The 115,343-nt window shown below is 72.2% G+C and carries 78 protein-coding genes and 3 riboswitches (2 of these 81 cut by a window edge); of the genes, 50 read left to right on the top strand and 28 right to left on the bottom strand.

Annotated elements, in window-relative coordinates:
- The 4 genes in view from O7622_RS22790 to O7622_RS22775 are tightly spaced (at most 2 nt apart) and all read left to right on the top strand, a layout consistent with a single transcriptional unit that may run on beyond the window.
- Positions 1-2,602 carry the final stretch of a non-ribosomal peptide synthetase gene (locus O7622_RS22790; protein ID WP_282310235.1) on the top strand. 3,830 nt of this gene lie to the left of the window's left edge, so the window shows 2,602 of its 6,432 coding nt (coding positions 3,831-6,432); its start codon lies beyond the left edge, outside the window; the stop codon is at positions 2,600-2,602.
- A gap of 2 nt (positions 2,603-2,604) precedes the next feature.
- Entirely contained in the window at positions 2,605-8,070 is a 5,466-nt protein-coding gene (locus O7622_RS22785; protein WP_282310234.1) for a type I polyketide synthase, read from the top strand.
- Positions 8,067-13,739 (top strand): non-ribosomal peptide synthetase, encoded by a 5,673-nt coding sequence (locus tag O7622_RS22780; RefSeq protein ID WP_282310233.1) that lies wholly within the window; start codon positions 8,067-8,069, stop codon positions 13,737-13,739. Before O7622_RS22785 ends, O7622_RS22780 begins: the two co-directional genes overlap by 4 nt.
- Positions 13,736-14,485, top strand: coding sequence for an alpha/beta fold hydrolase (locus O7622_RS22775; RefSeq protein WP_282310232.1), 750 nt, complete (start codon positions 13,736-13,738; stop codon positions 14,483-14,485). The genes O7622_RS22780 and O7622_RS22775 overlap by 4 nt, the downstream gene beginning before the upstream one ends.
- Positions 14,486-14,536: 51 nt before the next feature.
- Here O7622_RS22775 and O7622_RS22770 read toward each other — a convergent pair whose 3' ends face one another.
- Positions 14,537-15,124, bottom strand: a complete 588-nt coding sequence (locus tag O7622_RS22770; RefSeq protein ID WP_282310231.1) for a TetR/AcrR family transcriptional regulator — start codon at positions 15,122-15,124, stop codon at positions 14,537-14,539.
- Between the two features lie 90 nt (positions 15,125-15,214).
- Between O7622_RS22770 and O7622_RS22765 the strand changes: the two genes are divergently transcribed.
- Positions 15,215-16,141 carry an ABC transporter ATP-binding protein gene (locus O7622_RS22765; protein ID WP_047890617.1) on the top strand — a complete coding sequence of 309 codons (927 nt, stop codon included), beginning with the start codon at positions 15,215-15,217 and terminating at the stop codon, positions 16,139-16,141.
- Positions 16,138-17,697, top strand: a complete 1,560-nt coding sequence (locus tag O7622_RS22760) for a hypothetical protein (protein WP_282310230.1) — start codon at positions 16,138-16,140, stop codon at positions 17,695-17,697. The genes O7622_RS22765 and O7622_RS22760 overlap by 4 nt, the downstream gene beginning before the upstream one ends.
- A 38-nt stretch (positions 17,698-17,735) precedes the next feature.
- Here O7622_RS22760 and O7622_RS22755 read toward each other — a convergent pair whose 3' ends face one another.
- The 3 genes from O7622_RS22755 to O7622_RS22745 all read right to left on the bottom strand — a co-directional run bounded on the left by O7622_RS22755 (position 17,736) and on the right by O7622_RS22745 (position 22,253).
- Positions 17,736-18,977, bottom strand: coding sequence for a DUF1501 domain-containing protein (locus O7622_RS22755; protein WP_282310229.1), 1,242 nt, complete (start codon positions 18,975-18,977; stop codon positions 17,736-17,738).
- 13 nt (positions 18,978-18,990) lie between these two features.
- Complete coding sequence (locus tag O7622_RS22750; RefSeq protein ID WP_282310228.1) at positions 18,991-20,292, bottom strand: DUF1800 domain-containing protein; 1,302 nt, start codon at positions 20,290-20,292, stop codon at positions 18,991-18,993.
- A 398-nt stretch (positions 20,293-20,690) separates the two neighbouring features.
- Positions 20,691-22,253: a S8 family serine peptidase gene (locus O7622_RS22745; RefSeq protein ID WP_282310227.1), complete on the bottom strand. Its 1,563-nt coding sequence runs from the start codon at positions 22,251-22,253 to the stop codon at positions 20,691-20,693.
- Between the two features lie 304 nt (positions 22,254-22,557).
- On the opposite strand from O7622_RS22745, the gene O7622_RS22740 reads away from it, so the two are divergent.
- On the top strand, positions 22,558-23,532 hold the full coding sequence (locus O7622_RS22740; protein ID WP_282310226.1) for an ATP-binding protein: 975 nt from the start codon (positions 22,558-22,560) through the stop codon (positions 23,530-23,532).
- A 145-nt stretch (positions 23,533-23,677) separates the two neighbouring features.
- Here O7622_RS22740 and O7622_RS22735 read toward each other — a convergent pair whose 3' ends face one another.
- The 3 genes from O7622_RS22735 to O7622_RS22725 are packed head-to-tail and all read right to left on the bottom strand — an operon-like array spanning position 23,678 to position 25,463.
- A complete protein-coding gene (locus O7622_RS22735) occupies positions 23,678-23,905 on the bottom strand; it encodes a hypothetical protein (RefSeq protein ID WP_282310225.1) in 228 nt (75 codons plus the stop codon).
- Positions 23,902-24,162, bottom strand: coding sequence for a type B 50S ribosomal protein L31 (locus O7622_RS22730; RefSeq protein ID WP_282310224.1), 261 nt, complete (start codon positions 24,160-24,162; stop codon positions 23,902-23,904). The genes O7622_RS22735 and O7622_RS22730 overlap by 4 nt, the downstream gene beginning before the upstream one ends.
- The gene (locus tag O7622_RS22725; protein WP_282310223.1) at positions 24,159-25,463 is read right to left on the bottom strand and encodes a GTP-binding protein; all 1,305 of its coding nucleotides are present in this window, start codon (positions 25,461-25,463) and stop codon (positions 24,159-24,161) included. The genes O7622_RS22730 and O7622_RS22725 overlap by 4 nt, the downstream gene beginning before the upstream one ends.
- Positions 25,464-25,509: 46 nt before the next feature.
- Between O7622_RS22725 and O7622_RS22720 the strand changes: the two genes are divergently transcribed.
- From O7622_RS22720 to O7622_RS22660, 13 genes are all read left to right on the top strand, one after another.
- The gene (locus tag O7622_RS22720; protein ID WP_282310222.1) at positions 25,510-25,995 is read left to right on the top strand and encodes a winged helix-turn-helix domain-containing protein; all 486 of its coding nucleotides are present in this window, start codon (positions 25,510-25,512) and stop codon (positions 25,993-25,995) included.
- A gap of 75 nt (positions 25,996-26,070) precedes the next feature.
- On the top strand, positions 26,071-26,307 hold the full coding sequence (gene rpmB, locus O7622_RS22715) for a 50S ribosomal protein L28 (protein WP_282310221.1): 237 nt from the start codon (positions 26,071-26,073) through the stop codon (positions 26,305-26,307).
- Positions 26,307-26,474, top strand: coding sequence for a 50S ribosomal protein L33 (gene rpmG, locus O7622_RS22710; protein WP_018783846.1), 168 nt, complete (start codon positions 26,307-26,309; stop codon positions 26,472-26,474). The genes rpmB and rpmG overlap by 1 nt, the downstream gene beginning before the upstream one ends.
- Complete coding sequence (gene rpsN, locus O7622_RS22705; protein ID WP_282310220.1) at positions 26,474-26,779, top strand: 30S ribosomal protein S14; 306 nt, start codon at positions 26,474-26,476, stop codon at positions 26,777-26,779. The genes rpmG and rpsN overlap by 1 nt, the downstream gene beginning before the upstream one ends.
- A 110-nt stretch (positions 26,780-26,889) precedes the next feature.
- A complete protein-coding gene (locus tag O7622_RS22700; RefSeq protein WP_282310219.1) occupies positions 26,890-28,362 on the top strand; it encodes a choice-of-anchor M domain-containing protein in 1,473 nt (490 codons plus the stop codon).
- A 93-nt stretch (positions 28,363-28,455) separates the two neighbouring features.
- Complete coding sequence (locus O7622_RS22695) at positions 28,456-29,625, top strand: DUF916 domain-containing protein (protein ID WP_282310218.1); 1,170 nt, start codon at positions 28,456-28,458, stop codon at positions 29,623-29,625.
- A gap of 41 nt (positions 29,626-29,666) precedes the next feature.
- Entirely contained in the window at positions 29,667-31,220 is a 1,554-nt protein-coding gene (locus tag O7622_RS22690; protein ID WP_282310217.1) for a TIGR03773 family transporter-associated surface protein, read from the top strand.
- Between the two features lie 50 nt (positions 31,221-31,270).
- On the top strand, positions 31,271-32,812 hold the full coding sequence (locus O7622_RS22685; protein ID WP_282310216.1) for an anchored repeat ABC transporter, substrate-binding protein: 1,542 nt from the start codon (positions 31,271-31,273) through the stop codon (positions 32,810-32,812).
- Positions 32,813-32,823: 11 nt separating this feature from the next.
- Complete coding sequence (locus O7622_RS22680) at positions 32,824-33,804, top strand: choice-of-anchor M domain-containing protein (protein WP_282310215.1); 981 nt, start codon at positions 32,824-32,826, stop codon at positions 33,802-33,804.
- Entirely contained in the window at positions 33,801-34,544 is a 744-nt protein-coding gene (locus O7622_RS22675) for an anchored repeat-type ABC transporter ATP-binding subunit (RefSeq protein WP_282310214.1), read from the top strand. The genes O7622_RS22680 and O7622_RS22675 overlap by 4 nt, the downstream gene beginning before the upstream one ends.
- A complete protein-coding gene (locus tag O7622_RS22670) occupies positions 34,544-35,449 on the top strand; it encodes an anchored repeat-type ABC transporter permease subunit (RefSeq protein ID WP_282310213.1) in 906 nt (301 codons plus the stop codon). The genes O7622_RS22675 and O7622_RS22670 overlap by 1 nt, the downstream gene beginning before the upstream one ends.
- Before the next feature lie 38 nt (positions 35,450-35,487).
- The gene (locus O7622_RS22665) at positions 35,488-36,144 is read left to right on the top strand and encodes a choice-of-anchor M domain-containing protein (RefSeq protein ID WP_282310212.1); all 657 of its coding nucleotides are present in this window, start codon (positions 35,488-35,490) and stop codon (positions 36,142-36,144) included.
- Positions 36,141-36,794, top strand: coding sequence for a choice-of-anchor M domain-containing protein (locus tag O7622_RS22660; protein WP_282310211.1), 654 nt, complete (start codon positions 36,141-36,143; stop codon positions 36,792-36,794). The genes O7622_RS22665 and O7622_RS22660 overlap by 4 nt, the downstream gene beginning before the upstream one ends.
- A 286-nt stretch (positions 36,795-37,080) precedes the next feature.
- On the opposite strand, the gene O7622_RS22655 is transcribed toward O7622_RS22660, so the two are convergent.
- From O7622_RS22655 to O7622_RS22640, 4 genes are all read right to left on the bottom strand, one after another.
- Entirely contained in the window at positions 37,081-37,443 is a 363-nt protein-coding gene (locus O7622_RS22655) for a metalloregulator ArsR/SmtB family transcription factor (RefSeq protein ID WP_282310210.1), read from the bottom strand.
- Positions 37,444-37,502: 59 nt separating this feature from the next.
- A complete protein-coding gene (locus O7622_RS22650) occupies positions 37,503-38,225 on the bottom strand; it encodes a TIGR03943 family protein (protein WP_282310209.1) in 723 nt (240 codons plus the stop codon).
- On the bottom strand, positions 38,222-39,148 hold the full coding sequence (locus O7622_RS22645; RefSeq protein WP_282314198.1) for a permease: 927 nt from the start codon (positions 39,146-39,148) through the stop codon (positions 38,222-38,224). Before O7622_RS22645 ends, O7622_RS22650 begins: the two co-directional genes overlap by 4 nt.
- A 228-nt stretch (positions 39,149-39,376) precedes the next feature.
- Complete coding sequence (locus tag O7622_RS22640; RefSeq protein WP_282314197.1) at positions 39,377-42,529, bottom strand: S8 family serine peptidase; 3,153 nt, start codon at positions 42,527-42,529, stop codon at positions 39,377-39,379.
- 501 nt (positions 42,530-43,030) lie between these two features.
- On the opposite strand from O7622_RS22640, the gene O7622_RS22635 reads away from it, so the two are divergent.
- The gene (locus tag O7622_RS22635; protein ID WP_282314196.1) at positions 43,031-43,414 is read left to right on the top strand and encodes a transcriptional repressor; all 384 of its coding nucleotides are present in this window, start codon (positions 43,031-43,033) and stop codon (positions 43,412-43,414) included.
- A 73-nt stretch (positions 43,415-43,487) separates the two neighbouring features.
- On the opposite strand, the gene O7622_RS22630 is transcribed toward O7622_RS22635, so the two are convergent.
- From O7622_RS22630 to O7622_RS22610, 5 genes are all read right to left on the bottom strand, one after another.
- The gene (locus O7622_RS22630) at positions 43,488-44,525 is read right to left on the bottom strand and encodes an LLM class flavin-dependent oxidoreductase (RefSeq protein ID WP_282310208.1); all 1,038 of its coding nucleotides are present in this window, start codon (positions 44,523-44,525) and stop codon (positions 43,488-43,490) included.
- A complete protein-coding gene (locus O7622_RS22625; protein WP_282310207.1) occupies positions 44,515-44,907 on the bottom strand; it encodes an SCO5389 family protein in 393 nt (130 codons plus the stop codon). The genes O7622_RS22630 and O7622_RS22625 overlap by 11 nt, the downstream gene beginning before the upstream one ends.
- 414 nt (positions 44,908-45,321) lie before the next feature.
- Positions 45,322-45,999, bottom strand: a complete 678-nt coding sequence (locus tag O7622_RS22620) for a response regulator transcription factor (RefSeq protein WP_282310206.1) — start codon at positions 45,997-45,999, stop codon at positions 45,322-45,324.
- Positions 45,996-47,948: a sensor histidine kinase gene (locus O7622_RS22615; RefSeq protein ID WP_282310205.1), complete on the bottom strand. Its 1,953-nt coding sequence runs from the start codon at positions 47,946-47,948 to the stop codon at positions 45,996-45,998. Before O7622_RS22615 ends, O7622_RS22620 begins: the two co-directional genes overlap by 4 nt.
- A 99-nt stretch (positions 47,949-48,047) precedes the next feature.
- Entirely contained in the window at positions 48,048-51,194 is a 3,147-nt protein-coding gene (locus tag O7622_RS22610) for a hypothetical protein (protein ID WP_282310204.1), read from the bottom strand.
- Positions 51,195-51,398: 204 nt separating this feature from the next.
- Between O7622_RS22610 and O7622_RS22605 the strand changes: the two genes are divergently transcribed.
- Complete coding sequence (locus tag O7622_RS22605) at positions 51,399-51,560, top strand: hypothetical protein (RefSeq protein ID WP_282310203.1); 162 nt, start codon at positions 51,399-51,401, stop codon at positions 51,558-51,560.
- Positions 51,557-52,570, top strand: a complete 1,014-nt coding sequence (locus O7622_RS22600; protein WP_282310202.1) for a cupin-like domain-containing protein — start codon at positions 51,557-51,559, stop codon at positions 52,568-52,570. Before O7622_RS22605 ends, O7622_RS22600 begins: the two co-directional genes overlap by 4 nt.
- 60 nt (positions 52,571-52,630) lie before the next feature.
- On the opposite strand, the gene O7622_RS22595 is transcribed toward O7622_RS22600, so the two are convergent.
- Positions 52,631-53,131 (bottom strand): hypothetical protein, encoded by a 501-nt coding sequence (locus tag O7622_RS22595; RefSeq protein WP_282310201.1) that lies wholly within the window; start codon positions 53,129-53,131, stop codon positions 52,631-52,633.
- Positions 53,132-53,430: 299 nt separating this feature from the next.
- Between O7622_RS22595 and O7622_RS22590 the strand changes: the two genes are divergently transcribed.
- Genes O7622_RS22590 through O7622_RS22580 form a run of 3 tightly spaced genes read left to right on the top strand, consistent with a single transcriptional unit; the run spans position 53,431 to position 70,493 of the window.
- Positions 53,431-62,769, top strand: coding sequence for a neuraminidase-like domain-containing protein (locus O7622_RS22590; RefSeq protein ID WP_282310200.1), 9,339 nt, complete (start codon positions 53,431-53,433; stop codon positions 62,767-62,769).
- Positions 62,766-63,080 carry a nucleotidyltransferase domain-containing protein gene (locus O7622_RS22585; RefSeq protein ID WP_282310199.1) on the top strand — a complete coding sequence of 105 codons (315 nt, stop codon included), beginning with the start codon at positions 62,766-62,768 and terminating at the stop codon, positions 63,078-63,080. The genes O7622_RS22590 and O7622_RS22585 overlap by 4 nt, the downstream gene beginning before the upstream one ends.
- A 9-nt stretch (positions 63,081-63,089) precedes the next feature.
- On the top strand, positions 63,090-70,493 hold the full coding sequence (locus O7622_RS22580) for a SpvB/TcaC N-terminal domain-containing protein (RefSeq protein WP_282310197.1): 7,404 nt from the start codon (positions 63,090-63,092) through the stop codon (positions 70,491-70,493).
- A gap of 19 nt (positions 70,494-70,512) precedes the next feature.
- On the opposite strand, the gene O7622_RS22575 is transcribed toward O7622_RS22580, so the two are convergent.
- Positions 70,513-73,119, bottom strand: coding sequence for a LuxR family transcriptional regulator (locus O7622_RS22575; protein ID WP_282310196.1), 2,607 nt, complete (start codon positions 73,117-73,119; stop codon positions 70,513-70,515).
- Between the two features lie 386 nt (positions 73,120-73,505).
- Here O7622_RS22575 and O7622_RS22570 point away from each other — a divergent pair, with 386 nt between their 5' ends.
- The 4 genes from O7622_RS22570 (at position 73,506) to metE (ending at position 79,262) form a co-directional block, all read left to right on the top strand.
- The gene (locus O7622_RS22570; RefSeq protein ID WP_282310195.1) at positions 73,506-74,369 is read left to right on the top strand and encodes a hypothetical protein; all 864 of its coding nucleotides are present in this window, start codon (positions 73,506-73,508) and stop codon (positions 74,367-74,369) included.
- A 178-nt stretch (positions 74,370-74,547) separates the two neighbouring features.
- Positions 74,548-75,621 (top strand): sigma-70 family RNA polymerase sigma factor, encoded by a 1,074-nt coding sequence (locus tag O7622_RS22565; RefSeq protein WP_282310194.1) that lies wholly within the window; start codon positions 74,548-74,550, stop codon positions 75,619-75,621.
- A gap of 38 nt (positions 75,622-75,659) precedes the next feature.
- Complete coding sequence (locus tag O7622_RS22560; protein ID WP_282310193.1) at positions 75,660-76,511, top strand: nuclear transport factor 2 family protein; 852 nt, start codon at positions 75,660-75,662, stop codon at positions 76,509-76,511.
- A gap of 167 nt (positions 76,512-76,678) precedes the next feature.
- A riboswitch (cobalamin riboswitch) is annotated at positions 76,679-76,898 on the top strand.
- Between the two features lie 114 nt (positions 76,899-77,012).
- Positions 77,013-79,262 carry a 5-methyltetrahydropteroyltriglutamate--homocysteine S-methyltransferase gene (metE, locus tag O7622_RS22555; protein WP_282310192.1) on the top strand — a complete coding sequence of 750 codons (2,250 nt, stop codon included), beginning with the start codon at positions 77,013-77,015 and terminating at the stop codon, positions 79,260-79,262.
- A 51-nt stretch (positions 79,263-79,313) separates the two neighbouring features.
- On the opposite strand, the gene O7622_RS22550 is transcribed toward metE, so the two are convergent.
- Positions 79,314-80,708, bottom strand: a complete 1,395-nt coding sequence (locus tag O7622_RS22550; protein ID WP_282310191.1) for a short-chain fatty acyl-CoA regulator family protein — start codon at positions 80,706-80,708, stop codon at positions 79,314-79,316.
- A gap of 221 nt (positions 80,709-80,929) precedes the next feature.
- Here O7622_RS22550 and aceA point away from each other — a divergent pair, with 221 nt between their 5' ends.
- From aceA to O7622_RS22535, 3 genes are read left to right on the top strand one after another with little or no spacing between them, the layout of a single operon-like run.
- Positions 80,930-82,201 carry an isocitrate lyase gene (gene aceA, locus O7622_RS22545; RefSeq protein WP_282310190.1) on the top strand — a complete coding sequence of 424 codons (1,272 nt, stop codon included), beginning with the start codon at positions 80,930-80,932 and terminating at the stop codon, positions 82,199-82,201.
- Positions 82,198-83,808, top strand: coding sequence for a malate synthase A (aceB, locus tag O7622_RS22540; protein ID WP_282310189.1), 1,611 nt, complete (start codon positions 82,198-82,200; stop codon positions 83,806-83,808). The genes aceA and aceB overlap by 4 nt, the downstream gene beginning before the upstream one ends.
- Positions 83,809-83,846: 38 nt before the next feature.
- On the top strand, positions 83,847-84,323 hold the full coding sequence (locus O7622_RS22535; protein ID WP_282310188.1) for a hypothetical protein: 477 nt from the start codon (positions 83,847-83,849) through the stop codon (positions 84,321-84,323).
- On the opposite strand, the gene meaB is transcribed toward O7622_RS22535, so the two are convergent.
- The 4 genes from meaB to O7622_RS22515 form a co-directional block, all read right to left on the bottom strand.
- Positions 84,250-85,308: a methylmalonyl Co-A mutase-associated GTPase MeaB gene (gene meaB / locus O7622_RS22530; protein ID WP_282310187.1), complete on the bottom strand. Its 1,059-nt coding sequence runs from the start codon at positions 85,306-85,308 to the stop codon at positions 84,250-84,252. The two genes, O7622_RS22535 and meaB, sit on opposite strands and share 74 nt — an antisense overlap.
- Before the next feature lie 5 nt (positions 85,309-85,313).
- The gene (gene scpA / locus O7622_RS22525; RefSeq protein ID WP_282310186.1) at positions 85,314-87,533 is read right to left on the bottom strand and encodes a methylmalonyl-CoA mutase; all 2,220 of its coding nucleotides are present in this window, start codon (positions 87,531-87,533) and stop codon (positions 85,314-85,316) included.
- A complete protein-coding gene (locus tag O7622_RS22520; protein WP_282310185.1) occupies positions 87,533-89,389 on the bottom strand; it encodes a methylmalonyl-CoA mutase family protein in 1,857 nt (618 codons plus the stop codon). Before O7622_RS22520 ends, scpA begins: the two co-directional genes overlap by 1 nt.
- A 588-nt stretch (positions 89,390-89,977) precedes the next feature.
- Positions 89,978-90,931, bottom strand: a complete 954-nt coding sequence (locus tag O7622_RS22515) for an AraC family transcriptional regulator (RefSeq protein WP_282310184.1) — start codon at positions 90,929-90,931, stop codon at positions 89,978-89,980.
- Between the two features lie 85 nt (positions 90,932-91,016).
- Here O7622_RS22515 and O7622_RS22510 point away from each other — a divergent pair, with 85 nt between their 5' ends.
- Positions 91,017-91,994 carry an SDR family NAD(P)-dependent oxidoreductase gene (locus O7622_RS22510; RefSeq protein WP_282310183.1) on the top strand — a complete coding sequence of 326 codons (978 nt, stop codon included), beginning with the start codon at positions 91,017-91,019 and terminating at the stop codon, positions 91,992-91,994.
- A 68-nt stretch (positions 91,995-92,062) separates the two neighbouring features.
- Here O7622_RS22510 and O7622_RS22505 read toward each other — a convergent pair whose 3' ends face one another.
- The gene (locus O7622_RS22505; RefSeq protein ID WP_282310182.1) at positions 92,063-92,659 is read right to left on the bottom strand and encodes a dihydrofolate reductase family protein; all 597 of its coding nucleotides are present in this window, start codon (positions 92,657-92,659) and stop codon (positions 92,063-92,065) included.
- A 467-nt stretch (positions 92,660-93,126) separates the two neighbouring features.
- On the bottom strand, positions 93,127-94,017 hold the full coding sequence (locus O7622_RS22500) for an alpha/beta hydrolase (protein ID WP_282310181.1): 891 nt from the start codon (positions 94,015-94,017) through the stop codon (positions 93,127-93,129).
- A gap of 152 nt (positions 94,018-94,169) precedes the next feature.
- On the opposite strand from O7622_RS22500, the gene O7622_RS22495 reads away from it, so the two are divergent.
- Entirely contained in the window at positions 94,170-95,024 is an 855-nt protein-coding gene (locus tag O7622_RS22495) for a helix-turn-helix domain-containing protein (protein ID WP_282310180.1), read from the top strand.
- An 87-nt stretch (positions 95,025-95,111) separates the two neighbouring features.
- On the opposite strand, the gene O7622_RS22490 is transcribed toward O7622_RS22495, so the two are convergent.
- Positions 95,112-95,255, bottom strand: coding sequence for a hypothetical protein (locus O7622_RS22490; protein ID WP_282310179.1), 144 nt, complete (start codon positions 95,253-95,255; stop codon positions 95,112-95,114).
- Positions 95,256-95,615: 360 nt separating this feature from the next.
- Between O7622_RS22490 and O7622_RS22485 the strand changes: the two genes are divergently transcribed.
- The 3 genes from O7622_RS22485 to O7622_RS22475 all read left to right on the top strand — a co-directional run bounded on the left by O7622_RS22485 (position 95,616) and on the right by O7622_RS22475 (position 98,963).
- On the top strand, positions 95,616-96,941 hold the full coding sequence (locus O7622_RS22485) for a polysaccharide pyruvyl transferase family protein (protein WP_282310178.1): 1,326 nt from the start codon (positions 95,616-95,618) through the stop codon (positions 96,939-96,941).
- 293 nt (positions 96,942-97,234) lie between these two features.
- Positions 97,235-98,287: a lytic polysaccharide monooxygenase gene (locus O7622_RS22480; protein WP_282310177.1), complete on the top strand. Its 1,053-nt coding sequence runs from the start codon at positions 97,235-97,237 to the stop codon at positions 98,285-98,287.
- A 91-nt stretch (positions 98,288-98,378) separates the two neighbouring features.
- Positions 98,379-98,963: a hypothetical protein gene (locus O7622_RS22475; protein ID WP_282310176.1), complete on the top strand. Its 585-nt coding sequence runs from the start codon at positions 98,379-98,381 to the stop codon at positions 98,961-98,963.
- A gap of 322 nt (positions 98,964-99,285) precedes the next feature.
- On the opposite strand, the gene O7622_RS22470 is transcribed toward O7622_RS22475, so the two are convergent.
- Positions 99,286-99,885 carry a TetR family transcriptional regulator gene (locus O7622_RS22470; RefSeq protein WP_282310175.1) on the bottom strand — a complete coding sequence of 200 codons (600 nt, stop codon included), beginning with the start codon at positions 99,883-99,885 and terminating at the stop codon, positions 99,286-99,288.
- Between the two features lie 129 nt (positions 99,886-100,014).
- Between O7622_RS22470 and O7622_RS22465 the strand changes: the two genes are divergently transcribed.
- Both O7622_RS22465 and O7622_RS22460 read left to right on the top strand, forming a co-directional pair.
- Positions 100,015-101,271, top strand: coding sequence for an alkane 1-monooxygenase (locus O7622_RS22465; protein WP_282310174.1), 1,257 nt, complete (start codon positions 100,015-100,017; stop codon positions 101,269-101,271).
- A gap of 285 nt (positions 101,272-101,556) precedes the next feature.
- Positions 101,557-103,260, top strand: coding sequence for a tetratricopeptide repeat protein (locus tag O7622_RS22460; protein WP_282310173.1), 1,704 nt, complete (start codon positions 101,557-101,559; stop codon positions 103,258-103,260).
- 67 nt (positions 103,261-103,327) lie between these two features.
- Here the strand turns inward: O7622_RS22460 and O7622_RS22455 are convergent, their stop codons facing one another.
- Entirely contained in the window at positions 103,328-103,768 is a 441-nt protein-coding gene (locus tag O7622_RS22455) for a hypothetical protein (RefSeq protein WP_282310172.1), read from the bottom strand.
- Positions 103,769-103,997: 229 nt separating this feature from the next.
- Between O7622_RS22455 and O7622_RS22450 the strand changes: the two genes are divergently transcribed.
- The 10 genes from O7622_RS22450 to manD form a co-directional block, all read left to right on the top strand.
- Positions 103,998-105,590 carry a beta-1,3-glucanase family protein gene (locus tag O7622_RS22450; protein WP_282310171.1) on the top strand — a complete coding sequence of 531 codons (1,593 nt, stop codon included), beginning with the start codon at positions 103,998-104,000 and terminating at the stop codon, positions 105,588-105,590.
- 264 nt (positions 105,591-105,854) lie between these two features.
- A riboswitch (cobalamin riboswitch) is annotated at positions 105,855-105,991 on the top strand.
- Between the two features lie 98 nt (positions 105,992-106,089).
- Positions 106,090-107,133, top strand: a complete 1,044-nt coding sequence (locus tag O7622_RS22445; RefSeq protein WP_282310170.1) for a prenyltransferase/squalene oxidase repeat-containing protein — start codon at positions 106,090-106,092, stop codon at positions 107,131-107,133.
- 35 nt (positions 107,134-107,168) lie between these two features.
- Complete coding sequence (locus O7622_RS22440; RefSeq protein ID WP_282310169.1) at positions 107,169-107,654, top strand: hypothetical protein; 486 nt, start codon at positions 107,169-107,171, stop codon at positions 107,652-107,654.
- 131 nt (positions 107,655-107,785) lie between these two features.
- Positions 107,786-107,859: riboswitch (cobalamin riboswitch) on the top strand.
- 159 nt (positions 107,860-108,018) lie between these two features.
- The gene (locus O7622_RS22435) at positions 108,019-109,473 is read left to right on the top strand and encodes a prenyltransferase/squalene oxidase repeat-containing protein (RefSeq protein ID WP_282310168.1); all 1,455 of its coding nucleotides are present in this window, start codon (positions 108,019-108,021) and stop codon (positions 109,471-109,473) included.
- Positions 109,470-110,405 (top strand): hypothetical protein, encoded by a 936-nt coding sequence (locus tag O7622_RS22430; protein WP_282310166.1) that lies wholly within the window; start codon positions 109,470-109,472, stop codon positions 110,403-110,405. The genes O7622_RS22435 and O7622_RS22430 overlap by 4 nt, the downstream gene beginning before the upstream one ends.
- On the top strand, positions 110,398-111,636 hold the full coding sequence (locus tag O7622_RS22425; RefSeq protein WP_282310165.1) for a CbiQ family ECF transporter T component: 1,239 nt from the start codon (positions 110,398-110,400) through the stop codon (positions 111,634-111,636). The genes O7622_RS22430 and O7622_RS22425 overlap by 8 nt, the downstream gene beginning before the upstream one ends.
- The gene (locus O7622_RS22420; protein WP_282310164.1) at positions 111,633-113,264 is read left to right on the top strand and encodes an ABC transporter ATP-binding protein; all 1,632 of its coding nucleotides are present in this window, start codon (positions 111,633-111,635) and stop codon (positions 113,262-113,264) included. The genes O7622_RS22425 and O7622_RS22420 overlap by 4 nt, the downstream gene beginning before the upstream one ends.
- Positions 113,261-114,193: an ECF transporter S component gene (locus O7622_RS22415; protein WP_282310163.1), complete on the top strand. Its 933-nt coding sequence runs from the start codon at positions 113,261-113,263 to the stop codon at positions 114,191-114,193. Before O7622_RS22420 ends, O7622_RS22415 begins: the two co-directional genes overlap by 4 nt.
- A gap of 255 nt (positions 114,194-114,448) precedes the next feature.
- Positions 114,449-114,619 carry a hypothetical protein gene (locus tag O7622_RS22410; protein WP_282310162.1) on the top strand — a complete coding sequence of 57 codons (171 nt, stop codon included), beginning with the start codon at positions 114,449-114,451 and terminating at the stop codon, positions 114,617-114,619.
- 83 nt (positions 114,620-114,702) lie between these two features.
- A protein-coding gene (gene manD, locus O7622_RS22405; protein WP_282310161.1) for a D-mannonate dehydratase ManD crosses the window boundary here: on the top strand, positions 114,703-115,343 show its 5' portion. Its footprint extends 568 nt past the window's final position; the window shows 641 of its 1,209 coding nt (coding positions 1-641); its start codon is at positions 114,703-114,705; its stop codon lies off the right edge, out of view.

Raw genomic sequence — 115,343 nt, 5'->3', positions numbered from 1 at the left:
ACCGGCGAAGACCTATCGGGGCGGCGCGCTGCACCTGACCGTACCCGCCGAGGTGGTACGTGACCTGCGCGCTCTCGGCCGCGCCGAGGGGGCCACCCTCTTCATGGCGCTGGCCGGCGCCTTCCAGGTCCTTCTCGGCCGGCTCGGCGGCACCGAGGACGTGGTCGTCGGCACGCCGGTGGCCAACCGGCGGCTGCCCGAGCTGGAACCGCTGATCGGCCTCTTCGTCAACACCCTCGTGCTGCGTACCGACCTCTCCGGCGACCCCACCTTCCGGGAGCTGCTGCGCCGGGTCCGGCAGGTCTGCCTGAACGCCTACGAGCATCAGGACGTCGCGTTCGAGCGGCTCGTGGAGGCGCTGCGGCCGGAGCGCAGCCTGGCCCGTACGCCGCTGTTCCAGGTCGGGTTCGCCCTGCAGAACGTCCCCTTCCCGGGGTGGAGCGGCGGCGGCCTGCGGGCCGAGTCGCTGCCGGTGCACGCCGGCGCGGCGAAGTTCGACCTGGAACTCCTGCTCACCGAGGACGGCGACACCGTCCACGGCCGTCTCGAGTACAGCCTCGATCTCTTCGACGAGGCGACCGCCGGACGCATCGTCCACTACCTCCAGGTGGTGCTGGCCGCGATCGCCGCCGATCCGGACCGGTCGATCGGCCGGCTGCCGCTGCTCGACGAGGCCGAGCGGCGGGAGGTCCTGGCGCTGGGCGACGGCGGTCACCGCGAGTGGCCCGGTGCCGGCCTGATCCACGAGCAGTTCGAGGCTCAGGCCAGGGCGACTCCGGACGCCGAGGCGGTGCGCTTCCGGGACGAGCGGCTCAGCTACGCCGAACTGGACCGCCGCGCCAACCAGCTCGCGCACCGCCTGCGCCGGCTCGGTGTGGGCCGGGACGTGCTGGTGGGCGTGTGCCTGGAGCGCTCCGTCGAGATGGTGGTGTCGCTGCTCGCGACGCTCAAGGCGGGCGGCGCCTACCTGCCGCTGGACCCCGCTCTCCCGCAGTCCCGAACGACGTTCATGCTCGACGACGCCCGGGCGCCGGTGCTGCTCACCCACAGCCGCCTGGCGCCTTCGCTGCCCGCGCTCGACGCGCACGTGCTCTGCCTGGACGACGTGGCCGCCGGCCTCGCCGGTGAACCGACGTCGTCGCCCGGCGTGCGGGTGGACGGCGAGGACCTGGCCTACGTGATCTACACCTCCGGCTCCACCGGGCGGCCCAAGGGGGTCATGAACGTCCACGCCGGCATCCGTAACCGGCTGTTGTGGATGCAGGACGAGTACCGGCTCGACGCCACCGACCGGGTGCTGCAGAAGACGCCGTTCTCCTTCGACGTGTCGGTCTGGGAGTTCTTCTGGCCGCTGATGACCGGCGCCTGTCTGGTGGTCGCCGTGCCGGACGGGCACCGCGACGCGCGCTACCTGGTGGAGACCATCCGCCGGGAGCGCATCACCACTGTGCACTTCGTCCCGTCGATGCTCCGGGTCTTCCTGGCCGAGGACGGCGCGGCGGACTGCCCCAGCCTGCGCAGGGTGCTCTGCAGCGGCGAGGCCCTGCCGCGTGAGCTGCAGGAGCGGTTCTTCGCGGTCGCGGCGGCCGAGCTGCACAACCTGTACGGCCCGACCGAGGCGGCCGTCGACGTCACCGCCTGGGCGTGCCGCCGCGACGGCGACCCGAGGCCCGTGCCGATCGGCCACGCCATCGCCAACACCCGGATCCACGTCCTCGACCACCTGTTGCAGCCGGTACCGGCCGGGGTCGCCGGTGAACTCTGCATCGCCGGCCGGAACCTGGCCCGGGGCTACCTCAACCGGCCGGACCTGACCGCCGAGCGGTTCGTCGAGCACTCGTTCGACCCGGCGCTCGGCCCACGGCTCTACCGCACGGGCGACCTGGCGCGGTTCCGCGACGACGGCGCGGTCGAGTACCTGGGCCGGCTCGACCATCAGGTGAAGCTCCGCGGTCACCGGATCGAGCTGGGTGAGATCGAGCAGACGCTCACCGCCCATCCGGCCGTCCGCGAGGCCATCGTCACCGCTCGGCCGTACGGGGTTGACCAGCGGCTGGTGGCCTACCTGTCCGGCGACGAACCGCCCACCGCGGGCACGCTCATCGCCCACCTGCGGCAGCGGCTGCCCGACTACATGGTGCCGGCCGTCTTCGTCCCGCTGCCGTCGTTCCCGTTGCTGCCGAACGGCAAGGTGGACCGCGCGGCACTTCCCGAACCGGAGCTGTCGCGGCCCGACCTGGCCAGTGCGTACGAGGCGCCGCGCGACGAGCTGGAGCGGACCGTCGCGGCGGCCTGGACCCGGCTGCTCGGCATCGAGCAGGTGGGTGTGCACGACAACTTCTTCGAGCTGGGCGGCCACTCACTGCTGATGGCGGAACTGCGCGGCGTCCTGCAGGACGCCCTCGGCCGACCGCTCACGCTCGTCGAGCTGTTCCAGTACCCGACCGTGCGCGCACTGGCCGAGCACCTGGCCGCCGGCTCTGCCGCCGATCCGCTGGCCGCCACCCGCGAGCGGGTGACCGGCCGGCGTGAGGCGCTGGCGGAACGCCGCCGGCTCGCCGCGCGCCGGGCGGAGATCCGTACCGAATCCCCAGGGGAGTGACAGTGAGCGACTCGACCGACGACCTGTCCCAGGTGGCCGTCATCGGCATGGCGGGACGCTTCCCGCAGGCCCCCGACGTGAACGCCTTCTGGGCGAACCTGGTGGCCGAACGGGAGGGCATCTCCTCCTTCTCGGCGGACGAACTACGCGCGGCCGGGGCCGACCCCGCGCTGGTGAGCCGGCCCGGTTACGTCCGCGCCAAGGGCGTACTCGACGGCGCGGACACGTTCGACGCCGGCTTCTTCGGATACAGCCCCCGCGAGGCGGAGCTGATGGATCCCCAGCACCGGGTCCTGCTGGAGTGCGCCTGGGAGGCGCTGGAGTCGGCCGGCTACGACCCGCAGGCGTTCCCCGGCCGGATCGGAGTCTTCGCCGGCGCCAGCCTGAACACTTACCTCCTCTACAACCTGATCGCCAACCGCAGCCTCGTCGAGGCGCTCGGCCCGTACCAGACCCAGCTCGCCAACGACAAGGACTTCCTGGCCACCCGTGCCGCGTACAAGCTCGGGCTGCGCGGGCCCGCCATCACCGTGCAGACCGCCTGTTCCACCTCGCTGGTGGCGGTCCACCTGGCCTGCCAGAGCCTGCTGTCCGGTGAGTCCGACATCGTGCTGGCCGGCGGGGTGTCGGTGAACGTCCCGCTGCGCAGCGGATACCAGTACGAGCCGGGCGGCATCCTGTCCGCGGACGGGCACTGCCGGCCGTTCGACGCCGCGGCCGGTGGCACCGTCATCGGCAACGGTGTCGCCCTGGTGGTGCTGCGCCGGCTCGCGGACGCGCGCGAGCACGGCGACATCGTCGACGCGGTGATCCGCGGCTCCGCGGTGAACAACGACGGCGCGCTCAAGGTGGGCTACACCGCGCCCGCCGCGGAGGGCCAGGCCGAGGTGATCGCCGAGGCGCTCGGCGTCGCCGGCGTCGCCCCCGAGACGGTCGGCTACGTGGAGACCCACGGCACCGGCACGGCGCTCGGCGACCCGATCGAGATCGCCGGCCTCACCCGCGCCTTCCGGCAGGGCACCGCGGCGAGCGGCTTCTGCGCGATCGGCTCGGTGAAGGGCAACATCGGCCACCTGGACGCGGCCGCCGGCACGGCCGCCCTGATCAAGGCGACACTCGCCCTCAAGCACGAGGCCATCCCGGCCAGCCTGCACTACGACCGGCCCAATCCGGAACTGGCGCTGGAGGCGAGCCCGTTCTACGTGAACGCCGTGCACCGGCCGTGGCCCCGCACCGACGAGCCGCGGCGGGCCGGGGTGAGTTCGTTCGGCATCGGCGGGACCAACGCCCACGTGGTGCTGGAGGAGGGGCCCGTGGACGTACCGGCGGAGCCCGGCCGTCCCTGGCAGCTGCTGCCGCTGTCGGCGCGCACCGGGGCCGCCCTCGCGCAGGCCGCCGGGCGGCTCGCCGACCACATCGAGGCGCATCCGGACGAAGAACTCGCCGACGTGGCCTTCACCCTGGCCACCCGCCGCCGGGCCTTCGAGCTGCGGCGGCCGGTGGTGGCCGTCGACCGGGCCGACGCGGTGCGACGGCTGCGCCAGGCCGCCGAGGACAGCGCGCCGGGCACCACCGGCCGGCCGGTGAAGGTGGCCTTCCTCTTTCCGGGACAGGGCACCCAGTACGCCGGCATGGCCCGCGACCTGTACGACGAGGACCCGGTCTTCCGGGCCGAGCTGGACCGCTGCCTCGACCTGTTCCCCCCGGCGGTACGCGCGGCGCTGTTCCCGGCCGGCGAGTCGCTGGCCGGCCTGACGGAGACCGAGCTCACCCAGCCCGCCCTGTTCGCCGTCGAGTACGCCCTGGCCCGCACCCTCATCGCGGCGGGCGTCGAACCGCACGCGCTGGCCGGCCACAGCATCGGCGAGTACGTCGCCGCCTGCCTCGCCGGTGTGTTCCGCCTGGAGGACGCCGCCGTCCTGGTCACCGCGCGTGGCCGGCTCATGCAGGCCACGCCGCACGGCGCGATGCTGGCCGTCTTCCTGCCCGAGGACGAGACCGTGGAGCTGCTGTCCGACCGGCTCAGCCTCGCCGCCGTCAACGGCGCCGCGCTGTGCGTCGCCTCCGGCCCGGCCGACGCGGTGGACGACCTGGAACAGCAGCTCAAGGCCCGGGGCGTCGGCTGCCGACGGCTGCACACCTCGCACGCCTTCCACTCGGCGCTCGTCGAGGGCGCGGTGCGACCGTTCGTCGAGGAGGTCCGCGGGATCGCCCTGCATCCGCCGACGATCCCGATCTGCTCCAACCGCACCGGCACGTGGCTGGAGGACGGCCAGGCCACCGACCCGGAGTACTGGGGCGCGCACCTGCGCTCCACCGTGCGGTTCGCCGACAACCTGGGCACCCTGCTCGCCGATCCCGACCTGATCCTGCTCGAAGTCGGCCCCGGTGACTCGCTGACCACCTTCGCGCGGCGGCATCACCTGTGGACCGCGGACCGCGTCGCGGCCGGCACCTTGCGCCGGCCCGGTGAGAAGCGGGCCGACCGGCAGGCCCTGCTGGAGGGGCTGGGCGCGATCTGGGCCGCAGGCGCCACACTCGACTGGACCGGTCTGTGCGAGGCCGACCGCCGACGGCGGGTACGCCTTCCCTCGTACCCGTTCCAGCGCCGCCGCTACTGGGTGGAGCCCGAGCGCCCGGAGACGTCCGGCCCGGCCTCGCCGCCTGCCTCGTCGTCGACCTACCGCCCGAGCTGGCGACGGCTGCAACCGGTCCGCCCCCGCGCCGAAGCGGGCCCCTGGCTCGTGCTCGGTGCGGATCTGCCCGAGGGCCGGGCCCTCGCCGAGTCGCTGCCCTCCGTCGTACGTGTCCACGCGGGAGCCGGGTTCGCGCAGGACGGCCCGGACGCGTTCACCGTCGACCCGGCCGACCGGGACGACTACCGGCGGCTCCTCGACGCGCTCGGCGATCGCCCGCCGGCCCGGGTCGTGCACCTGTGGAGCCTGGCCGTGGAACCCGGCACCGACCTGGACCGTGCCGAGGCCGTCGGGTTCCACAGCCTCCTGGCGTTAGCGCAAGCGCTCGCCGACCGGGCGGAGCATCCGGCGCTCACCGTCGAGGTGCTGACCCGGGGCGTGTTCAGCGTGACCGGCGACGAGTGCCTGCAACCGGAGAACGCCACGGTGATCGGCCCGTGCACCGTCGTCCCGCAGGAGGTTCCCGGTGTCACCTGCCGGCTCCTCGACGTCACCGGGACGGGCGTCGAGTCGCTGGCCGACGCCGTGCGGTCGGCGCCGGACGAGCCGGTGCTGGCCAGGCGGGGCAGTCACTGGTGGGCCCGGAGCTTCGACGCCGTCGACCTCGACCCCGGCCCGGCCACCGGCCGGCTGCGCGACCACGGCGTCTATCTCATCACCGGTGGTCTGGGCGGTATCGGCCTGGCGCTCGCCGAACACCTGGCCCGTTCCGTGCGGGCCCCGGCGATCGGTCTCCTCGGGCGCACCCCCGTCCCACCCGAGGAGACCTGGCCGCTGTGGTTGGCCGAGCACGACGCCGACGACGCCACCAGCATCCGGATCCGGCGCATCAAGGAGCTTCGCCGGCTGGGTGCCCGTGTGGTGGCGCTGCACGCCGACGTGACGGACCTCGCGCAGACCTCCCGCGTGGTCGACGAGCTGCGGGCCCGCTTCGGCGCGCTGTCCGGCGTCGTCCACGCGGCCGGGCTGCCGGCGAGCGGTCTGCTCGCCGGGAAGTCGCGGGCCGACGCCGACGCCGTCCTCGCCGCCAAGACACGCGGCACCCTGGTCCTGGACTCGGTGTGCGGCCGGGATCCGCTCGACTTCTTCCTGCTGTGTTCCTCGCGTACCGCGATCCTCGGCGGGCCGGGCCAGCTCGACTACTGCGCCGCCAACGCCTTCCTGGACACGTTCGCCGCCGGTCGGGACGGGGTGACGGCCGTCGCGTGGGACACCTGGCGCGACACCGGGATGGCGGCCGACCCGGCCGGCGGGGTCGACGTCGGCCATCCGCTGCTGCAACGCCGCCTGCGAAGCACCCCGACCGTCGAGACCTTCCGCACCACCATCACCACGGCCGACAGCTGGATCGTCGACGAGCACCGGATGCAGGGGCACGGGCTGGTCCCGGGCACCACCTACCTGGAGATGGTCCGGGCCGCGGTGGCACGGCACGCCGACGGCCGGGAGATCGAGTTCCGCGAGGTGCTCTTCACCTCTCCGGTGATCGTCCCCGACGACCAGGAGCGCGAGATGCTCACCACCGTCGAGCGCGGCGACGACGGTGTGCTGAGGTTCCGCGTGTACAGCCGGGGGGCCGCGGGACGGCAGGAGCACTGCGCCGGCACGGTCGTGCTGCACGACCCGGTGCGACGGTCACCAAGGACGGCCGGCGACCTGCTCGCCGCCTGCGACGTCCAGGAGGTGATCGAGGGGGAGGCCGCGCTCCGGCACCGGTTGCGCCTCGACTTCGCCGCCGACGGCGGGCTCATCCGGTTCGCCGTGCACGGCCGGTGGCGCAGCCTCAGCCGCGTCCACGTGGGCACCACGGGCATGGTCGCCGACCTCGAACTGCCCGAGCGGTACGCCGGGGATCTGGACACCTACCTGCTGCACCCGGCCCTGCTCGACGTGGTCGGCGGCGCGTCGCGGGTGTACGCCGCCGAGGGCTACTACCTGCCGTTCTGGTACGGCAGCCTGCGGTTCGTCCGGGGCCTGACCAGCCGGATGGTGTGCCACATCCGGGTCAAGGAGAGCGACCACTCGTCCGGCGAGACGCTCACCTGCGACGCCGACGTCCACGACGAGCGGGGCCGGCTGCTCGTGCAGATGCGCGACTTCATCATGAAGCGCATCCACGAACCAGCGGCGATGCGTGACGAGGTGGAGCGCGCCGCGTCCGTCCCGCCGGTGCCCGCGCCGACCGGCCTGGCGGCCCTGACGGACCCGGCCGGCGGGTTGACGGTGGCCGAGGGCACCGACCTGTTCGACCGGATCCTGGCGGCCGACCCGTTCTGCGCCCAGTTGGTCGTCTCGACCCGCGACCTGGCCGCGGCGCAACGGGCCGCCGCGGCGATCGACCCAACCCGGCTGGCCGCCGAGCTGGCCGAGGCGGTCGCGCCGTCCGTCCTGCACCCCCGCCCCGACCTCGACGTGCCCTACGAGGAGCCCGCCCCGGGCGCCGAGACGGACATCGTCGCCATCTGGCGGGACGTGCTCGGCATCGACCGGATCGGCCGCAACGACGACTTCTTCGCGCTGGGCGGCCACTCCCTGGCCGCGGTCCAGATCGGCACGAAGCTGCGCGCCCGGTTCGGGGTGGAGCTGACCCTGCGCGACTTCTTCGACCAGCCCACCGTGGCGAACACGGCCCGGCTCATGGCCGGCGCCGCGGACGTGCCGGCACCGGCGCCGATCGAGCCCATCGCCGACGGCGTGGACGAGCTCTCCGACGACGAGGTGGACGCCATGCTGCGCGAGCTGCTGGCGGCCGAAGGGGGAAGCGAGGCATGACCATGCCCGATCTGGACGGCCTGTCCGTGGCCGAGAAGCGGCGCCTGCTGGCCGAGCGGCTGCGCGCGCGACGCGAGTTCCCGCTCTCCTTCCCCCAGCAGCGGCTCTGGTTCCTGGAGCAGCTCGTGCCGGACGGCGCCGCGTACAACGTGCCGATCGCGGTGCGGCTCGACGGGCCGCTGGACCTGGAGGTGTGGCGGCGCTGCTGCGACGAGATCGTGCGCCGGCACGCCGCCTTGCGTACCACGCTGGCCGAGGTGGAGGGGCAGCCGGTGCAACGGGTCGCCGCCACCGGGCGGGCCGACCTCGCCGTGGTCGACTGCGCCGGTGACGACGTTCAGCGGCTGGTCCAGGAGGAGGTACGCCGGCCGTTCGACCTCGGCACCGGCCCGTTGCTGCGGGTGCGGTTCTTCCGGGTGGCACCGCGGGAGCACGTCCTGGTGCTCACCGTGCACCACATCGTCGCCGACCTCTGGTCGGTCGCGGTGGTCGTACGTGAGCTGGTCACCCTCTATCCGGCGCTGCGGGACGGCCGCCCGTCCCCACTGCCGGACCTGCCCATCGAGTACGTCGACTTCGCCGCCTGGCAGCGCCGTCAGCTCGAAGGCCCCGGTCTCGCCAAGGACCTCACGTACTGGACGGCGGCTCTGGACGGTGCGCCGCCGGTGCTCGACCTTCCCACCGACCGGCCGCGGCCGCCGGTGCAGACCTCGCGGGGCGGCTCCACGGCGTTCCGGCTGCCCGGTCCGCTGACCGAACGCCTGCGCGCGGTGAGCCGCCAGGAGGGCGCGACGCCGTTCATGACTGTGCTCGCCGCGTTCGCCGTGCTGCTGTGGCGCTACAGCGGTCAGGACGACATCGTGGTCGGTGCGCCGATCGCCAACCGGACCCGGCCGGAGGTCGACGGACTGGTCGGCTTCTTCGTCAACACGCTGGCGCTGCGCACGGACCTCACCGGCAACCCCACCTTCCGCGAGCTGCTGTCCCGGGTCCGGGCCGCGTGCCTCGGCGCGTACGCGCATCAGGACCTGCCGTTCGAGCGGCTCGTCGAGGAACTGCACCCGCAGCGGGACCTGTCCCGGTCACCGCTGTTCCAGGTGTCCTTCGTGTTCCAGAACATCGAGGTGCCGGAGCTGGACCTCGGCGGGCTCCGGGTCACCCCGTACACCGTCCCCAGCACGACCGCGCGCTTCGACCTGGAGTTGCAGGTCTTCGACCGGCCGGACGGGCTGGGTGGCTGGTTCGAGTACAACGCCGACCTGTTCGACGGCACCACCGTCGAGCACATGTCGAAGGCACTGCACCGGCTGGTCGAGCACGTCACCGAGGCGCCGGACCGCCCGATCGCCCAGCTCGACCTGCTGACCGAGGAGGAACACCACCGGCTGGCGCGCGAACCCAACGACACCCGCCGCGAGTGGGCCGACCTGTCCTGGGCGCACCTCGAGGTCGCCACCCGCGCGCAGGCCGACCCCGAGGCCGAGGCGCTGCGCTGCGGCGACCGGTCCCTGACCTACGCCGACCTCGACCGCCGGGCCAACCAGCTCGCGCATCACCTGCACCGGCTCGGCGCCGGGCAGGGCGACCTGGTAGGGATCTGCACCGAGCGCAGCCCGGAGATGCTGGTGGCGATGCTCGGCACGCTCAAGGCCGGGTGTGCCTACGTCCCGCTCGACCCGGCGTACCCGGCCGAGCGCCTCGCGTTCATGATGGCCGACTCGGGGCTCAAGACCCTGCTCACCGAGGGCGACCTCGCCGACCGGCTGCCGGAGCCGCCGGCCGTGATCGTCCGCCTCGACCGGGACGCGGACGTGCTCGCGGCCGAGGACACGGCGCCACCGGAGGCCGAGGTCGCCGGGGACGACCTGGCCTACGTGATCTACACCTCCGGTTCGACGGGGCGACCCAAGGGCGTGCAGATTCCGCACCGGGCACTGGCCAACTTCCTGCGTTCGATGCGCGAGCTGCCGGGGATCACCCCGGCGGACACCCTGCTCGCCGTCACCACGCTCAGTTTCGACATCTCGATGCTGGAGCTGCTCCTGCCGCTCACCACCGGCGCGCGGGTGCATCTGGTCAGCCGGGAGGTGGCCGCCGACGGCACCCGGCTCGCGGCGGCGCTGGCCGCCTCGGGGGCCACCCTGATGCAGGCCACGCCCTCGACGTGGCGGCTGCTGCTGGACGCCGGATGGGCGCCACCGGCCGGGTTCCGGATGCTCTGCGGCGGTGAGGCGCTCCCCGAGGACCTGGCCCGGCGGCTGACGGGCTCCGGTGCGGAGCTGTGGAACATGTACGGGCCCACCGAGACCACGATCTGGTCGGCGGTGTCGCGGGTGACGGGCGAGATCCGGCTGGGCGAGCCGATCGCCAACACCGAACTGCACGTCCTCGACGCGCACGGCCGGCTGGTGCCGCCCGGCGTACCCGGCGAACTGCACATCGGCGGCGCCGGCCTGGCCCGCGGCTATCTCGGCCGGCTCGAACTCACCGCCGAGCGGTTCGTCGCGCACCCCTTTCCGATCGGACTGGGTGACCGGCTCTACCGCACCGGAGACCTGGTGCGGCGCCGCGCCGACGGCGGCCTGGAGTTCCTCGGCCGGATGGACCACCAGGTGAAACTGCGGGGGTTCCGGATCGAGCTGGGTGAGATCGAGACGCTGCTGGCGCAGCAGCCGGCGGTCCGGCAGGCGGTCGTCCTGGTACGCGAGGACACCCCGGGGGACCAGCGCCTGGTGGCGTACGTCGTGACCGACGAGCTGCCGGCCCAGCCGGACGAACTGGACCAGTGGCGCAGCATCTGGGACTCCGCGTACGAAGAAGCGGCGCCGGAGGTCGACCCGACGTTCGACATCAGCGGCTGGAACAGCAGCTACACCGGTGAGCCCATCCCGGCGGCGGAGATGCGTGACTGGGTGGACCGGACCGCCGAGCTGGTGCTGGAGCGCGCCCCACGGGGGGTGCTCGACGTGGGCTGCGGCACCGGCCTGATCCTGCACGCCGTGGCGCCGCACTGCCAGCGCTACTGGGGCACCGACTTCTCCACCGTCGCCCTGGACCGGCTGCGCCACTCGGCCCGGTACCCCGGCGACGTCCAGCTGCACGAGTGCGCCGCCGACCAGCTCGACCGGCTGCCGGACCAGCTCTTCGACGTCGTCCTGCTGAACTCGGTCGTGCAGTACTTCCCGGACGGGGAGTACCTGGCACGGGTGATCGAAGGGGCACTGCGCCGGCTCGCCCCGGGCGGTGCCGTGGTGATCGGCGACGTCCGCAGCCTCCCGTTGCTGGAGGCCTTCCACACGTCGGTGGAGCGCTACCGGGCCGAGGCCGGCGACACCGAGGAGACGCTCGCCGCGCGGGTACGCCGCCGGGTGGCGGAGGAGGAGGAGCTGGTCATCGACCCGCGCTACTTCCGGGCCCTGCGGAACCGGCTCCCCGGCATCGCCGACGTCCGCGTGCGGCCCAAGCGCGGCCGGTTCGACAACGAGCTCACCCGCTTCCGGTACGACGTCGTCCTCACCGCCGGCCGGCCGGCTCCTCCGGCGCCCCACCCCTGGCAGGAGTGGACGTCGACGGAGGCGTTGCGCGCGCAGCTCGGCGACGACGTCCTCGCCGTGCGTGACGTGCCGAACGCCCGGGTGCTGCCGAGTGGTGGCGTCGACCCGGAGGACCTGGTCCGGTTCGCCGAGGCGGCCGGCTACCGGGCCGAACTGGACTGGTCGGACCACGGCCCGGACGGCGCCTACCACCTGGTGCTGCGCCGGCCCGGCGCGGCGGACCACCCGGTCGCCGCGGCGGAGCCACTGCCCGCGGACCGGCCGCTGTCGGCATATGTCAACGGCACCTCCGCCCGCCGTGCCCGGAAGCTGCAACCGCGACTGCGCGCCGCGCTCGCCGAACGGCTCCCGGAGTACATGATCCCGTCGGCGTACGTGTTCCTGGACGAGTTGCCGCGTACGCCCAACGACAAGGTCGACCGCAGGGCGTTGCCCGCCCCCGACCTGCTGCGCCCGAATCCGCGCAGGCCGTACGAGCCGCCCCGCGACGACCTGCAGCGCGCGCTCGCCGAGATATGGGCGGAGCTGCTCCGGGTGGACGGACTCAGCGTCCACGACGACTTCTTCGAACTGGGCGGCCACTCGCTGCTGGCCACCCAGGCCATCTCGCGGATGCGGGCCCGCCTCGCCGTCGACGTGTCGCTGCGCGACCTGTTCGAGCATCCGACCGTCGCGACGCTGGCCGGGTGGTTGACCGCCCGTGGTCCCGTACCGGCGGCCGTGCCCACTGCCGTCGAACCGGTGCCCCGGGGCGGGGACCTGCCGCTGTCGTTCGCCCAGGAGCAGCTCTGCGTTGACTTCCCGATCCCGCCGCAGGACGCCTATCACACGGTGGTGACCGCCGCCCGCCTGCGCGGCGTGCTGGACGAGGAGGCCCTGGGCCGGGCGCTCGATCACCTGGTGCGGCGGCACGAGACGCTGCGCACCCGCCTGGTCACCCGGTCCGCTGGGTTGGTGCAGGTGATCGATGAGGAAGGGGTGTGGCCCCTGACCCGGTCACGGCTCGACGCGGCCGACGCCGCGGACCCGCTGCCGGCGATCCGCCGCGTGCTGGACGACGAGGCGGCTCGGCCGTTTCCGCTGGCCGACGGCCCTCTGGTCCGGGCCCGGCTGATCACTGTGGACGACCGGGACCGGGTGCTCGTGCTCGCCATCCATCACGCCGTCACCGACAACTGGTCGTACGGGGTGCTGCTGGGTGAGCTGGCGGTGGCGTACGACGCGTTCGCCGACGGGCGCGACCCCGGAATGCCGCCGCTGCCCGTCCAGTTCGTCGACTTCGCCGCCTGGCAGCGCCGGGAGTACGAGTCCGGGGCGTGGGACCGGCATACCCGGTACTGGCGGGACCGGCTGGCCGACCTGCCACCGGCACCGTCGTTCGTCGTGGAGGATCTGCGGGACGACGAGGCGGCGCCCGGGTCGCGCGACGACTTCGTGCTCGGCGCGGAGCTCACCGCGGGCCTTCGGGCGCTGGCCAACCGGGAGAACGCCACGCTGTTCATGGTGCTGCTGGCCGCGTACGACGCGCTGCTCGCGGCGTACACCGACAGCCGTGACCTGGCGGTCGGCTTCCCGACGGCCGGGCGGGACCGGCCGGAGGCGGAGAATCTGATCGGCTACCTCGTCAACTCCCTGGTGGTGCGCACCGACCTCGGCGGCGATCCGAGCTTCCGGGAGCTGACCGCGCGGGTGCGGGAACGGACGCTGGAGGCGCACGCCCACCACGCCGTCCCGATGCAGCCGCTGCGGCGCGGCATGCCGGCTGCCCGGGACCGGGTGCGCCTGGGGTTCAACCTGCTCAACGCGCCGCTGCCGCCGACCGTGCTGCGCGGTGTACGCCTCGAGCCGGTGTCTCCCGACGACGGCTGGGTCTTCGTACACGTGCCTCCCGGCCTGCGACCGGCGGAGGTCGATCTCGGTCTGATCGTCATGGAGGACGCCGGTGTGCTCCGAGGGCTGTGGCTGCACGCCCCGGACCGCGTCGACGCGCGCCTGGTGGGCCGCCTGCGCCGCCAGTGGGGTCGGCTCCTGGAGATGGTGGAGGCCGACCCCGGCCTGCGGATCGAGGAGTTGGGGCGGCTCCTCCGCGCGGACGGCGCGGGGCAGCCGGCATGAGTGAGCAGTGGTTCTGGGCCCGCCGCCCGCGCCCGGCCGCGTCGAGCCGGGTGGTGTGCCTTCCGTACGCCGGCGGAGCGGCGGCGGCCTACCGGGCGTGGGAGCACCTGGCGCCGGGTCACGTCGAGGTGTGCCCGGTCGAGCTTCCCGGCCGCGGCGTGCGGATGGGGGAGGAGCCGTACCGCCGGCTCACCCCGCTGGTCCGGGCGCTGGCCGACGCGCTCGAACCGCTGCTCGACCGGCCCTACACGCTGTTCGGGCACAGCATGGGCGGCCTGCTCGCCTTCGAACTCGCCCGGCTGCTGCGCCGCCGCGGCCGTCCCGAGCCCGCGCACCTGTTCGTGTCCGCCGCACCGGCTCCGGGCCGGCCCTGGGAGCCCACTGTGCACGACGCCACGGACGCCGAGCTGAAGGCGCGTCTGCGCTCGTTCAACGGCACGCCGCCGGAGGTGCTCGACGACGAAGAGCTCATGGCGCTGGCGTTGCCGGTCATCCGCGCCGACTTCGCCGTGCTGGAGACCTACGAGTTGGTGGCGGAGCCGCCGCTCGACATCCCGCTCACCGTGTTCGGCGGCATCCACGACCGCGCCGTCAAGCCGGCTGACCTGGCCGGATGGCGTGATCACGCGACGACCGTGCGTTTCCGGATGCTGCCCGGTGGCCACTTCTTCGTCGACGAGCTGGCGCCGGAGCTGATCCGCCTGATCACCGCCGGGGTCAGCCCGGTCTGTGATCCGGTCCGGTAGCGGACCGCCGGGCCCGCGCCGGCACGTGACCACCGGCCGCCGCCGGGAGTGTCACGTGTGGGCGTCGCCGGCGCCCGGCCCGGACGCCCGGTGCTCGGTGGGGATGGCCTCCAGCGCTTCACGCACGTACTCGCCGACGGGCCGGGTGCGGCCGTCGTCGTGCCACTGTTCGAGGGCGCTGAAGTAGACACCGAAGGTGTAGGTGCGCGCCAGGACCCGCGCGGCGGTCGGCCCGTGCCCGCGGTCGGCCAGGGCCGCGGCGAGGCGGTCCACCATGGCGTCCATGGTGGCGTAGACGGCTGCTCGGATGGTCGGCTCCTCGAGCACGTAACGCATGCCGCGCCACGGTCCTCCGCCGCCGGCACTGGCCGCGAGGCGGGTCATCGTGCCGGGTAGATCGTCGAGGTCGAGAACCTCGTCGAAGCCGTCCGCCCCGACGGCGGCGAACGGGTCGACTGTGAACAGCCCCTCCTTGGAGCCGAAGTAGCGGTAGAAGGTGGACGGTGACACCGCCGCTTCCCGCGCGATGTCGTCGATGGTGACGTTGTGGAACCCGCGAGAGTCGAAGAGCTCCATGGCCGTGTCCTGGATCGCCCGGATCGCGGCCATGCGATTGCGTTGACGCAGGCTGAGCGGCATGTCATCGAGTGTAGCGATGTGAAATTCTTACTCAGTGAGCTACCAACTATCAAGGTGATAGTAGCTGTCAGAATTTGCTAGGATGTGGGCATGGATGCGATCGCGGTGCGAGGTGTACGCAAGGTGTTCGGCGGCACCGTCGCGCTGGACGACCTGGACCTGACGGTCACCGCGGGGGAGGTGCACGGCTTCCTCGGGCCGAACGGCGCGGGAAAGAGCACCACCATCCGGGCCCTGCTCGGCCAGCTCCGGGTGGACGCCGGCGAGGCGAAGATCTTTGGTCTGGACTGCTGGAGCCAGTCGGTGGCGGCCCACCGGCGCCTGGCGTACGTGCCGGGCGATGTGGCGCTGTGGCCGGGTCTGACCGGCGGCGCCAGCATCGACGTCCTCGGCCGGCTGCACGGCGGGGCGGACCCGCGCCGCCGGCGGGAGCTCATCGACCGGTTCGAGCTCGACCCGACCAAGCGGACGCGCACCTACTCGAAGGGCAACCGGCAGAAGGTCGCGCTGATCGCGGCGCTCGCCACGAACGCCGACCTCTTCCTGTTCGACGAGCCGACCTCGGGTCTGGATCCGCTGATGGAGGAGGTCTTCCAACAGTGCGTCCGGGAGCTGAAGGACAACGGTCGCACCGTCCTGCTGAGCAGCCACATCCTCTCCGAGGTGGAGGTCCTGTGTGACCGCGTCAGCATCATCAGACGCGGTGCGGTGATCCGCTCCGGCACACTCACCGACCTGCGCAGCCACACCCTCACCCGGGTCACCGCGGTGACGAGGCGCCCGCTGCCCGACCTGGACCGGCACGACGACCTCGTCGACCTCGTCGTGACCACCCGGCCGGACGGCACCCACGTCAGCTTCCGCGCCGGCTCGGCGGCGCTGGCCGCGGCGGTCGGCTACGTCGCCGCCGCCGAACCGGCCTCGCTGACGGTGCAGCCACCGAGCCTCGACGAGCTGTTCCTCACCAACTACCGCAGTGACGTCCCGAACGCCGTGGCCGGGAGTGCGGTGCGATGACCGGATACTGGCGCTGTCTGTCGCTGAGCCTGCGCACCGGCTACACCCAGGTGCTCGGCTGGCCGCTGCTGGTGGCTGCCCTCGTGCTCGCGAGCGCGGGCACCATCAACGGCACCTACTCCGACCAGGCCAGCCGCGACCGGTACGCCGGGGCGTACGAGCTGCTGAGCGGCAGCGCGGCGCTGCAGGGCCGCGGGTACGACCTGCACACCCTGGGCGGCATCCTGGTCAACGAGATGGGTTACCTGACCCTGATCATGATCCCCCTGATCGGCGTGCACCTCGCGATCCGGTTCACCCGCAGCGTCGAGGACACCGGACGCCTCGACATCCTGACGTCCTACCCGGTCCACCGGCTGGCGCCGGCCGCGGCCGGGGTGACCGCCGCGGCGGTCACGGCGGCCCTCACCGCGGTGATCACCGCGGTCGGGCTGACGGCACTGGACTACCCCCTCGGCGGGTCATGGCTCTACGCCGGCGGACTCGCGATGTTCATGCTCGTCTTCACCGGCGTCGGGACCCTGATCGCCCAGTGCTGCCGGACCGCCCGCACCGCCTACCTGCTCGCGGCGGGAGCCTGGCTGATCAGCTACCTGGCCCGCGCGGCGGTGGACGCGCAGCAGTGGGCCGCGACCGGCTGGAATCCGCAGTCGTGGCTGGCCGAGATCAAGCCCTTCGCCGCGAACCCCCCGTGGTGGCCCTGGATCGCCTCCGGCCTGCTGGCCGTCGGCTTGTTCGCCGCCACCGCCGCGGTCGCCCTCCGGCGTGACCAGGGAGCCGGCATCATCGCTCCACGACCGGGCCCGGCCACGGCGCCGGCCTGGGTCCGCTCCCCCTTCACCCTCCTCGCACGGCTCACCGGCGGTCTCGGTGCCGGCTGGGTCGGGGCGAGCATGTTGTTCGCCTTCGCCTTCGGATACCTGGCTCCCCAGATCAATCACCTCGACGCCGCCACTAATGCCGAGCAGGGTGCCACGGTGAACGCCACTCTCACGATCTTCGTCCAGCTCAACGCGCTGCTCGCCGCCGCCGCGGGGATCCAGATCGTGCAGTGGCTGGCTGCCGAGGAGACAGCCGGCCGGGTGGGCTACAGTCTGTCCACCCCGGTGAGCCGGTGGCGGTGGTGGACGTCCACCACGCTGCTGGCGACGACGTGGTCGATGCTGGTCCTGCTCTGCGGTGGCCTCGCCACCGGTCTCGGCCTCGAGGCGGGCTTCGGCGAAGGCCACTACTTCGGCAAGGGACTGACCGCCACTCTCTCCTACGCCGCAGCGGTCGTGCTGCTGACCGGCGTGGCCGTGGTCGTGCACTCGCTGAGCCCCAGAGCGGTCCCGGTCGCGTGGCTCCCGGTCGGCTGGGGTCTCGTTGTCTGCCTTCGCGCCGACCTGCTCGAACTCCCGTCGTGGTCGCGTCAGCTCTCCCCGGTGCACTGGATCGGCGCGGTACCCCGCGACGCCTTGCACCGGCCGGCGGCCCTGACCATGGCCGTTGCCGCAGTCGTTCTCGTCGCGGTGTCGACGGTGCGCTACCGCTGGCGGGACCTCGAAGCGGGGTGACCCGCCCCGAAGGTGAGGGTCCGACTGCTCGTGAGGGCTCAGAGCACTCCGGTGAGCCGGCCCTTCCAACCGGCGAGGACCGCTCCCGGGTCGGTGTCGAGGACGTCGGTGAGCAGCGTCGCGTAGACATCGCGGAAATCGGTGTGGAACTTCAGGTCACCGTCGTCGAGGTCGGTGAGGCTGGGGGGCTCACCGTGAAGGCCGCCGCGCACCGGCGCGCCGAGCAACAGCATGTTCGACGCGGTGCCGTGGTCGGTGCCGTCCGAGCCGTTGGCTGCGACCCGACGGCCGAACTCCGAGTAGACCGCCGTGACCACCTTGCGGCCGGCCTCGGAGCCCGCCATCCGGGTGTGGAAACGGCTCAGTGCCGCGTCCAGCATGCCGAGCAGCACCTGCTGGAGTTGCTTCTCGTCGGCGTGCGTGTCGAACCCGCCGAGGGAGACGGAGAAGACCCGGGTCGACACCCCGGCCTCGACGCACTGCGCGACGAGGTCGAGCTGCGCGTCCAGCGACGCTCGCGCGCCACCCGTGGCGGTGGCCGAGGCGGCCTCGCCGTCGTCGTCCTGCCCTTCGCCGTCCGGTGCCTCGCGGACCGTGCGGATCATCTCGTCGACGGAGCGCAGGTCCGCGAAGCATGCCGCTGCGCGGGCCCGGGCCGGGGATTCCCCCGGTGCGGCGGTGCCGAGCGCGGCCAGCGTCGACGCGGGCAGTCCGGCGGTCGTCCGCTGCTCGCTCACCGGCACCGAGGCACCCGCGCCGCGCTCGCCGGCGAGCAGCGGGGGCAGCGCCGACTCGAACGAGACGGCCAACCGGGGATCGGCGCCGACGTGGTCGAGCCAGCGGCCGAGCCAGCCGGTGTTGCCGGGCCGGTCCGGCTGCGCGGTGTGCCAGATGTCCATCGACCGGAAGTGGCTGCGGTCCGGCTTCGGGTAGCCCACCCCGCGCACCACCGCGAGCCGGCCGTCGCCGTACGCCCGGTGCAGGCCGGTCAACGCCGGGTTGAGACCGAACCGATCGTCCAGCTTCAACACCTCCTCCGCCGGGTGGGCCAGCTCGGGTCGCGCGTCGCGATAAGCCGGGTCGGCGTACGGGATGACGGTGTTCAGGCCGTCGTTGCCGCCGTAGAGCGTGACCAGGACCAAGGTGCGGGCCTGTGGATCCCGGTCGCCGGCGGTGGCGAGCAGGTCGTTGAGGCTGAGGGCGGCGGCACCGCCGGCCAGGGCGGTCGCGCCGACCACCCCGCTGGCCAGCAGGAACCGTCGTCGGGTCAGGACGTCCACAGGATCGCTCCTCTCAACTGACCGCGTACTCGGGACTGAGCAGGCCGGCCGTCAGCAGCTTCTGCGGCTGCCCCGCGAGCGGGGTGAGGGCAGACCGGGTGCGGTCACTCCATGCGTCGACGACGAGCAGCCGGGCCAACGCGTCGGCCCGACCGGCGGCCGGCGCGGCGTCCAGCCGGGCCAGCACGGCCGGCGCGGCCGCCCGCGCCAGCAGGTCCGCCACCCGCATCTTGGCCTGCAACGACGAGGTGGTGAGCCAGGCGGCGCCGGCCGGCCAGCCGCCGACGCTCGACGGACGCAGTGGCACCTGGTCCAGCGCGTTCAGCCCGGCCAGAATCCGCCGTCGGCCCTGCTCGGGCAGCGCGGACGGCCGCACGCCGAGCTGCCGGGCCGCGCCGACCACCCACTCGACGGGCTGCTTGACCAGCGTGTCGCGGGTCCGCGCGAAAGCCGGGGTGGTGAAGATCCGCCGAAGCGTGCCGACCGTGTCCGGGCCGGCGAGGTCGGCCGGCGCGGGAGCGTGCGTCCCGGCGTATCGGAACCAGAGCCGTTCCGCGACGAACCGCGCAGCCTCCGGACGTCCGGCGAGTAGCGCGGCGTACGAGCCGGTGTCGAAGGCGGCCTGCCGGCCGAGGATGGTCTTGGGGCCGGAATCGTGCCGGCGAAGCTCGAAGCGAGCGACGCCGGTGGATCGGTCCACCGTCCAGCCGGTCAGCGCCCGGGCGCCCTCCTTGACGTCGGCCTCGGTGTAGCCGCTGCCGATGCCGAGGGTGAACAGCTCCATCGACTCCCGCGCCAGATTCTCGTTCGGCGCCCGGCGGCTGTTCTTCTGGCCGTCGAGCCACAGGATCAACGCCGGGTCGCGCAGCATCGCGTCGACCAGCGGTCCGAGCGGACCCCGGCCGTAGCGGCGCAGGGTGTCCAGTTGGCGCAGCATCAGCGGGGCGGAACGGACCTTCCGCACGCTGGTCGCCCAGTGCCCGTGCCAGAAGAAGACCAGTTTCTCCTCGGCCTGATGCTCGGCGGCGATCATCCGCTCCAACCACCAGTCGGTGAGCGCGGTGACCTGCTCCCGGCGCCTGCGGTTGGCCTGCTGCCGCTGTTCCGGGCTGGCACCCTTGCGCAGTTGCCCGGCCGGGTCGGCTCCCAGCGTGGGTGTGGGCGTCGCCGTCGCGCCCCGGTCCGTGCTCTTGGGAGCGAGCAACCTGTCGAGCGTCGCGGTGAACCCCGCCTGCTCGGCGGCGTCCACCTCATCGGCGGTCGGCCCGAAGGTTGCCCGGCGCAGCAGGTGCGCCACCGCTTCCCGTTCCGTCATGCCGGCGACGCTAGCCGGGAAACGTACGGGGAAGGTAAGCGTCCGATGCGGGCTGCGTCCGGGTGAGCAGGCGCCGCGGGCCCGGGGGAGCAGGTGGGCGGCGGCGGCGCGGTAGGTGTGGGACGGTGTCGCCGGCGGCGCGGCGCCGGCCGATCGCCCGGAGGCTGGCGTCGCCGTCTCCGGCAACTGCCGGGGAAACCTTGCCGCCACGGCGATCCGCGGCCCGAGGACCTCGGTGGGTTCGCCTGTCCGCGAGGGCTGGCGAGGCGGGGGTTCATCACGGGCGCCGCGTTGGCGGCCGTGCGGCAACGCGGACAACGACAGGTGCGGCCGGCTCGCGTGGCAGCGAGCCGGCCGCACCGTCACGATGTGCCGCTCCGTGAGGCGTGAGCGGATGGTCAGACGGTGAGGGTCCAGGTGTTGAGGTAGCCGGTGTCGGCGGAGTAGACGTCGCGCACCTGCAGTCGCCAGGTGCCGTCCGCCGCCTCCGAGGAGAGGTTGACGGTGTACGTGGCGTTGACGTTGTCGGTGCTGTCGGAGCCGCTGCTGTTCTTCAGCCGGTAGCTGGTGCCGTCCGGTGCGAGCAGGTCGATCACCAGGTCGCCCCGGTAGGTGTGGACGATGCTGACCGCGACGGTGGCGGTCGCGGAGGCGTTGCGGCCGCAGCCGGAGATGACGATGGGGCTGGTCACGGCCGGGCCGGCGTCGGGGATGGCCACGTCGGTGCCGTTGGTGCCGGTGCAGCCGGTCGGCGGGGGCGGGGGCGGCGGGGTGCTGCCGTTGACGACGTAGAGCAGCTTGTTGGGCGATCCGTTGCCGGGGTTGGTCACCACGTTGCTGGTGGCGTTGGTGACCAGGTAGTCGCGGACCTGTTGCGGGGTCCAGGAGGGGTTGGCGCCGACTACGAGCGCCGCCGCGCCCACCACGTGCGGGGTGGCCATCGAGGTGCCGCTGATCGTGTTGGTGGCCGTGTCGCTGCTGTTCCAGGCCGAGGTGATCGACGAGCCGGGCGCGAAGATGTCCAGGCAGGTTCCGATGTTGGAGAAGGACGATCGGGCGTCGCTGCTCGTGGTCGAGCCGACCGTGATCCCCTCGGCGGTGCGTGCCGGTGAGGTGTTGCAGGCGTTCGCGCCGTAGTCGTTGCCGGCGGCCAGGCCGTAGGTGACGCCGGAGGCGATGGAGTTGCGCACGGCGGTGTCCAGGGTGGTGTCGACGCCGCCGCCGAGGCTCATATTGGCCACCGCGGGCTTGACGGCGTTGGCGGTGACCCAGTCGACGCCGGAGACGACGCCGGCGGTGGTGCCGCTGCCGGAGCAGTTGAGCACCTTGACCGCGACCAGTTGCACACCCTTGGCCACGCCGTACGCCGAGCCGCCGACGGTGCCGGCGACGTGCGTGCCGTGGCCGTTGCAGTCGGTGTTGTTGCTGTCGACGGTGTTGGTTCCCCACGTGGCCCGGCCGCCGAAGGTGCTGTGCGTGGTGCGGATGCCGGTGTCGATGATGTAGGCGTGCACGTTGCTGGCCGTGTTCGGGTAGGTGTAGGAGTTGTCCAGCGGCAGGTTGCGCTGGTCGATCCGGTCCAGGCCCCAGGACGGCGGGTTGGTCTGGGTGGCGCTGATCGACACGGTGTGGTTCTGCTGTACGTACGCCACGGCCGGGTCGGCGGCGATCCGCGCGGCGGCGCGCGCGTCGACCCGTACCTCGAAGCCGCGCAGCGCAGCGCCCCAGGTCCGGGCGACCGCGCCGCCGTGCCGGCCGGTCAGCCGCCGCGCGGTGTCACCGATCTGGCTCCGGGTGACCGAGGCCTCCTTGAACACGACGAGATAGCTGTCGGCCACGGCGGTGGTGCCGCCGGCCTCCCTGATGACGCCGACCCGGTCGGCTGCCATGGCGGGGGCGGCCGCCATCAGCATCGTCAGGGCCGCCGCCCCGACGAGTGCGGACTTGCACGATGGACGCATCGCAATCCTCCTCCGGTCGGAGCCGGATCGTCGCGCTGCGGTAGCAGTGCGATCGATCTGCGCCGATTGGTGATGAGCATAGGAGTCGTTTTCCCTCCGGGTACATAGCAGATGATGGATATTTCGAGCGTATGACGGGCGCTGGGCGCGCCGTCGCGTGCCGCCAGCCCCGGCACCGGCCTCCGGCGGTCCCTCGTCACCGCTCGGATGACACTGCGTCCGCGTCCACCACCACGGACGGTCCGGCGGCTACAGTAGCGCCTATGAAAACGGTTATCGCTTTGGTGTGTCCGGAGGGCCGGCTGTGAAGATCGCGTTCGTCGGCAAGGGCGGCAGCGGCAAGACGACACTTGCCGCCATGTTCGCCCGCCACCTCACCGGCCGGGGCCCGGTGTTGGCCATCGACGCCGACATCAACCAGCATCTGGCGGTTGCCCTCGGCGCGTCTGCCTCCGTCGCCGCGCAGTTCCCGCCGCTCGGGAAGCACCTGCCCGAGATCAAGGAGTACCTGCGGGGGACGAACCCGCGGATCGGCTCCGCCGCCGAGATGGTGAAGACGACCCCGCCCGGTGCCGGATCCCGGCTGCTGCGGGTGGCGGAGGACAACCCCGTCTACGCCGCGTGCGTCCGGGAGGTCGGCGGCGTGCGCGTCGCGGCGACCGGGGCCTTCACCCCGGAGGACCTCGGTGTCTCCTGCTACCACTCCAAGGTCGGTGCGGTGGAGCTGCTGCTCAACCACCTGCTCGACGGGCCGGGCGAGTACGTGGTGGTGGACATGACCGCCGGGGCCGACTCGTTCGCCTCCGGGCTGTTCACTCGCTTCGACCGCACCTTCCTGGTCTGCGAGCCGACCCTGCGCAGCGTCGGCGTCTACCGGCAGTACGCCGGCTACGCCCGCGATTACGGCGTCGCCCTGTCCGTGGTCGGCAACAAGGTCGAGGACACCTCGGACGTGGACTTCCTCCGCGAGCACGTCGGCGCCGATCTCCTCACCTGGGTGAGCCGGTCGGCATACGTGCGGCGCGGCGAGCGCGGCGCGGCGGAGCCGTTGTCACAGCTGGAGCCGGCCAACCGGGCGGTCCTGGCCCAGCTCGCCGACGCGGTGGACGACACCGTGCAGGACTGGGATGCCTTCACCCGCCATGCCCACGAGTTCCACCGCCGCAACGCCGCCGCGTGGGCCAACGACCGCACCGGTGTCGACCTCACCGCCCAGATCGACCCCGACTTCCAGCTCGGGCCGGTCCGGTCGAGCGTCCCCGACGCGGTGTCCGCGTAGAGCGCGCGGGGCGAGTGCCGGCGGGCGCCGGACCCGCCACTGCTGCTGACTCGAACGCTCGCGGCACCGCACGCCGCGGTGCGAGAAGGGCGGATCCCGGGCGACGACGCCGGGGGAGTCCCGCCACCGGCCCCGGTGAACCTGTTCACCGGGGCCGGTGGCAGCGCCTGCGCGCGGAACTGCGCGAGGGGAGCGGCGGTGGGCCCACGGCGAGGGTCATGCCGGCGCCGCCGCAGCCGACGTCGCCCGCGAGCCGGTCGCCGGGGGCGACCAGCTCGCGGGCGACGGCCTGGTACCAGGCCCGATCGGCCGTGGCGCCGTCGACGAGGCGGGTCGTGTGCGCCGCCCAGTCGATACGCGCCTCGGTCGTCATGACTGCCGGGGGCCCCGGCGGGCGTACTTCTGGCGGAACTTCTCGACCCGGCCGGCGGTGTCGAGCAGGCGTTGCCTCCCGGTCCAGAAAGGGTGGCTGGCGGACGAGATCTGAACGTCGATCACCGGATAGGTGTTGCCGTCGGTCCACTCGATCGTCTGGTCGCTGGTGGCGGTGGAACGGGTGAGGAAGGCGAAGTCGGCGCCCTTGTCTCGGAAGACGACGGGGCGGTACTCGGGGTGGATGCCGGGTTTCACGCGGGCTGCGCTCCTTCGGTGTCGGTGTCGGTGTCGGTCAGCTCCTCCGCCCCGAGGGGGAAGCAGCCGGCGAACGGGTCGGGGTAGGTGCGCCAGGTCTGTTCGCCGTCGGCGAGTTCGGCGTCGGTGAGCAGGCATCCGGCGAGGGTTCGGTGCAGGTCGACGGGGTCGATGTCGAGGCCGATGAAGACCAGGTGTTGGTGCCGGTCGCCGTAGTAGGGATCCCAGTCGAGGGCGGCGGCGAGGCGGCGCTGGTCCTCGACGTGCTTCCAGTGCTGCTCGGGCAGGCTCACCAGCCAGTGCCCGAGGGAACCCATGGACAGGCCGCCGCCGGCGAACTCCCAGGCGACCACGGTGTCGGGTTGGCTGGCCAGCCAGACGTACCCGCGCGAGCGGATCGTCTGGGCGTTGACGTCTTCGAGGACGTCGTGCAGGCGTTGCGGGTGGAAGGGCCGGCGGGCACGGAAGACGGCGGAGACGACTCCGCAGTCGGATTCCGGCTCGTGCGCGCCGAGGGTGTAGCCCTGCAGGCCGCGGTTCAGGATCCCCGGGGTCTCGGGCCGGTGCCGGTGGGTGTGGCGGAGGTGCCGGGTCAGCGTGCCGGCGTCGACGAGGTCACCGTCGACGCGGACCTGCACCGCCCACGGCGCCATCCGTTCCAGCAGTACCGACAGGCGACTGGTGTCGTACGCGCCCTCGCGGGACTCGCCCCACAGGACGAGGGTGTCGGCGAACTCGATCTGCCGGACCACGACGTCGGCCAGCGCCCGGTCGTCGTTGTTCGCCGCCGCGATGCCGAGGGTCTTCAGGTCGTCGGTGCTGGCCAGGCAGTCGAGCAGGTGCTCGGCGTCGATCACTGTGACGTAGGAGTCGACCCGGATCAGGTCGGTGATCGGGGCGCCGTCGACGAGGCAGTGCGCGCAGACGGCGGCGACCGCCTCCGGTTCGACCACCTCGGGAAGCATCAGCAGCAGGTCACGGTGCGGGTGGGCGCGGGCCAGCCGGGCGAGGGTGGGCAGCACGTCCTCGCGCAGGGTGCAGGAGACGCATCCGTGGGCCAGGGTGATCCGCTCGTCCTCGAGCACGCCGGCAGCGTCGCGCACGATGCGGTGCACGGTGCCGGCGGCCAGGTCGGTGAGATCGTGCCGGACCAGCAGCAACGCCGGGTCCGCCGCCAGCAGAGTGCGGGCGACGGCGTACGTCGCGGACGGCCAGAAGCCGCTGAGCACGGTCAACGACGGGCCGGTGTCGGCCGTCGTAGCGCCGGGGTCGGCGGGTGCGAGCGGTGACGTCGACATCACAATCCTCTCGACACGAGTTGAAAACGGTTGTCATTATAGGCACGTGATGGACGACCGGTGGGTGGGGGTGTCGATGGAGGACGACGGTGGCGTGGTGGTCACCATCCGGCTGGAGGGCTCGGGGAAACCTCCCGATGCCGACGCGACCCGCCTGCTGCGGCTGGTGAGGCGCATCGCCGCCCGCCGGGTCGACGGCGGGACGAAGCCCGCGCCCACGCGGGACGGGCACCTCCTGCGAGTCGTCCCGTACGCGCGCACGGTCTACTGCGACGGCCGCGAGGTTCTCCTCACCCGGCGCGAGTTCGACCTGCTCCGGCACCTCGCCGACCATCCCCGACGGGTGTTCACCCGGAACCAGCTGCTCGATCGGGTCTGGGGGCACCCCTTCACCGGCGCCCGGAGCGTCGACGTCCATGTGCGGCGCCTGCGGGTGAAGCTCGGCGCCGACCTGCCGGTGATCACCACGGTGCGTGGCGTCGGCTACCGGCTCGGTTCCGCGATGTCGGTCGAGGTGGTGGACGACCCCGCCTGAATACTGTCCGATCAGCTGATGTAGAAACGAAAACCGTTGTCGTTACCGTTCATTGGAACCAGGAGGAGTTGAGTCGTGTCCCGACGCTGTGACGTCACCGGCGCGAAGCCGAGCTTCGGCAACGCCGTCTCCCATTCGCACCGGCGCACCCGTCGCCGGTGGAACCCGAACCTGCAGAGCCACCGCTACTGGCTGCCGTCGGAGGGCCGCTGGGTGCGGTTGACCCTGACCGCCAAGGCGCTGAAGACGGTGGACCGCAAGGGCATCGAGAAGGTCGTCGCCGAGATGCGCGCCCGGGGAGTGAAGCTCTGATGGCCAAGCAGACCGACGTCCGTCCGATCGTGCGGCTGCGCAGCACCGCCGGCACCGGCTACACGTACGTCACCCGCAAGAACCGCCGCAACGACCCGGACCGCCTGGTGCTGCGCAAGTACGACCCGGTCGTGCGCCGGCACGTCGAGTTCCGCGAGGCCCGCTGATGGCGAAGAAGAGCCTGAGCAACCGGCAGGCCCGCCGGGAGGACCTGGTCGCCCGGCACGCCGGCCGCCGGGCGGAGCTGAAGCGGCTGATCGCCCACCCGGACACCGACCCGGTCGTACGCGCCGACGCGGTCCGCCGGCTCAGCCGGCTCCCGCGCGACTCCAGCCCGGTCCGGCTGCGCTCGCGGGATCAGATCGACGGCCGTCCGCGAGGCGTGCTGACCCGCTTCGGGCTGTCCCGGGTCCGGTTCCGGGAGTTGGCCCTGCGTGGTGAGCTGCCGGGCGTCCGCAAGGCGTCCTGGTGACGGTTGCCGTCACCGGCCGGGGTGTGGGCCACCGCCGCGCGCCGGCCACCGCCCGCACCGGGCGTCGTGTACCACCGCGCGCAGACCCGCGCGGCGTGGAAAGGGGAGGTATGAATGCGACATTGAGGGCTCGCGGTTTCGCGGCCCTGCTCGCCGGGGCGGTGGTGGTCACCGGCACGGCGCTGGTGCCCGCAGCCGCTTCGGCGGCCGAGAAGGTGGTGCTGTCCAAGGGCCACACCGACGCGGTCGATGTGCACTACGAAGGTGGCGCGCTGTCGTTGAGGGTGCACGACGACACGGTCAGTCCGTCGGTGACGCGGAACCCGGCGGACGTCACGTTCCAGGCGTTGCCGGAGTCGGCCATGACCGTGCCGGCCGATTCGAGGTTCGCGTTTCTCGGTCCGGCCGGATCGCAGGTGTGGTTGCTGCCGATGACGCAGGATCCGGATCTGCTCTGGCCGGGCTGGAACACCACGACGCTCGACTCCGGCGTGTTCGAGGGCGACAAGGTGCGCCTGAGCCTGGTCGACGTGGAGGGCCCCGGCAACGTCACGCTGTTCACCCAGGACTCGTTCGGCGGACCGATCATCAAGTTCCGCTCCGACGACGGGCTGCCGGACGCGATCGACGTGCCGGTGCACACCCACGCGCACTCGAACTGGGCGTTCAGCGCACTGGGCAACTACACGCTGACGTTCCAGGCCGACGCGACGCTGACCAACGGCACCACGGTCAGCACCGGGCCGGTCGACTACTCCTTCGTCGTCGGCGAACTGTCCGGCGGCGGACCGGAGGTCAGCCTGTCGGTCAGCGGGATGGCCGACGAGTACCAGCCCAACGACACGGTCACGCTCACCACCGTGCAGACGCCACAGACCGAGCTGGACCACTACCACTGGTTCAGCAAGTGCCCGGACGCGGCCGACTGGAGCATCATCCCGGGCGAGGCGGGCGCGGGTTACTCGTTCACCGCGACCCGGGAGCTCAACGCCTGCGAGTACGTGGCCAAGCTCTACGACGACGACCACAAGGTCGTGGCGACCAGTGAGCCGGTGACCCTGTGGGTGGCGTTCCCGCCGCAGGAGCCGGGCGCCTCGCAGACGATCACCGCGTCGATCGCCGAGACACAGGGCTCGCTGGTGATCAGCGTCAACCCCGGTGACCGGGCCGTGGTGCTGCCGCCCGCGCAGCTCAACGCCGCCGGTGACCGGTGGGAGAGCAACGGTGAGCTGCGGCCGGTCACGGTGACCGACACCCGCGCCGGTCAGCCGGGTTGGAGCGCCTCCGGGCAGGTCCCGGCGGACTTCGCCGGCCCGGGCGGGGCGACGTTCAGCGCCGGCTACCTCGGCTGGACCCCGCGTGTCCTGGCCCAGGCCGACGGGCAGGGCGTGGTGCCCGGCCCGGTGGTGGCGCCGTACGTCGTCGGGGTCGGCGGCGGTCTCGGCAACAGCGCGGTGCTGGGCTCGGCGCCGGACGGCGCCGGCCGGGGTACCGCACAGCTCGGCGCGGACCTGCGGCTGAGTCTGCCCACCGAGACGGCGGCAGGGACCTACACCGCGACCCTGACCCTCACCGCCATCTGATCGCACCGGACGACCGCGGGGTGGGCGTGTCACCGCCGTGACCGCCCGCCCCGCGGCTCCCCTCGTACCTCAGGAACGGACACCGTCTCCGCAATGCGCCTGCTAGCAACCGTCGCCGCCGGGATCGCCCTGCTCGGCGTGGTCCCCACGTCTGCCGCCTCCGCGCTGACCGTCTCCGCCCCCTCCACCCCGCCGGGGCAGCCGGCGTCCTCGGCCGCGCCGTCCCGCACCGCGCCCCCGTCGACCGCCGCGACGTGGGGGGTGGCGCCGTCGACCGCGCGCGGGCCGAACGGCCGGGCGGCGTTCGGCTACAAGCTCGACCCGGGAGCCACCCTGACCGACTACGTCGGCGTCACCAACCACTCCGGCCGCCCGCTCACACTCGACCTCTACGCCAGCGACGCGGTCACCACGACCCGGGGCGGGTTCGACCTGCTGGCCGCCGGCCAGAAGTCCGCCGACGTGGGCTCCTGGGTCCGCCTCCCGCGCCGCACGGTGACCATCCCGCCGACGTCCCGCCTGGACGTGCCGTTCACGCTCACCGTGCCGCGCAACGCCACACCGGGAGACCATGCCGGCGGGATCGTCGCCTCGCTGACCAGCGGCGGCACCGACGCGCAGGGCAACCGCGTCGCCGTCGACCACCGGGTGGGCGCGCGCATCTACCTGCGGGTGACCGGCGAGCTGCAACCGACGCTGGCCGTCCAGGATCTCCGCGTCCGGCACACCGGCTCGGTCAACCCACTGACCGGTGGCACGGTTACCGCCACGGTCACGGTCCGCAACACCGGCAACGTACGGCTCGCCGGACAGCCCGTGCTCGGCGTGGCCGGGCCGATCGGCCTGGCCACGCGGTCCGTGACCGGTGCGGCCCTGCCGGAGATCCTGCCCGGCGGCGAGCTGACCACCACCGTACGCATGCCGGGTGTCCCGCCGCTGTTCCGGCTCACCGCGGACGCGACCGTCACACCGGTCGCCGTGGGCGACCAGGTCCTCGACCCACCACCGCGGGCCAGCACGGCCCGGGCCGCGGTCTGGGCCGTGCCCTGGCCGCAGCTGGCTCTGCTCGCCCTGCTCGCCCTCGCCGGGTGGGCGCTGATCGCGACCCGGCGCCGCCGGGCGGCCCGGCACGCCCGGGCGGTGGCCGCCGCCCGGGAGGAGGGCCGCGCGGAGGCCGGCCGGGCACCGGACGCCGATCGTTCCGGTCCGGGCCACGACAACAGACAACCTGCCATCGACCGCACGGGGAAGGACGACACGTGAATCGGCTACGCCTGGGGGAGCGACGAATGAGGATGAGAAGCATGCGTGCCGGTGCCGCGAGCCTGGCCGCCGTCGTGCTGGCGCTGGCTCCCGCGGCGACGCCGGCCTCCGCCGAACCCGCCGCCGTCACCTCCGCCGGCGCCGACCTGGTCTCCGTGGCGCTCGACGGTGACACGATGTCGCTGCGCTTCCGCGGTGACGCGCGAGCGGCCGGGCGCGACCCGGCAGAGGTGGTGCTCGGGCCGGACGGCGGACTGTCCGGCCGCGTACCGGCCGGACCCGCCCTCGCTTTCCTCGGCCGGGCCGGCCACGCGGTGTGGGCGCTCTCCGCCGGTGACACCGGGTTCCCGGCCCTGGACACCACCGGGGTACGTCCCGGTGCCGTCGCCGACGACCGGGTGACCCTCGCGCTGGGTTCGGTCGAGGGGCCGGGGACGTTCACCGCCTACACCCTGTCCGGCCTGGGTGCCGCGACCCCGTTGTTCGGCAACGGCCCGGGCGTGCCGGGCTCGATGCGGCTGCCCGCCGGCACGCGTACCGGTGGCGTGGTCTGGGCCTTCGACGCCGCCGGTGACTACCGGCTCACGCTGACCGCCTCGGCCGTGCTGCGCTCGGGCGAGACGGCGCGGGCCGAGGCGACGTACCGGGTGAAGGTGCCGACGATCGCCCCGGCCGGCGGCGTGTCGGCGCCTGCGCCGCTGGAACCGGCCGTGCGGCCGAACGCGCGGGCGCTCGTCGCGCCGACGACCGCCGCCGCGCCGAAGGCGGCCGCAGCGCCGAAGCCTGCCGCCGGCGCGCCGAAGGCGGCGGCCGCCCCTGCCACGGGTCGGCAGGTGATCAGTGACGGGCACGTCGACATGGGTCCGCAACTCAACGGCGACACCTGGACCATCCGGATCAAGGACGATCGCAGCAGCCCGCCGGTGTGGCGGGAGACCGCCGACGTGGTGCTGCACGCCAAGGACAAGGCGAAGATCAGGGTGCCCGCCGGCGCTGACTTCCTCGGCAAGCAGGGCGACACGGTGTGGTTGCTGCCGCAGACCCAGCAGGCGGGTCTCGTGTGGCCCGGCTGGAACACCCAGCACGAGTCTGTCGTGTCGGGCGTCAGGGGCAACGTCACCTGGACGCTGAAGGGGGTCGACGGGCCCGGGCGGTTCGCCCTGTTCCTGACCGGCTCGTTCGGCGGCGAGGACGTGCTGTTCGACTCCGCCAAGCCGTTGCCGCAGAAGCTGGACATCCCGCTCAACACCCACACGCACGGCAACTGGGCGTTCGCCAAGCCCGGCCTGTACCGCCTGGCGGTGCAGATGAGCGGCACCACCACGGCGGGCAAGGCGGTCAGCGACACGAAGACGCTCACGATCGCCGTCGGCGACAGCACCGACCCGAACACCGGGTTCGGGGCCGGCGCCGGAACCGGCTCCGGAAGTGGTGGGAACGGCGACGGCAGCGCCGACCAGGGCGGCGCCCGTCCGCTTCCGCGCACCGGCGCGGGCTGGGTGCTGCCGGCGGTAGCGGCCGGCGTCGTGCTGGTGGCGGTCGGCGCTCTGCTGATGGTGCTGGCCCGTCGGCGCTCCGCGCTCCGGACCCGGTGACGGCGGTGCCGAGCACGGCAGTCCACCGCGGCGGTACGCGGTGGCTTGCCGTGCTGACGCTGCTGGCCGCGCTGCTCGCCGGGGGCTGCCGGTCCGAGGTGACGTTGAGTGCGCGCGACCAGCGGATCCAGGTGTTGACGACCACCGGGATCCTGCGGGACCTGGCGCGCAACGTCGGCGGCGACCGGGTGACTGTCACCTCGCTGGTGCCGGACGGCGCCGATCCGCACAGCTACGAGCCGTCGCTGCGGGACATCCGCGACGTCGTCTACGCCGACGTGGCGTTCAGCAACTACCTGCTGCTGGAGGAGCAGGCTGTCATCAAGGCGCTGGACGCGAACCTGCGCGACGGTGTGCCGAACGTCTCGCTGGCCGAGGGAGCGGTGAAGTACGCCGCGGAGATCATCCCGCTGGTGGAGGACGTGTCGCTCGACACCATCTGGCTGGGCATGCGGGTGCGCGGCACCGGTGCGGCCCTCGGGGCGAACCGGTCCTCGGACGTGCTGCTCAGCGCGACCGCCGTGGACGGGCCGGGTCGGATGTTCGCGTACCTGACGGAGTCGTTCGGCAACCCGTCGTTCTCCGTCGACTCGGCCGATGGGTTCGATCCCGCCAACGGCTACCGGGACGACACCGCGACGCTGCCGCCGGACGCGCACACGCACATGAGCTGGGCGTTCACCGAGCCGGGCGTCTACCGGCTGACCATGCGGGCGCAACTGGCGGTCGACCCGCAGACGGCGCCCGTCCCGATGGGCGAGCAGGTGTTCACCTTCGCCGTCGGGGTGGACCCGCACTCGGTGCCGGGGAGGTCGGAGGTGCTGAGCGGCGGCCACGCCGACGTCACAGTCGACCTCGACCAGCGGCGGCTCTACCTGTTCGCCGACCCGGAGGGCAGCGGCGAGGCACACCAGCGGGTGTACGACCCGGCGCGCACGGTGATCGAGGTGCCGAACAAGGCGCTGCTGGAGGTCCCCGGGGACCGGCGGTTCCGGTTCCTCGGCCGGCCCGGCACCCAGGTCTACCAGCTGCCGCAGGCCGTTCTCGGAAAGCATGTGCACGGCGAGATCGACCCGCACCTGTGGCAGGACGTCCGCAACGCGATGGCCTACGTGGAACTGATCCGGGACACGCTGATCGGCGTCGATCCTCCGGGGGCGGCCACCTACCGGGCGAACGCTTCGGCCTACCTCCGGCGACTGGAGGCGCTCGACACGTACGTGCGGGACACCATCGCGCAGATCCCGCCGTCGCGGCGTCACCTCGTGACCACGCACGACGCATTCGCCTATCTGGGGCAGGCGTACGGGGTGCGGATCTCCGGGTTCGTCACACCCAACCCGGCCACCGAGCCGAGCCTCGCCGACCGACGCAAGCTCACCGAGACGATCCGCAACCTGCGCATACCCGCTGTCTTTCTGGAGCCGAACCTGGCGGCCCGGTCCGCCACGCTGACCGAGGTGGCCCGCGAGGAGGGCCTGCGGGTGTGCCCGATCTACGGCGACGCGTTCGACAGCGACGTCACCACCTACGCGGAGATGATGCGGTTCAACGCCGAATCGCTGCGCGACTGCCTGACCAACGACACGTGATGGAGGAACCAGTGACGCCAGGACGGGCGCGCCGCCGCACCCGCGCGACCACAGTCATCCTGCGAGGGGCGCTCGCGGCGTTGCTCGTGCCGGTGGCGGTACCGACCCCGGCACGGGCGGCCGAGCCGGCACCGGACCTCAGCCAGTCGATCGCGGCCGACCAGCCCCTGGCCGCCGGGCGGACGACGCTGACCACCGGGCACGTCGACATCGGCCCCCGCTACGTCGACAACCGGTGGACGCTGCTGATCCACGACGGCACGCAGGCGCGACCGGTGTGGCGTGACCCCGACGAGACCCTGTTGCGGGTGTCCGACGCCGCGCTGCAGACCGTGCCGGACGACCCGGCGTACGCCTTCCTCGGCATCGAGGCCGGCAAGCGGGTGTACGTGGTGCCGCAGGTCCAGGACCGGAACGTCATCTGGCTGGGGTGGAACACCCAGGATCCCCGGGTGTTGCGGACCATCGACCGGGGGGTGACGCTGACCCTGCTCGGTGTGCGTGGTCCGGGAACCCTCACGACGTACCTCCAGTCGGGCAACTTCGCGGCACCGCAGCCGCTCTGGCGATCCGCCGAGTCGAAGGCCCAACCCTTCTGGGTGGAGGTCAACACCCACACCCACGCCAACTGGGTCTTCTCCGCCCCGGGTGTCTACCTGCTGGCGGTGCAGGTGTCGGCTGACCTCGTCGACGGGAGGAAGGTGTCGGCGACCGGCACACTGCGTTTCGCGGTGGGCGATGCCGCCAGCGCCGCCGAGGCCTTCGCCGCGGCGGCCGGCATCCCCGCACCGGCCGGCCAGAAACCGTCCGCCGAGGGCCCGGCCGCGGCCGGCGACCGCGCCGACGGCTCGCCGACGCTGCTGATCGCGGCGTTGGCCGGGACAGCGGTCGCGCTCGCTCTCGGCCTGGTCATCCTGATGCTGCGCGGACGTGGTGCCCGACTGCGGGCCGAGCGGGAACGCGCCGCCGCCTCGTCGGAGGGCCGGCGGTGAGAGCACTGGAGATCGAAGGGCTGGACGTGGATCTCGGCGGCCGGCCGGTCCTGCGGGGCGTGACGCTGCACCTGGATCGCGGCGAACTGGTGGGGCTGCTCGGGCCCAACGGCGCCGGCAAGACCACCTTGTTGCGTGCCGTCCTGGCGCTGATCCGCAAACGCGGCGGCCGGGTGCTGGTGGAGGGTGAACCGACCCGTCCCGGCCGGTCGGGCATCGGATACGTGCCCCAGCGCCACGAGTTCAACTGGGACTTCCCGATCTCGGTGGAACAGGCCGTGATGAGTGGTCGCACCGGACGGATCGGTCCGCTCCGCCGTCCGGGCGTGGCCGACTGGCGTGCGGTCGGCGACGCGCTCGACCGGGTGCAGCTCACCGACCTGCGCCGCCGGCCCGCCGGTGAACTGTCCGGTGGGCAACGCCAACGCGTGCTGGTCGCGCGGGCGCTCGCGCTCGCGCCGAGCATGCTGCTGCTCGACGAGCCGTTCACCGGACTCGACATGCCCACCCAGGAGCTGTTGGGCGAGCTGTTCACCAGCCTGGCCCGGGAGGATCACGCGGTGCTGATGACCACCCACGATCTGGTCGCCGCGGTGGATTCCTGCACCCGGCTGGTCCTGCTCAACGGGCGGGTCGTCGCCGACGGTCGACCTGCGGACCTCCAAGACGCCGCGCTGTGGACGGAGACCTTCGGCGTGAGCGCGACCTCTCCACTGCTGAAGCTCGTGCGGGTGGCCTGATGCCGATCACCGACTTCCTCACCGATCTGCTCAACCCCGACCTCGCGTTCCTGCCCAAGGCACTGGCGATCGCGGTCATGTCCAGCATCGTCTGCGGCGTCGTCGGCTGCTATGTGGTGCTGCGCGGGATGGCCTTCATCGGCGACGCCGTGGCCCACGCGGTCTTTCCCGGCATCGCGGTCGCCTTCGTGCTGCAGGGCAGCCTGGTGCTCGGTGGCGCCGTCGCCGGCGTCGCCACCGCTCTGCTGATCGCGATCTTCTCGCAGAACCGGCGCGTCAAGGAGGACTCGTTGATCGGCGTCTTCCTGGTCGCCGCGTTCGCTCTCGGCATCGTGATCATCTCGCAGGCGCCCGGCTACGCCGGATCGTTGCAGCAGTTCCTGTTCGGCTCGATCACCGGCATCCCGGACCGGGACCTGTACGTCGTCGGGGGGACCGGTCTGGTCATCCTCGGCCTGGTGCTGGCGCTGCACAAGGAGTTCGTCGCGGTCTGCCTGGACCGGGAGATGTCGCGTTCCATGGGGCTTCCGGTCTTCTGGCTCGACATCGCGCTCTACGTCCTGGTGACGCTGGCCGTGGTGATCTCCCTGCAGACCATCGGCAACATTCTCGTCCTGGCGCTGCTGATCACTCCTGCCGCGGCCGCCCGCCTGCTCACCGACCGGCTTGCCGTGATGATGCTGCTCGCTCCGCTGATCGGCGGCGCCTCGGCGCTGGTCGGGCTGTACCTGTCCTGGAGCTACGACACTCCGGTCGGCGGCACCATCGTCCTGGTCGCCACCGCCGTCTTCCTCGCCGCATGGCTGTTCGCGCCCCGACATGGGCTGGTGACGAGGGGCCGTCGATCAGGCGGACGCGGCACCTTCCCCCGACAAACCAAAACGACTATCATTTCCAATAACTGACGGTCCGCCGAGGACCGTCATGAGAGAGGAGTCTTTACGTGCGTAGCACCGTGCGTCATCTGCTGGCGTCGGGTGTCCTGGGCGTAGCGCTCGTCGCGACGGCACTGCCCGCGCAGGCCGCCACCGCGTCGGTCGTGACGTTCAACGCCGGCCACCTCGACCTCGTCGACGTGGCCTATGAGGACGGCTCGCTGGAGATCGGCGTCCACGACGAGGACAACGACGTCGAGTACGGCGCCGACGAGGTCAAGCTGGTCGTCAAGCGCCAGGCCAAGGTCACCGTCCCCGCCGACCCCGCCTTCGCGTTCCTCGGTACGCCGGGCGTGTCCAAGGTCTGGATCCTGCCGGAGATCCAGAACGAGAACCTGATCTGGCCGGGCATCGCCGCCGAGGAGATCGAGGCCGGCGTCTTCACCGGCGACTCGCTGACGCTCTCCGTCCGGTCGGTCAGCGGTCCGGGTCAGCTCGCCATCTACACCGAGAACGCCGTGGGCCAGCCGAACATCCTGGCCGACAGCGGAGACGGGCTTCCGGACGCCCTCGCTCTGACCGCCGGCGACCACACGCACGCCAACTGGGCGTTCGACGCCGCCGGCACCTACCGGGTGACCGTCCGCGCGACCGGCACGCTGGCCGCCACCGGCCAGAAGGTCACCTCCGCCCCGGCCACCCTGCGTTTCGTCGTGAAGGCGTGAGCGCGATGCGTACCCGCAACCGTGCCCTCGCCGGTCTCGTCCTGACCGCCGCACTGCTCGCCGGCACCACCACGCCCGTCGCCGCGGCACCGCTCGTGCTCGCCAGCGGCCACGTCGACGTCATCGACGTCGACTACGCCGCCGGTGCGCTCACCGTCAACGTCCTCGACGGCACCGGCGCCGCCGACGTCGAGCGCAAGCCCGCCGACGTGCTCCTCCGGGTTCCGAACACCGCCAAGGTCAGCGTTCCCGGCGGCTCCGCCTGGTCCTTCCTCGGCACCGGCGGCCAGGCCTGGGTGCTGCCGCAGTCCAACACCGCCGGGCTGCTCTGGGCCGGCTGGAACACCGCCGAGGTGCCCGCCGGTGTCTTCCAGAACAACCGCGTCACCTTCAAGCTCACCAGCGTGTCCGGGCCGGCGGGCTTCAGCATCTACACCGTCTCCGGTGGCACCCCGAGCGTGCTGTTCGACAGCGGCAACGGGTTGCCGGACAGCCTGAACGTCAACCGCAACACCCACACGCACGCCAACTGGGGCTTCGACGCCGCCGGCACCTACGCCGTCACGTTCGAGGTCACCGGCAAGCTCGCCGCCACCGGCGCCACCGTCACCTCGGGCCCGACGACCTTCACGTTCGAGGTGCTGCCCTGATCGATGCAACTGACATCCGTTATCATTATTCTGGTTCGTTGAGGTAGGGGGTACCTTCGGTTAGCGGACCCGGCCGGCGCGGAGTTGCCCACCTGGCTCCGCGTCGGCTGTCGCCCGGACTTCCGGCAGCGCGATGGCGGCCCACTGGTCAGTGCCGTGCGCAACGCCGGTCGTCGGCCCCTCCGATCGTGGCGTGGTGTTGCTCGCTCCGCAGCCGAGACGTCTCAGTGTGCACGTGACGTCGTGACGAGGATGCCGGCGGCGCCCGGACACTTGATCGGGGCCGTCACGGGCAGAACCTGAGGATCTCCAGGACGAGGGTGACGGCCGGTATGCCGGTGAGCGCGTAGTACATGCGGCCGCTGCCGCGGTATCGGCGTACGAGGTGGGCGTTGCGGAGCAGCCGCAACTGGTGTGACACGTAGGGCATGGGAACCTCCAGCGCACCGCTCAGCTCTGTGACGCAGGCATCGCCGTCCATGAGGTGCCGCAGGATGCGAAGCCGTGTCGGGTGGGCGATCGTGCGCAGGAGGTCACTGATCTCCTCGACGCTGGCCGGGCCGGGGGTCATGACACCGCCGGAAGGCGCGGGGCGCTGCGCATACTCGACCGCTCCTTGCGCTTGTCGGGTGAGCGCAACGGTAGTCATGTGCAATAGCATCGTCTAGCTGTCAGATGTTGATATCAGCACTCGTGCAACCGTCGCGGCTACTCGTACGGCTCGGCGGGCGCGGGGATCTTCTCCCAGGTCTCCACCTGGAAGTAGGGGAGGTCGGCGTCGTTGACGGGATCCTTGGCGGTGTGCGGGATCCACCGGCCGGTGGAGCGTACCCAGGTGTTCGCCGGCCCTTCGGGCACGTCGCCGCGCAGGCCGACCTTGACCGGGATGCCGTCGGCGGCGCAGCAGGACAGCATGATGCGGGCGAGCATCGGTTCGCCGTCCGGGCCGGGGGCGAGGAAGCCGGTCAGCTGGATGCGCCGGCCCTGCAGCGTACGCCCGTGGTCGTAGACGGCGCGGTAGCCGTACTCGAGCAGAGACAGTTCGGCCGGGTCTCCGGGCCGTAGTGGAGGATAGGCGACATCCCGGTCGTCGGTCAGGGCGGAACCGGCGCGGGCCACGGTGTCGGCGCCCAGCGCCGGCGGGACGACGAAGATGAGGGCGAGCGCCGGGAGCAGCAGCAACCAGCCGACGGCGGGACCGGAACGGCCGTGACCGTGCCCGTCGTCGTCCGGCTGGTCCTCGGGCCGGTTGAGGTGGCGCAGCTCCTGCACGAGCGCGACCAGCGCGGTGATGACCAGCAGCAGACCGGCGGCGATGAGGAACGGGCGCAGTCCCTGTTTGACGTAGCGCAGGTAGAGGTCGGTGAGGCTGGCGCGCAGGATCGCGCCGCCGAGGAAGACCAGCACCACCGCCTGCGTTCCGCGACTCACCAGATCACCGTCCCGATTCCGGCCGCGACGAGCACGGCTAGGGCGAAGGTGGCCGGTGCGAACCGGGCGGCGAACCGCCGGCCGAAGATGCCGGCCTGCATGGATATCAGCTTGAGGTCGACCATCGGACCGACCACGAGGAAGGCCAGCCGGGCGGTCAGGGAGAACTGGGACAGCGAGGCGGCGACGAACGCGTCGGCCTCGGAGCAGATGGACAGCAGCACCGCCAGAGCGGCGAGGGCGAGGACCGACAGCACCGGCCGGGCCGCGAGGTCGTGCAGGAACCGCTGCGGTACGACCACGTTGATCGTCGCCGCCGCCATGGCACCCACCACCAGGAACCCGCCGGCGTGAACGACGTCGTGCCGGCAGGCGGTCCAGAACGCGGCCATCCGGGGCAGTCCGTCGAGGTGGGCGCGGTGCGGCAGGCGGATCCAGTCGGTGCGGCCCAGCCGCAGCCACAACCAGCCCATCAGCAGGGCGACCAGGAGGCTGGCGCCGCCGCGGGCGGCGACCATCTCCGGGTTGCGCGGGAATGCGACGGCGGTGGCGGTGAGCACGATCGGGTTGATCGCCGGCGCGGCGAGCAGGAACGCCAGCGCCGCGGCGGGGGTGACGCCGCGGCGGATCAGCGACCCGGCGATCGGCACCGACCCGCATTCGCAGCCGGGCAGCACCACTCCGGCCATGCCGGCCACCGGCACCGCGAGCGCGGGGTGCCGGGGCAGAGCCCGCGCCCAGAACGAGCGGGGCACGAACACCGCGATGACGGCGGAGAGCACCACGCCGAAGACGAGGAACGGCACCGCCTGCACCATCACCGACACGAAGACGGTCAGCCAGGTCTGCAGCCGCGGATCGGTGACCAGTGTCCCGATCTGCCGGTGCAGCACGCCGACGAGGATGAGCAGGAAGCACAGCACCTCGGTCGAGCCGACCCACCGTTCGCGGTCGGGCGCCGCCGGTTCGGCGGCCGGAACCGCCGGCGCCTGCGGTTCGGGCCGCGCGGGCGCGGCGGGGTCGGTCGTGCTCAGGCGGATCACCTTCCAATCTCAACGGCGGTATCTTACAGTGATCGCTTGCTCACAATGCGCTTGCGGCGTGCGATGCCCGTCCTCGTCGGCGACGGGGACGGGCATCGCACGTGTCGCTCAGTTCACGGTGCCGATGGACACCGCGCCGCGGCCGACGACCGCGCCCTCGTCGGTGACCAGGTTCAGCTCACCGAACAGCTGCCGGCCCTCGGCCGCTGCCGTGTCGACGGTCACGGCGCCGGTGATGGTGGCGCTGACCCCGTTGGGCAGGGACACCGTGGTGCCGGGTGCGGTGACCTGGCCCAGGGCGGGGGAGTAGAACACGTCCCGGTAGTCGAACTGCGTAGTGCCGGCCGGCACCGCGTACCCGTCGACCTGCACCGTGTACGTGCCCGGCTCGGGGTTCGGGATCGAGACCGACTCCTCGGAGTCGCCGTCGGCGGACTGGCCGACCTCGACACCGTCACGCAGCACGGTCAGGTCCAGGTCGGCGGCCAGGTCGCCGGTGTTGCCGATGGCGACGTCCAACCGGGTGGCACCCTCGGGCACCTCGACGGTGTAGGTCTTGCGCTCACCGTCGGCGATGCTGTCCCGGGAGGAGGCCGAGCTGCCCAACGGACCACCCCGACCGGTGATCACCACCGGGCCGAACATGTTCGCGACCGTCCAGGTGACCGGCGTGGACTCACCGGCGGTCACGCTCGGCAGCGTCACCACGGCCGGCTCCACCTTCACACCCTGCACCCGCGCCGTGAGCTGGAACGGGTTGTTCAGCGACGGCGAGGTACGCCGGGCCTCCACCTCGATCTCCCAGATCCCCGGCATCGGGTTGGCGTAGTCCCGCTCCTGCGGCTTGCACACCGCCGCGTCGGAGTGGTTGGTGTAGCAGGCGGTGCTGGCGGTGCTCTCCACCGGCACACCCCAGGGGTTGACGGCGATGAATCGGGTCTGGGAACCCGTGGCGATGCCGGACAGATTCACCTGCAGCGCTGCCGCCCCCTCGGGAACCGAGACGAAGAAGCTGGTCGTCGAGTTGCGGTCCACGCTGCCCGAGCCGGAGAAGGCGTACTTCGGCTTGGTGGGCTGAGCGGCGGCGACGACTGTGTTGAGGACCTCGAAGTCGACCACCTTGGTCTTCGGGTCGTCGATGCGCAGGATGGCACCGTGGGCGCCGGCCTTCGGGGTGGCCGTCACCGGGATGGAGACGGTCCGGTTCAGCGGTAGGTCCACCGCCGTCGGGGCGCGGAACGTCCCGTCGTTGCCCCGCCATTGCAGCTGGTGGCGGATCACGCCGGCCGGACCGCTGGTGCGGGTGACCTTGACCTGGTAGGTGCGCGCCTGGCCGACCCGCTGGCCGCCCTGCCCGGGGGCGCAGCGGTTGTAGACGCCGGCACCCCGCCCGGGGGTGGCGAGGAAGTCGGAGATCGGCGTGCACACCGGCGCGCTCGCGGTGTAGCTGCGCGGGGTGACGGGCTTGGCCAGCAGCTTCCAGGCACCCGGCACGTCGAGCAGGCCGTTGCCCTGCGCGTACGCCGGCTCGCCCTTGATCCACGAGGCCGAGCTGACCACGGCCCGGCGCAACGCGGCCGGGGTGACCCCGGTGCCGGTCGCCCTGGCGGCGGACAGCAGCAGCGCCGCGCCGCCGGTGGCCTGCGGGGCGGCCATCGAGGTGCCGTTGAACATGGCGTAGCCCGGGGGCAGCGGGTAGCCGGCCTCGGGGATCGGCGAGCCGGTCTGCCACAGCGGGGTGGTGGAGATCGCCGAGCCGGGCGCGCTGATGGTGGGCTTGAAGCCGCCGTCCTCACGCGGCCCGCGCGAGGAGAACGGGTGCAGCTGGTAGGGCCGGCGGGTGACCGAGCCGTAGTTCGCCAGCCACGTCTCCCGGCTGATGCTGGAGGCGACGCTGACCACGTTGTCGGCGACGGACGGGTCACCCACGGTGTTGACACCCGGCCCGGAGTTGCCGGCGGAGATGAACATCTGCACGCCGTAGTCGGTGATCAGCCGGTCGTACAGCACGGCGCGGGCGTTGTTGGCGTCGTTGAGCGCGGGCAGGCCACCGATGGACATGTTCACCACGTCCACCCTGCGGTTGACCACGAGGTCCACCATGCCGGTGGTCAGCGCCGCCGCTGTGCAACCGCCGCCCCAGGTGCAGGCCCGGGAGGAAACCAGCTTCGCGCCCGGCGCGGCACCGTCGAAACGGCTGTTGCCGAGCATGTCGTTGGCCGCGGTGATGCCCGCGACGTGCGACCCGTGCGCGTCCTCGATGATGCCGATGTTGACGAAGTCCGCGGTCTGACCGGGCAGGCCCGCAGGCCCGAGGTCGACGTCCTCCCGGTACTCGACCACGAACGGCATCTGCTCACGCACTGCAGTGGCGGGATCGTCGGTGCCGAAGTGCCCGACGTCGAAGCGCTCCCTGTAGGGGCGCATCACCGGGTTGTCGGTGAAGTCGCCGTCCTGGTCGGAGTCCACCCGGATGTCGTGGCTGGCCGGGTCGTAAAGGATGCCGAAGCTGTCGGAGGTGTCGCCGTCGCGGTTGACGTCGCCGCCGGGTTCGCTGCCCTCGGTGATTCTCTCGGTGAAGACGTTGAACAGCCAGGTGCCCGCCGGTGCGGTCCACTGGCGTCCGGCGGCGGTGAACGACGGGCCGGTGACCTGCGTGCGCATGGCCCGCCAGGTCAGGTCGCCCTCCAGCAGCGGGTCGGTGGCGGTCACCCAGTCGACGATCTTCCGCTCGCCCGTGGAGGTCGTCTGCAGAGCGGGATTGTCCAGGTCGACGCCGGAGTCCATGATGCCGATGGTGATGCCGCGGCCGTCCCACGTCGGGTGTGCCTTCTTGAACGCCACCGCGCCGGTCTCCCCGGTCGGCATGTACGGGTTGTCCGCCGGCGTCGACGCTCCCGGGCCCGGGAGCGCGGCCTGCGCGGCAGTCCGCCGGCCGGGGAGGGACTCCGCCCGCGGATCCGGCAGCGTGATCGACTCGTTCAGGTCCAGCGCCGAGACACCGGGTAGTTCGGCGGCCTTGACGACCTTGTCCGTCGGGACCTGTGCCAACACGTAACCGACCTGGTCGACCCGGTGGGTGACCGTGCCGCCGAGCTTGCGGATCTCGGCGGTCACCTGGCCGGCCTTGCCCTTGTCGGTGGCGACGATGACGGTCACCGCCGGCTTGCGCTGTGCCCGGGCGTCGGCGAGCAGCCCGGCGTCGTGGCTGCCGAGCGCGTCGGCCGGTGCTTCCTTCGGTGTCTCCGGTGCAGGTGCCAGCGGTGCCGGTGGCTCGGCCGCTGCCGGATTCGCGCCGGTCAGCGCGACCACGCCGGTGGTGATGGCGGAGGCGAGCAGGGCGGCGAAGCCCCGCCTGCCCCATCGGGATGGATGTCTCACGGGCGGATTCCTCCCAGAGCGAGCGCTCGGTGACGGGCGCGACTGAAGGGGATCCTCCGCTCATAGAAAGCCATTGTCACTAAGCGCACGAGACGTTGTGACCCGCCCGTGACCAACCCGCTTCTCGGCGTCACACAGGCGCTTGAGTCCGGGCATGGCGCGTACACGGGATGCCTGCCCAGGCCACGTTGTACGCCCGGCTCGCATCTGCGCAGCCCTGTTAGGGTCAGTGAGACAATTGGATATATGCGCAATGCATAATGGGTACGGATGCCAGATGGCCCACGGAGGGGCGCGAGGACAACGCGCCGCCGACCAGTCGCGGCGGGTCGGCCACGGACGGAACGGAGACGGTGAACGGTGAGCGAGGCGACGGCCGGCATGACCCGCAACACGCGCCAACGCGCCGAGGTGCTGGCGCTACTACGTGAGGTCGATGGCTTCCACAGCGCGCAGCAACTGCACCAGATGCTCCTGGATCGCCAGGCGCGCGTGGGCCTGACCACCGTCTACCGGACACTGCAGATGCTGGTCGACACCGGCGAACTCGACTCCACCAAGCTGCCGGGCGGAGAGCAACTGTACCGGCGGTGCAGCCAGAGCCGCCATCACCATCACCTGGTCTGCCGCCAGTGCGGCCGCACGGTCGAGGTGGCCGGACCAGCCGTGGAACGATGGGCCGACCAGGTCGCCAGCCAGCACGGCTTCACCGACGTCGGTCACACCATGGAGATCTTCGGCACCTGCGGCCCCTGCGCCGCCTGAATGCCGTCCGGTGGTGGATCTGCCGACCACCGCCGGGAATGCCCCGCGCGGGAGGGGTGAGGTCCTCCCGTTCCTACCGGCCGTACAGCACCTCCGTGCTGAGCCGGCCGATGGTGCGCAGCGTGGTCGCCCGGTCGCCGGTCGCCTCGACGAGGAACAGCAGATGGCGTACGCCCGGAAGCGCGGCGGCCGCCACCACGGCCGCCCGGCACCGCTGCGGCGAACCGACCGGGTGCAAGGCGACGAGCCGACGAACATACGCCTCGATGTCGGGCGGGCCGGATTCACCGCCGTCGAGACGAACGTATTCCCGGGTGCCGGCCAGCAACCCGGGCAGCCCGTCGCGTACGGTGCGGGCCGCCGCCGTGTCGGTGTCCTCGACGTGGGCCAGATGAACACTGCCGTGCGGCACCTGTGAACAGTCCTGCCCGTGCTCGGCTGCGACCTGCGCGTACCGAGCGAGCAGCGCCCGCTTCTCGTCGAGGTTCGCGTGCAGGCCCAGCAGCAGCGGCAGGCCGTGGCGGGCGGCAAGGTCGACGGTCGCCGGAGAGGTCGCCGCTACCCAGGTCGGTACCGGTCGTCGGGGCCGGGGCACCACCTGTACCGGCCGGAACGGGAAGCGTGAGTTGCCGGCCACCGTCGCCGTGCCGGACAGCCACCCCAGCAGGATCTCCAGTGCGTCGGCCATGCCGTGCGAATAGCGATCCTCGCCGGTGCCGAAGACCTCGATGTCGACCCACGGACCCCCACGCGCGATTCCCAGCCGGAAACGCCCGTTCGACAACTCGTCGAGCAACACGGCCTCCTCGGCCAGGCTCACCGGGTGTCGAACCGACAGCACGCATGCGGCGGTGCCGACGGCGATCCGGCGGGTCGCCCCGAGCAGGTGTGCGGCGAAGGTCGTCGCCGAGGGGCACACCCCGTAGGAGATGAAGTGGTGCTCGGCGATCCAGACCCCGGCGTAGCCGGCGTCCTCCGCCGCCAGGCCGTAGCAATGCGCGTCCGACAGCGCCGTGGCGTGGCTGCCGCCGGCCCGGTGCCCGGCGAGCAGAAACAGGTGCGCCTGGACCTGCTCGCCGGACCACCCGGCAACCCGGTGATCAGCAGTCACGCAGCTCTGGTGACTGGTTGAGCAGTTGCCCGCGCGTCGAGACGAACCTGCGGTAGGCGTCGGAATCGACGGCGCTCAACCGGAACGCGGCCACCCGGTGACAGTTCTGGAAAGCCAGTTTCACCCCGAAGTGGCGCTCCAGACCCGAGCGGATCGCGTCGCTGGCCAGCGCCCGCAGCAACTGGCCGCGCTCCGCCTCGGTGGGCGGTGGCAGGATGTTGTCGGCGAAGTCATCGGTGGAGGACTCCAGTTCCGCGACCACCCGGGTGACGGTCTCCCAGGCGAACGGGAGGGAGTCGCGGACGCAGGCGACGAAGGCATCGTCGTCCACTGGGCCCGCCTGGGCGGCTTCGAGCAGGGCTGGCGGGACGGTGAGAGACATGATCCTCCTAGTAACCTGAAATGACCATCGTTGCCACTAGAGTTACAGGGGGAGCACACCACGTAGCCGTGCGCCTCGTCAACAGTCTCGCCGGTTCGGCTCGGCGCAGGCCGCTCCAAACGGCCGCGACAGTGCCGGATGCTGTTTCACCTGCGTCGAGGAGGGACGGGAGCCATTCACTCACCCGTTCGGGCATCGGGTCGATGCCGTCCGGGGCGGTGTCCTCGTCGGACGCACGTCGGCCGGCCATGCCGCAGGAGCGGCGCGAGGTCAGGTGATTCCGGAGCCGCTAGTGCAAATCGTAGTCAGAAGCGTTAGTGTTGTTCCGGCCTGCCGGTCCGCGTTGGCTGCTTCCCACGAGGGCTGTCCCGTCGGCGCGGGTCAGGATCCGCGCCGCGGCTGCCGCCTCGGCGGTCAGCGCCCGCGGAAGCCGGGCGCCTCGGCCGCGCTGGGCGCGCCCAGTCCGTTGTCGCGGGCCAGGGCGATGGCCTCGGCGCGGCTGCCGAGGTGCAGCTTGACCAGGATGGCCGAGACGTTGTTCCGGACGGTCTTGGCGCTCAGTCCGAGCCGGTGCGCGATCAACGGGTTCGACAGGCCCCGGGCGAGCAGGCCGAGGATCTCGCGTTCCCGGTCGGTGAGCTGGGGGAACGGCCCGTCGGACCGGGCGCCGAGCAGAGCGCCCGCCCGGTCGGCGAGCGGGGCGCCGAGGACCAGGTCGCCGCCGGCCACGCCCCGGATGCCACGCTCCACGTCCGCGGCCGAGGCCCCCTTGAGCACGTAGCCGCGCGCCCCGGCGCGCAGCGCGGCGACCAGCGACGCGTCGTCGTTGAGCATGGTCACCACGAGGACCCGGACCGCGGGATGGTCGCGGCGCAGCAGCCGGGTCGCCTCGATACCGGAGCCCGAGCCGAGGTGGAGATCCATCAGCACCACGTCGGGACGTACCCGGGCGACGAGAGCCAGGGCGTCGGTGGCGTCCGCGGCCTCGCCGACGCACTCGATGCCGCCCAGGGTGCTGAGCAGCGCGCTCATGCCGAGCCGGAAGACCGGGTGGTCGTCGACCACGACGACACGGATCGGGGTGTCGCTCACGGCCGCTCCAGGGGGATCGTCAGGCAGACGGTGGTGCCGCGGTCACCGGCCGGTCCCACGGTCAGGGCCGCTCCCACCGCCTGCGCCCGTTCCCGCATGGCGTGCAGGCCGACGCCGTGGCTGGTGGGGGCGGCCGGCACACCCCGGCCCTGGTCGGTGACGGTGACGCGCAGCAGGCCGGGTCGCCGGTCCAGCGACACGGTGCACCTGTCCACCCCGGCGTGCCGGTGCACGTTGCGGATCGCTTCGGCGGTGACACCGTAGGCGGCGGTGGCGATGGGCTCCGGCAGCGGGTCGACGGTGGCCGGTCCGTGCACCACGATCCGCAGGCCGGCCCGGGCGTACTGGTCGCGGAGCAGGTCCAGGGCAGGTCCCAGGCCGCCGTCGGCGAGCACCGGCGGCAGCAGGCCGTGTGCCAGCTCGCGGACCTGCGTCGCGCGTGCGGTCAGCTCGTCGGTCAGCCGGTCCAGCAGGTCCTCGGCCCGGTCCGGGTCGCGGCGCAGCAGGTTGCGGGTTGCGGCCAGCCCCAGCCCGATACCGCTGAGCGCCGGACCGAGGCCGTCGTGCAGGTCCCGGCGCAGGGAGCGGCGCTCCTCGTCGCGTACCTCCGCCAGTCGTTGCCGCGACCGGGCCAGGTCGCGGTTGGTGCCGGCGAGGTCCACGAGCGCGGCGACCACCGGGGCGAGGACGGCGAGCGACTCCCGGGCCCGGGCGCCGAGCAACTCGCCGGGCCGGGGCCAGGCGTGCAGGTAGCCGACCGGCCGGTCACCGCTGGTCAGTGGCACGGTGACGGGGATTCCGTGTGGGTGCGGCGGGGGCTGCGGCCCGTCCTCGGTGATGCGCACCTCGGCCAGCCGGAGCGCGGCGGCGACCGTCGCGCCGATGTCGGTGGTGCGCCCGACGCTGTGCACCACGCGGTGCAGCAACGGTTCGGGCGCCTCGCCGTGCACGAGCCGGTCCACCCGTCGCTGCACCGCCTCGCGCATCGGCTGGAAGGCCGCCGCGAGGATGCCGGTCACGACGAGCTGCGGCAGCGGCAGGGCCCGCGGCAGCAACCTGTCGAGCAGGGCCACCGCGGCGCAGTAGGCGGCGATCACCACGGCGGTCATGAGATACCAGACGAGGGTCCGGCGGACGGCCAGCCGCAGTCCCCACAGTTGCTGGCGCAGCACCACCACCGCCACGGCGGCGGGGAAGAACGCCTGGGAGGCGAGCATCAGCAGTGCGGGCACGACCGCCGGAACCGCCGGTGGCAGAAGCGTGGCGAGGAACGCGAGGGTGAGCAGCGCGCTGCCGGCCGTCGCCCAGCCGAGGCCGTGGCGCTGCGGCGCGGGCCCTCGCCGCCACCGCCACGCCAGGCCGGCGCTGGCCAGCAGGCCGAGCCCGACCAGCGGGTACGGCAGGACGGGAAGCAGCGGCCTCAGCAGCGCGGCCCGGACCTCGCGCAGCTCGGGTGCCAGCGGCAGCACCCCCAGCGGCGGCGGCGCGGTGACGGCGGCGGCCAGCATCACCGCCACGTAGCCGGCGCCGGTGGCGGCGGCGAGCCGGTCGAACCAGCCGAGTGGCCGGTCCGGCAGCAGCCAGGGCATGACGAGGACCAACGTGTAGAGGCCCGGTATCCAGGCCCACTGGTGCAGGGCGGCCAGCAGCGGCGGTCCGCCGGCGGCGAGCTGCCACTGGGCGGCGAACGCGGAGAGTGCGCTGCCCAGCGCCGCCGTGCAGGCGATCGCGCCGGGCAGCCGGCCGCCGGTGCGCTGCCGGCTCACGATCAGCCAGGCCACGGCCCCGTAGACGACACCGTCGAGCAGGTCGACGAGGGAGTAGAGCTGGGTGGCGGTGAGCGGGGGAGTCGCCACGGCCCAGGCGGCGACCGCGCCGAGACTGAGCAGGGCGGTGACGGCGAGGACGGTCCACGCGGCCCACCGCCGGGACCTGGATACGTTCGGCATGTCGGGTCCACTGTCTCAGTCCGGTGTCGTCAGCGGACCACCGGAACGGTGTGCGCCGGGTGGCGGGCCGGTCGGAGGGGACCGGCCCGCCACCCGCTCTCAGCTCTGGGTGACAGCCGTGCCGCTGACCCGTAGCTGGTCGATCACCGCGGCGACGTCGGGCAGCCGCTCCCGGTAGACGTTCCCGGCGAGGCGTTGCGAGTACGTCTCGTAGAGCGCGGCCAGCTCACCGGCCCGTCCGATGGACACCGCGTGGATGCAGTTGCCGAGGTACTCGTTGGGCGAGCCGGGGCTGTCCGCGCCCGAGCACGACGGGCCGAAGACGGCCGCCTGCCCGACCCGCGGGTCGATCTCGGCCGTGGATTCGGGGCACGGGTCGCCGGGGGACTGCTGCGCGCAGGGTGCGTAGTCGGCCTCGGCGATGGTGTACGCCCGGCTGACGTGGGTGTCCGGCAGGTCCCGCCCGACCGGCGCGCCGGGGTGGCGGTATTCGCTCGGCAACAGGTTGCCGCCGAGCAGGTAGCCGCTGAGCGAGGCGTCGGCGTCCAGCGCGACCGGGAAACCGAGCTTGGTGTACGCCTGGAGCAGCCGGAACGCCTCGGTGATCTTCTTGCCCCGGGCCCGCAGCGGGGAGGTCGGGTCGGCGAACGCCGCGTTGACCACCTGGTAGTAGCGCTTCTGCTTGCCCCACAGCATCCGGTCGGCCAGGCGGCGGGCGATGGTCAGCCGCTCGGCGTTGTCGGCCGAGCGCGCACCCGTCTCGAAGGCCGGCAGGTGCACCGACTCGTCGTCGTACCGCATCACGTAGACCTCGTCGTGGCAGTATCCGGTGGGCGGGTCGGACCGGGTGCTCCACGAGCAGATGATCCCGGCGCCGCGCGTGTTGCGCCACGTCCGCACGTCCATCCAGAACGCGCCCTGGTCGACGCTCATCTGCGCCCGGACGGTCAACTGGAGGTCGGCCTTGGTGATCTCGGAACGGGGGCCGGTGGTGGTCGTCGGGTTGACGAACTCCGCGTCGTAGCAGATCCGGAAGTGCGGCTCGAACTGCTCCCTCGTGCCGTGGGCGAGCAGTTGGAACGCGCTCGGCAGGTCGCCGAGCTGTACATTGGCGGGGATGCGTACCCGCGGCAGCGGACTGAACGGTTCGCAGCCGGACATCTTGGCGTCGGCGTTGTAGCCCTTCGGCTTGTCGGCGGACCAGTACGAGCGGGTGTTGGTCAGCCGGGTCGGCGGCATCTGGTCCGGCCCGTACCACGGGTTGTATCCGCCGCCGGTGACCGTGTCCCGGAGCCGGCGCAGCTCGGTGGACTGGGCGTTGACCGCGCTCGTGTAGTTGTCGACGAGGCCGGTGAACAGCGCGTTGCGGTGCCCGTCCGGGGTGGGGCTGCTGAACCTGCCGGCCGCGTCCACGATGACCTGGCCGGAGCGGCCGACACGCGCGGCGAACGAGTCGTCGCCTGTCATGTCGCCGGCCAGCGCCGGGTTCTCCAACGCCAGCGCGGTGTACGCCCGCGCGGACATCGTCCACACCCCGGCGTGCGGGACCTTGGTGGTGGCCGGGTACGCCGGATCCCAGGTGCGGGCCAGGTAGGACAGGTAGTCGATCGCGCCGTACGGGCTCTTCTCGTCGAGCACCCGCACCGGGTCCACGCCGGGCTGCGACCACTCGGCCGGGGTGAGGACGAAGGGCGCGCCGGCGGCGGTGGAGGTGGCCGTGGTGAACAGCCGCCCCTCCGTCTCGTCGTACTGGGCCACCGAGAGGGGACGCTTGGTGCGCGCGGTGTAGCCGACGTAGGTGTTGATGACGAACTCGGTGTCGTTGAGGGCGCTCTTCTTCAGCGCCTCCTGCATCGAGAGGCTGAGCTGGTCGACCCGGGTCTCCAGGCCGTTGATCTGGCGCTTGATCGCGTCGATGTCGCGGACCACGCCCGCCAGGTCGGTGCTCATCCGGTGCAGGACCGACATGATGTCGTCGTACACCGCAGTGAGCATCGCCTCGACCCGGTCGAACCGGTCGTGCATCTCGGTGCGCAGCTCGTCGACCTGCTCGCGCAGCTTGCCGATCTCCTGCATCACCAGCTCGTGCTCGCTCGGGCCGGAGCCCAGGAACAGCGGGGCGAGGGTCATCACGGCGCCGAGTACGTTGCCGGTGAGCACCACCGTGCTCAGCGAGCCGATGGCGTCGCTGAGGTTCAGCCCGGCCACTGTGGGCAGGTACTGGTTGATCGCGGTGGCGATGCCGACCGCGGCCTTGCCGATCGCCAGCACCTCTTTGCCGGCCTTCTCGTCGGCGAACCCGGCGAGGGTGGCCAGGATGGTGACCGCGGAGCCGGCGGCGTCGATCGCCACCTGCCGGCCGGCGCTCTCGGCCAGCGCGGCCGTGTAGTCCTGCGGCGTCGGCTTCGGCCCGGGACCGACCGGATACTTCAGGTCGGCGGCGGCCAGCCGGTCGATGATCTCCGAGTTCTGCTCGGAGACCTTCTCCAGCGCCCCGCGCAGTTCCGTGCGCAGCGCCGCCAGGTACGCCTGCTCGTTGCCCAGGTGCTCCAGGATGGCCTCGGTGTTGACGAAGGAGGCGAGCAGCGGGTCGGCGAGCAACTGTTCGGTGGTCGCGGTGGAGCGCACGTTGAGCTGCGCGCCGATCTCCCCGTCCCAGGCCGCGGCGAGGTCGGCGTCCTGCGCCGCCGCCCGGGTGAGCTGGCCCCACGCCCGTTCCTGCTGCGCGTAGAGCGCGTCCATCCACCGGTAGTTCTGGTAGGCGCTGGTCACCGCGTCCTCGACCTCGGCCGAGGCCGTGATGGTGCCGCCGACGGTGGCGTCCAGCAACCCCTTGACCATCGGCGCGCCGATGGAGACTCCCGGAACCCCGGACAGCGCGTCGATCACCTTGATCATGGTCGTGTAGGTGGTGCGGGCCGTGGTGTCGGAGATTCCCGCCGCGTTGACCGCCTGCCGCGTGCTCACCAGGTGCCGCATCACGTCGTCGCGGGACGCCCCGGGGTTCCGTCCCCGCCAGTCCAGCAGCTCCGCGGTGAGCACCAGGTTCTTCAGCCCCGCCACGCCACCGTTGTGCGCCCGCAGATACGCGGCGAACACGCCGTCGTGGAACCGCGTCGCCTCGTAGTCCACCGCGTCCGCCGCCACGGCCGGCGTCGGCGACATGACGACCACCGCCGCCACGACCGCGGCGACCAGCGCTCTCCACCGCCGCCGTCGGCGGGGAGCCCACACCATCACACCCACTGGGATTCCTCCGGATCACTCCGCGCCCGCCAGGCCGGCCGACGCGCAGCGCAGCCTGCGCCGGGGTACGTCCCGCCGGCCAGGGGTGGATGTCCCGGGGCGGCGGGACCGGTGCGTCGTCCGTCCGGCGGAGCCCGCCGTCCCGTGCCGGACGGGACCGGCGTCCCTGGCGGGCCGGGACGCCGCGCCGGTTGACTGCCTGGCATGACCGACAACTCGCCGGACCACATCCCGGCCCACGTGAAGAACTCCTACGTCAACTGCTCCGAGTACACCCGGTCGCCCCGGCTCACCCCGCCGCCGGCCGGTACGGACGCCGCCGTGGCGTCGCTCCGACCGCTGACGCCGGCCGGGGCGACCCGGTGACCGTGGCCGCCGCGCCGGGCCTGCTTCCCGCCTGGCGGGAGTGGCTCGCCGAGAACCTGGCGATGGGGATCGCCATCGAGCAGGCCCGCGCGGCGGCCGTCGCCGCGGGCGCGGACGCCGACGCCGTCGACGCCGAACTGGCGTCGCTGGCCTCCCACCCGTACTTCGTCGTCTGCCGGCGGCTCGCGCTGCGCTACGACTGGATGGAGTCGGTGCTCGACACCTACCGGGTGCTCCGCGACGACGACGGCGGACGCGACCTGGAACGGCGCGCCGACCTCACCGCGACGGAGTTCTTCGGCCGCTACTACTACGGCAACCGCCCCGTCGTCCTGGACGGCCTGATGACCGACTGGCCGGCACGGCACTGGACGCTGGAGCGGATGGCCCGCCGGTGCCCGGACGCCGTGGTCGAGGTGATGACCGGCCGGGAGGCCAACCCCGACCACGCCTGGCAGTACGACAGGCACCGCACCACCATGCCGTTCCGCGACTACCTGGCGCTGCTCGGCTCCGGCACGCGCACCAACGACTACTACATGGTCCCCCGCAACGAGAACTGGAACGGCGCGCTCCGGGCACTCGCCCAGGACGTGCGCCCACCCGGTCATCTCGTCGACCCCGCAGGCGGCGGGCACCTGCTTCTCGGCCCCGCCGGCACGGTGACCCCGCTGCACGTCGACAACAGCACCGTGCTGCTGTGCCAGGTGCTCGGCCGCAAGCACGTACGGCTGGTCCCGTCGTACCAGCGGCATCTGGTCTATCCGCGGGGCGGGACCTTCAGCGCGGTGGACGCGGCCCGGCCGGACCTCGACAGGCATCCCCGCTACGCCGAGGCCACGGTGCTGGAGACCATCCTCGAACCGGGCCAGATGCTGCTCGTACCGGTCGGCTGGTGGCACTGGGTGCACGCGCTCGACCTCAGTGCCACTGTCACCTTCCACCACTTCCGGGTACCCGGGCAGAACCACCGGATGGCCACCCCGCCGTCGGCCCGCGCCGACGGGTGACCGCGCGGGAGCGGGCCGATCGTGAAGAACCGGCTCAAGAGCGTCCAGCACCGCACCGGCCTACACGACGGCTTCCCCGCTCACACCGGACCGACTCTCGGATTCGTTGGTGGCCAGGCCAGCTTTCTGAAGTGCTTCACGTCCCATCCACCCGTCGGTGATGGGGAATGCGGTGCTTTTCCGTACGGCATTCCACAGGGGGTTCGCCCAGCGATGCTCAATCAGCAAGGCAACGACGTGGGTGCCTGCTGTAACGTGCGTCCGCAGATCGGGAATCTCGTCTCCATGCATGAGGTAGCCGGTGCCGCTCAGGGCAGTTTCACCCAGAGTCGCGGCTGCTCCCGCCGCAGTCAGCAGTCGTTTGATAATTGCGCCCATTTCGGGCGTCGGCCCCTCGCTCTCTCCCTCGGAGAGAATTCGCTTGCGGTCCATGTCGATTTGGTAGACGTCGAGCAGGCGGATGCCGGGGTTGTCTCTGAGCGAGTCGATCTGCTGCTTGACGGAACGGGGAAGGTTGGCTTGCGTATAGCCAATCAGGATGAGTTGAACCGGCCCAATCACGTGAGGTCCCTTCGCTGCTGGCGTTTCCGGCTGCAGCGAAGCGCCTTCCCTGGCTCAGACGACCCAAACCGAGGGGCCGTGTCAAGTGACCCTGATCTTGACTTGGGCTTCCTCCTGAAGGAGGCGACCTCTCCGCACCGTTCGTGGCCGCGTTCCGGACTGTCGCGGCGCCGACACTCGCCCCAGCGCTTTTTCGTAGGTACCGGCCGAGCAAAGTTGGGCAGCCGTTGCCGACGACCGGCGCATCGGTCCCCTCGTAGAACTGGTAAGGCCAAGTGCCTGCCCGAAGGGGAACCATCATGCGGCTCGCGGGGCGTAACCTGCACGCCGGACTGACCGGTGACGACGTGACAACGCTGCACCGGGCGTTGCTGGCCCTCGGCCTCGCGATCCCGGCCGACGAGTTCGACCACGGTGTGTTCGGGGTCGCGACCGCCGACGCGGTGGCCCGGTTTCAGCGCGATCACGGCTTGGCCGACACCGCCATCGTGGATGAGACGACCGCCGCGGCTCTGGGTGCCTCGGTGCCAGGGCGATCGCCGGCGACCCGCCCCGCTGGGCGGATCCCGGACGGGCTCGGTGACGGCGACGTCACCCTCGTCCACCGGGCGCTCGACGCGCTCGGCATCGACGTCGACCCCTCGGAGCGGGAGAAGGGGAGGCTGGGCGCCACCACCCGCGAGGCCGTGGCCCGCCTGCAGACCCTGCTCGGCATGGCGTCCACGGGGGACCTCGACGCGGCCACGATCAGCCTGGCGCGGCACACCGTGGAGCGGCTCGGCGGCGATGCGGGGCCGGGCGTCGCGGCGCCGGGTGCGAACGACTCGCTCGTCGACGGTGCCGTCTTCGACGCGAACGGCTTCCCGATGGCGGAGGTCACCGTCGTCGTGCTGCGCCGGCGGCTGCGCGACGAGACCGAACTCGGCCGCGCCACCACCGACGCCGACGGACAGTACGCGGTCGGGTACCAGACGCCGCCCGACGTGGTGAGCAAGGGCACCGGCGGGATCGACCTGCAGGTCGACGTTCTCGGCGCGGACGGCCGACGGCTGTTCCGCTCCGCGGTACGGCACCGGGCCGGCACCCGCGTGCGCGTCGACCTGCCGCTCGGCGGGGAGCGGCGCACGGAGCCGTCGGAGCTGGACCGGCTCGGTGGTGCCGTGACAAAGCTGCTCGGGTCGCTGCGGGCCGACGAGATCGTCGAGAACGACCAGCATCAGGACCTCACGTACCTGGCCGAGTCGGCCGGGTTCGATCGGGAGCAGGTCGCCACCTACTCGGTGGCCGTCCGCCTGGCCGGGCAGACCGGCCTGCCGCCCGAGCTGTTCTACGCGCTGCTGCGGATGGACGTGCCGGCCAACGCGTCCATCGCGGTGCTCGCCGACATGAGCGACGGCACCGACCTCGACCGCAACGCCACCCGGCTGCTGACGGCGCTGGCCCGTACCGCCGCCGCCACCCGTGCCCAGGCGGTCCGCGCCGCGCTCGACGCCGGCATCGTCACTCCCGGGTACGCCCAACGTGTGACCCAGGACCTCGACGCGCTGGACAAGCTCGCCGCGACGGCCCGGCTCGCCTCGCCGAGCGGCGTCAACAAGACTCCACTGGGCACGGTGCTGACCGCCGCGGGGATCGCCACCACGAAGCAGGAACGGTTCTCCGCGCTGTCGCACGAGTCCGCCGTACCCGGTGAACAGTTCTGGAAGGACCTGGCGGCGAACCCGGACTTCACCCCGGCCGAGGTCGACACGCTGCGCTTCGCGACGGTGGTCAGCGACGCGACCCGCGGGTACATGCCGCTCGTCACCCGGTTGCTCGCGCGGCGCCGCGACGGCCAGCTCGCCGGTACCCGGGACCTCGCCAAGCTCTCCGCCGCCGCATGGAAGGCGATGCTGCTCGACACCGCTGGTGGACCGCCGATCGGGGTGCCGCCCAACATGCGGGTGGCGGACCCGGCACAGGGGGCCGACGTGTACGCGCAGGTGCTGGAACGCAACTTCGAGCGGATGCACCCGACGACCGCGTTCGGAGCGCGCCTCGCCGACGACAGCGCGAGCCCGCTGACGGCGAAGGCGGCCGTGGTGACGTTCATCGACGAGCAGCCGGCGTTCAGCCTGCGCCGGTCCGACGTGGACCGCTACCTCAAGGACCACCCGGCCGCGGTGCGCTCCGCCGAGCGGGCAGCGGTCCGCGAGGCCCTGCTCACCAGCCAGCGCCTGGTCAAGGTCGCCGGCCGGTACGCGATCGCCAAGCCGCTGCTGGCCGACCGGATCCACTCCGCGCAGCAGGTGTACGCGATGGGTCGCAGCGCCTTCACGCAGCGGTACGCCGGGCACCCGGACATCGGCCCGACCGAGGCGGCACGGGTGTTCCGCACGGCGGAGCAGACCTACGGCGTCGCGCTCACGTACGCGATGAACCTCAACGCGCAGCTCGTCGGAGTCGGACCGGCGGCTGCCCAGACACCCGTACCGGCGATCGCGGACGACTTCCCCAATCTGCAGTCGCTGTTCGGCTCGCTCGACATGTGCGCGTGCCAGGAGTGCCGATCGGTGCTCAGCCCGGCCGCGTACCTCGTGGACCTGCTGCACTTCCTCGACAAGCGGAAGTTCGGTGCGTCCTCGCTCAAGAACGTCCTGCTCAACCGCCGGCCGGACCTGGCCCAGATCGAGCTGAGCTGCGCCAACACGAACACCGTGCTGCCGTACCTGGACCTGGTGAACGAGCTGCTGGAGGACGCGGTCGCCCCGCCGGCGAACCCGTCGGCGGCCGCCCGGGCCAGGCAGACCACCCTGAGCACCGACGAGCTCAACGCGAACCCGCAGTACGTCAACGACGCGGCGTACGCGAAGCTGGCCGCGGCGGTGTTCCCGTGGGGGCTGCCGTTCGACCTGCCGCTCACCGAGGCCCGCACGTACCTGCGGCTGCTCGACACCGACCGGGTGGAACTGATGCGCGCCCTGACCCCGCCGGCGGCACCCGGCAGCGCGCCGACGGCCGCAGCCGCCGCCGAGGGGCTGGGGCTGTCACCGACGCAGGCCGACATCGTCACCGCCGGCCCCCTGGTGGCCGGCCGCAAGCCGTGGGAGTTCTGGGGCCTGGCGGAGAACGGCAACGCGGTGCGGGATCCGGTCGACGCGAGCATCGTCGTGTCCGGCTCGTGGCTGGAGGTGCTGTCCCGCATCCGCATCCTGCTCGACCGGGCCGGCCTGTCCTACGTGGAGTTCACCCGGCTGCTGAACACCCGCTTCGTCAACCCGACCGGCACGGTCACGCTCGTGTGCGACCCGCCGGACACCTGCGACCTGGCCAAGACCCGGGTCGTGGGGCTGACCGCCGACGTGCTGAACCGGATGCACCGCTTCGTACGGCTGACCCGGGCGCTGGGCTGGAGCCTGTACGACACCGACGGTGCCGTGGCCGCGCTCGGCGGGACACTGACCTCGGCGTCGCTGCGCCAGCTGTACGCCGTCCGCGCGGCGGCCCGCCGGTTCACGCTCGACCCGCTGGTCGCGGTCAGCCTGCTGGGCCGCATCGACACGCGGGACGTCCCGCCGCTGCCGGGCGACGATCCGCAGCGCAGCCTGTACGGCATCCTGTTCGCCAACCGGACGGTGCTGAACCCGGTCGACCCGGTGTTCACGCTCGACGCGGCCGGCACGGAGATCGCGGCGATCGCCTCCGGCCCGAAGCTCACCGAGCACCGGCCGGCCCTGGTGGCGGCGTTCCAGGTCGCCGACGAGGACCTGGTCATCGCCATCGACGCGTTCACCGACGGCGCGCTGAACCTGGCGAACCTGGCGACGCTGCACCGGTGCGCCGTCCTCGCCCGCGGCCTCGGGCTCACCATGCGCGAGTTCGTGGCGATGCGCGCCCTGGCCGAGCGGACGCTGCCGGCACCGCCGTTCGCCGAACCGCTGAACCCGTTCGACGCGGCCCGCCCCGAGCTGCTGGCCGAGTTCTGTGCCGAGGTGGACCGGGTGCGGCGCTCCGGCTTCGGCGTCGCCGAGTTGAGCTACCTGCTGCGCCATGTCGGGGAGGGCTTCGCGCCCGACGAGGTCGCCGTCGGCACACTGCTCCGCTCGATCCGCGACCGGCTGGCGACACTCGCCGCCGAGCACGTACCGGCCGAGGATCCGCGCGGCTCCATCGTCCGGCAGCGCCTGGCGAGCCTGCTCCAGGCCGCCGACGTCGACGCGGTGACGGCGGTCCTGAGCGGCGCGACGGCGCTGAGCGAGGACGCGCAGCGGTCGGTGATCGCCACGGCACTCGGTGCGCTCGTGGACGTCCCGGCCGTACAGAAGGTGCTGGTCGGCAGCGCGGCGCTGCGTCCCGGCCAGAGCCGGTACGAGTACCTGCTGGTACGGCTGGTCGAGCACGCCCGGCGCACCCTCGGCTCCAGCGTCGTGGTGCAGGAGCTGGCCGACGCGCTCGCGCTGCCGACCGCCATCGTCGCGACGCTCGTGTCGGACTGGTTCCGCGGGCTGGACGACCGGGCGTCGAGCCTGCTGGCCGACCTGTTGCTGCTGCCCACGATCACGCGCGACGCAGCGCTCGCGGACAGCCCGATCAGGCCGAGCGAGCCGGGGTTCGGCGGCTACTTCGTCGCGTACGAGCGGCTGGCGAAGGTGGCACGCCTGGTCGCCGCCTCCGGTCTGTCGGCCGACGAGACGGCGTGGCTGCGCCCGCACGGGGTGGCCGCCCACTGGCTGGACCCGACGACACTGCCGGTCCAACCGGCGAAGGATCCCGAGGGCCGCTACGCAGGGTGGCGGCGGTTGACCGATGCCACGTCCGTCCGCGCGGTGCTGGGCGGCAAGCCGATCGTCGCGCTGCTGGAGTCCGCACGCACCGGTGCGACCAAGCAGGCGTACCTGCAAGCACTCGCCGACCGGACCGGGTGGCTGCCGCAGAGTCTGCGGGTGCTCGCCGGTGATCCGGCGAGCGCGGCCGACCGCGGGCTGCTCGACCTGGGCTATCCGCAGGACTTCGGTACCGAGGTGGCGCTGACCCGGCTCGCCGCCGCGTTCGCGCAGCTGGACCGGCTGGGCCTCGGCGCGGCCGAGGTGGCCGGCTGGCTCGGTGCGACGGTGACCGCCGCGCAGGCCCGCGCGATCCGGCAGAGCGTCAAGGCGAGGTACTCGGCGCAGCAGTGGCCGAGGGTGGCGAAACCGCCCCGGGACGCGCTGCGCGAACGTCAGCGCGACGCGCTGCTGGGCTACCTGCTCGCCCACCCGCCGGCCGCGGTGACCCGGTGGCACGACCCCGACGACGTCTACGCCCGCTATCTGATCGATGTGCAGATGAGCGCCTGCCAGGGCACGTCGCGTATCGTCCAGGCCGCCAGCGCCGTGCAGCTGTTCGTCCAGCGGTGCTTGCTGAACCTGGAACCGGGCATCGTCATCGACACGGCAGTCGACCCGGACTGGGCGCAGTGGCGCTGGATGAACCGGTACCGCGTGTGGGAGGCCAACCGTCAAGTCTTCCTCTACCCGGAGAACTGGATCCAGCCGGAGCTGCGTACGGAGAAGTCGCCGCTGTTCAAGCAGCTCGAGGCGGACCTGCAACGCGGCGAGGTGACGACCGGCCGCGCCGAGGACGCCTTCCGCGGCTACCTGGAGCAGCTCAACACGGTGTCCCGGCTGGACGTCGTCGGCATGTACCGTGAGTCCAGCTCGCCGACCCGGCTGCACATCATCGCCCGCAAAGCCGGCTCGCCGCCGTCGTACTACCACCGGATCTGGGTGGACTCGTCCCGGTGGACGGCCTGGACGAAGATCGACCTGGACATCACCGGCACGCACGTGCTGCCCGTGGTGGTCCGCGGCCGCCTACACCTGTTCTGGGGCGTCATCAGCCGCCGGTCCAACCATGAACAGCCGCTGCCGGCGATGCAGATGTCGACGAGCCAGCCGCCGCCGCCCGGGACGCACATCGAGGTGAAGCTCGCCTACAGCGAGTTCAAGGACGGCACGTGGCTGCCCGCCGAGACCACCCACCAGGCGGTGGTGTTCGACGGCATGGTGCAGTCGAAGGGCGTCAACCTGCGCTCGGCGCAGTACGGTGCCGGCCAGCTGTACATCAATGTGTTCAACAACGGCTTCCACCGCGGACAGTTCGTCTTCCAGGGCATCGGCAACCCGGTCGAGGTGTTCAGCACGTACGACCTGGACGCGCTGCGTGACGTCAGCCTGGAGACGGTCGGGACCGGTGTGCTGCCCACCGCGCGGCGACTGGACCGCATCCTGGTGCCGACGAACACCGCCCGCGAGGGCATGGCGATGGTGCCGGTCGCCCAGACGATGTACTCGGTCACCCGCCCACGGACCTCGCCGATGAACGTGTCGGCGTACCTCGACGGTGAGCTGCAGTCGCTGCAGGTCCTCGCGAACGCCGACCGGTACCGGCTGATCGTGCCGCACCAGCAGCACCAGTTCGACTCGTCGCTGCCGTTCTTCTACGCCGACCAGCGCCGGCAGTACTTCGTCATTCCGACGTTCTACTACCCGATCGGGAACGGTTACTACACCGCTACGCCACCGCCGTCGGGATACACGCCGTACTCGTTCGTGCGGTACCGGTTCGTGCCGTTCCACCACGAGTACGTGCCGCTGTTCCTGCGGCGGCTCCACGCCGGTGGCGTCGACGCGCTGTTCGACCGGCGCCTGCAGACCGAGCCGGCGAAGCTCAACGACCAGAGCGCGTTCGACTTCCTGAGCTACTACGTGTCCAACATGGCGCAGCCGCCGTTCCCGGCGGACGGGGTCGACTTCGAGCCTGACGCCGGTTACGCCGTCTACAACTGGGAGCTGTTCTTCCACACCCCGTTCCAGATCGCCGAGTCGCTGCGTCGCAACCAGCGCTTCGCCGAGGCGAAACGCTGGTACGAGTACGTCTTCAACCCCACCAGCACCACCAGCGAGCCGGCGCCGCAACGGTTCTGGGTGACCAAGCCGTTCTACCGGATGCAGGACGAGCACTACTGGCACCAGGCGATCCAGCAGCTGATGCAGGCGGTGCACGACCGCGACCCGCAGGCCGAGCTGCAGGTGGCGGCGTGGCGCAACAGCCCGTTCGACCCGCACGCGGTGGCCGCGCTGCGACCGGTCTCCTACCAGCGGGCGATCGTGATGCGGTACGTCGACAACCTGATCGAGTGGGGTGACCAGCTCTTCCGGCAGGACACCAGGGAGTCGGTCAACGAGGCGACCCAGCTCTACGTCCTGGCCGCCGATCTGCTGGGACCGAGGCCCGAGCTGGTGCCCCGCGACCAGGGCGCACCGTCCACGTACGCGGACCTCGCGGGCTCGCTCGACGACTTCAGCAACGCGGTCACCGCCGCCGAGAACGCGATCGCACCCGTCGGTGCCACCAGCACGACCGTCTCGGCCGGTGCCCCGCCGCTGCCGGTGCTGCGCGGTCTCTACTTCACCGTCCCACCGAACCCGCAGCTGCTGCGCTACTGGGACGTCGTCGCCGACCGGTTGTTCAAGGTCCGGCACTGCCTGAACCTGGACGGTGTGAGCCGCCCCCTCGCGCTGTTCGCCCCGGCGATCGACCCGGCACTACTGGTGCAGGCCGTCAGCGCGGGTCTGGATCTGTCCAGCGTGGCCGATGACACCGGCGCCGCGCTCCCGCCGTACCGGTTCCGGACGATCCTGCGCGAGGCGATCGAGCTGACCGAGTACGTCCGGGGGCTGGGCAACCAGCTCTCGGTCGCCCTGCAGCAGCGTGACGCCGACGGCCTGGAGCGGTTGCGGGCGGGCGCGGAACGGATCCTGCAGACCCGCCTGCGCGGCCTGTACGACCAGCAGGTCACCGAGACCGACGAGGCACTCACTGTCATCGACCGGCAGAGGGACGTGGTGGCCGTACGGCAGACGTACTACGGCACCCGCCGTGACGAGCTGACCAGCAGCCGGGAGGCCGCCGCGCTGGCTACCCAGGAGGACAGCATCGTCGCGCAGGCGATCGGGGCCGGTCTCGACGCCGGCGCCGCGGTGGCCCACCTGGTGCCGGACGTGCAGTTCGGCGCGTCCGGGGTCGGCGGCACGCCACACGCGACCGTTCGGTTCGGCGGGTCCAACGTGGCCGGGGCGCTCGGCTCGTTGTCCGCCGTCGCCAAGGTGGCCACCGCGGTACTGCAGACCAGGGCGCAGATGAGCACCGCGACGGCCGGGTACGAGCGACGCCGGGACGAGTGGCGGTTCCAGCACGACCAGTCGATCCGTGAGCTGGAGCACCTGGCGGCACAGCAGGTGGCCGCGACGGTCCGCCAGGGCATCGCGAGGACCAACCGCACGAACCACGACCTGGTCGTCGAGAACGCCGAGGCGGTGGAGGAGCACCTGCGCTCCAGGTTCACCAACGCGGAGCTGTTCGAGTGGATGATCGGCCAGACCAGCGCCACCTACTTCCAGGCCTACCAGTTGGCGTACACCGTCGCCCGGCGGGCCGAGCAGTGCCTGCGCCACGAGCTGGGCACCCCGAACACCTCCTACATCCAGTTCGGGTACTGGGACAGCCTCCGCAAGGGCCTGCTCGCCGGTGACCGGCTGCTGCACCACCTGCGCCGGATGGAGTCGGCGTTCTACACCGACCACGTCCGGGAACTGGAACTGGTCAAGCACGTCTCGCTGCTGAACCTCGACCCGTACGCCCTCGTGCAGCTTCGGGCCACCGGCGAGTGCGTGGTCAGCGTGCCGGAGTTGCTGTTCGACCTGGACAACCCGGGGCACTACCAGCGCCGGCTCAAGCAGGTCGGGGTCAGCGTGCCGTGCGTGGCCGGGCCGTACGCCGGTGTGCCGCTCACCCTGACCCTGCTGGACAACCATGTGCGCACCACGACCGGCGTGTCACCGCAGTACGTGCGCAACGCGGGCGACGACCCGCGGTTCGCCGACGACCTGGGCGGCGTCGACGCGATCGTGACCAGCAGTGGGCAGAACGACAGCGGGATGTTCGAGGCGCGGCTGGACGACGAGCGGTACCTGCCGTTCGAGCGGGCCGGGGCGATCAGCACGTGGCGGCTGCGCCTCAACCCGGTCTACCCGCAGTTCGACATCCGCACCATCACCGATGTCGTGCTCCACGTGCGGTACACGGCCCGTGACGGCGGTGCGGTCCTGGCCGAGCAGGCGCGCACCGCGGTCCGGGCACACCTGAACACGGTGGCGCTGGCCGAGAGCCGGACCGGCCTGTACCGCCTGATCAGCGCCCGGCAGCAGCACAGTGCGGCCTGGCAGCGGTTCCTGCACCCGGGCGAGGGCGAGGACCAGGTGCTCACGATCCCGACGCCCGCGGACGACTTCGCGTTCTTCACCCGCGGGCTGGACCTGACGGCGACCGAGGTCGACGTCCTGTCGAAGCTGGACGGTACCGAGTACGAGCTGGTGCTCGGCCGGCCCGGCGGGCCGGACGTCGTCACCGCGATCCGGCCGGACAGCACGTTGAACGGCCTGCACCACGTCGGTACGACGTTGACCCCGCCGGCACACCTCGGCCGGGCCCCGGCCGAGGTGCCCGATCCGCGGTGGACGCTCAGGCTACGCCGCGCCGGGGTACCGGACTTCCGGTCGCTCACACCGGCGGAGATCGAAGATCTGGTGCTGCTGATCAAGTACCGGGTGGCGCAGTGATCCGCGACGCCGACATCGCGCGGGTCGTGGAACGTGTCGTGGCGCTCTACGACCCGGACCGGATCATCCTGTTCGGCTCGCAGGCCAAGGGCACTGCGACCGAGCGCAGTGACCTCGACCTGGTGGTGGTGCGCAGGTCGGACCACCCGCGCTGGCTGCGCGGGCGGGACGTGGTCGCGGCGCTGAACCGGATGGCGTTCAAGACCGACCTGCTCTTCGTGACGCCGGAGGAGATGGAGCAGGAGCAGACCGACCCGTACTCGCTGTTCTCCACCATGTGGCCCACTGCCCGCACGATCTACGAACGGTGAGGTGTACCGATGACCGCCGACGCACGCCCTGGCACGCCGGCCGGCGTCACGACGGACGGGGAAGCGCCGTCGTTCGCGGACGCGCCCGTCATCACGCTGCCCAAGGGGGGTGGCGGGATCCGCGGGATCGGGGAGAAGTTCACCGCGAACGCGGCGACCGGCACCGGCTCGCTCACCGTCCCGGTCGCCGTCAGCCCCGGCCGCGGTGGCTTCGGGCCCACCCTCGCACTCAGCTACGACACCGGACGCGGCAACGGCCCGTTCGGGCTGGGCTGGACCCTCGGCCTGCCGACGGTCACCCGCAAGACCGACAAGACGCTGCCCCGTTACGCCGACGCGCTGGAGTCCGACGTCTTCGTGCTCGGCGACGCCGAGGACCTGGTTCCGGAGATGGCCCTGAACGGCGGGGTGTGGCGGCGGGTCGGCCTGACGGTGCCCGGCCACCGGATCGACCGGTACCGTCCCCGGGTGGAGCGGGTGTTCACCCGCATCGAGCGCTGGACGTCCACGGCGGACGGCGTGGTGCACTGGCGGACCGTGAGCCGGGACGGTGTCACCACCGTGTACGGCCAGGACGCCGGCTCCCGGATCGCCGACCCGGCGGACCCGCGGCGGGTGTTCAGCTGGCTCGTCTGCGAGAGCTACGACGATCGGGGCAACGCGGTCGTCTACGAGTACAAGGCGGAGGACGCCACCGGCGTGCCGCTGCACCACCGCACACCCGCCGGGGTGTCCGCCAACCGGTACCTGAAGCGGATCCGCTACGGCAACCGGGGCTCACGCCTGGTCGACACCGACCCGGCCACCATGGACTGGTCCTTCGAGGTCGTGCTGGACTACGGCGAGCACGACCCCGGCGCCCCGACGCCGGCCGAGACCCGGCCGTGGCCCGGCCGGCCGGATCCGTTCTCCACGTACCGGGCCGGGTTCGAGGTGCGCACCTCCCGGCGCTGCCGGCGCATCCTCATGTTCCACCACTTCCCGGACGAGCCCGGCGTCGGCACGGACTGCCTGGTCTCCTCGACGGACGTGTCCTACACGGACTCGCCGGTCGCGAGCCTGCTGGCCGTCGTGGACCGGCACGGCTACCGGCGTACCGGCGACGGCTACCTACGCCGGTCGCTGCCGCCGCTGGAGCTGGACTACCAGCCGGCGCAGCTGCACGACACGGTCCACGAACTCGATGCCACCACCCTCGCCGACCTGCCCGCCGGGCTCGGCCAGGCGGCCGGGCGGTGGGTGGACCTCGACGGCGACGGCGTCCCCGGTCTGCTCGTGGACCAGGCGGACGCGTGGCACTTCCATCCGAACCTCGGCGGCGGGCGGATCGCCGCCGCGCGCACCCTGCCGGCCGCACCCGCCTCCGCCGGTCCCGGGCAGATTCGCCTGCTCGACCTGGCCGGTGACGGCCGGCTCGACGTGGTCGACTTCATGCCCGGGCGGGCCGGTTTCTTCGAACGGGACGACAACCTGGGCTGGAGCCCGTTCACCCCGTTCCGTGCGCTGCCGACCGTCGACTTCGCCGACCCGCGGCTGCGCCTGGTCGACCTCGACGGCGACGGTCGCGCGGAGGTGCTGCTCACCGACACCGACGTCGTCACCTGGTACCCGTCGCTCGGCGAGGACGGCTTCGACGCACCCCGGACGACGCCGGTCGCCGCGGACGAGGCGCGCGGACTGTCCGGGGTGTTCGGTGACGGCACCGGGTCGCTGCACCTCGCGGACATGTCCGGCGACGGGCTGGCCGACCTGGTCCGGGTCCGGGTCGGTGAGGTCTGCTACTGGCCGAACCTCGGCCACGGCCGGTTCGGCGCGAAGGTGACGATGGCCGGTTCGCTGCGGCTGGACGCCGCCGACACGTTCGACCCGTCGCGGGTCCGGCTGGCCGACATCGACGGCAGCGGGCTCGCCGACCTCATCTACCTGGCCGCCGACGGTGTGCGGGTGTGGCTCAACGAGTCCGGCAACGGCTACGCGCCCATGCGGAGCCTCACCGCCTTTCCGGTCACGGCACCCGGCACCGATGTGGACGTGATCGACCTGCTGGGAACCGGTACCGCGTGCCTGGTGTGGTCCTCGCCGCTGCCGGGCGACGCCGGGCACCAGATCCGCTACGCCGACCTCATGGGCGGCGTGAAGCCGTACCTGCTCGTCGGCGCGCGCAACAACCTCGGCGGCGAGACCCGGATCACCTACACGTCGTCGACGACGTTCCTCCTCGCCGACCGGGCCGCCGGCCGACAGTGGGCCACCCGGCTGCCGTTCCCGGTCCACGTGGTGGAGCAGATCGAGACCCTCGACCACGTCGTCCCGAACCGGTTCGTGACCCGGTACGCCTACCACCACGGCGCCTACGACGGGGTCGAGGGCGAGTTCCGCGGCTTCGGGATGGTCGAGCAGTGGGACAGCGAGCGGATCGGAGCAGCGGCCGACGAGCCCACCGGCGAGGACTTCCCGGCGCCACCGGTGTACACCCGGACCTGGTTCCACACCGGGGACCTGGACCCGGGCGGGCAGGTCTCGCGGCGGTACGCCGAGGAGTACTGGACCGAACCCGGCGGCGGACCCGCCGACCTGCTCGCCGACACCGTGCTTCCGGCCGGGCTCACCGCCGACGAGGCCCGGCAGGCGGCCCGGGCGCTCAAGGGAATGACGCTGCGCCAGGAGATGTACGGGCTCGACGGCAGTGAACGGGAACGCCTGCCGTACGCGGTCTCCGAACACAACGCCACGATCCGTCTGCTGCAGCCGTGCGCCGGCAACCGGCACGCGGTCTTCCTGGCGCACGAGCGGGAGACGCTCGGGATGCACCACGAACGAACACTGTGGATCATCGACGGCGCATCAGTCGCCGACCCGCGGGTCGAACACGTGATCACCCTGGCGGTGGACGACTTCGGCAACGTTCTGCGCAGCGCCTCCGTGGCGTACGGGCGACGCCGTCCCGACCCGGCGCTGTCCGCCGTGGACCGGGTCGAGCAGGCGCGGCTGCGGGTGACTGTCGCCGAGCACCGGTTCACCAACGCGGTCGTGACCGGATCGGCGTACCGGGCACCGCAGGCGGCCGAGAGCCGCTCCTTCGAGCTCGTCGGGGTACCGGCACCCGTTGCCGGCCGGTACACCGTCGAGGAACTCGGCGGCCATCTGGCGGCGGCGTCCGACGGCACGCACGACCTGCCCTACGAGGCCGTCGACACCGCACCGCCGGGGGGCCCGTTCCGGCGGCTGCTGGCGCACAGCCGCAGCCGGTACCGTGCCGACGACCTCACCGGCCCACTGCCGCTCGGCGTCCTGGAGTCACTGGCGATCCGGTACGACTCACAGCGTCTGGCGCTCACCGCCGGCCTCGTCGCGGGCGTCTACGGCGATCGGGTCGACGACGCCACCCTGGCCGGGGCCGGGTACGTGCGCGACGGTGCCGACTGGTGGGCCCCGTCCGGGCTGGTGTCGTTCACCCCGCAGGACACGACCGCGGCCGGCGAGCTGGCCGAGGCCCGCCGACACTTCTTCCAACCGCGCCGGTTCGTCGACCCGTACGGCGCCACCAGCACCGTCGACTACGACCGGTACGACCTGTTCGCGGTCGGCACCCGCGACCCGCTGGGCAACCGCACGCGCGCCGTCGTCGACTACCGGGTGTTGCAGCTCGCGCAGGTCACCGATGTCAACGACAACCGCTCCGCCGTCATGTTCGACGCGCTGGGACTCGTCGCGGGCACCGCCGTACTGGGCAAGGCCGACCGGCCGGAGGGTGACTCGACGGACGGCTTCGTGGCAGACCTGCCCGAGGCCGACGTCGAGGCCGACGCCGCCGACCCGCTCGCCGACCCGCTCAGCCTGCTCGGCCCGGCGACCACCCGGACGGTCCATGACCTGTTCGGCTTCTGGCGCACCCGCGACGACCCCGAACCGGCCGGACCGTCGGCGCACACGATCAGCCGGGTGACGCACGGCACCGACCTGGCCCCCGGCGCCGTCACCGCCGTCGAGCACACCGTCGTGTACACCGACGGGACCGGTCAGGAGCTGCAGCGCAAGGCGCGGGTGGCCGACGGGCCCGGCGGCGTGCCACGCTGGGTGTGCAGCGGCTGGACCGTCCGGGACAGCAAGGGACGGCCGGTGCGCGCCTACGAACCGTTCTTCAGCCACAGCCACCGCCCGGAGTTCGCCCGCACCGCCGGAGTCGCGGCGATCACCTGCTACGACGCACCGGGCCGGGTCGTCGCGACACTGCATCCCGACCACAGCTACGACAAGACGGTTGTCGACCCCTGGCGGCAGGAACACTGGGACCGCAACGACACGGTCCTCGACCGGCCCGACCTCGACCCGGTCACCGGCGGGTTCGTCGCCCGGCTAGCCCGGGACGAGTACCTGCCGACCTGGCACGACGCACGGGCCGGCGGGGCGCTCGGCGAGGCCGAACGGTCGGCGGCGGTGAAGGCGACGGCGCACGCGGCGACCCCGTCCGTCACGCATCTGAACAGCCAGGGGCGGCAGTACCTGTCGTTCCAGCTCGCCGGCGCCGCACGGCTGCGGACACGGCGCATCCTCGACGTCGAGGGCAACGAGCGGGCCGTCGTCGACCCGCTCGGGCGGACCGTCGTCACGCACGTCTGCACCCCGCACGGGCAGCGGATCCGGTCGTCGACCATGGACGCGGGAGAGCGGCGCGTTCTGCCGGACCTCGCCGGCAACCCCTGCCACGTCTGGGACAGCCGCGGCCACCACACCCGTACCCGGTACGACCTGCTGCGCCGGCCGACCGAAACACTTGTGCGCGTCGACGGCGAACCGGAACGGGTGGTCAGCCGCGTCGAGTACGGCGAAGCGCTGCCCGACGCCCGCGAACGCAACCTGCGCGGAGTGGCGCACCGGACGTTCGACGGCGCCGGCCTGGCAACCACCGGACAGCGGGACTTCAAGGGCAACGAGACGGCTGTCACGCGTACCTTCGCCGTCGAGTACCAGGCACCGCCGGACTGGTCCGGCGCGGTGGTGCTGGAGGCGGAGACGTACCGGTCCGCCACCCGGTTCGACGCCCGGAACCGGCCGGTGCTGTCCGTGGCACCGCACAGCACGCCCACGGCCGACATCGGCCGCCCGAGCTACGACGCGGCCGGGCTGCTGACCCGGCTCGACGTCTGGCTGCGGCGCCCGGCCGTCGGCGCGGGGACCGAAACTCCGAGCGCCGCACCAGGCGGCCCGCCTGACGTCGCCGCCGTCACCGGCATCGAGTACGACGCGAAGGGTCAGCGGACCCGGGTCGAGCACGGCAACGGCGTCGTCACGACGTACGAGTACGACCCGCGCACGTTCCGGCTGGACCGGCTGCTGACCCGCCGCGGCGCGCAAGCCCTGCAGGACCTGCGCTACACCTACGACCCGGTCGGCAACGTGGTGTCGATCCGCGACGAGGCGCAGCAGGCGCTGTACTTCCGCAACCAGCTCGTCGACCCGCACAACGACTACACCTACGACGCGCACTACCGGCTGACCGAGGCGACCGGCCGCGAACACGTCGGCGACGGCCCAGCCGCACCCGGCCCCACCGACGGCCCGCGCACCGGTCTCGTCCACCCCGGCGACGGTTCCGCCCTGGCCCGGTACACCCAGCGGTACCGCTACGACGACGCGGGTAACCTGCTCGAGGTCGCGCACACGTCAGGTGGGGCGGCGGACGGCTGGACCCGGCGCTACACGTACGGCGACACGAACCAGCTGGCCGGTACCCGGGTCGGCGCAGGGCCGGAGGAGCCGTACACGTACGACCCGCACGGCAACATGACATCGATGCCGCACCTGTCGCTGCTGGTCTGGGACCACGCCGACCGGCTCGTCGCGACCGCCCGGCAGACGGTGGCGGCGGGCAGCCCGGAGACGACGTACGCCGTCTACGACGACGACGGCCGGCGCGTCCGCAAGGTGACCGTCCGGGCGTCCACCACGGGCCACCCCGGCACCCGGGCGTCGGAACGCCGGTACCTCAACGGCTTCGAGGTCCACCGGGAGTACGCCGGCGACGGCGTGACCGTGACGCTGGAACGGCAGACCCTGCACATCCAGGACGGTGACCGACGGGTGGCACTGGTCGAGACCCGTACCGCCGGCACCGATCCGGGTGCCGCCACGCTGGTGCGCTACCAGCACGGCAACCAGCTCGGCTCGGCGACCCTGGAGCTGGACGACGCCGCCCGGATCATCTCGTACGAGGAGTACCACCCGTACGGCAGCACCGCCTACCAGGCGGCGCGGGCGCAGACCGAGACCCCGAAGCGGTACCGGTACCTGGGCAGGGAGCGGGACACCGAGACCGGACTGTGCCACCACGACGCCCGCTCCTACGCGCCCTGGCTCGGCAGGTGGACCTCCACCGACCCGATCGGTGTCGCCGGTGGCCTCAACCTGTACGAGTACGCCGCCAACCGGCCCACGGTCCTGAAGGACCCGTCGGGTCTCGCGCCGGAGGACGACCGCAAGCCCGCCGCCGCCCCACCGGCGAGCGGCACCCCGCCGAAACTCGGCTACCTCGACTCCACCCGCAGCCGCAGCGTCTTCGCGCCGCCGGGCTACACCCCGCCGGTCGAGCCGTGGGAGGAGGGAAACATCTCCTACAGCGAGATGTCCGTCCGGCACAAGGACCTGGTCGGAGGCGGCCTCTTCAGCGTTATCACGTTGATGATCAGTCGGTGGTCCGGCGGTAGTTCCGCCGACGAGGGCCGGGCCCTGAAAGCCGGCGCTGTGGTGGCCGGCATCGCCGGGCCGTTCGCCGGCCTGCCGCACTTCCGCAACGCGTCGACGTACCACGACCCGAAGCCACCCGCACCGTCCCCGACGCCGGCACCGACCGCGCCCACCCGGGAGGTACAACCCTTCGAGGAGCCGCACCCGCCAGAAGTCGTGTACCACGGACAGCCGACCGGCGGCACCGAGCGCAGCCTGGACGAGTTGCGGGCCGAGGTGGCATACCCCGGCCGGCGGGTCATCGCGATCGGCAGGGAGGGCGGTGCCCAGAACAGCGCCGTCGTCTACGAGCACAACGGCAGGATCTCCTTTCCCCACCCGGTGACGGGCAACCCGGGTGAGACACGGGAGTACGCGGAGATGACGCTGCGCCTGCTGGACCTGCCGCCGAACACCCGTGCCACCTGGTGGTCCGGCACCCACGGTGACCCGAAGGGCAACTTCTCGGGCCGCTTGCTCCACGACTACTTCTACCGCCTCGACAAGGGGGAGTTCAGGGGCTGGAACTTCAAGGTGCGGAACGTCGCCGACTACTCGAAGGCGAACGTAATGGCCGGCAAGCCCGGCGCGAACATCTACTTCTGGTGCTACAGCAACGCGGCCGTCCGGATGGCGCACCAGCAGGTCCACGGGACAGCACCGGTCAGGATGCTGCCGCCGAAGCTGTGATGCGTCCGCCTGGCCACCGCTACCCGACCAGCTCCGGCTGGTCGGTCAACCCGAGATCGGCGGCGGCCGCGCGCGCCTGGTGCCTGGAGTGCACACCGAGCTTGACAAGGACCGCCGCGACGTGGTGGTCGACAGTCCGCACCGACAGCACCAGCCGGTCGGCGATCTCGGCGTTGGTCAACCCGGCGCCGAGCAGCCGCAGCACGCCGAGCTGCCGCTCGGTGAGCCCGGCCGGGTTGGCTCTGGTCTGCCGCTGCGGGCCGCGGGGCACCCGGCTGCCCAACGCCCGCAGCCGGTCGCGGACCCGGTCCGCTGCCGCAGTGGCGCCGAGATCGTCGAGCATCCGCACCGCCTCCAGCGTCTCGCTCACCCGGCCGGACCCGGCGAGCGCGAGGGCGGTCTCGTACGGGTCGCCGACGGCCCGCCACTGTGCCGCCGCGCTCTGCCAGTCACCGCGCAGCACGGAGGCGTAGGGCTCGGGTCCACCCGGCAGCGCCGTCACCGGCACGCCGGTCAACGCCAGGTAGCGCAACGCCTCGGACAGTAACAGTGCCGCCCCGGGGTGTTGCAGGCGAGGAAGCAACTGGTCGGCGACCGCCCGGGCGGTGTGCGGCCGGTCGGCGAGCCAGGCCCACTCCAGGTACGCGATGCCGGCGTACGCGACGCCGATCTGCAGCCGCTGCGCCGTGGCACGCTCCCACACCCGGGCCAGCTGCGGACCGGCCGCCGGGGCGCCCCGCCGGGCCGCCAGCCGCGCCAGCCACGGCTCGCTGTACGCGAACAGCATCCCCGGGTCGTCGACGCTGTCCACGAGCAGCCGCAGACCCGCCTCGGCGCCGGCCCAATCACCCCGGCGCAGCAGCAGGAGGCAGCGGTGTACCTCGAGGTTGTACGCGTGGGACCAGAAGCCGCGCTCGCGGGTGAACGACAGCCCGTCCCGGACGCAGTCGTCCAGCTCGGTCAGCCTGCCCTCCCGGTAGAGCAGCTCGGCCAGGTTGGTGTAGCCGCGGGCCGCGTACTCGTAGAACCCGCCGCTGACGGAGGCGGCGATGCTCGCCCGCAGGTCGCTGCGGCCGGTGGGATCGCCGAGTTCGGCGTTGGCGCCGCCGAGATAGTTGAGGCACAGCACGGCCGGGCCCGGCTGGTCGGACCGGGCCGCCAGCCGGCGGGCCACCTCGAGCGACGCCACGCCGAGTTCGGGCCGGCCGGTAAGCGCGAGGATCGCACCCAGGTAGAGGCAGGCGTGCGCGAGTGCCGCGTCGTCGCCGGCCGCACCGAGCAGGTCGACCGCTTCCCGGGCGACCTGTTCGGCCTCGTCCGTCATGCCGGTCATGAACAGGTGACGGGACACCCTGACCAGGCAGCCGCCCTGGGCGACGCGGTCACCGAGCCGCTCGTACCGGCGGGCCGCCTCCCGGCCGGACCGCACCGCGTCCTGGAAGCGGTGCGCGTTGTACAGCTCCCACCCGGCGTCGTCGAGGACAGCGGCCTGTTCCGCCTCGGCCAGCCCGGGCAGGTACGGCAGCACCGACTCGAACAGCACCAGCGCCTGCCGGTGCGCACCCGCCGCGGCGGCCTCCCGCGCGGCGTCCGGCGCGATTTCCAGCAGCGTCGCCACGTCACCGGCCTGCACCGCGTGGTGCACGAGGCGGGCCTGCTCCGGCCGGCCCTGTGCCCGCAGCGCCGTCACTACCGCCTGGTTGAGCCGGCGCCGCAGCAGCGTCGGCAGGCTCTGCTCGACCACCCGCCTGGCCAGCTCGTGCCGGAACGTCAGGCTGTCGGCCCTCACCTCCACGACCCCGGCCAGTTCCGCCTCCGCCAGCACGTCGACCGCCGGGCCGAGCAGCCGGCCCGCCAGGTCGAACGAGGCGTACGAGGGTACGACGCTCAGCTGCGCCAGCGCATCGCGGCACGGCCGGCTGAGCTGACGGAACCGGGCCAGCACCGCCTCGACGATGCTGGCCGGCAGTGCGTCGTCGCCGGCTGCCAGCGACTCGGTGACGAAGAACGGGTTGCCGCCGGTGATGGCGTAGACGGCGGCAGCGTCCCGGCCGGTACCGGCGGACAGCGACGCCACGGCGGCCGGTGACAGCGGGGCGAGCGGCATGCGGCGCACCGGGCACCCGGCAAGCGCACCGAGCAGGCGGTGCAGCGGCCCCTGTGCTTCGGCGGCGCTGTCGCGGTAGGTCAGCACGAGCACCGCGCCGATCGATTCGATCCGCCGTGCCGCGTACAGCAGCAGGTCGAGGGTCGCGTCGTCGGCCCAGTGCACGTCCTCGACGACCAAGACGGTCGGCGCCTCGCGTGCCAGCTCGTCGAGCAGCGCAGGGAATACACGGTCGGGCCGGCGATCGTCGGCCAGCGCCACCGCGAGCGGGCTGTCCGCCGCCAGCGGGGCATCCCGCAGCGCTCCCAGCGTCCGGGGCGCCATCAGATCGTCGCAGGCGGTCAGCAGCAGGCGGCTGGTGTCGCGGACACGGTCGGCGAACGTCCGCACGATGCTGGTCTTGCCGATACCCGCCTCGCCGGTGACGAGCGCGATCGAGCCCTGCCCGACGAACGCGCCGGCGACCGCGTCGGCCAGCAGGCCGAGTTCGGCGTCACGCTCCAGCAGGTGCCGCCCCATGAAGGGGATGATGCCAGGCGAGAGAGACCTGTGTCAGTGCGATATCCAGCAGGAAGTGACGGCTTTCTTACGCATCGGGCCGTGCGGGAGCTACCGGGCCGGCTGTGCGGTGCTTCAGCAACGCAGAGGTTTGGTCGGTGCGACACGGGCGCCGCATGACATCGGACCGGAGCCCGCGATGGCCGTCTCTTACGCCACCAGCGCGGACGCGACCCCCAGGTCAAACACGGAAATCTCGTCTCCGCGGTCGGGCGGGCTCAGTACGCGAAGCGCGGCTCACTGCCCCAACAATGCGATATTAACGAGTTGGCATCAACTGATATGCTGCTCCCTCCTTACCCCTGGAGGAGAGACGCCGAGTGAAGAAACTATCAAGCGTCGCGTCCGTGCTCGCACTTTCGATCGGCATCGCTATAGCTCCGGCAGCCTCTGCCCACGCTGCCACGAACAGGAGTGGGGCGGAGCGGCTGAACATCCCGAACAGCAGTGCGTGCAAGGCGGGTCGCACGGTCATGCAAGGCATGGTGGCAGGGTCGGGTGGCCAGCTCTACATCATTTTCACGAAGGCAGCCGGCGCGGATCCTGTCTTGTCCAGGTGGTTGCGCGACGGCTCGACCTGGGACGGCACCAGCTGGGTTTGCGCCGGGGCGCCGACCTCCATTCCCGCGCTTGGCCACGGCAACGACCTCGCCTACAACCCGAACTATCTGGGCCAGGGCCCGGCCTTGATCGCCACTCAAGGGAGCCAATCCGCGTTTCCGAGCGACAAGGTGACAATCGTACGCCTCAACGCCGACGGATCCATCGGCACAACCGGGGAGGTGCGTCTGCCGATAGGCAACATCAGCGGCCTCTGCTACAGCGCGACGGCTGCGGGCGGAGCCGGTAAGTATGCTGCCCGACGGTTGGGTAGCCTGTGGACCCATCCCGGCGCCGGTGCGCTGACGAGTGGATGGACGCTGGTGAAGAGCAACCTGACGAGTCACGACAATCGCTCCGACCAAGGCATCGACTGCTCCGAGAACTATATCTGGAACACCAAGTCGATCAACACCTCGACGCCGGCTACCGGATGGAACTGGGTGTACCAGTACAACTGGTCCGGAGGCATTGTGGAGAGCGACATCGGAATTCCGGGTAACAACCTGGCCGACGAGATCGAAGATGTCACCCATGTGGGAAGCGAATTCTTCGTCGGCGTCAATCGGAACGACGGGCTGGCCGACTCCGTGAAGGTCTTCATCGAGTAACGTACGGTGGCCTCGTGGCTGGTCCGCGGCGACGCACTGCATGGGTGAGCCCTTCCAAGCTCATGGTGCCGCCCAGGGCGGGAGATCGATGAGGGTGAGGCCCGGGGCATTCTGAACATCATCGGTCCGGTGGCGGCGTCCCGTGGTGCGAACGGTGCCCGGCAGTAGATTGAGGCGGATGGGACAGGGCGAACCATGGGCGGAACCCGATCCGTCCGGCGAGGACGCGACGGCCAGGGTGCTGGCGGCGGCGCGTGCGGGCGACGGCGCGGCCTTCAGTCGTCTGGTCGCACCCCTGCGGGACGAGCTGCGCGCACACTGCTACCGGATGCTCGGTTCCCTCCACGATGCGGAGGACGCGGTCCAGGACACCATGGACCGGGCGTGGCGGGCTGTCGACCGGTTCGAGGGTCACGGGTCCATCCGGCCATGGCTCTACCGGATCGCCACCAACCGCGCGCTGTCGCTCCTCGACGCGCGCGGGCGGCGTGAACTGCCCACCGATTTCGCCGCCCAGGGTGTGCCCCGGGCCGAGGCGAGCTGGCTCGAACCGTATCCGGACCGCCTTGCGGGCCCGTCGGTCGCGCCGGATCCGGAGGCCCACACGATCGCGAGGGAGACCATGGAACTCGCGTTCGTCGCCGCCCTGCAACATCTGCCGCCGCGGCAACGTGCCGTTCTGCTGCTGCGCGACGTTCTCGGTTACTCCGCCGAGGAGACCGCCGGGATGCTGGTCACCACCGTCGCCGCGGTCAACAGCGCGATGCAGCGAGCCCGCCGGGTCGTCGCCGACCTGACGCCGTCCGGCAGCCAGCAGCGGATCCTCGCCGAGCTGGGCGACGCCGGACAGCGGGAGGTGGCCAGGCGGTACGCCGCGGCGTGGGAGTCCGGCGACGTCGAGACGATCGTGGCGATGCTGACGGCGGACGCGCGGTACTCGATGCCGCCGCTGGCCGTCTGGTACGAGGGCCACGAGCAACTCCGCGGTTTCCTGGCCGAGGTGACGGCTGGGCGGAGGTGGCGGTTCCTGCCGACGCGAGCCAACGGGCAGCTCGCGTTCGGGACGTACCTGTGGAGCGAAGCGGCTGCCGCCTACCTGCCGGCGGGGCTGGACCTGCTCGTGCTGCGGGGGCGCCGGGTGGCCGAGGTCGTCTCGTTCCTCGACGCGCGCCTGCCCGCCTTCGACCTGCCGGACCGGCTGTCGGAAAGTTCGCGCGGAAGCGATGAGTCCACGGTTCGGCCGGGGTTGTAGTCCTGACGGACTCACCAGCCACGAAGGGCAGAACCGACATGCCGAGCAACGACGAACAGATCCGGGCCGTGGTCGAGCGGTGGGCCGCCGCGGTCCATCACGGGGACCTCGCCGCCGTCCTGGCCGACCATGCCGAGGACATCGTGATGTTCGACGTGCCGCCGCCGTACGAGGGCGTGCGCGGGTTGGACGCCTACCGGGAGGTCTGGCCGCCGTTCTTCCGGTGGCAGGCGCAGGGCGCGTCGTTCGAGATCGAGTCGCTGGATGTCGTGGCCGGCGAGGACGTGGCGTTTGCGTACGCGCTGTTGCGTTGCGGCACGCCGGGCGACTTCGTCGCGCATCCGGAGAACCGCCTGCGGCTGACCCTCGGCCTGCGTAAGCAGGAGGGGCTGTGGGTCGTCACCCACGAGCACCACTCCTTTCCACTCGCCGACCCCGCCGAGTCCGACGACCGGGACGCCACCGCCGCCGAGGTGGAGGTGCGCCGGCTCCACCAGCGCTGGTTCGACGGCACCGCGGCCAGGGACCTCGATGCCCTGATGGACGCCATCGCCGATGACGTGGTCTCGTACGAGCACGACCAGCCGCTGCGGCACGTCGGCGTGGAGGCGGTCCGCGAGGTCTGCGCGGCGGGTCTGGCGGCAGCGGGTGACGGGGCGGTCGCGTGGGACGTGCCCGATCTGACGATCGTGGTCGACGGCGACCTGGCCGTCGCGTGGGGCCTCAACCGCGTCACGGTACGCCCGAGCGACGGCCCGCCGACCGAGAGCTGGTCCCGCGGCACCCGGGTCTTCCGGCGACGCGACGGGGCCTGGCTCATGACCCACCAGCACCTCTCCTACCCGTACGACCCCTCGACCGAGAAGGCACGGACGGATCTGCGTCCGTAGCGGCGCCGGGTGCGAGGTCAGGGCGGTGCGGGCGGCCGGAAGGCGCGCCCGCACCGTACCGGCGGGACATCACACCTCGGGCGGACCTCGCCGGCGCGGAGACCCTTCCGGCCTCGTTCCACACCGAACAGGACGGACGCACCGACCACGTCGGCTCACCACCCCATAGGATGGATGACGGTGCTGGTTCGCCGTGCCCGTGACGGGTGCGGCGTCGTAAGAGGGAACCCGGTGTGAGTCCGGGACTGCCCCGCAGCGGTGAGTGGGAACGACAGCCGTCAACGAAGCACTGGACCGAGAGGTCTGGGAAGCGACGGCCGGTAGGTGACCGGGTGGATCCGGTCGTGCCCGCGAGTCCGAAGACCTGCCCGCACCGCGCACACCATCCGGTGTGCGCCGCCGGCGGCCGCTCGGGACGGCCGGGGCGGAAGCCGGTACGCCGCCCGTACCCCTTCCCTCCCTGCCCCGATCGGCCTCGTGTGCTTCGAGGGAAGGATCTCCATGAGTACCGCATTCGGTCAGAGCACCGTGCTGGGCTATCCGCGCATCGGCGGCAACCGGCAACTCAAGAAGGCCGTCGAGGCCTACTGGGCGGGCCGGATCGACGCCGAGGAGCTGGCGGCGACCTCTGCCGCACTACGGGCGGATGTCTGGCGGACGCTGCGCGACGCGCGCCTGGACGCGATCCCGTCCAACACGTTCTCCTACTACGACCACGTGCTCGACACGGCCGTCGCTGTCGGCGCGATCCCGCACCGGTTCGCCCGCCTCGGCCTCGGCGATCTGGACACCTACTTCGCGATGGCCCGGGGCGTCGACGCCGAGCCGGCGCTCGAACTGACGAAGTGGTTCGACACCAACTACCATTATCTGGTCCCCGAGATCGGCTCCGACACCACCTTCGCGGCGAATCCCGACAAGGCGCTGCGCGAGCACCGCGAGGCCCGCGAGCTGGGAATCGACAGCCGGCCGGTGCTGGTCGGGCCGGCCACGTTCCTGCTCCTGGCCAAGCCCACCGAGGCGGGCGGTGAACCGTTCGAGCGGCTGACCGACCTGGTCGGCGTGTACGCCGACATCCTGCGTTCCCTCGCTGCGGCGGGTGTGCGATGGGTGCAGCTGGACGAGCCCGCCTACGTCGCCGACCGGAGCACCGCCGAGATCGACGCGCTGCGGGAGGCGTACACCCGGCTCGGCGCTGTGGAACAGCGGCCGGCGATCTTCGTCGCCACCTACTTCGGCGAACTCGGTGACGCGCTGCCCGCCCTGCTCGCCACGCCGGTCGAAGCGGTCGGTGTGGATCTGGTTGCCGGGCCTGGCAACCTGCGGCGGCTGGCCGGTGCGGGACCGCTGCGCGGCAAGACGATCGTCGCCGGCCTCGTCGACGGCCGCAACGTCTGGTGTACCGACCTGCGCGCCGCCGTGGCGGCTGGTGCCGCCGTCACCGGGCTCGCCGACCACGTCGCCGTGTCCACCTCGTGCTCGCTGCTGCACGTGCCGGTGGACCTGTCCGCCGAGACCGCTCTCGACCCGGCGCTGCGTCAGCGGCTCGCCTTCGCCCGGCAGAAGGTCGACGAGGTCGTCCGGCTGAGCCGAGCACTGCGGAACGGCACCACGTCCCTGCCCGAGCCGCTGCCGCCCACCCCGGCCGCATGGCGCGACGACACCGTACGCGGCCGGCTCGCCGCGTTGCGCACCGCGGATCGGCAGCGCGGTGCCTACCCGGAGCGAGCGGCGGCACAGCAGGCCCGGCTGAACCTGCCACCCCTGCCGACCACGACCATCGGATCGTTCCCGCAGACCGACGAGCTGCGCCGTGCGCGTGCCGAGCATCGTGCCGGGCGCCTCGACGACACCGCCTACACCCGGCGGATGCGCGCCGAGGTCGAGCACGTCATCCGGCTTCAGGAGCGGCTGGGCCTGGACGTGCTCGTGCATGGCGAGCCGGAACGGAACGACATGGTCCAGTACTTCGGCGAGCAACTGGACGGGTTCGCCGCCACCGAGCACGGCTGGGTGCAGTCCTACGGCTCCCGATGCGTGCGTCCGCCCATCATCTACGGCGACGTGGCCCGCAGGGCACCGATGACCGTCGACTGGTCCACCTACGCGCAGTCCCTGACGGACCGGCCGGTCAAGGGCATGCTCACCGGCCCGGTCACGATCCTGGCCTGGTCGTTCGTCCGCAGCGACCAACCACTCGCAGACACCGCGGACCAGGTCGCGCTCGCCCTGCGCGACGAGTGCCGCGATCTCGAGGCAGCCGGCATCCGCGTCATCCAGGTCGACGAGCCGGCGCTGCGTGAGACGCTGCCACTGCGCAGAGCGGACCACAGGGCGTACCTGGACTGGGCAGTCGGGGCGTTCCGCCTGGCCACCTGCGGCGTCGCCGACGACACCCAGATCCACACCCACCTGTGCTACTCCGAGTTCGGGGAGGTGATCACGGCCATCGACGCCCTCGACGCCGACGTCACAAGCATCGAGGCATCCCGCTCCCGGATGGAGGTCCTCGACGACCTCGCCGCGATCGGATACCGCAGGGGTGTGGGGCCCGGCGTCTGGGACATCCACTCACCCCGGGTGCCGTCCCACGACGAGGTCGTCGGCGCGCTGCGCCGGGCCGTGACCGCGGTGCCGGCCGAAAGGCTGTGGGTGAACCCCGACTGCGGCCTCAAGACGCGCGGCTATCCCGAGGTCGAGGCGTCCCTCCAGCACCTGGTCGCCGCCGCGGCCGAGCTACGCGGACGCTGAGCCGCCGGGCCGGGCGGAACGCCGCGCCGTTCCGCCCGGCCCGGGCCCGGCTCAGCCCTTGAGGGGGTACGGGATGAAGGTGCTGCGGTTCTCGTCGACGTCGAGCCGGCGGCTGATCGGCGCGGCGGCCCGTTGCGGGCAGGTCATCCGCTCGCAGGTCTTGCAGCCCGGGCCGATCGGCGTGGCAGCTTCCGCCGCGTGCAGGTCCATCCCGGCGGAGTAGACCAACCGGTCGGCGTGCCGCGTCTCGCAGCCCAGGCCGACGGCGTAGACCTTGCCGGGCTGGTTGTAGCCGCCGTGGTGGCGGGTGATGGTGCGGGCGATCCACAGGTAGCGTTGGCTGTCGGGCATCGCCGCGACCTGGACGACGACCCGGCCGGGCGAGCTGAACGCCTCGTAGACGTTCCACAGCGGGCAGGTTCCACCGGTGTGGGAGAACGGAAAGCCGGTCGCGGACTGGCGTTTGGACATGTTGCCGGCCCGGTCGACCCGGACGAAGGAGAACGGCACCCCGCGCGCGCGAGGGCGTTGCAGGGTGCTGAGCCGGTGGCACACCGTCTCCCAGCCCATGGCGAAGTGCTGGGTGAGCAGGTCGATGTCGTACCGGCGTTGCTCGGCCGCCGCCAGGAACTGCTCGTACGGCAGGATGAGCGCGGCGGCGAAGTAGTTCGCCAGTCCGACACGGGTGAGGATCTGGGTCTGGACGTCGTCGAAGCGCTCCTCCTCCACGATCTCGTCCATCACGTCGGCGTACTCGAGCAGCGCGATCTGCGCCGCCATCCGCATGGCCTCCTGCCCGGCCCGCAGCGAGGACGACAGGTGCAGGGTGCGGGTCTGCGGGCGGTAACGGTGCAGTTCGTCGCCGAGGGAGGTGGCGTCGTCGCGGCGGACGTGGACGCCGTGCCGCTCGGCCAGCCGGTCCTGCAGTGCGGCGCGGACCTCGCCACGGCGGAGTCCGATGTCCGCGGCGAGGCGCTCCGCGGCCTCGTCCAGGTCGGGTACGTAGTTCTGCCGGCGGTAGAAGAACTCGGTCACCTGGTCGTGCGGACTCCGGCCGAGTGTCTCCCGGTCACCCAGCAGCTCGGCGAGTTGCTCGTCCGCCTGCCGGTATCGCCGGTACAGCTCGATGACCGCTTCGGCGGCCTCGGGCAGCCGGGTCGCGAGTTCGGTGAGGTCGGCGATGCCCGCCCGGCCGGGAAGCGCCTCGCGTAGACCGGCGACCAGCCTGGGCGTGTCGCGGGGGGCGAAGACGGTCGGGTCGACACCGAACACCTCGGTGATGCGCATCAGCACCGGGACGGTCAGCGGCCGGGCGTCGTGTTCGATCTGGTTCAGATAGCTGGGTGAGATGCTCAGCAGGCGGGCCAGGTGCGACTGGCTCAGCGCCCGGTCCTCGCGCATCCGGCGCAGCCGGGCACCCGCGAAGGTCTTGGCGATCGTCCTCACCTCCCTGATCGTTCCCCGGCCGGGTTGTTGGCAGGTTGCCAACATATCCCTTCGCAACTTCGCAAGGTCGGGCGGAAAATTCCCAGAACTTGGCTTTTTCCGTCCCTCGACCCGTCATCGGCGTCGTGTGACCGTTGCGGCACACCGGACCGGCAGCAAGGTTCGCCGCCGCCGTGCGGCAGCCGGATCGCCGGGGTATCGACACCCGAGGGGACGACATCATGCAGAACGCCGCGGAGCAGTTGTGTGCCGAGTGGGAGACCGGTCCGCGCTGGCAGGGGATCCGTCGTAGCTACCGTGCGGAGGACGTGGTGCGGCTGCGCGGAGCGATCCAGGAGGAACACACGCTGGCCCGGCACGGAGCGGAGCGGCTGTGGCGGCTGCTGCACAGCGAGGACTACGTCCACGCGCTGGGTGCGCTCACCGGCAACCAGGCCGTGCAGATGGTCCGGGCCGGGCTGAAGGCGATCTACCTGTCCGGGTGGCAGGTGGCCGCGGACGCCAACCTGGCCGGGCACACCTATCCCGACCAGAGCCTCTACCCGGCCAACTCGGTGCCGGCGGTGGTGCGCCGGATCAACAACGCGCTGCTGCGTGCCGCCCAGATCACCACCGCCGAGGGCGACACCACCGGGACCGACTGGCTGGCGCCGATCGTCGCCGACGCCGAGGCCGGCTTCGGCGGCCCGCTCAACGCCTACGAGCTGATGACCGCGATGATCGCGGCGGGCGCGGCGGGAGTGCACTGGGAGGACCAGCTCGCGGCGGAGAAGAAGTGCGGCCACCTCGGCGGGAAGGTGCTCGTCCCGACCGGCCAGCACATCCGTACCCTCGAAGCAGCGCGGCTGGCCGCGGATGTCGCCGCGGTGCCGTCGGTGGTCATCGCCCGCACCGACGCGCAGGCCGCCACGTTGCTCACCACCGACGTCGACGAGCGGGACCGGCCGTTCGTCACCGGCGAGCGGACCGCCGAGGGCTTCTACCGCGTACGCAACGGGCTCGAACCGTGCATCGCCCGCGGGCTGGCCTACGCCCCGCACGCGGACCTGCTGTGGATGGAGACCAGCACCCCGGACCTGGAGGTCGCCCGCCGCTTCGCCGAGGCGATCAAGTCCGAGTACCCGGACCAGTTGCTGGCCTACAACTGCTCGCCGTCGTTCAACTGGCGCAAGCACCTCGACGACGCGACCATCGCCAAGTTCCAGCGGGAGCTCGGCCACATGGGGTACAAGTTCCAGTTCATCACCCTGGCCGGCTTCCATGCCCTCAACCACTCGATGTTCGACCTGGCCCGCGGCTACGCGACCGAGGGCATGTCCGCGTACGTGGCGCTGCAGGAGCGCGAGTTCGCCGCGGAGCCGTCCGGCTACACCGCGGTCAAGCACCAGCGCGAGGTGGGCACCGGCTACTTCGACCTGATCAGCACCGTGCTCAACCCGGCCGCCGAGACCACCGCGCTGCGCGGCTCCACGGAGGAGGAGCAGTTCGCATGAGGTACGAGGTCATCGGCCCGCCGGCCGACCGGTTCGACGAGGTCCTCACCGCCGAGGCGCTGGAGTTCCTGGTCGCGCTGGACAGCGAGTACGCCGCCCGCCGGGTGGCGCTGCTGGACACCCGCAGGGCCCGCCGCGACCGGTACGCCACCGGCCAGCTGCCCGACTTCCTCCCGGAGACCGCCGCGATCCGTGCCGACCACACCTGGCAGGTCGCCCCACCGGCGCCCGGACTGGTCGACCGGCGGGTCGAGATCACCGGACCGACCGACCGGAAGATGACGATCAACGCGCTCAATTCCGGCGCGAAGGTGTGGCTGGCCGACTTCGAGGACGCCACCGCCCCCACCTGGCACAACGTCATCTCCGGGCAGCTCAACCTGATCGACGCGCTGGACCGGCGGATCGACTTCACCGACCCGCGCGGCAAGCGGTACGCCCTCGGCGACGACCTGGCCACGATCGTGGTCCGGCCGCGCGGCTGGCACCTCGTGGAGAAGGGCATCGCCGTGGACGGACGGCCGATCTCCGCCAGCCTGGTCGACTTCGGCCTGTACCTGTTCCACTGCGCGCGCCGGCAGCTCGACGCCGGCGCCGGGCCCTACTTCTACCTCCCCAAGCTGGAGGACCACCGCGAGGCGCGGCTGTGGAACGACGTCTTCGTCTTCGCCCAGCGGTACCTCGGCCTGCCGCAGGGAACCATCCGGGCCACCACCCTGATCGAGACCATCACCGCGGCCTTCGAGATGGAGGAGATCCTCTACGAACTGCGCGAGCACTCGGCCGGGCTGAACGCGGGCCGGTGGGACTACATCTTCAGCATCATCAAGAACTTCGGTCAGTGGCCGGACTTCGTCCTGCCGGACCGCGCCGAGGTCACCATGACCGTGCCGTTCATGCGTGCCTATACCGAACTGCTGGTCAGCACCTGTCACCGCCGTGGCGCACACGCGATCGGCGGGATGGCCGCGTTCATTCCCAGCCGGGATCCGGAGGTCAACGAGGTCGCGTTCGGCCGGGTGCGGGCGGACAAGCGGCGGGAGGCCGGCGACGGCTTCGACGGATCGTGGGTCGCGCACCCGGGCCTGGTCGATACGTGCCGGGAGGAGTTCGACGCGGTGCTGGGTGAGCGCCCGAACCAGCTCGACCGGCCTCGCGACGACGTCAGCGTCACCGCCGCCGACCTGCTCGCCGTCGACAAGACGCCCGGCCAGGTCACCGCCGCCGGACTGCGGTCGAACATCGCCGTCGCGCTGCGCTACGTCGACGCCTGGCTCGGCGGGACCGGCGCGGTCGCACTGAGGAACCTGATGGAGGACGCCGCCACCGCCGAGATCGCCCGCTGCCAGGTCTGGCAGTGGCTCCATCACGGCACGCCGCTGGCCGGCGGCGGCTGCGTCACCCACGACCTCGTGCGGTCAATCCTCGCCGAGGAACTGGGTGACCTGACCGCCCACCGCGACGACGACGGGTGTGAGCGCGCCGGGCAGGCCGCACGGATCGTCGAGGACACCGCGCTGGGGGAGGACCTGCCGGCGTTCTTCACCACCGGCGCGTACGCCCGGCACCTCGGCCCGGGTCGTGGACCCGGCGGGTCGGCCGGCTGACCGCGCTCGGCCTCCAGGGAGCCGGGAAGATCGTCGCGGTGGACCCGGCGCGGGCCCGCTGGCCGGAGGCGGCCCTCGCGCGCCACGACGTGGTGGTCAGCGCCGGCGCGCTACGCCACCACCGCGACCTGCCGGCGGCGTTGCGGGCGATGGTGCTGCACGCGGGCCGGCTGCTGCTCTGCGCCGAGGACGCCGGCACGCCGGCACCGCACGAGCAGGTTCTCGCGGCGCTCACCGGCGGACCGGCGGTCAGGCAGCCGCCGCGGCACCTGCTCGTCGCCGGCGTCCTGGCGGAGATGGGCTTGCCGGCCGACGTGACGATGGTGACCGGCGGCCGGTCGGTCAGGGCGGCTGACGAAGCCGACCTGGCGCGGCGGCTGGCCGGGCGGCCACTGCCCGCCCCCGTCAGCGGGCGCCTGCTGGAACTGCTCGCACCGATGCTCAGCCGGACGCCGGCCGGGGACCTGGAGTACCGCTATCCGGTGGCGGCGGGCCTGGTGGTGTGCCCGGTGTGACGGGCGGTTCGGCGAAGGCGGCCAGCAGATGCTCGGCGGCGAGTGCCGGGGTGAGCGTGCCGTCGGCGACCTGCCGCTCCACCTCGGGCGCGAGCGCCCGCACCCTGGGATGCGTGCGGAGCCGGTCGAGCAGCTCGGCCCGGACCATCGCCCAGACCCAGCCGATCTGCTGCCGCCGGCGCCGCTCGGCCAGATCGCCGGAGGTGACCAGCGTGTCCCGGTGGTGGCGAATCTGCCGCCACACCTCGTCCAGGCCGGTCTCCTCCACCGCGCTGCAGGTGACCACCGGCGGCTGCCATCCGCCGTCCGGTGGGTGGATCAGGCGCAGTGCCCCGGCGAGTTCGCGGGCCGCGCGGCGGGCGTCACTCGTGTGCGGCCCGTCGGCCTTGTTGACGGCGATGACGTCGGCCAGTTCCAGCACGCCCTTCTTGATGCCCTGGAGTTGGTCCCCGGTGCGGGCGAGCGTGAGCAGCAGGAACGAGTCGACCATCTCCGCCACGGCGATCTCGGACTGGCCGACGCCGACGGTCTCCACCAGGACCACGTCGTAGCCGGCGGCCTCGACGACCACGATCGCCTCACGAGTGGCCCTGGCGACGCCACCGAGGGTGCCGGCGGTCGGCGAGGGACGGACGAACGCGGCCGGGTCGGTGGCGAGCCGCGCCATCCGGGTCTTGTCGCCGAGGATGCTGCCGCCGGTGCGGGTGGACGACGGGTCGACCGCGAGCACCGCCACCCGGTGCCCGGCAGCGGTGAGCCGGCTGCCGAGGGCGTCGATGAATGTGGACTTGCCGACCCCGGGTACCCCGGTGATGCCGACCCGGCAGGCGCCGCCCGCGTGCGGGGTGAGAGCCACCAGCAGCCGCTGGGCCGCCGCCCGGTGATCGGCCCGGGTGGACTCGACCAGGGTGATGGCCCGGGCGATCCACGCCCGCGAGCCGGCACGTACCCCGTCGACGTACGCCTCGACGGCGGGAGCGCGCATGCCGCTCACGCCGCCGAGTGGCCGAGCCGCCGGGACAACTCGGCGAGCAGATCCAGCGCGGCCTCGGCGATCACGGTGCCCGGCGGGAAGATCGCCGTTGCACCGGCCGCGCGCAACGCGTCGAAATCCTGAGGTGGGATCACACCGCCGACGATGATCATGATGTCGTCGCGGTCCAGGGCGGCCAGTTCGTCACGCAACGCCGGTACCAGGGTCAGGTGCCCGGCGGCCAGGCTGGAGACGCCGACGACGTGCACGTCGGCCTCGACCGCCTGCCGGGCCACCTCGGCCGGAGTCTGGAACAGCGCACCCACGTCGACGTCGAAGCCGAGATCGGCGAAAGCGGTGGCGATCACCTTCTGGCCACGGTCGTGGCCGTCCTGGCCCATCTTGGCCACCAGGATGCGCGGCTGGCGGCCCTCGGCGGTGGCGAACGCAGCGGTGGCGGCACGGACCCGCTCGATCGCGGAGACCGCACCTGCCTCGTCCCGGTACACGCCCGAGATGGTACGGATCTGCGCGGCGTGCCGCCCGTACACCTTCTCCAGCGCGTCGGAGATCTCACCGACTGTGGCCTTGGCCCGCGCGGCATCCACGGCCAGGGCGAGCAGGTTGCCGTCCAGCCCCGGCCCCCGGGTGCCGTCGACCGCGGCGCCGGCCGCCCGGGTCAGCGCCTCCAGGGCAGCGCCGCAGGTCGCATCGTCCCGCTCGGCGCGCAACCGGCGCAGCTTGTCCACCTGCTGGGCCCGCACCGCCCGGTTGTCCACCTTGAGCACGTCGATCGGCTCGTCGGCGTCGGGGCGGTACTTGTTGACGCCGATCACCGGCTGCCGGCCGGAGTCGATGCGGGCCTGGGTACGCGCGGCGGCCTCCTCGACCCGCAGCTTCGGGATGCCCTCGTCGATGGCACGGGCCATTCCGCCGGCCGCCTCGACCTCGGTGATGTGCTGCCAGGCGCGGGCGGCCAGGTCGTGGGTCAGCCGCTCGACGTAGGCGCTGCCGCCCCACGGGTCGATCACCTGCGTCGTGCCGGACTCCTGCTGGAGCAGCAGCTGGGTGTTGCGGGCGATCCGGGCGGAGAAGTCGGTCGGCAGCGCGAGGGCCTCGTCGAGGGCGTTGGTGTGCAGCGACTGGGTGTGTCCCTGGGTGGCGGCCATCGCCTCGACGCAGGTGCGGACGACGTTGTTGAACACGTCCTGGGCGGTCAGCGACCAGCCGGAGGTCTGGCAGTGCGCGCGCAGACTCAGCGACTTGGGGTTCTTCGGTTCGAAGTCGCGGACCAGCCGGGCCCACAGCAGCCGGGCGGCCCGCAGCTTCGCCACCTCCATGAAGAAGTTCATGCCGATGGCCCAGAAGAACGACAGCCGGGGGGCGAACGCGTCGACGTCCAATCCGGCGTCGCGGCCCGCGCGCAGGTACTCCACCCCGTCCGCGAGGGTGTACGCCAGCTCCAGGTCGGCGGTCGCGCCGGCTTCCTGGATGTGGTAGCCGGAAATGGAGATCGAGTTGAACCGCGGCATCCGCGCCGAGGTGTAGGCGAAGATGTCGGAGATGATCCGCATCGACGGCTGCGGCGGATAGATGTAGGTGTTGCGGACCATGAACTCCTTGAGGATGTCGTTCTGGATGGTGCCGGAGAGCTGCTCCGGCGCCACCCCCTGCTCCTCGGCCGCGACGATGTAGAGCGCCAGCACCGGCAGCACCGCGCCGTTCATCGTCATGGACACGCTCATCCGGTCCAGCGGGATGCCGTCGAACAACTGCCGCATGTCATAGATGGAGTCGATCGCCACCCCTGCCATGCCCACGTCCCCGGCGACCCGCGGGTGGTCGGAGTCGTACCCCCGGTGGGTCGGCAGGTCGAAGGCGACCGACAGTCCCTTCTGGCCGGCGGCCAGGTTGCGCCGGTAGAACGCGTTCGACTCCTCGGCTGTGGAGAAGCCCGCGTACTGGCGGATCGTCCACGGCTGGGTGGTGTACATGGTCGGGTACGGGCCACGCAGGTACGGGGCCATGCCCGGGTAGGTGCCGAGGAAGTCCAGCCCGGCCCGGTCGGCGTCGGTGTACAGCGGTGCGACGCCGATGCCCTCCGGGGTCTGCCAGGTCAGCGCGTCCGGGTCGCTCCCGGTCTCGGCGCGTACCGCGGCACGCCACCGGCCGAGGTCGGCGCCGGCCGGCGGGGCGCCGAGCTCGACGCCGGAGAAGTCGGGAATCCGGGCACCCATCACGCCACCCCCAGGTCACGCAGCGTTGTCTCCAGCACCGACACGGCATCGCAGTCGGCGTACAGGTAACCGTCCACTCCCGGATGGTCGGCCGGCGGGCCCGCGAGCCACACGCGGACCGCGCCCGCGTCGCTCAGGGCACGCGCCACTGGTTCCGCCGACTGGGCATAGGTGCGGTCCGACGAGCACAGGCAGGCGACCGACGCGCCGCTGGCGGTGAACTCGGCCGCCAACCGGGCCGGGTCGTCGTCGCCGGCCGGGGGACGGGCGGTGGCGATTCCACCGGCTGCGAAGAGGTTTGCGGCGAAGCCGGCCCGGGCGTTGTGCACCGCTGGCGGGCCGAGGGTGGCGAGGAACACCGTGGGCCGGATGCCGGTGTTCACCGCCTGCGCGTCGGCCCGGTCGCGCAGGGACTCGTACGCCTCCGCGTACCGGTGCCGGGGCAGCCCGCCGGCTGGCGCGGCCGGTGCGGGCGGGCGGACCGGCAGCCGCTCCGCCAGGTTCGGGAACTCACTGACGCCGGTGAGTGGATCCCGGCGATGCGCCAGGTTCTCCACCCTGCGCCGCCACGTCGCGGCCAGCCGGTCAGCGACCAGACCGCTGCTCAGCGCGGCACCCATCCCACCGGCCCGCTCGATCTCGGTGAACCACTCCCAGGCCGCCCGCGCCAACTCCTCGGTGTACCGCTCGACATACCACGAGCCACCGGCCGGGTCGACCACCCGGCCCACGTTCGCCTCCTCCAACAGCAGCGAATGAGTGTTGCGCGCGATCCGCCGGGCGAAGCCGTCCGGCAGGCCGAGGCAGGCGTCGAACGGCTGCACGGTGACCGCGTCCGCGCCGCCGACCCCGGCGGCGAAACAGGCCAGGGTCGTGCGGAGCATGTTCACCCACGGGTCGCGGGCGGTCATCATCGCCGTGGAGGTCACCGCGTGCTGGCGCTGCGCGCCCGCCTCCGGCACCCCGCACACCTGCGCGACCCGAGCCCACAGCCGGCGGGCGGCACGCAGCTTCGCGATGGTGGCGAACTGGTCGGCGGTGGCCGCGTACCGGAACTCCAACTGCCCGAACGCGACCGGCACGGCCACCCCGGCACCGGTCAGCTCGCGCAGGTACGCCACACCGGCGGCCAGCGCGCAGCCGAGTTCCTGCGCGTCGGAGCCGCCCGCGTCGTGATACGCCGTCGCGTCGACAGTCATCGCCCGCAAGCCGGGGAAGTCGGCCGCGCACCGGCGGGCCCACTCGCCGGCCGGTCCCTCCCACCGCCGCCCGGTCCGCGCCAGCCAGCCGAGCGGGTCCACACCCAGGTTGCCGCGCACGTCCGAGGCTGGCACCCCACGCTCCGTGAGCAGCGCGAACCAGGCCGGCACCGCTTCGACCGCGGCGGCCCCGGCATCCAGCACCACCGCGGCCAGGTCCAGGTAGACCCCGTCCAGGGTCGTCGGCAGCCCGTCCACCAGCACGCCGCCCTCGCCGAGCACGAGCCACAGCGACGTGGCGCCGTTCTCCAGATCGGCGCGGACCGTCTCGCCGGTCACCTTCGGATCCGGATCCGCGTGCCGCTGCCGGATGTCCCACCCCGCCGCCACCGCGCCGGCCGCACGCCCACCCCGGGTGTACGGGAACAGGCCCGGCGGACCCGGAAGCGGGGTCGAGCCGGCCGCGGTGTGCAGTGGCGCGAGCGCCAGGCCGTCGTACCCGCGACAAGCCAGCAGGTCCTCGACGGCCTCGGCTGAAGCGTCCTGGCCGGCGAGTCCGGCCTTGCGCAGTACGCCGAGGGCCAGTCGCTGCCACTGCTCGTGCGTGGCGGCCGGGAAGCCGGCGGCGAGGCGAAGTGTCTCTGACGGCACCGTCATGCCGGGATGGTAAGTGCGGACCGACGCAGCAAGCCGGGATTGTGACAACATCAACTCCCGGCTGGACATCGCGGCGACACTACAGCCGGCCGTACCCCAGTTCCGATGTGCTTGTGGACAGCGTTGTTCGCGGGCAAGCCGAACACCACACCGGTCACCGCGTTCACCGGCAGCCACAGCAGGGCGTGGGAGATACGGACAGTGGCTGGACCGGTCCGTGCTCGACGCCCCGCAGCGCGCAGCGCAGGACGCGACGCCAACGGCGCACCGAGCAGCCGGCCGGCGCGGTCACGGTGCCAGTTCGCCCAGAGCCGGGCGAGCCGTGGAATCCACAGCAGCGGGTGCGCGAGCACCGTGGCGATCCCGGAGAGCAGCGAGCCCAGCAGGTAGACACCGCTTCGCCGCGCCTTCAACCACCGTCGACCCGACGTCACAGGATGTTGTCTCCCTGTACCCGCCGAGGAAGCTCGCCTTGCCGACACGGCGCCGAGTCTGCCCGCTGGCCGCCGCCGGTGCCATGACAGGCAGCCAGCGACGCAGCGAATCGGCGGGCGGTGTAACGAAGACCACAACTCAGGCAGTTCGGCATCATGCATCGGAAACAGAACGCGATGCGACACCGTGCCCACCTGAGGCATCCCGGGCCGCCCGGCTCCGGTAGGTGCGGGGTGAGAGGCCGGTGGTGCGCTTGAAGGCTGTGCTGAGTGCGCTCTCCGAGCCGTAGCCGACCATACGGGCAATGGCGGCCACGGTATCCTCACCCCGGCGCAGACGGTCGGCGGCCAACTCGATCCGCCAGGCGGTGAGGTACTCCAGCGGGCCGCGCCCGACGACCTTCTTGAAGCGGGCAGCCAGCGTCGAGCGTGACACCGCTGCGGCGTCGGCCAGCTCCGCCACCGTCCACGGGTGCGACGGGCGGCCGTGCATCGCCCTCAGGGCCGCGGCGACCACCGGATCTGCCAACCCGGCCAGCCAGCCAGACGCGGCACGCTGGCTGAGACGCAGCCGCAGAATCCGGATGAGCATGACCAGCGCGAGGTGCTCGGCGACCACTCTCGCGCCGGGATGCGCCTGCCGTAGCTCCACGTCGATTTCTGCGACGGCCCACCGGACGGTCTCCGCCTCCGGCGTCGCGGCCGGTACGTGAACGACCGGGGGGAGACTGTCCAGCAGCAGGGCTCGGGCCCGCTCGGTGAAGGAAAATGCGCCGCCGACGAGGAAGACCTCGTCCCCCTCTCCGGCACGAGCCACCCCGTCGACCGCCGCCTCGAAGATCGGCTGAGCCGGCTCCGTGGGGATGCCGGGGTGGCTGGCGAGGGTGAACGCCTGCGACCGGGTCAACAGGAAGCAGTCACCCGTTTCGAGGGCGACCGGGTCCGGTTCCCCCTCGACCTGCAGCAGGCAGCGGCCCCGCCGTACGGCATTGAACTTGACGCCGGTGGGCGGCTCGAACCCGAGCGCCCAGCGACCCCCAGCGACAAGTGCGGCAGAGACGTGGCTTGCCGCGCCGAGCAGCGCGAGCACCTCCTCCAGGGGATCCATAGCCACCTCGCTTTGGACTATCGCTAAAGAGTGACGGACTCCAGAGTATAGGCAGTCCAGGGCCCTCGCTCATACCGTGGATCCCATGACAGAGGCCGCACGCTTGAGCACCCCGTTCACCGCCCGGACCACCGCTACGGAGATCCTCGACGGCGTCAACCTCGGCGGGCGACGGATGATCGTCACCGGCGGAGCCTCCGGCATCGGCACCGAGACCGTTCGCGCCCTCGCCCGCGCTGGTGCGGAGGTCACCGTGGCCACCCGCAACCCGGCCCAGGCCGAAGCGCTGGTGGCGGAGTTCGCCGGTCCCGGTCCGGGCGCTGTCCGTGCGGCAGCGCTCGACCTGGCCGACCTGACGTCCGTCGACGCGTTCGCCGCCACCTGGGCGGGCCCGGTACACGCGCTGATCGCCAACGCGGGCATCATGGCGATCCCCGACCGTCAGCTCACCTCGGAGGGCTGGGAACTCCAGCTCGCCACCAACTACCTCGGCCACTTCGCGCTCATCCGCGGTCTGCACGACAACCTCCGCGCCGCCGGCTCGGCACGGGTGGTGATCGTCAGTTCCGGGGCGCACCTGCGGGAAGCCTTCGACTTCGACGACCCACAGTTCGAGCGGCAGCCCTACGACCGCTGGGCAGCGTACGGCCGGTCGAAGACCGCCGAGGTGCTGCTCGCCGTCGGCATCGCCCGGCGCTGGGTCACGGACGGGATCACCGCGAACGCGCTGAACCCCGGCTTCATCACGACCAACCTTCAACGCCACATGGACGACGAGACGCTGCGCGCGTTCGGGGCGATGGACGAGGCAGGCAACCGCATAGAGCAGCCCTACTTCAAGTCACCCGCGCAAGGTGCGGCGACATCCGTGCTGCTGGCTGCGTCGCCGCTGGTCGAGGGCGTCACTGGCCGGTACTTCGACGACAACCAGGAGGCTGATGTCGTAGCCGGCGGTCCAGAGGCAACCGGCGGAGTGGCCGCCCACGCCATGGACCCGACGGCCGCCGACCGGCTTTGGGAACACGCCGAGTCGGTACTGGCCCGCCGTCGGGCGGCGAGGTGACAGGCCGAGCAGTTTGCCATCCGCCCGTCAACAGTTGGCCGAGCAGCCGATCCAGGAGGTGGGCGGCCTTACCGGAGAGCCGAGGCTACGTCAGCCGTCGGTCGCTGTCCGAGAGTGTCGTAGCGGAGGTGCACGACGCCGTTCCGGAATCGGCGCTCGTCGAGGAGTTCGAGGTCCGCGCGGATGCCGGTCGGCAGCCCTGGCTTGCCCCCGCCGATGACAACGGGCAGGACGAACAGCTGGCACTCGTCGACCAGCCCGGCCTTGAAGGCCTCCGCCGCGAGGTTGGCACCTCCGATGGCGAGGTCGCCGCTGGCCGTGGCCTTCAGTTCGCGTACGGCGGCGGGGTCGAAGCGGCGTTCGAGTCGGGTGTCGGTAGTTGACACCGCGGCGAGGGTCGTGGAGTACACGACTTTGCCGGCCGCCTGCCAGGCGCTCGCGAAGTCGGCCATGAGGCCGGACTGCGCGGCCAGCGTGGCGTCGGTCTCCCAGACGGCCATCGCCTCGTACAGGCGCCGCCCGTAGAGAAACGTGCCAACGGACCGCAGCAGGTCGGTGGTGAACGCGAATACCTCGTCGTCGACGGGGAGCCAGTCGAACGCGCCCCGTTCGTCCTCGATGTAGCCGTCAAGCGACGTGTTCATCACGTAGATGAGCTTGCCCATGCCGTTACCTCTCGATGGTCGATCGAACCAGGTCAAGGACCGGGCCGGCTCACGACTCCCTTGCTCGGGAGGCCGAAGCCGGCTGCCTCTACCTGTTCTACGAACCACCTGCCGCGGATCCGACGCCCGTGCCGGAGACGAGTTCTGATGTGCGAACCAGGTTCCGGTAGGACATCGCATCCGCACCGAACCGAGGACGTCGGGGTACTCCAGGAGGCCGATCCCGGAGAGGCCACCGCTGCCTTGTCCACTGCGTCCGTGGTTGCGGATGTCGTAGGTGAGGATGTCGTAGCCGGCGTCGTGCAGGTGTTCGAGTTCGGGGAGCGTTCGAGAACGGCGCTGCGGCCCACCAGGGCGGTGCACGACCCGGCCCGACCCGGCCCGGCACCGGCTACGCCGTCGTCGGGGACCCCCTCCCCGCGCTGGGCCGCGCCGCGTCTGCGGGGCGGCCCAGCGCCGTCACCGGGTCAGACGAGGTTCTTGTGGAAGAACTCGGCGAGTTTGGCGGCGGCGGCGGGGGTGACGTACTCGTCGCGGTCGTAGAGGTCGACGTGGGTGGCGCGCTCGACGAGGAAGAGTTCGGCGTTGCCGGGGCTGTCGGCCACGGCCTTCTCGGAGAAGCCGCGGGTGACGGCCTCGGTGCCGGCGATCATGAGGAGCGGGCGGGGTGCGATCTTGGCGACGGCGGCGAAGGAGTCGAACTGGTCGAGGAGGTCGGCGCTGCGGATGACCATGTCGCCGGTGGAACGGGGATGCCGGCCGCGCGGGGTCTTGTAGTAGTCGACGAACTCGGCGGTCGGGGCCGGGGTGTCGGCGTCTGCCTGCTCCGGGAGGACCGGGAAGGTGGCGGCGGGCTGACCGGCGGCCTCCGCGCTGCGGAGCTTGCCCGAGCTGGCGACCATCTGGTCCCAGCCTTCGGAGTCGGCGCCACGGAAGAAGCCGGGTACGTCGGTCCCGGAGACGCCCGCGACGGCCTTCATGCGGTGGTCGGTCTGGGCGGCGTAGGGGGCGTAGGCTCCGGAGCCGCAGATGCCCATGACGCCGATGCGTTCGGGATCGATCTCGTCGCGGGTGGTCAGGTAGGAGACGGCGGCGCGGAAGTCCTCGGCACGCTGGAACGGATCCTCAAGGCCGCGCGGCCGGCCTTCGGACTCGCCCTGAAACGCGGCGTCGAAGGTCAGGACGGCGAAGCCCTCCCGGACCAGGCGTGCGGCGTACGCGGCCGGTGCCTGCTCCTTCACCCCGGTCGTCGGGTGACCGATGACGATCGCGGCGAGCGGCCCCTCGGCGTTCTCGGGCAGGTAGAGGTGGCCGGCGAGCCGCAGGCCGTTGGTGAGGAAACGGACATCGGTCCTCATGGGTGATTCCTCCTGGTCGGTACGGTGTGCCCACCACCTGGCGGGCCGTGATTCCACTGTCCGGTCGGTGGCGAGCGGCAGGAAGGTCGGGCTGTTTCCTAGGAGGGATCTTTCCCAGGCTGAGCGGTCGCGGCCGTGACAGCATTGGGGGCGTGGTCGAGTCCCTTCACCTGCGTGAGCTCGGCGAGTTCCTCAAGCTCCGTCGCAGCGAGTTGAGGCCCGCGCAGGTCGGCCTGCCCGAGCACGGCCGGTCCCGGCGTCGGGTACGGGGGCTGCGCCGCGAGGAGGTGGCCCAGCTCGCCGCGATCAGCACCGACTACTACATGCGCATCGAGCAGGGACGCCTCGCACCCTCGCAGTCAGTGCTCGCCGCGCTGGTCCGTGAGCTTCGGCTCACCGCTGACCAGGCCGCGTACGTCGAGGGACTGGTCGGCCAGGCCGCCAGGACGACCCGTCCCGTCGGGCCGCGGCGGCGAGCGACCCGGCCGAGAGTCCATCCGCACCTGGCGCGGCTGGTGGGGCAACTGGCCGGCACGCCCGCCCTCGTCTTCGGACCCCGGCTCGACATCCTTGCCTGGAACCAGCTGGCGGCGACGCTGCTCCGCGACTTCGCCGCCGTGCCCGACCGGGAGCGCAACTACGTACGGATGGTCTTCACCGACCCCGCGATGCGCGAGATCTACCCGGGCTGGGAGGACGTCGCGCGGACGTGCGTGGAGGTGCTGAGGATGGAGGCGGGCACCAACCCGTCCGACCCCGCCCTGTCCGAGCTGGTCGGCGAACTCTGCATCGCCGACGCCGACTTCCGCACCTGGTGGGCCGAACACCGGGTCGCGCACCAGAACTTCGGCAGCAAGCGGATCACCCATCCACTGGTCGGCGAACTCACGCTCGACTGGGACACCTTCCGCTACGCCGGTGCCCCCGACCAGCAGCTCATCCTGTGGTCGGCGGAACCCGGAAGCATCTCGCACCAGCGACTCGCGCGACTCGCCCACTCGTTGTGACTGCCACCGGTCGGCTTCCGCGGGCTGGCCGCCGCACCGCACGCCGGCCGGCTGCCGGAGCGCTGCCGCCGGCGCCGGTGCGAGGGCTCAGCGGCCCGGCGCTCCGTCCGCCCGTACGGGGGTGCCGGCCAGGCGCCTGTGGACCCGGACCAGCCGGACGACGAGAGCTACCAGGACGACGTCGAGGAGGGCCACCGACACGAGCGGGGGCAGCCGGAAGTCCGCCACCATCGCGGATCTCGCGACAGCCGTCGCCGACAGCTTCCGGCAGCCGGTCGCCGCCAGCGCCCCCCGCCCCGATGAACCAGCCGGGAGCGCGTTGGGCCGTGATGTAGCAGCACCATGCAACGAAGGGCCGGCCACCCGGATCGAGGGCGGCCGGCCCTCCTCACGTTGCGTGTTCCGACCGGCCGACATCAGCGAGGGTGGGGCCCGGCCGGCCGGCGCGACGGCCGGCAGGTGGGATCCGGGCCGGCGTGGAGACGGCATAGGATGGCGGTTCCTGCACGGAACGGGGCCGTGCTCGGCCGGTCGCGCCGCCTCGGCCTCGCCGGGCGCCGCGGCGTCCGGGACGAAGGGTGGACACCCCGGATGCACCAGCGGATCCTGCTGCGAGCCCGCAAGGGCCCGTTCGACGTCGTCACCGTCGAGGAGACCTACGAGCGGGACTGGATCGGCAAGAACAGCGGCAACCTGGTCTTCAGCCACGCCGCGCACAAGCTGCTGTCCACCTCGGCGGCGGAGATCACCCCGTCGCGGTTCCGGACGGACCCGCGCGATGCCGACGAGATCAACGAGAAGTACGACGTCTTCGTGATCCCGCTGGCAAACGCCTTTCGCCACGACTACGCGAACCGGCTGACGTCGATGACCCGGCTGATCGAGCGGCTCAAGATCCCGGTGGTGGTGCTCGGGGTCGGGGCGCAGACCGACGTGGACGGCGACCGGGAGTACCTGCGTCCGATCGACGAGCCGGTGAAGGCGTTCTGCCGAGCGGTGCTGGACCGATCGCACAGCATCGGCGTACGCGGCGAGATCACCGAAAGCTACCTGCGTACGCTGGGTTTCTCCGCCGTCGAGCAGATCGGCTGTCCGTCGATGTTCCTGCACGGCGACAGCTTCCGGGTCGAGAAGGCGAAGGCGACCCTGGGCACCGAGGACCGGCTCGCGTTCGTCATCTCGCCATACGTCCGAGCGTTGGCCCCGATCGTCCACCACCACTACCAGCGCTACCCGAACCTGCGCTACCTGGCGCAGGGCATGTACACCCTCGGCACCCTGCTCTACGGCGACGCACCGAAGTTGCGCGGCAAGACCGACGACATGCCGATCCACACCTCACACCCGCTCTTCGTCGAGGACAAGGTGCGGATGTTCGTGGACCCGTGGCCCTGGATGGAGTATCTCTCCGGGTTCGACTTCGCCTTCGGCACCCGGATCCACGGCACCATCACGGCGCTGATCTCCGGCACTCCCGGGTATCTCCTCGCACACGACTCGCGCACCCTGGAACTGGCCCGCTACTTCGACATCCCGCACCGGTTGATGCGCGACGTACCGGCCGACGTCGACGCCGCCGAACTCTACGCGGAAGCCGACTACACGGCCCTGAACGAGGGCCACAAGGAGCGGTTCGCGCGGATCACCGCGTTTCTCGCCAAGCACGACCTCGGCCTTTCGTTCGCCGACGGGGACAGCGCCACCCGCTTCGACGAGCAGGTCCGCCGGACCGTCTACCCGCAGGCGGTCCGGCCAGCCTCCGCCTGCACCGCCGAGGAACTGCTGGCGCGCATCCAGTGGCTGCGGGACGAGAACCAGACGCTGCAGCAGAAGCTCAAGACACTCCGCGCGCAGCCACTGCGCGAGCGGGTCAAGCAGGCGGTGGGCGGCCGGGTCCGCCGGATGCTGTCGCGCTGACCGTCGTACGCCTGCTCGGCAGCGGAGTGGCCGGCGCGGGGAGTAACGGCGGAGCGGGAGGTGCGCGCGGCTCGTGGAATCCGTGGCCGTCGACAGCGGGTGCGTGTGCCGATGCGTCGGTATCGATTTACATTGACGGCGGTCTTTACTAACATCGTGGCTGGGAGTCGCCAAGCGCTGCTGGGCAGCAGTGCCGTCCACCTCTCGGACGGCTTGAATCGATCGGCGTCACCTTCTCCGGGGTGGGCACCCAGCGAGGGCCACTGGGCGCCGGCGCATCCACTGGAGCACCGATGAAAATCTCACGGACAGCACGCCGTCTGGGACTGGGCGCGGTCGCAGTTCTCCTCGCCTCGTTCACGATGGTCGTCGTCAACCAGGCCGATCCGGCCTCGGCGCACGGATCGGTCACCAACCCGCCGTCACGCAACTACGGATGTTGGGAGCGCTGGGGTTCCGACCACCTCAACCCCACGATGGCCCAGACCGACCCGATGTGCTGGCAAGCGTGGCAGGCCAACCCGAACACCATGTGGAACTGGAACGGCCTGTACCGCGAGAACGTCGGCGGCAACCACCAGGCCGCCGTGCCGGACGGACAGTTGTGCAGCGGCGGTCGCACCCAGGGTGGCCTGTACGCCTCGCTCGACGCGGTCGGCGCGTGGACCGCGAAGCCGATGCCGAACAACTTCACCCTGACGCTGACCGACGGCGCCCGGCACGGCGCCGACTACATGTTGATCTACATCACCAAGCAGGGTTTCGACCCGACCACCCAGCCCCTCACCTGGAACAGCCTCGACCTGGTGCTCCGCACCGGCAGCTACCCGACCACCGGGCTCTACGAGGCGCAGGTGAACGCGGGCAACCGCACCGGGCGGCACGTCGTCTACACCATCTGGCAGGCGTCCCACCTCGACCAGCCGTACTACCTCTGCAGTGACGTGATCTTCGGCGGCGGCGGCACCCCGCCGCCGACGACCCCGCCGCCCACCACGCCGCCGCCCACCACGCCGCCGCCCACCACCCCGCCGCCGGCCGGAAACGGTACCTGCACCGCCACCTTCCGCAAGACCAACGAGTGGGCCGGTGGCTTCGGCGCCGAGGTCACCGTCCGGGCCGGCAACGCCGCCATCTCCGGATGGACGGTGGCATGGACCTGGCCCAACGGCCAGAGCATCACCAACTCCTGGAACGCGACAGTCACCTCGAACGGTTCGTCGGTCACCGCGTCGAACGCCGGTTACAACGGTTCCCTGAGCGCCAACGCCACCACCAGCTTCGGCTTCAACGCCTCCTGGAACGGCACCAACTCCACACCCAACCTCACCTGCACCGCTCGGTAACAGCATCGGCGTCGGGGTGGCGCGGCACGCGCCACCCCAACGCCGGCGCGCTCCGCCACCATCAGGAACCGCGATGAGGTGAAGAACGACCATGATGTCCCGGACAGGCGTCAGCGGCTGGTACCGAAGCCGCTTCGTGTGGATCGAGGCGGGCCTGCTGGCCGCGTCGATCGGTGTGGCCGCCGTGGTCACCTCGACCACCCCGAAGACGGACCCGGCAGATCTCCACCGGCAGATCCTGACCCGGATGCGTACGACCCTCGAGCAGGCGGACCCGACACGTCACCATCACGCCGGGCACACCGCCCCACAGGCACCAGCCGGAGAGCAGGCCGCGCCGGCGGTCATCTGCGGAGTCCATGTCTACGGTCACGAGCCCACCGGGGCCGCCACACTGGCCGACGTCCAGACGATCTACGGCTTCCACCTCTGCGGCGTCGCCGAACAGAAGCGCCACTGGGACGGAGCGGTCAAACTCGCCGGTCCGGTGATCATGGACATGACCGCCCAACCTCCCGGCATCGAGGTGGTCGAGGCGACCGCCGACGTCAGGTTCGTCGACCGGCTACGGGAGATGTTCCCCGACGAGTACGAGGACCTGGCACTCAGGGAAGCGTTGCCCGCATCGGAGATGGCCGACCTGCGGCGCCGGTACGACGCCGCCGCCGGTCTCTGACCACGCCGAGCCGCCGACACCCGCTGCCCGGCCATCCGCACCGTCCGTCCCGGTAGCTCGGGCCCGTGGGACAGGGGGTGTCGCGTTCTTCGGCCAGGAAGCTGCGCCTGGCGTACGAGCAGTGCGGCAAGCCGCCGTCGATGCTGCTGACCGTCGGGCATCGCGGTGACAGCCAGCAGTTCTTCGCGGCGCCGGCCGTATCCGCGCGCCTCGATTCGGGTGATCGCGGCTCAGTCGAGTCGTGTCTCAGGGGCTGACTCCGCCGGCAGGCGACCGGCGGGACGGCGCTCCTTCCGCCGTCTGTGGCGGCTGTTGCGCTCGTTCACGCGCGCGGCGGGTCCAGGAAGCGTTGTGCCAGGTCGGCGAGGGTGTCGGCGGTTTTGTCGACGGGCGCGGTCGGCAGCACGATGTGGCTGACGACCAGTCGCGCGATGGATTCGGCGCCGACGGTGACATCATCGGGCGACACCCGGGGCAGGTGCGTGCCCGCCCACTCTCTCAGCACCGTGACGGCGGCGGCCAGGGCCAGGTCGGCGCGGGTGGTCAGGTAGGGGAGCAGGTCGTCGGTGCCTCGGGCGCTGTTGAGGACGGCTTTGACCAGCGGGTCGGTGCCGGCTTGCGTCAACACGAACGTGACCGCGGCATGGACGGCGGCTCTCACGTCGCTGCCGTGGGCGGACAACGCCTCCCGCACACCTTCCATGAACCGGTCGATCTCGCGGTGTGCGATGGCTTCGCTCAGTCCGGCCTTGTTGGTGAACTCGTTGTAGAGCGTCTGTCTGCTCACGCCCACGCGGGCCGCCACGTCGGCCATTCGTACCGCGTCCCAGCCGCGGTCGATCGCCAGGTCGCGGCCGGCCGTGATGACCGCGTCACGCAGGTGCTGGCGGGCGGTGTGGCGATAAGGCGGGAAGTCGGCCATGGTGCGCCGAGTCTATCCACTGGACACCCATGCCCTTCGTGCCCACGAAATTGACGCGAAGCCAGATATTGTCAAGCGTGGTTATCCGTGTGACAGTCGACGCAGCGCTCGACACTCCGGAGGCGGCACATGCAGACCTCGATCGATGCTCCAGCGGTCGCCGCCGGGTGGCAGGACGGCAAGAAGCACCTGTGGCCACTGGCTCTTCTCGTGCCGGTGCTGCCGTTTCTGGCGTACGCGTTGTGGAAGGCCGGCGCGGGACCTGCTGCCTGGTGGCTCACCCCGGCGGTGGTCTTCGGACTCATCCCGATCATCGACGTGCTGCTCGGCGACGACGGAGAGAACCCGCCCGACGACATCGCCCGGCGGTTGCAGGAGGTCCGTTACTACCGCTGGATCACGTTCCTGTTCCTGCCGGTGCAGTACGCCGCCCTGCTGCTCGGAGCATGGGTCTGGACGCGTGGCGGCCTCGGTGTCGCCGGTGCCGCCGGCCTGGTCGCCACCATCGGGATCGTCAACGGACTGGCCATCAACACCGCACACGAGCTCGGCCACAAGCGCGAAACGGTCGAGCGGTGGTTGTCGAAGATCGCGCTCGCGCCCACCGGGTACGGCCACTTCTACGTGGAGCACAACCGCGGACACCATGTCCGTGTCGCCACGCCGGAGGATCCGGCCAGCGCCAGGCTGGGGGAGAGCTTCTATTCGTTCTGGCCACGTACGGTCTGGGGCAGCCTCATCTCGGCGTGGCGGCTGGAGATCGGCCGCTTCCGGCTGCGGCACAGGAGTCCGTGGACGCTGCGCAACAACCTGCTCAACGCCGGGCTCATGACAGTCGTGCTCTTCGCCCTGCTGATCGCCGTGTTCGGCTGGCGGCTCGTGCCCTTCCTGTTCCTGCAGGCGATCGTCGGCTTCTCGCTGCTGGAAGCGGTCAACTATCTCGAGCACTACGGATTGTGTCGCCAGCGCACGGCCACCGGCCGCTTCGAGAGGGTCGACCCACGGCACAGCTGGAACAGCGACCGCGTCGTCACCAACGTGTTCCTCTTCCAACTGCAACGCCACAGCGACCACCACGCCAACCCGCTGCGCCGCTACCAGACGCTGCGCAGCTTCGACGTCTCGCCGCGGCTGCCCGGAGGCTACGCCTCGATGGTGATGCTGGCTCTCGTTCCACCGCTGTGGTACCGGGTGATGAACCCACGGGTTCTGGCGCACTACGGCGGCGACCTGAACCTCGCCAATCGCAACCCCCGTGCCGAGGCCCGACTGCGTCGCCGCTACGGCCGGCCCGCAACGTCCCTTCCCGGCGCAGGCGCGTGTTCGCGAGGAACCCAGGTCGACCAACGGACCCGCCCGACGGCGACCACCGGGAGGGTGCCGTGAACGTCGCCCACGCAACCGCCTCCACGGAGGCGGCGGCAGAGCCGCCGACCCAGCCCTGCGCCGCGAATCGCGAGAACCCTTCTTATTTCCGTCGACCGGGATTACGCTCTGGGTCAGCCCTGGAACGGATCACATCGGAGGTTCCTATGAGGACAATGACCATCCGTCGCACGAGTGCGCTCCGCCTGGTGTCCGGCGCCCGCCGGCTGTGGATCGAGTGGTGCTGGTAACTGCCGGCCCGGCGGGCGCTCCCGGGCGCCCGCCGCTGCGGCGGTGGGCCCTGCGGTGACCGGCGGGGCGGAGCGCTACGACTGCCACCGCGACCACGGCCCGTACGCCGGGGTCTCGGCCTTTCTCGGCCGGGTCGCCGCCGACCGGCCCCGCCTGGCGGCCCGGCACGCGGTCGAACTGCGCGCGATCGCCCCACAGCTCGATCCGGCGGTCCGGCCGACGGCCGAGGAGGAGCCGATCCGCTTCCACCCCGCCCGCCGTACCGCCTGCCTGGCGTACGGCGCGGCGGAGCTGGTGGCGGCCTGGGCCGGCACGCTCCGGCGGCCCGTGACCGTCCGGTTCGACCACGTCGCCAGCGCCGACGAGACGACAGCCGAACTGCTGGACGCGCTGGCCCGCCGGCTCGGGCCGGCCCCGGTGCGCCTCGACCTGCGCGACGTCGGTGCCCCGGACCCGGCGCCCGGCGAGCGCACCCCGCAGACGCTGCGGCGGGACCTGGGCGACAGCCTGGCCCGCGGCTACTACCACCACGCGGCCCGGGTCGCCCGGCGCGGGCGGGCGGCGGTCACCCCCGACGGCGACCTGCGGCACTGGTGGGCGTTCACCACCGGCCTGGCCACCGCCCTGGCGGCCCTGAACCGGGCCGCCGAGGCGCTCGACCTCTACGACGAGGCGCGGGCCGTCACCGACGACCCGAAGATCACTATGTCGGCGGCGTACGCCACCGCCATGCTGCACGCCCGGCACCTGCCGGTGGCCGACCAGGACCCGGCGCTGGCCCGGCACTGGCTGGAGGTGGCGCTGCGCCTCGCCGCCGAGCTGACCGACCCACGCCGGCGGCTGCTGTCGACGGTCTTCTACGAGCAGGGCCTGGCGCTGCTGGACAGCCGGGCAGGCCGGCCCGACCGGGCGCTGCGGATGGTCGACGACGGGCTGGCCCGGCTGACGGCTGCGCTCGGCCCCGGTGAGCGCCCGCAGGACCTGGCCCGGCTGCGCCACAACCGGGCGCAGGTTCACCTGGCGCTGGGCGACCCGGCGCGGGCGCTGGCCGACCTGGACACCGTGATCGCCCACGATCCCGACAATTGTGAGTACTACGTGGACCGCGCCGCTCTCTACCGGGCGGCGGGCCGGGCCCGAGCTGCGATCAGGGACTACGACGCCGCCATCCGGCTGGGGCCGCACCTGCCCGAGGCGTACTACAACCGGGCTGTGCTCCACCTGGAGCAGGGCCGCCCCGAGCGGGCGCGCGCCGATCTGGAGCGGGTGCTCGCCATCGATCCGGAGCACCTCGACGCCCGGATCGCCCTGGTCAACCTGCACGTGGAGCGCGGCGCGCTGGACGCCGCCGAGGCGGGCGCGCGGGCCGGGCTGGCCGGCGCTGCGCACGAGCCCGCGCTGCTGTGCACGCTGGGCCTGGTTCTCGCCGGGCGCGGCCGGCCCGCCGAGGCCGACGAACTGCTCACCCGGGCCCTGAGCGGGGATCCCGAGTTGGTGGAGGCGTGGACGAACCGGGCCGCCGTCCGGTTCGAGCGCGGCGAGGTGGCCGCCGCGCTCGACGACCTGGACCGGGCGGTGACGCTGTCGGAGGCCCCCGTGCCGCGCTACAACCGGGGTACGGCCCTGGCCCGGCTGGGCCGGTGGGACGAGGCTGCCCGTGACTTCACCCAGGCGCTCGCCCAGCCCGGCCTGGACCGGGCCCTGCGCCGGGATCTGCGCGCGGAACTCGCCCGCTGCCGCCGGGCGCTGGCCGTCTGACCCGGCCCGGCCGGGGAGCCGGCGCTCATCGTGCGCCGGCCCCGGTCCGGGGGAGGGGGGAGCGGGTTCAGCAGCCCTGGCGGCGGCTGTAGATCTGGTGGCGCTGACCGGCCCATCCGATGTAGCCGACGGCCTCGACGCAGTAGTTCGCCGTGCCGGTGACGGCGACCGGGCCGGCGTGATAGCTGAAGTCACCGGAATCGGTGTCCGCGCTTCCGGAACGGGTGCAGTGTGCGCCCTCGTTCGAACGCTCCGCGCAGCGGTAGATCTGCACGAAGGTGGGTGCGGACTTCCCGTACGCCGCGCCGCGGTGGTAGAAGCAGGCGCTGTTGGTGCCCCCGTTGCTGCTGTTGTAGTAGATCACCAGTTCACCGAGCCCCGACGACTGCACCTGGCTGTAGGTGACGGTCCCCGAGCAGGAACCGGCCGCCTGGGCGGCGGGGGCGCCGGCAGTCAGGCCCGCCGCGACAGTCACCAGCGCCGCCAGCATCGAAAGCATGCGTTTCATGAACCCATCCGTTCCACGGTCGACTTCTCTGTAGTGGATCTTAATCACCCGATGACCTTCGCCGTGGCCCCTCATCAGCCGGTGCCCCTGCCGCGTGGCCGGCTTCGGGTGGACCACGGGCCGTGACGGGGTCCGCATTCATAGGTGACCGCCTATTGACAAACAATGTTAACGATTGGAGTCTGCTGAGAGAGCGCTCTCCCGTCCCTGTCTCCAGCGAGGTGTCGCCATGCGTCTCCGAAGAAAGCTGCTCGCCGCCGCGTCCGCTCTGCTCGCCGGGCTCGCGGGTGCCGTCGTCGCCACGCCCGCTCACGCGGTCGGACCGGCATTGCTGCCGGTCACCGTCACCAACACCACCGGCCGCAGTGACCCGGTCTATCTCTACGTCATCGGTGTCCAGTTGTCCTCCGGCCGGCTCGGTTACGTCACCTCCGGCGGCGTCTTCGTGCCGTGGACCGGCGGGCAGATCCCTCCGTCGCCCGCGCCGGACGTCTCCATACCGGGCCCCGGCAACGGCGGCAGCACCACGATCCAGTTCCCCCGGGGTTTCTCCGGCCGGGCCTACTTCTCCCTCGGGCAGAAGCTGAAGTTCTTCCTCACCCCGGACGGGCTGGTGCAGCCCGCGCCGTGGGCGGCCGGTGACGCGAACCGCGACATCCTCTTCGACTGGAGCGAGTTCACCTACAACGACTCCGGGCTGTGGCTCAACAGCTCCCAGGTCGACATGTTCGCGATCCCGCACGCGGTCACCGTGACCGGCGCCGGCGGCGTCACCAAGCGCACCGGCGACGTCGTGGCCAACGGACGCAACGCGGTCATCGACGGGATCCGGGCGCAGCCGGGCTGGGCCGGTACCGTCCACACCCGCTCCGACGGGACCGTGCTGCGCGTCCTGGCTCCGGGCAAGGCGGCCGGGGCCGGCCTGCTGAGCACCACCTACCTGGACTCGTACATCGCGTCCGCGTGGAACGCGTACACCACGAAGACCCTGACCGTGGTGCCCTTCGCCGACCAGCCGGCCATCCGGTACTACGGCCGCACCTCGGGCAACACCATGACCTTCACCAACGGCAGCGGCCAGGTGGTCGCCTCCTTCAACCGGCCCTCCTCGGCCAGCGTCTGGGGCTGCGACGGCGACCTGCCCGCGCCGAACGACCAGGTGGTCGGCCCGATCTCCCGTACGCTCTGCGCCGCCCTCAACCGAGGCACGCTCGGCACCATCGACACCCAGCCCAGCACGAACGCCGCCGACTTCTACCGCAGCAACCCCACCAACCAGTACGCCCGCCTGATCCACGCCAACATGACCGACGGCCGGGCGTACGCGTTCGCCTTCGACGACGTCGGCGGATTCGAGTCGCTGGTACACGACGGTGACCCCCGTTCGGCCGGACTGATCCTCAGCCCGTTCACCGGCGGTGGCGGCGGCACCCCGACCACCGGAGTGCCGGTGGTCAGCAACTGGAACAACAAGTGCATCGACGTGCCGAGCTCCAACTTCGTCGACCGCGCGCCGCTGCAGATGTGGAACTGCAACAACACCAACGCGCAGAAGTGGACGTTCAGCGGCACGGCGCTCAAGAGCCAGAACAACAAGTGCATGGACGTCGACGCCGGGTCCACCGCGAACGGGGCCGCGGTGCAGCTCTACACCTGCAACGGCACCGGTGCCCAGCAGTTCACCCTGAACGCGGCCGGAGACCTGGTCAACCTCCAGGCCGGCAAGTGCGTCGACATCAAGGACCGCAACGGCAACGACGGCGCGAGGCTCCAGCTCTGGGACTGCGGGGGCACCGCCAACCAGAAGTGGCGCAAGGGCTGACAGTCACCCGAACGGTGGCGGGAGCCGACCCGAGGCGCTCCCGCCACCGGCAGGGCGACGGACGAGACGGCCGGTGACACGACGCCGCGCACCGGGACGGCCATCGATCACGGGGCCGGCGGTCACCCCGGCGGGGGACCGGCTCCCGGCCCCGCCACGACGACGGCGTATCGGCGTCGGGGAGTGAAACCGCCGGCTCCGCCGGCCGTCACGGCACGTGTCCGGTTCCTGGCGCATTGACATCGGCACTCCAGCCACAGCAGACTGTCGCGACAACTGAACCACCGCGTGTGCGTGCGGGGGAAGACCGGTCGAAGTCCGGCGCTGGCCCGCAACGGTAGGCCGCCCAGTGAATTCTGCGGCGGCGAGCCCGAATACCCGTCGTACGCGTGAGTCCGCTCCCCACCCGTCGTGGCCCACGGGTCGGAGTCCCGATCGACCCGGCGTTGCCGCGTCGGTTCGGGCTTCTGACGACCGCCGGGCCGGAAAGGCGCTTCCGATGGTCGTCCGCCGAAGCCGGCACCGCCTGCTCGCGCTCCTCTGCGGCGTGCTCGCCGCCCTCACCCTCGCCACACCGGCCGTCGCCGCACCCGAGCGCGCCGGGGTCAGCCGCCCGGAGGCCGCCGCCGGCTGGCTCGCCCGGCAACTCGTCGACGGCGAACGCTTCGAGGCCGTCTTCGACGGTGTCGCCTACCCCGACCAGGGGCTGACCCTCGACGCCGTGTTCGCCTTCGCCGCCGCCCGCGCCGCCGACGACTACGGTGCCGACGCGCTGGCCTGGGTCACCCGGCCGGACATCCGCGACGGCTACCTCGGCGACGGCGTCACCGAGGCGTACGCGGGCGTGACCGCCAAGCTCGCCCTCGCCGTGCAGGTGCGCGGCGGCGACCCGGCCGACGTCGGCGGGGTGGACCTGATCGCCCGCCTGCGCTCGCTCCAGACGACGGCCGGCCGGTTCAGCGACCGATCCGCGTACGGCGACTACAGCAACGCGTTCAGCCAGTCCTTCGCGCTGCTGACGCTGGAGCGCACGGCGGCCGGGGCGCCACCGGCGGCGGCCGCCTGGCTGGCCGGCACCCGCTGCCCGGACGGCGGCTACCCGCTGCTGCCCGCGCAACCGGTCTGCACGTCCGACGTGGACGCCACCGCACTCGCGACGCAGGCGCTGCGCGCCGCGGGGCGTCCGGCCGACGCCGCCGCCGGGCTGCGCTGGCTGGTGTCCGTGCAGCGCGCCGACGGCGGCTTCACCAACGCCGCCGGCACACCGAACGCCAACAGCACCGGTCTCGCCGCCCAGGCCCTGCGCGACGGTCGCCGGCCGCTGGCCTGGGTGCGGGCCCGGGCGTTCCTCGCCGGACTCCAGGTCGGCTGCGCCGGGGCGCCGGCCGACAGGGGCGCCGTCGACTTCGACGGCGGCACGTTCGACCCGGCCACCGCACCCCGGGCCACCGCCCAGGCCGTCCTCGGTCTCACCGGGACCGGCTACGCCCGCTTGTCCGCCGCCGGTGCCGAACCCGCCGCACCGGCCCCCGCCTGCCCGTGAACCCCGTCGCCGCCCACCCGATCACAGGAGGACCCGTGTTCCGTCACCGTTCCGCAGTCCGTAGCTGGCTGGCCGGCCTGCTGGCCGCCGTCGTGGCCGGCGTCGTGCTGACCGCAGCCGAACCCGCGCCCCGGGCGGCGCACGCCGCCGCCTGCACCGGCACCTCGGGAGTCACAGTGGTCGTCGACTTCGCCGCGCTCGGCGGCGGCGTCCAGGTCGGCTGTGCACCGGGCGATCCGGCCACCGGCCTGGCCGCCCTTCAGTCCGCCGGCTTCACCGTCACCGGCACCGCCCGCTGGGGCCTGGCCTTCGTCTGCCGGATCAACGGCAAGCCCACCGCCGCGACCGAGCCGTGCGTCAACACCCCGCCGGCCACGGCGTACTGGTCGTACTGGCACGCCCCCAGCGGCGGCTCCTGGTCCTACAGCACGTCGGGAGCGACCGGCTACAACCCCGCGCCGGGCAGTGTCGAGGGCTGGTCCTTCGGCGCCGGCGCCCCGCCGAGCATCGCCGCTCCCTGAACCGCCGGCTGCAAACGGTGTGACCAGCGGCGCACCGGGTACCGGCCGCTGCCCTGGCGTCGTCGCGCGCCCGGGCGGTACGGTGTCGGCACCCGGTGCGCCGGGCACACAACTGCATACGTCCCGTGCGGGGGAAAGCCGGTGCGAAGCCGGCGCTGACCCGCAACCGTGAGCGAGAGCCCGCCTCTCGCGAGCCGGAATGCCCCGCCCGGGACGAGCGGCTTCCACTGTCGAGGTCTACAGGGTGAAGTCCGGGCCGCCGAGGTCCGACCCACCCCGCCCACCGCAGCACGCGGAGCGGGGTGTCCGTCTCCTCGGGGCGCTTTCCGGAGCTTCACCGACCGCTCTGCGAAAGGCACCCCTGATGCCCCTGTCCCGGCGTCTCACCACCGGTCTCGGTATAGCCACGGTGACGACTCTCGCCGCTATCACCGGCGCCCCGCTGACCGTTGTCGCGGCACCCGCCCCGGCACACGGCACAGCCGCCCGCGACGCCGCGTCCTGGCTGGCCGGCGAGTTCACCGACGGTGCGCTGCCCGGCCCGTTCGCCCCCGAGGACTGGGGGCTGACCATCGACGGGCTGGTCGCGCTGTCCGCCACCGGCGTCGACGCGCCGACCCGGCAGGCGGCGACCGCGCAGGTCGCAAGACACGTGCGGTCCTACAACAGCTACGACGACTGGGGCATCGAGGGCTTCACCGACGGCGGGGCCACCGCCAAGTTGCTCTACGCCGCCTCCGCCGCCGGCGCGGACCCCACCGGCTTCGGCGGCTACGACCTGCGGGCGGAAACGCTGTCGCTGGTCGCCGCGGCCGACGCCGGGCACCAGCGGGGGCGGATCACCAGCCGTACCACAGCCGACAGCGGCCCGGACGCCAGCAACACCTTCGACCAGTCCTTCGCCGTGCTCGGCCTGGCCCGCAGCGGCGACCTGCCGCAGGACACCGTGGACTTCCTGATCCGGCAGCAGTGCGCGGCAGGTGGCTTCCGGCTCTACCCGGACACCGCCGACGGGCCGTCGCCCTCCTGCGACGAGCAGCCCGGCGCCACCCTCGACGTCGACTCGACAGCGATGGCCGTGCAGGCGTTGCTGGCCGCCGCCGAGGACGGCGCCACCGGCGCCCGCGACGCCGCCCGAGAGGGCGCCGACTGGCTGGTCACCCAGCAGCACGCCGACGGCTCCTTCGGCGGCTCGGGACCGACCACCGGCGCGAACTCCAACAGCACCGGCCTGGCCGGGCAGGCCCTCGCCGCCGCCGGACGCGACGACGAGGCCGCCCGGGCGGCGAAGGCCCTGACCGCGCTGCAGCTCACCGCGGGCAACGGCGGGGCGGCCGCCGCCGACGCCGGCGCGATCGCCTACAACACCGACGGACTCACCGCTGCCGCGGCGGCCGGGATCACCGACACCGACCGGGACCAGTGGCGCCGGGCCACCGCGCAGGCGTTGCTCGGGCTGGTCCAGGTTCCGCTGGGCCGGATCGGCCTCGACCCGCCGCCCACGTCGAATCCCACCCCGACCGGCACGGCCTCGCCCACCGCGCCCGCCTCGCCCACCGCGTCTCCCACACTCACCACGTCGCCTCCGCCGACCGGCACGGCCGGCCCGACGCCGAGCGTGACCAGTCCTCCGGCGACACCCGCGCCGACGACCGCGGCGCCGACCACCGCCGCTCCGCCGATCACGACCCCGGCCGCGTCAGGGCTGGGCGGCCTGCCGACGACCGGCGCGGCGATCGGTGGCTACCTGCTGATCGCGCTGCTGCTGATCGGTGGCGGAGTGGCACTGCTCGTGCTCGGCCGACGGCGGGCGGGATGAGCCTCCGCGCCGCCCGCGGCGCGCTGGCCGTCGCCCTGGTCACCGCGGGCACAACGATCGGACCGGGCAGTCCTGCGGCGGCCGCCGGGTCGGCCGGCTACTGCCCGGACGCCTCCGGGGTCACAGTCGTGGTGGACTTCAACGAACTCGGCGGCGGGACGGTGGTGCGCTGCGCGCCGGGCACCCAGGCCACCGGCCTCGCGGCGCTCAAGAACGCCGGCTTCCCGATCACCGGAACGCTGCGTTGGGGTGAAGGGTTCATCTGCCGGATCGACGGCAAGCCGTCGGCCGCGACGGAGAAGTGCGTCGACACGCCACCGGCGAGCGCCTACTGGTCGTACTGGCACGCCCCGAACGGCGGCAGCTGGACGTACAGCGACAAGGGCGTGCTCAATCGCAGGCCGGCGGCCGGCAGCTTCGAGGGCTGGTCGTTCTCCCTCAACCGCAACGCCGCTGACGCGCCTCGTCCCGGCGTCGCGCCGAAACGACCCGCCCCGCCACCGCCACCGCCACCGCCACCACCACCGCCACCACCACCACCCTCTCCGCCTCCGCCATCCGCGGGCGGCGGGCCGGTGGCGCCACCACCGGCGGGAGGAACCGTCGTACCGCCGCCGGTCGCCGGTGGCCGGCCCGGTGAGCCCACCCGGCCGGCCGGCACCTCCGGCCCGCCGGCCTCCGTCGGCCCGCCGGCCTCCGCCGGCACGTCACCGACGGCCGGTACGCCGACCCTGGCGGCGACGCCGGGTGCTGCCACCGGTACGGCACCGCAGGGCTCCTCCGGGGAACCGGTGGTGACCGATGTCGCCGCGTCCCGTGACGACGACGGTCTGCCGCTGGGCACGATCGCCGGGGTGCTGCTGCTCGCCGTGCTCGCCACCGGCGCGCTGGTCGCGGCCCGGCGGCGCCGTGGCGCCGGCCCGGATGACTGACGCCGCGGTCACGGGGTCGCCGACCGCCGGCGCCGGGCGTTCGCCGGGCCGGTGGTCGGTGTGGTGGCTACCCCGGGGGCTGCACCCGGGCGCGTGGTGGCTGTGGGCGCTGGGCCTGGCCACCGCGGCCAGCCACACCACGAATCCGCTGCCGCTGGCCCTGCTCGTGGCGGTCGCCGGTCTGGTGGTGGTGCGCCGCCGGGGCGACGCGCCGTGGGCGTTGGCGTTCCGCATGTACGTCTGGCTCGGCGTGGTGATCGTCACGATGCGGGTGGTGTTCCGGATCGTGTTCGGCGGCGGCCAGGGCGAGCACATCCTGGTCCGGTTGCCGGAGATCCCGCTGCCCGCGTGGGCGGCGGGCATCCGCCTGTTCGGGCCGGTCGCCGTCGAGCAGGTCCTCGGTGGCTTCTACGACGGGCTGCGGCTGGCGACGATGCTGATCTGCCTCGGTGCGGCGAACGCACTGGCCAACCCGAAACGGCTGCTCAAGGCCGTACCCGGTGCGCTGTACGCGGTCGGCACCGCCATCGTGGTCGCGTTGTCGGTCGCCCCGCAGCTCGTGGAGAGCGTGCTGCGGGTCCGCCGGGCCCGGCGGCTGCGCGGCGCGTCCGGCCGGGGAATACGGGCGCTGCGCGGGGTCGCCCTGCCGGTGCTGGCCGACGCGTTGGACCGGTCCCTGGCCCTCGCGGCGGCGATGGACTCCCGCGGTTACGGCCGCACCGCGGCGGTGCCCGCCGGGCAGCGAACCGTCACCGGGGCGCTCGTCCTCGGCGGGCTGGTCGGCGTCTGCGCCGGAACCTACGGGCTGCTCGACACCGCCGCACCCGGCTACCTGGGGCTGCCGATGCTCCTGGCCGGACTGACCGCCGCCGTGACCGGCATGCTGCTCGCCGGCCGCCGGGTCCGCCGCAGCCGGTACCGGCCGGACCGCTGGCGCCCGGCCGAGCTGCTCGTGGCCGGCTGTGGCGTGGTCGCCGCGGCACTGACCATGCTCGCCGGCTCGGTGGACCCGGAACTGCTCTACCCTCCGGTCAGCCCGCTCACCTGGCCCCAGCTGACCCCGCTGATGCTTCTCGCCGTCGGCGTGGCGGCGGCACCCGCCTGGCTGGCGCCACCACCGCCGACGGCACGTGCCGGACGCCCGGCGGTGGACCGGCCGATCCCCGTCACGGACGTGCCGGCAGAGGGAGAACGCGCCGCGACGGCGACCACACCGGGAGACCGCCCATGATCACTTTCGACCGGGTCACCGTGCACTACGCCGAGGGCGGCCCGCCACCGCTGCGGGACGTGACGCTCCGCATCGAGGAGGGCGAACTCTGCCTGGTCGCTGGCCGTACCGGTGCCGGAAAGTCGACGCTGCTACGGGCGATCAACGGTCTCGTCCCACACTTCACCGGCGGCACCCTGCACGGTGCCGTCACCGTCGACGGCAGGGACACCCGCACGCATCCGCCGCGCGACCTCGCCGACGTCGTCGGCGTGGTCGGCCAGGATCCGCTGGCCGGCTTCGTCACCGACACCGTCGAGGAGGAACTGGCGTACGGGATGGAGCAACTCGCCCTGTCACCCGCGGTGATGCGCAAGCGGGTGGAGGAGACCCTGGACCTGCTCGGCATCGCCGACCTGCGCGACCGGCCTCTGCGGACGCTGTCCGGCGGGCAGCAACAGCGGGTCGCCATCGGCGCGCTGCTCACCGCGCATCCCCGGGTGCTGGTGCTCGACGAACCGACCTCCGCACTGGACCCCACCGCCGCGGAGGACGTGCTCGCCACGGTCACCCGGCTGGTGCACGACCTCGGAGTGACAGTGGTCCTGGCCGAGCACCGGCTGGAGCGCGTGCTGCAGTACGCCGACCGGCTGCTGTACCTGCCCGGCGACGGCCACGTCCACGACGGGACGCCGGCAACCGGGCTGGCCCGCATCGACATCGCGCCACCTTTGATCGAGCTGGGTCGCCTCGCCGGCTGGACACCGCTGCCGCTGTCGGTCCGCGACGCCCGCCGACGGGCGTCCGACCTGCGGCACCGGCTCGCCGGCGTGGAGCCGCCGCCGGTCCCGGCGGCCGCGGACACCGGTCCCACACTGACCGCGCGGAAGATCGTCGTACGGTATCCGGGGACCGTCGCGGTGGCCGGTGTCGACCTCGATCTGCGCGCCGGCCGGGTCGTCGCGTTGATGGGCCGCAACGGATCCGGCAAGTCCAGCCTGCTCTGGGCGGTGCAGGGCAGCGGCCCCCGCCACGGCGGCACCGTCGCCGTGACCGGGCCGGAGGGCACTGCCGACCCGAAGGCCCTGCCGGCCGGTCAGGCCCGCCGGCACGTCGGCCTCGTCCCGCAGAACTCCGGCGACCTGCTCTACCTGGAGACCGTCGACGCGGAGTGCGCCCAGGCCGACCGGGAGACCGACGCGCCGGCCGGCACCTGCCGGGCGCTGGTGGACCAGCTCGTCCCCGGCTTGCCCGGTGACCGGCACCCCCGGGACCTGTCCGAGGGACAGCGGCTCGCTCTCGCGCTCGCCGTGCAGCTCACCGCCGCTCCGCCGGTGGTCCTGCTCGACGAGCCGACCCGCGGCCTGGACTACCACGCCAAGCGGCAGTTCACCGCCGTGATCCGGATGCTGGCCGGCAGCGGCCGGGCCGTGGTGGTCGCCACCCACGACGTCGAACTCGTCGCGACTCTCGCCGACCGGGTGATCGTGATGGCCGAGGGGGAGATCGTCTCCGACGGCACCACCGCAGAGGTCATGCTCGCCTCGCCGGCGTTCGCGCCGCAGGTGGCCAAGGTCCTCGCCCCCGCACCCTGGCTGACAGTGGAACAGGTCGCCGCCGCGCTCGACGAGACCAGGGCGCCGGCATGAGCGTGCTGCGGGTCGCCCCGCGTACCGCTGTGGTGCTGAGCCTCGCCTCGGCCGCCGCGCTGGCCACCTTCACCTGGCCCTTCTTCGTCCCCGCCCACCCGGAGACCACCGCCCGCACCGGCGAGGCGCCGCTGGTCTTCATCGTCATGCTGCCGGTCCTCGTGGCGCTCGTCCTCGCCGAACTCACCTCCGGCGGCATCGACAGCAAGGCCCTGGCGATGCTCGGCGTACTCGCCGCCGTCAACGCCGCCCTGCGCCCCCTGGGCGCGGGGACCGCGGGCATCGAGACCGTGTTCTTCCTGCTCGTCCTCGCCGGCCGGGTCTTCGGACCCGGCTTCGGGTTCCTGCTCGGCGCCACGTCGCTGTTCGCCTCCGCCCTGCTCACCGCCGGCGTCGGGCCGTGGCTGCCGTTCCAGATGCTCTGCGCCTCCTGGATCGGCCTCGGCGCCGGCCTGCTCCCGGCCCGGCTGCGCGGCCGGGCCGAGGTCGCCGTCCTGGCCGGGTACGGGGTGCTCGCCGCCTACGGCTACGGCCTGCTGATGAACCTGTGGTTCTGGCCGTTCAGCGTCGGCGCGGACACCCAGCTGTCCTACGTCGCCGGCGCCCCCGTACTGGAGAACCTGCACCGCCTCGCTCTGTTCACCGCCGTCACCTCCACCTTCGGCTGGGACACCGGCCGCGCGATCACCACCGCCGTGGCGATCGTCCTCGCCGGTCCGGCCGTCCTCGCCGCGCTGCGCCGTGCCGTCCGGCGGGCCGCGTTCGGCGCGCCGGTCACCTTCGCCGCGGCGTCCGACCCGCCCACGCGCCGGGCGGACGGGGACGACGGGACAGCGCCCGGCATCCCGCAGTCCTCCCCGCAGGCGACGGAGGGAGTTGGTTCACCGCGGACTTCGCGACCACCAGGCCTTCGGGTGGAGCGTCCCTGAGGAGACGGCCGGTGGCACCGGGGTGCTGTGGGCGCGCGTTCCTGCTGCCGGTCGGGCCCGCCGTACTGCGGGCGGTCGGCGAACGCCGGCGCGGCGTCCAGAAACGGCGGATGAGCGTGCAGAGCAGGCGGCGTCTGTGACCGCGGGGACTGTGCAGACAGCGGCCGACCGGCTGATCGAGGGGACGCGCCGGCGAGTGCCTCCCGTCGTCGTGCTCGGCGGGCGGTCCCGGCGGAGGCGTCGGATACTGAGCCGATGACGAACCCCGACCTCGATCCCGAGGTGTACCCGCCGATCGACCCCCGTGAGGACGCCCCGGACGACCCCGGCGAACTCCTCCCGGACACGCCCGGCGAACTGCCCGAGGCGCCGGTTGAGCCGATGCCCGACGACGGGGAGCCCGGGGGCGTACCCGAACCGGCCTGACCGGCCAGCACCGGGGCGCCCGACAGATCGACGATGATGGATAATCCTGTGGTGACCGGCGCGCCGACCGCAGGGGAGACCGGATGAGGATCGTCGACGCCCGGGTGATCGTGACCTGCCCCGGCCGGAACTTCGTGACCCTGAAGGTCGTCACCGACGCCGGCGTCACCGGCGTCGGCGACGCCACCCTCAACGGCCGGGAACTGGCCGTCGCGTCCTACCTGCGTGACCACGTCGTGCCGCTGCTGATCGGGCGCGACCCGGCCAGGATCGAGGACACCTGGCAGTACCTCTACCAGGGGTCGTACTGGCGGCGCGGGCCGGTCACGATGAGCGCCGTCGCCGCCGTGGACACCGCGCTGTGGGACATCAAGGGCAAGGTCGCGGGGCTGCCGGTCTACCAGTTGCTCGGCGGCCGGTCCCGCGAGGGCGTGACAGTGTACGGGCACGCCAACGGCGAGACCGTCGACGAGGTGCTGACCGAGGTCGCCCGCTTCGTCGGCCTCGGCTACCGCGCGGTGCGGGTGCAGTGCGGTGTGCCCGGCCTGCCCCGGACGTACGGCGTCAGCGCCGACAAGATGTTCTACGAGCCCGCCGACAACGCGCTGCCGACCGAGACGACCTGGTCGACGGAGGCCTACCTGGCCCACGTGCCGGGCGTGTTCGCCCGGGTACGCGAGGAGTTCGGGCCCACCCTCCGGCTGCTGCACGACGTGCACCACCG

The sequence above is a fragment of the Micromonospora sp. WMMD1076 genome (assembly GCF_029581475.1).
Lineage (GTDB): Bacteria > Actinomycetota > Actinomycetes > Mycobacteriales > Micromonosporaceae > Micromonospora > Micromonospora aurantiaca.
Note: the sequence above shows the minus strand (reverse complement) of the source record. Positions and strands in the feature narration are given on the sequence as shown.

What these genes read in the sequence shown, in the direction of transcription:
- O7622_RS22605 (WP_282310203.1), top strand. Translation starts at nt 51,399, where the DNA reads ATGACCGACAACTCGCCGGACCACATCCCGGCCCACGTGAAGAACTCC.
- rpmG (WP_018783846.1), top strand. Translation starts at nt 26,307, where the DNA reads ATGGCCAAGCAGACCGACGTCCGTCCGATCGTGCGGCTGCGCAGCACC.
- O7622_RS22560 (WP_282310193.1), top strand. Translation starts at nt 75,660, where the DNA reads ATGCCGAGCAACGACGAACAGATCCGGGCCGTGGTCGAGCGGTGGGCC.
- O7622_RS22780 (WP_282310233.1), top strand. Translation starts at nt 8,067, where the DNA reads ATGACCATGCCCGATCTGGACGGCCTGTCCGTGGCCGAGAAGCGGCGC.
- O7622_RS22625 (WP_282310207.1), bottom strand. Translation starts at nt 44,907, where the DNA reads ATGTCTCTCACCGTCCCGCCAGCCCTGCTCGAAGCCGCCCAGGCGGGC.
- O7622_RS22420 (WP_282310164.1), top strand. Translation starts at nt 111,633, where the DNA reads ATGATCACTTTCGACCGGGTCACCGTGCACTACGCCGAGGGCGGCCCG.
- O7622_RS22690 (WP_282310217.1), top strand. Translation starts at nt 29,667, where the DNA reads ATGCGTGCCGGTGCCGCGAGCCTGGCCGCCGTCGTGCTGGCGCTGGCT.
- O7622_RS22505 (WP_282310182.1), bottom strand. Translation starts at nt 92,659, where the DNA reads ATGGGCAAGCTCATCTACGTGATGAACACGTCGCTTGACGGCTACATC.
- O7622_RS22480 (WP_282310177.1), top strand. Translation starts at nt 97,235, where the DNA reads ATGAAAATCTCACGGACAGCACGCCGTCTGGGACTGGGCGCGGTCGCA.
- O7622_RS22430 (WP_282310166.1), top strand. Translation starts at nt 109,470, where the DNA reads ATGAGCCTCCGCGCCGCCCGCGGCGCGCTGGCCGTCGCCCTGGTCACC.
- meaB (WP_282310187.1), bottom strand. Translation starts at nt 85,308, where the DNA reads ATGCGCGCTCCCGCCGTCGAGGCGTACGTCGACGGGGTACGTGCCGGC.
- O7622_RS22635 (WP_282314196.1), top strand. Translation starts at nt 43,031, where the DNA reads ATGACCCGCAACACGCGCCAACGCGCCGAGGTGCTGGCGCTACTACGT.
- O7622_RS22580 (WP_282310197.1), top strand. Translation starts at nt 63,090, where the DNA reads ATGACCGCCGACGCACGCCCTGGCACGCCGGCCGGCGTCACGACGGAC.
- O7622_RS22470 (WP_282310175.1), bottom strand. Translation starts at nt 99,885, where the DNA reads ATGGCCGACTTCCCGCCTTATCGCCACACCGCCCGCCAGCACCTGCGT.
- O7622_RS22500 (WP_282310181.1), bottom strand. Translation starts at nt 94,017, where the DNA reads ATGAGGACCGATGTCCGTTTCCTCACCAACGGCCTGCGGCTCGCCGGC.
- O7622_RS22700 (WP_282310219.1), top strand. Translation starts at nt 26,890, where the DNA reads ATGAATGCGACATTGAGGGCTCGCGGTTTCGCGGCCCTGCTCGCCGGG.
- O7622_RS22575 (WP_282310196.1), bottom strand. Translation starts at nt 73,119, where the DNA reads ATGGGGCGGCACCTGCTGGAGCGTGACGCCGAACTCGGCCTGCTGGCC.
- O7622_RS22590 (WP_282310200.1), top strand. Translation starts at nt 53,431, where the DNA reads ATGCGGCTCGCGGGGCGTAACCTGCACGCCGGACTGACCGGTGACGAC.
- O7622_RS22515 (WP_282310184.1), bottom strand. Translation starts at nt 90,931, where the DNA reads ATGGATCCCCTGGAGGAGGTGCTCGCGCTGCTCGGCGCGGCAAGCCAC.
- rpsN (WP_282310220.1), top strand. Translation starts at nt 26,474, where the DNA reads ATGGCGAAGAAGAGCCTGAGCAACCGGCAGGCCCGCCGGGAGGACCTG.
- O7622_RS22765 (WP_047890617.1), top strand. Translation starts at nt 15,215, where the DNA reads ATGGATGCGATCGCGGTGCGAGGTGTACGCAAGGTGTTCGGCGGCACC.
- aceA (WP_282310190.1), top strand. Translation starts at nt 80,930, where the DNA reads ATGCAGAACGCCGCGGAGCAGTTGTGTGCCGAGTGGGAGACCGGTCCG.
- O7622_RS22410 (WP_282310162.1), top strand. Translation starts at nt 114,449, where the DNA reads ATGACGAACCCCGACCTCGATCCCGAGGTGTACCCGCCGATCGACCCC.
- O7622_RS22455 (WP_282310172.1), bottom strand. Translation starts at nt 103,768, where the DNA reads ATGAAACGCATGCTTTCGATGCTGGCGGCGCTGGTGACTGTCGCGGCG.
- O7622_RS22415 (WP_282310163.1), top strand. Translation starts at nt 113,261, where the DNA reads ATGAGCGTGCTGCGGGTCGCCCCGCGTACCGCTGTGGTGCTGAGCCTC.
- O7622_RS22775 (WP_282310232.1), top strand. Translation starts at nt 13,736, where the DNA reads ATGAGTGAGCAGTGGTTCTGGGCCCGCCGCCCGCGCCCGGCCGCGTCG.
- O7622_RS22425 (WP_282310165.1), top strand. Translation starts at nt 110,398, where the DNA reads ATGACTGACGCCGCGGTCACGGGGTCGCCGACCGCCGGCGCCGGGCGT.
- O7622_RS22750 (WP_282310228.1), bottom strand. Translation starts at nt 20,292, where the DNA reads ATGACGGAACGGGAAGCGGTGGCGCACCTGCTGCGCCGGGCAACCTTC.
- aceB (WP_282310189.1), top strand. Translation starts at nt 82,198, where the DNA reads ATGAGGTACGAGGTCATCGGCCCGCCGGCCGACCGGTTCGACGAGGTC.
- O7622_RS22435 (WP_282310168.1), top strand. Translation starts at nt 108,019, where the DNA reads ATGCCCCTGTCCCGGCGTCTCACCACCGGTCTCGGTATAGCCACGGTG.
- O7622_RS22445 (WP_282310170.1), top strand. Translation starts at nt 106,090, where the DNA reads ATGGTCGTCCGCCGAAGCCGGCACCGCCTGCTCGCGCTCCTCTGCGGC.
- O7622_RS22760 (WP_282310230.1), top strand. Translation starts at nt 16,138, where the DNA reads ATGACCGGATACTGGCGCTGTCTGTCGCTGAGCCTGCGCACCGGCTAC.
- O7622_RS22735 (WP_282310225.1), bottom strand. Translation starts at nt 23,905, where the DNA reads ATGACGACCGAGGCGCGTATCGACTGGGCGGCGCACACGACCCGCCTC.
- O7622_RS22770 (WP_282310231.1), bottom strand. Translation starts at nt 15,124, where the DNA reads ATGCCGCTCAGCCTGCGTCAACGCAATCGCATGGCCGCGATCCGGGCG.
- O7622_RS22615 (WP_282310205.1), bottom strand. Translation starts at nt 47,948, where the DNA reads ATGCCGAACGTATCCAGGTCCCGGCGGTGGGCCGCGTGGACCGTCCTC.
- O7622_RS22485 (WP_282310178.1), top strand. Translation starts at nt 95,616, where the DNA reads ATGCACCAGCGGATCCTGCTGCGAGCCCGCAAGGGCCCGTTCGACGTC.
- scpA (WP_282310186.1), bottom strand. Translation starts at nt 87,533, where the DNA reads ATGGGTGCCCGGATTCCCGACTTCTCCGGCGTCGAGCTCGGCGCCCCG.
- O7622_RS22490 (WP_282310179.1), bottom strand. Translation starts at nt 95,255, where the DNA reads ATGGTGGCGGACTTCCGGCTGCCCCCGCTCGTGTCGGTGGCCCTCCTC.
- O7622_RS22510 (WP_282310183.1), top strand. Translation starts at nt 91,017, where the DNA reads ATGACAGAGGCCGCACGCTTGAGCACCCCGTTCACCGCCCGGACCACC.
- O7622_RS22670 (WP_282310213.1), top strand. Translation starts at nt 34,544, where the DNA reads ATGCCGATCACCGACTTCCTCACCGATCTGCTCAACCCCGACCTCGCG.
- O7622_RS22655 (WP_282310210.1), bottom strand. Translation starts at nt 37,443, where the DNA reads ATGACTACCGTTGCGCTCACCCGACAAGCGCAAGGAGCGGTCGAGTAT.
- O7622_RS22745 (WP_282310227.1), bottom strand. Translation starts at nt 22,253, where the DNA reads ATGCGTCCATCGTGCAAGTCCGCACTCGTCGGGGCGGCGGCCCTGACG.
- O7622_RS22695 (WP_282310218.1), top strand. Translation starts at nt 28,456, where the DNA reads ATGCGCCTGCTAGCAACCGTCGCCGCCGGGATCGCCCTGCTCGGCGTG.
- metE (WP_282310192.1), top strand. Translation starts at nt 77,013, where the DNA reads ATGAGTACCGCATTCGGTCAGAGCACCGTGCTGGGCTATCCGCGCATC.
- O7622_RS22465 (WP_282310174.1), top strand. Translation starts at nt 100,015, where the DNA reads ATGCAGACCTCGATCGATGCTCCAGCGGTCGCCGCCGGGTGGCAGGAC.
- O7622_RS22565 (WP_282310194.1), top strand. Translation starts at nt 74,548, where the DNA reads ATGGGACAGGGCGAACCATGGGCGGAACCCGATCCGTCCGGCGAGGAC.
- O7622_RS22720 (WP_282310222.1), top strand. Translation starts at nt 25,510, where the DNA reads ATGGACGACCGGTGGGTGGGGGTGTCGATGGAGGACGACGGTGGCGTG.
- O7622_RS22475 (WP_282310176.1), top strand. Translation starts at nt 98,379, where the DNA reads ATGATGTCCCGGACAGGCGTCAGCGGCTGGTACCGAAGCCGCTTCGTG.
- O7622_RS22450 (WP_282310171.1), top strand. Translation starts at nt 103,998, where the DNA reads ATGCGTCTCCGAAGAAAGCTGCTCGCCGCCGCGTCCGCTCTGCTCGCC.
- O7622_RS22520 (WP_282310185.1), bottom strand. Translation starts at nt 89,389, where the DNA reads ATGACGGTGCCGTCAGAGACACTTCGCCTCGCCGCCGGCTTCCCGGCC.